This is a genomic window from Pseudomonas sp. NPDC078416 (genome assembly GCF_050268485.1).
GTDB lineage: Bacteria > Pseudomonadota > Gammaproteobacteria > Pseudomonadales > Pseudomonadaceae > Aquipseudomonas.
The window spans coordinates 1-115,343 of the sequence record NZ_JBNNGV010000013.1 but is presented as its reverse complement, the minus strand read 5'-3'; the positions used below and the strand labels follow the sequence as shown (position 1 = coordinate 115,343).

The 115,343-nt window shown below is 61.8% G+C and carries 79 protein-coding genes and 2 pseudogenes (1 of these 81 running past the window's edge); 22 read left to right on the top strand and 59 right to left on the bottom strand.

The genetic code is table 11. From position 1 onward, the window contains the following. The 12 genes and pseudogenes from phnC to mrdA form a co-directional block, all read right to left on the bottom strand. Nucleotides 1-228 carry the start of a phosphonate ABC transporter ATP-binding protein gene (gene phnC, locus ACQKEN_RS14105; RefSeq protein ID WP_427686321.1) on the bottom strand. It extends 606 nt beyond the left edge of the window, so only the first 228 of its 834 coding nucleotides appear in the window; it begins with the start codon at nucleotides 226-228; its stop codon lies off the left edge, out of view. 1,142 nt (nucleotides 229-1,370) lie between these two features. Then, nucleotides 1,371-2,135 (bottom strand): methyl-accepting chemotaxis protein, encoded by a 765-nt coding sequence (locus tag ACQKEN_RS14100; RefSeq protein ID WP_420793071.1) that lies wholly within the window; start codon nucleotides 2,133-2,135, stop codon nucleotides 1,371-1,373. A 93-nt stretch (nucleotides 2,136-2,228) separates the two neighbouring features. Further along, nucleotides 2,229-3,263 (bottom strand): annotated as a pseudogene (locus ACQKEN_RS14095) (HAMP domain-containing protein); the annotation flags it as partial. 485 nt (nucleotides 3,264-3,748) lie between these two features. Next, complete coding sequence (locus ACQKEN_RS14090) at nucleotides 3,749-4,732, bottom strand: oligopeptide/dipeptide ABC transporter ATP-binding protein (protein WP_427686319.1); 984 nt, start codon at nucleotides 4,730-4,732, stop codon at nucleotides 3,749-3,751. Continuing rightward, nucleotides 4,729-5,763: an ABC transporter ATP-binding protein gene (locus tag ACQKEN_RS14085; RefSeq protein WP_427686318.1), complete on the bottom strand. Its 1,035-nt coding sequence runs from the start codon at nucleotides 5,761-5,763 to the stop codon at nucleotides 4,729-4,731. Before ACQKEN_RS14085 ends, ACQKEN_RS14090 begins: the two co-directional genes overlap by 4 nt. Nucleotides 5,764-5,765: 2 nt before the next feature. After that, nucleotides 5,766-6,665, bottom strand: a complete 900-nt coding sequence (ddpC, locus tag ACQKEN_RS14080; protein ID WP_427686316.1) for a D,D-dipeptide ABC transporter permease — start codon at nucleotides 6,663-6,665, stop codon at nucleotides 5,766-5,768. Nucleotide 6,666: 1 nt separating this feature from the next. Continuing rightward, entirely contained in the window at nucleotides 6,667-7,683 is a 1,017-nt protein-coding gene (locus ACQKEN_RS14075) for an ABC transporter permease (RefSeq protein WP_172612435.1), read from the bottom strand. Nucleotides 7,684-7,806: 123 nt separating this feature from the next. After that, the gene (locus ACQKEN_RS14070) at nucleotides 7,807-9,363 is read right to left on the bottom strand and encodes an ABC transporter substrate-binding protein (protein ID WP_427686314.1); all 1,557 of its coding nucleotides are present in this window, start codon (nucleotides 9,361-9,363) and stop codon (nucleotides 7,807-7,809) included. A 210-nt stretch (nucleotides 9,364-9,573) separates the two neighbouring features. Then, on the bottom strand, nucleotides 9,574-10,128 hold the full coding sequence (ddpX, locus tag ACQKEN_RS14065) for a D-alanyl-D-alanine dipeptidase (RefSeq protein WP_427686312.1): 555 nt from the start codon (nucleotides 10,126-10,128) through the stop codon (nucleotides 9,574-9,576). A gap of 180 nt (nucleotides 10,129-10,308) precedes the next feature. Next, on the bottom strand, nucleotides 10,309-11,160 hold the full coding sequence (locus ACQKEN_RS14060; protein ID WP_427686310.1) for a MurR/RpiR family transcriptional regulator: 852 nt from the start codon (nucleotides 11,158-11,160) through the stop codon (nucleotides 10,309-10,311). A 234-nt stretch (nucleotides 11,161-11,394) separates the two neighbouring features. Continuing rightward, complete coding sequence (gene poxB / locus ACQKEN_RS14055; protein WP_427686309.1) at nucleotides 11,395-13,116, bottom strand: ubiquinone-dependent pyruvate dehydrogenase; 1,722 nt, start codon at nucleotides 13,114-13,116, stop codon at nucleotides 11,395-11,397. Nucleotides 13,117-13,479: 363 nt separating this feature from the next. Further along, nucleotides 13,480-15,414 (bottom strand): penicillin-binding protein 2, encoded by a 1,935-nt coding sequence (mrdA, locus tag ACQKEN_RS14050; protein WP_427686307.1) that lies wholly within the window; start codon nucleotides 15,412-15,414, stop codon nucleotides 13,480-13,482. A gap of 522 nt (nucleotides 15,415-15,936) precedes the next feature. Between mrdA and ACQKEN_RS14045 the strand changes: the two genes are divergently transcribed. The 4 genes from ACQKEN_RS14045 to ACQKEN_RS14030 all read left to right on the top strand — a co-directional run bounded on the left by ACQKEN_RS14045 (nucleotide 15,937) and on the right by ACQKEN_RS14030 (nucleotide 21,513). After that, the gene (locus ACQKEN_RS14045) at nucleotides 15,937-16,683 is read left to right on the top strand and encodes a gluconate 2-dehydrogenase subunit 3 family protein (RefSeq protein WP_427686305.1); all 747 of its coding nucleotides are present in this window, start codon (nucleotides 15,937-15,939) and stop codon (nucleotides 16,681-16,683) included. A gap of 6 nt (nucleotides 16,684-16,689) precedes the next feature. Beyond that, nucleotides 16,690-18,453 carry a GMC family oxidoreductase gene (locus ACQKEN_RS14040; RefSeq protein ID WP_427686303.1) on the top strand — a complete coding sequence of 588 codons (1,764 nt, stop codon included), beginning with the start codon at nucleotides 16,690-16,692 and terminating at the stop codon, nucleotides 18,451-18,453. Beyond that, complete coding sequence (locus ACQKEN_RS14035) at nucleotides 18,450-19,676, top strand: c-type cytochrome (protein WP_427686301.1); 1,227 nt, start codon at nucleotides 18,450-18,452, stop codon at nucleotides 19,674-19,676. Before ACQKEN_RS14040 ends, ACQKEN_RS14035 begins: the two co-directional genes overlap by 4 nt. A 706-nt stretch (nucleotides 19,677-20,382) precedes the next feature. Further along, nucleotides 20,383-21,513 (top strand): SMP-30/gluconolactonase/LRE family protein, encoded by a 1,131-nt coding sequence (locus ACQKEN_RS14030; protein WP_427686299.1) that lies wholly within the window; start codon nucleotides 20,383-20,385, stop codon nucleotides 21,511-21,513. 86 nt (nucleotides 21,514-21,599) lie between these two features. Here the strand turns inward: ACQKEN_RS14030 and ACQKEN_RS14025 are convergent, their stop codons facing one another. From ACQKEN_RS14025 to ACQKEN_RS13985, 9 genes and pseudogenes are all read right to left on the bottom strand, one after another. Next, nucleotides 21,600-22,121, bottom strand: coding sequence for an Imm15 family immunity protein (locus tag ACQKEN_RS14025; protein ID WP_427686297.1), 522 nt, complete (start codon nucleotides 22,119-22,121; stop codon nucleotides 21,600-21,602). Between the two features lie 347 nt (nucleotides 22,122-22,468). After that, entirely contained in the window at nucleotides 22,469-22,969 is a 501-nt protein-coding gene (locus tag ACQKEN_RS14020; RefSeq protein ID WP_427686295.1) for an SUKH-3 domain-containing protein, read from the bottom strand. A 137-nt stretch (nucleotides 22,970-23,106) separates the two neighbouring features. Then, nucleotides 23,107-23,574 carry a hypothetical protein gene (locus ACQKEN_RS14015; RefSeq protein ID WP_427686293.1) on the bottom strand — a complete coding sequence of 156 codons (468 nt, stop codon included), beginning with the start codon at nucleotides 23,572-23,574 and terminating at the stop codon, nucleotides 23,107-23,109. 339 nt (nucleotides 23,575-23,913) lie between these two features. Beyond that, the gene (locus tag ACQKEN_RS14010; RefSeq protein WP_427686291.1) at nucleotides 23,914-24,249 is read right to left on the bottom strand and encodes a hypothetical protein; all 336 of its coding nucleotides are present in this window, start codon (nucleotides 24,247-24,249) and stop codon (nucleotides 23,914-23,916) included. After that, a complete protein-coding gene (locus ACQKEN_RS14005) occupies nucleotides 24,246-28,889 on the bottom strand; it encodes an RHS repeat-associated core domain-containing protein (RefSeq protein WP_427686289.1) in 4,644 nt (1,547 codons plus the stop codon). The genes ACQKEN_RS14010 and ACQKEN_RS14005 overlap by 4 nt, the downstream gene beginning before the upstream one ends. Further along, nucleotides 28,886-31,727, bottom strand: a pseudogene (locus tag ACQKEN_RS14000) (type VI secretion system tip protein VgrG). The gene ACQKEN_RS14005 and the pseudogene ACQKEN_RS14000 overlap by 4 nt, the downstream one beginning before the upstream one ends. Before the next feature lie 487 nt (nucleotides 31,728-32,214). Next, the gene (locus ACQKEN_RS13995; protein WP_427686287.1) at nucleotides 32,215-33,564 is read right to left on the bottom strand and encodes an APC family permease; all 1,350 of its coding nucleotides are present in this window, start codon (nucleotides 33,562-33,564) and stop codon (nucleotides 32,215-32,217) included. A gap of 132 nt (nucleotides 33,565-33,696) precedes the next feature. Beyond that, entirely contained in the window at nucleotides 33,697-33,921 is a 225-nt protein-coding gene (locus tag ACQKEN_RS13990; RefSeq protein WP_427686285.1) for a DUF6555 family protein, read from the bottom strand. A 626-nt stretch (nucleotides 33,922-34,547) separates the two neighbouring features. After that, the gene (locus ACQKEN_RS13985) at nucleotides 34,548-34,877 is read right to left on the bottom strand and encodes a hypothetical protein (RefSeq protein WP_427686283.1); all 330 of its coding nucleotides are present in this window, start codon (nucleotides 34,875-34,877) and stop codon (nucleotides 34,548-34,550) included. Between the two features lie 422 nt (nucleotides 34,878-35,299). Between ACQKEN_RS13985 and ACQKEN_RS13980 the strand changes: the two genes are divergently transcribed. Then, nucleotides 35,300-37,255, top strand: coding sequence for a putative bifunctional diguanylate cyclase/phosphodiesterase (locus ACQKEN_RS13980; RefSeq protein ID WP_427686281.1), 1,956 nt, complete (start codon nucleotides 35,300-35,302; stop codon nucleotides 37,253-37,255). Between the two features lie 65 nt (nucleotides 37,256-37,320). Here the strand turns inward: ACQKEN_RS13980 and ACQKEN_RS13975 are convergent, their stop codons facing one another. Next, nucleotides 37,321-37,812: a helix-turn-helix domain-containing protein gene (locus tag ACQKEN_RS13975; protein ID WP_427686279.1), complete on the bottom strand. Its 492-nt coding sequence runs from the start codon at nucleotides 37,810-37,812 to the stop codon at nucleotides 37,321-37,323. Between the two features lie 624 nt (nucleotides 37,813-38,436). Here ACQKEN_RS13975 and ACQKEN_RS13970 point away from each other — a divergent pair. From ACQKEN_RS13970 to ACQKEN_RS13955, 4 genes are all read left to right on the top strand, one after another. After that, complete coding sequence (locus ACQKEN_RS13970) at nucleotides 38,437-51,843, top strand: BapA/Bap/LapF family large adhesin (RefSeq protein ID WP_427686277.1); 13,407 nt, start codon at nucleotides 38,437-38,439, stop codon at nucleotides 51,841-51,843. Nucleotides 51,844-52,018: 175 nt separating this feature from the next. Further along, nucleotides 52,019-53,461 carry a TolC family outer membrane protein gene (locus tag ACQKEN_RS13965; RefSeq protein ID WP_427686347.1) on the top strand — a complete coding sequence of 481 codons (1,443 nt, stop codon included), beginning with the start codon at nucleotides 52,019-52,021 and terminating at the stop codon, nucleotides 53,459-53,461. Continuing rightward, nucleotides 53,458-55,617: a type I secretion system permease/ATPase gene (locus ACQKEN_RS13960; RefSeq protein ID WP_427686275.1), complete on the top strand. Its 2,160-nt coding sequence runs from the start codon at nucleotides 53,458-53,460 to the stop codon at nucleotides 55,615-55,617. The genes ACQKEN_RS13965 and ACQKEN_RS13960 overlap by 4 nt, the downstream gene beginning before the upstream one ends. Then, nucleotides 55,614-56,822, top strand: coding sequence for an HlyD family efflux transporter periplasmic adaptor subunit (locus ACQKEN_RS13955; protein ID WP_427686273.1), 1,209 nt, complete (start codon nucleotides 55,614-55,616; stop codon nucleotides 56,820-56,822). Before ACQKEN_RS13960 ends, ACQKEN_RS13955 begins: the two co-directional genes overlap by 4 nt. Here the strand turns inward: ACQKEN_RS13955 and ACQKEN_RS13950 are convergent, their stop codons facing one another. Next, the gene (locus ACQKEN_RS13950) at nucleotides 56,823-57,419 is read right to left on the bottom strand and encodes a trypsin-like peptidase domain-containing protein (RefSeq protein ID WP_427686271.1); all 597 of its coding nucleotides are present in this window, start codon (nucleotides 57,417-57,419) and stop codon (nucleotides 56,823-56,825) included. A 407-nt stretch (nucleotides 57,420-57,826) separates the two neighbouring features. On the opposite strand from ACQKEN_RS13950, the gene proP reads away from it, so the two are divergent. The 3 genes from proP to ACQKEN_RS13935 all read left to right on the top strand — a co-directional run bounded on the left by proP (nucleotide 57,827) and on the right by ACQKEN_RS13935 (nucleotide 60,514). Continuing rightward, nucleotides 57,827-59,329 (top strand): glycine betaine/L-proline transporter ProP, encoded by a 1,503-nt coding sequence (gene proP / locus ACQKEN_RS13945; protein ID WP_427686269.1) that lies wholly within the window; start codon nucleotides 57,827-57,829, stop codon nucleotides 59,327-59,329. A gap of 172 nt (nucleotides 59,330-59,501) precedes the next feature. Then, nucleotides 59,502-59,744 carry a hypothetical protein gene (locus ACQKEN_RS13940; protein WP_427686267.1) on the top strand — a complete coding sequence of 81 codons (243 nt, stop codon included), beginning with the start codon at nucleotides 59,502-59,504 and terminating at the stop codon, nucleotides 59,742-59,744. 95 nt (nucleotides 59,745-59,839) lie between these two features. Next, a complete protein-coding gene (locus ACQKEN_RS13935) occupies nucleotides 59,840-60,514 on the top strand; it encodes an HAD family hydrolase (RefSeq protein ID WP_427686266.1) in 675 nt (224 codons plus the stop codon). Nucleotides 60,515-61,202: 688 nt separating this feature from the next. Here ACQKEN_RS13935 and ACQKEN_RS13930 read toward each other — a convergent pair. Next, a complete protein-coding gene (locus ACQKEN_RS13930; protein ID WP_427686264.1) occupies nucleotides 61,203-62,333 on the bottom strand; it encodes an alkene reductase in 1,131 nt (376 codons plus the stop codon). A gap of 306 nt (nucleotides 62,334-62,639) precedes the next feature. Between ACQKEN_RS13930 and ACQKEN_RS13925 the strand changes: the two genes are divergently transcribed. The 9 genes from ACQKEN_RS13925 (at nucleotide 62,640) to ACQKEN_RS13885 (ending at nucleotide 69,676) form a co-directional block, all read left to right on the top strand. Beyond that, complete coding sequence (locus ACQKEN_RS13925) at nucleotides 62,640-62,951, top strand: cupin domain-containing protein (RefSeq protein WP_427686262.1); 312 nt, start codon at nucleotides 62,640-62,642, stop codon at nucleotides 62,949-62,951. 289 nt (nucleotides 62,952-63,240) lie between these two features. Continuing rightward, nucleotides 63,241-64,092 (top strand): sensor histidine kinase, encoded by an 852-nt coding sequence (locus tag ACQKEN_RS13920; protein WP_427686260.1) that lies wholly within the window; start codon nucleotides 63,241-63,243, stop codon nucleotides 64,090-64,092. Nucleotides 64,093-64,292: 200 nt separating this feature from the next. Beyond that, on the top strand, nucleotides 64,293-65,267 hold the full coding sequence (locus tag ACQKEN_RS13915) for a GlxA family transcriptional regulator (RefSeq protein WP_427686258.1): 975 nt from the start codon (nucleotides 64,293-64,295) through the stop codon (nucleotides 65,265-65,267). A gap of 141 nt (nucleotides 65,268-65,408) precedes the next feature. Beyond that, complete coding sequence (gene msrA, locus ACQKEN_RS13910) at nucleotides 65,409-65,930, top strand: peptide-methionine (S)-S-oxide reductase MsrA (RefSeq protein ID WP_427686256.1); 522 nt, start codon at nucleotides 65,409-65,411, stop codon at nucleotides 65,928-65,930. A 190-nt stretch (nucleotides 65,931-66,120) separates the two neighbouring features. Then, the gene (gene ehuB, locus ACQKEN_RS13905) at nucleotides 66,121-67,008 is read left to right on the top strand and encodes an ectoine/hydroxyectoine ABC transporter substrate-binding protein EhuB (protein ID WP_427686253.1); all 888 of its coding nucleotides are present in this window, start codon (nucleotides 66,121-66,123) and stop codon (nucleotides 67,006-67,008) included. A gap of 223 nt (nucleotides 67,009-67,231) precedes the next feature. Beyond that, entirely contained in the window at nucleotides 67,232-67,912 is a 681-nt protein-coding gene (ehuC, locus tag ACQKEN_RS13900; protein ID WP_427686251.1) for an ectoine/hydroxyectoine ABC transporter permease subunit EhuC, read from the top strand. Next, the gene (gene ehuD / locus ACQKEN_RS13895) at nucleotides 67,909-68,559 is read left to right on the top strand and encodes an ectoine/hydroxyectoine ABC transporter permease subunit EhuD (protein WP_427686249.1); all 651 of its coding nucleotides are present in this window, start codon (nucleotides 67,909-67,911) and stop codon (nucleotides 68,557-68,559) included. The genes ehuC and ehuD overlap by 4 nt, the downstream gene beginning before the upstream one ends. Then, nucleotides 68,552-69,343 carry an amino acid ABC transporter ATP-binding protein gene (locus tag ACQKEN_RS13890; RefSeq protein WP_427686247.1) on the top strand — a complete coding sequence of 264 codons (792 nt, stop codon included), beginning with the start codon at nucleotides 68,552-68,554 and terminating at the stop codon, nucleotides 69,341-69,343. Before ehuD ends, ACQKEN_RS13890 begins: the two co-directional genes overlap by 8 nt. Nucleotides 69,344-69,439: 96 nt before the next feature. After that, the gene (locus tag ACQKEN_RS13885) at nucleotides 69,440-69,676 is read left to right on the top strand and encodes a hypothetical protein (protein WP_427686245.1); all 237 of its coding nucleotides are present in this window, start codon (nucleotides 69,440-69,442) and stop codon (nucleotides 69,674-69,676) included. A 66-nt stretch (nucleotides 69,677-69,742) separates the two neighbouring features. Here ACQKEN_RS13885 and ACQKEN_RS13880 read toward each other — a convergent pair whose 3' ends face one another. The 35 genes from ACQKEN_RS13880 to ACQKEN_RS13710 all read right to left on the bottom strand — a co-directional run bounded on the left by ACQKEN_RS13880 (nucleotide 69,743) and on the right by ACQKEN_RS13710 (nucleotide 112,580). Next, nucleotides 69,743-70,105, bottom strand: coding sequence for a response regulator (locus ACQKEN_RS13880; protein WP_427686243.1), 363 nt, complete (start codon nucleotides 70,103-70,105; stop codon nucleotides 69,743-69,745). 45 nt (nucleotides 70,106-70,150) lie between these two features. Continuing rightward, nucleotides 70,151-71,578 (bottom strand): ATPase domain-containing protein, encoded by a 1,428-nt coding sequence (locus ACQKEN_RS13875; RefSeq protein WP_427686241.1) that lies wholly within the window; start codon nucleotides 71,576-71,578, stop codon nucleotides 70,151-70,153. 175 nt (nucleotides 71,579-71,753) lie between these two features. Further along, complete coding sequence (locus ACQKEN_RS13870) at nucleotides 71,754-71,939, bottom strand: hypothetical protein (RefSeq protein WP_427686239.1); 186 nt, start codon at nucleotides 71,937-71,939, stop codon at nucleotides 71,754-71,756. A 179-nt stretch (nucleotides 71,940-72,118) separates the two neighbouring features. Next, nucleotides 72,119-73,414, bottom strand: coding sequence for a sensor histidine kinase (locus ACQKEN_RS13865; protein ID WP_427686237.1), 1,296 nt, complete (start codon nucleotides 73,412-73,414; stop codon nucleotides 72,119-72,121). Nucleotides 73,415-73,519: 105 nt separating this feature from the next. Then, a complete protein-coding gene (locus ACQKEN_RS13860; protein ID WP_427686235.1) occupies nucleotides 73,520-74,752 on the bottom strand; it encodes an MFS transporter in 1,233 nt (410 codons plus the stop codon). Between the two features lie 127 nt (nucleotides 74,753-74,879). After that, nucleotides 74,880-77,117 carry an ATP-binding protein gene (locus ACQKEN_RS13855; RefSeq protein ID WP_427686233.1) on the bottom strand — a complete coding sequence of 746 codons (2,238 nt, stop codon included), beginning with the start codon at nucleotides 77,115-77,117 and terminating at the stop codon, nucleotides 74,880-74,882. Next, complete coding sequence (locus ACQKEN_RS13850) at nucleotides 77,107-77,739, bottom strand: biliverdin-producing heme oxygenase (RefSeq protein ID WP_427686231.1); 633 nt, start codon at nucleotides 77,737-77,739, stop codon at nucleotides 77,107-77,109. Before ACQKEN_RS13850 ends, ACQKEN_RS13855 begins: the two co-directional genes overlap by 11 nt. Nucleotides 77,740-77,933: 194 nt before the next feature. After that, nucleotides 77,934-78,641, bottom strand: a complete 708-nt coding sequence (locus ACQKEN_RS13845) for a type VI secretion system ImpA family N-terminal domain-containing protein (RefSeq protein ID WP_427686229.1) — start codon at nucleotides 78,639-78,641, stop codon at nucleotides 77,934-77,936. A gap of 35 nt (nucleotides 78,642-78,676) precedes the next feature. After that, nucleotides 78,677-79,117: a type VI secretion system baseplate subunit TssE gene (gene tssE / locus ACQKEN_RS13840; protein WP_427686227.1), complete on the bottom strand. Its 441-nt coding sequence runs from the start codon at nucleotides 79,115-79,117 to the stop codon at nucleotides 78,677-78,679. Nucleotides 79,118-79,120: 3 nt separating this feature from the next. Further along, nucleotides 79,121-79,669, bottom strand: coding sequence for a type VI secretion system lipoprotein TssJ (gene tssJ, locus ACQKEN_RS13835; protein WP_427686225.1), 549 nt, complete (start codon nucleotides 79,667-79,669; stop codon nucleotides 79,121-79,123). Beyond that, nucleotides 79,638-80,741 (bottom strand): type VI secretion system baseplate subunit TssG, encoded by a 1,104-nt coding sequence (tssG, locus tag ACQKEN_RS13830; RefSeq protein ID WP_427686223.1) that lies wholly within the window; start codon nucleotides 80,739-80,741, stop codon nucleotides 79,638-79,640. The genes tssJ and tssG overlap by 32 nt, the downstream gene beginning before the upstream one ends. Further along, entirely contained in the window at nucleotides 80,705-82,474 is a 1,770-nt protein-coding gene (tssF, locus tag ACQKEN_RS13825) for a type VI secretion system baseplate subunit TssF (RefSeq protein WP_427686221.1), read from the bottom strand. Before tssF ends, tssG begins: the two co-directional genes overlap by 37 nt. A 22-nt stretch (nucleotides 82,475-82,496) precedes the next feature. Continuing rightward, entirely contained in the window at nucleotides 82,497-84,110 is a 1,614-nt protein-coding gene (gene tssA / locus ACQKEN_RS13820) for a type VI secretion system protein TssA (RefSeq protein ID WP_427686219.1), read from the bottom strand. Further along, the gene (locus tag ACQKEN_RS13815) at nucleotides 84,107-87,274 is read right to left on the bottom strand and encodes an ImcF-related family protein (RefSeq protein ID WP_427686345.1); all 3,168 of its coding nucleotides are present in this window, start codon (nucleotides 87,272-87,274) and stop codon (nucleotides 84,107-84,109) included. The genes tssA and ACQKEN_RS13815 overlap by 4 nt, the downstream gene beginning before the upstream one ends. A gap of 197 nt (nucleotides 87,275-87,471) precedes the next feature. After that, nucleotides 87,472-88,524, bottom strand: a complete 1,053-nt coding sequence (locus ACQKEN_RS13810) for a hypothetical protein (protein ID WP_427686217.1) — start codon at nucleotides 88,522-88,524, stop codon at nucleotides 87,472-87,474. Between the two features lie 107 nt (nucleotides 88,525-88,631). Beyond that, on the bottom strand, nucleotides 88,632-88,898 hold the full coding sequence (locus ACQKEN_RS13805) for a PAAR domain-containing protein (protein WP_427686215.1): 267 nt from the start codon (nucleotides 88,896-88,898) through the stop codon (nucleotides 88,632-88,634). A gap of 185 nt (nucleotides 88,899-89,083) precedes the next feature. After that, nucleotides 89,084-89,908 (bottom strand): hypothetical protein, encoded by an 825-nt coding sequence (locus ACQKEN_RS13800; RefSeq protein ID WP_427686213.1) that lies wholly within the window; start codon nucleotides 89,906-89,908, stop codon nucleotides 89,084-89,086. After that, a complete protein-coding gene (locus ACQKEN_RS13795; RefSeq protein WP_427686211.1) occupies nucleotides 89,908-90,750 on the bottom strand; it encodes a hypothetical protein in 843 nt (280 codons plus the stop codon). The genes ACQKEN_RS13800 and ACQKEN_RS13795 overlap by 1 nt, the downstream gene beginning before the upstream one ends. Then, nucleotides 90,747-91,541, bottom strand: coding sequence for a hypothetical protein (locus ACQKEN_RS13790; RefSeq protein ID WP_427686209.1), 795 nt, complete (start codon nucleotides 91,539-91,541; stop codon nucleotides 90,747-90,749). Before ACQKEN_RS13790 ends, ACQKEN_RS13795 begins: the two co-directional genes overlap by 4 nt. A 10-nt stretch (nucleotides 91,542-91,551) precedes the next feature. Then, nucleotides 91,552-92,376 carry a hypothetical protein gene (locus ACQKEN_RS13785; protein ID WP_427686207.1) on the bottom strand — a complete coding sequence of 275 codons (825 nt, stop codon included), beginning with the start codon at nucleotides 92,374-92,376 and terminating at the stop codon, nucleotides 91,552-91,554. Between the two features lie 40 nt (nucleotides 92,377-92,416). Next, nucleotides 92,417-93,211 carry a hypothetical protein gene (locus ACQKEN_RS13780; protein WP_427686205.1) on the bottom strand — a complete coding sequence of 265 codons (795 nt, stop codon included), beginning with the start codon at nucleotides 93,209-93,211 and terminating at the stop codon, nucleotides 92,417-92,419. Nucleotide 93,212: 1 nt separating this feature from the next. After that, nucleotides 93,213-95,243: a lipase family protein gene (locus ACQKEN_RS13775; RefSeq protein WP_427686203.1), complete on the bottom strand. Its 2,031-nt coding sequence runs from the start codon at nucleotides 95,241-95,243 to the stop codon at nucleotides 93,213-93,215. A 135-nt stretch (nucleotides 95,244-95,378) separates the two neighbouring features. Next, nucleotides 95,379-97,913 (bottom strand): type VI secretion system Vgr family protein, encoded by a 2,535-nt coding sequence (locus ACQKEN_RS13770; RefSeq protein WP_427686201.1) that lies wholly within the window; start codon nucleotides 97,911-97,913, stop codon nucleotides 95,379-95,381. Continuing rightward, the gene (tssH, locus tag ACQKEN_RS13765; protein ID WP_427686199.1) at nucleotides 97,913-100,555 is read right to left on the bottom strand and encodes a type VI secretion system ATPase TssH; all 2,643 of its coding nucleotides are present in this window, start codon (nucleotides 100,553-100,555) and stop codon (nucleotides 97,913-97,915) included. Before tssH ends, ACQKEN_RS13770 begins: the two co-directional genes overlap by 1 nt. Nucleotides 100,556-100,749: 194 nt before the next feature. After that, on the bottom strand, nucleotides 100,750-101,241 hold the full coding sequence (locus tag ACQKEN_RS13760; RefSeq protein WP_065991578.1) for an Hcp family type VI secretion system effector: 492 nt from the start codon (nucleotides 101,239-101,241) through the stop codon (nucleotides 100,750-100,752). Between the two features lie 19 nt (nucleotides 101,242-101,260). Next, on the bottom strand, nucleotides 101,261-103,042 hold the full coding sequence (locus tag ACQKEN_RS13755; RefSeq protein WP_427686197.1) for an OmpA family protein: 1,782 nt from the start codon (nucleotides 103,040-103,042) through the stop codon (nucleotides 101,261-101,263). A gap of 7 nt (nucleotides 103,043-103,049) precedes the next feature. Next, nucleotides 103,050-103,721 (bottom strand): type VI secretion system protein TssL, short form, encoded by a 672-nt coding sequence (tssL, locus tag ACQKEN_RS13750; RefSeq protein WP_427686195.1) that lies wholly within the window; start codon nucleotides 103,719-103,721, stop codon nucleotides 103,050-103,052. Between the two features lie 8 nt (nucleotides 103,722-103,729). Continuing rightward, complete coding sequence (gene tssK, locus ACQKEN_RS13745; RefSeq protein ID WP_427686193.1) at nucleotides 103,730-105,085, bottom strand: type VI secretion system baseplate subunit TssK; 1,356 nt, start codon at nucleotides 105,083-105,085, stop codon at nucleotides 103,730-103,732. Between the two features lie 23 nt (nucleotides 105,086-105,108). Beyond that, the gene (gene tssC, locus ACQKEN_RS13740; protein WP_427686191.1) at nucleotides 105,109-106,647 is read right to left on the bottom strand and encodes a type VI secretion system contractile sheath large subunit; all 1,539 of its coding nucleotides are present in this window, start codon (nucleotides 106,645-106,647) and stop codon (nucleotides 105,109-105,111) included. A 31-nt stretch (nucleotides 106,648-106,678) separates the two neighbouring features. Beyond that, nucleotides 106,679-107,182, bottom strand: a complete 504-nt coding sequence (gene tssB, locus ACQKEN_RS13735; RefSeq protein WP_427686189.1) for a type VI secretion system contractile sheath small subunit — start codon at nucleotides 107,180-107,182, stop codon at nucleotides 106,679-106,681. 387 nt (nucleotides 107,183-107,569) lie between these two features. Beyond that, nucleotides 107,570-109,195 carry an NADP-dependent glyceraldehyde-3-phosphate dehydrogenase gene (locus ACQKEN_RS13730; RefSeq protein WP_427686187.1) on the bottom strand — a complete coding sequence of 542 codons (1,626 nt, stop codon included), beginning with the start codon at nucleotides 109,193-109,195 and terminating at the stop codon, nucleotides 107,570-107,572. A gap of 142 nt (nucleotides 109,196-109,337) precedes the next feature. After that, nucleotides 109,338-110,462 (bottom strand): diguanylate cyclase, encoded by a 1,125-nt coding sequence (locus tag ACQKEN_RS13725; RefSeq protein WP_427686185.1) that lies wholly within the window; start codon nucleotides 110,460-110,462, stop codon nucleotides 109,338-109,340. A gap of 163 nt (nucleotides 110,463-110,625) precedes the next feature. Further along, a complete protein-coding gene (locus ACQKEN_RS13720; RefSeq protein WP_427686183.1) occupies nucleotides 110,626-111,381 on the bottom strand; it encodes a DUF72 domain-containing protein in 756 nt (251 codons plus the stop codon). A 108-nt stretch (nucleotides 111,382-111,489) separates the two neighbouring features. After that, on the bottom strand, nucleotides 111,490-112,182 hold the full coding sequence (locus tag ACQKEN_RS13715) for an RES family NAD+ phosphorylase (protein WP_427686181.1): 693 nt from the start codon (nucleotides 112,180-112,182) through the stop codon (nucleotides 111,490-111,492). Then, the gene (locus tag ACQKEN_RS13710) at nucleotides 112,176-112,580 is read right to left on the bottom strand and encodes an antitoxin Xre-like helix-turn-helix domain-containing protein (protein WP_192175123.1); all 405 of its coding nucleotides are present in this window, start codon (nucleotides 112,578-112,580) and stop codon (nucleotides 112,176-112,178) included. Before ACQKEN_RS13710 ends, ACQKEN_RS13715 begins: the two co-directional genes overlap by 7 nt. Before the next feature lie 317 nt (nucleotides 112,581-112,897). Here ACQKEN_RS13710 and ACQKEN_RS13705 point away from each other — a divergent pair, with 317 nt between their 5' ends. After that, nucleotides 112,898-114,955 (top strand): TonB-dependent siderophore receptor, encoded by a 2,058-nt coding sequence (locus tag ACQKEN_RS13705; protein WP_427686343.1) that lies wholly within the window; start codon nucleotides 112,898-112,900, stop codon nucleotides 114,953-114,955. Nucleotides 114,956-115,343 lie beyond the last annotated feature (388 nt).

Here is a 115,343-nt window from a genome sequence, read left to right as displayed (position 1 = left end):
CCGGCCCGAAGCCTGCACTTCGCGCCCCAGCACCCGAACGGTGCCGCCGTTGCTGCGATCACAGCAGGCCAACCCGGCCAGATGGCGCAACAGCGTGGATTTGCCGGAACCGGAAGCGCCGATCAGCGCCACCATTTCTCCGTGTTGTATAGACAATGCAAGGTCAACCAAAGCGGTCTTTCGGGCGAATGTCTTGTTCAGGCGGTCGACGTGGATGGCTGCGTTCATGGGCTTCTCTGGTCTTGTGATTCCAGCGTCCTGCCGGGGTGAATGATCAGCCGCAGGACCGTCCATGGCCGCGTTCGGTGCGAGTGACATTAGGGGCAGCCTGTGGCAGTTCCATGAATCGACGATGACCGCCGGATGGCAGTTCGGAGACGGTTTGATGCGCGGTTTTTCAGAGGGTTTGTGGACATCAGGACGTCGAAGGGCAATCTAGCGGCTGTGCGGGCTAGACAAGTTGCGCGGATGTTGAAGGCGTGATGGCGAGGTTAAAGGCGGGGCTGAAACAAATAATTCGTGCCGTTGGTCTGGCAGCACAACGCGGTGCAGTCAGTGGGAGGCTTTAACCGGAAAGCGTCGGATGGCGCGCTGCAGGATTAAGGGTGTACAGACTGGCCTCTTCCCGGCTGAAGCCGGTCCCACTATGGAAATGCACTCCGCCCAGTAGGACTGGCTTTAGCCGGAGAAGCGTAGGGTGTTACGCCGCAGAATTGAGGTCGGGCGGCATACTGTGGGAGTCGGCTTGCTGGCGAACGCGGTGGGCCAGAACCGAAAGTGTCGGATGACGAAACCGGTTCGCCAGCAAGCCGGCTCCTACAGTTTCGCGTCGTGCCTGCGTTGGTGGGACTGGCTTTAGCCGGGAAGGCGTCGGATGGCGCGCTGGGGGATTGAGGGAGTAAAGGCTGGCCTCTTCCCGGCTGAAGCCGGTCCTGCAAAAGCACCGCATCCCGTCAGTGAGACCTGTGACGCGGAGCGTCAGGGGATGCATTCCCACGCGGAGCGTAGGGAACGATCATCTCGCACCTAGTGGGACCGGCTTTAGCCGGGAAGCCTTTGATCTGCTTTTGATCTTGATCTTCAAACACAAATAGTTCAGACGACGCCCATCGCGACTTGGGTGCAGGCTGAACGTAGACGACGCGTAGTGGGTCGAGCCGCATGGATGCGGCGAGAGCGCCGTCAGGACATGGATGTCCGTTCGGCGCGGGCCCACGGAGCGTCGTCGGAGTGAGGGTATTCCGACGAAGGAGGAACCAAGCCAGGAGCAAGCACCCTTGGTTACTTGGGGTGCTTTTCCAAGTAACTCGCCGAAGGCGAAACAGTCTGCCCTTAGGCAGACGCTCTTGATCTTGATCTTGATCAGCCGTTTAGATCCTAAAAGTCCCCACCAAATGCTGCAGCCGCGCCGTCTGGTGCTCAAGATGAGCACAGGCATCCAGAGTCGACTTCAGGTTATCGACACCCTCCTGGTTCAGCGTATTGATCTCCGTAATATCGACATTGATCGACTCCACCACCGCCGTCTGCTCCTCGGTCGCCGTCGCCACCGACTGGTTCATCCCGTCGATCTCACTGATCCGGCGAGTCACGCTGTTGAGGCGCTCGCCGGCCTGATTGGCGATGGTCACGCTGTTCTCGCTCTGGCGCTGGCTCTCTGTCATGTTGATCACCGCGTCGCGCGCGCCGACCTGCAATTCCTCGATCATGCCCTGCACCTGCTGCGCCGAATCCTGGGTGCGGTGCGCCAGATTCCTCACCTCGTCCGCCACCACCGCAAAACCACGGCCCGCTTCCCCTGCCCGCGCCGCTTCAATGGCGGCGTTGAGCGCCAGCAAGTTGGTCTGCTGGGAAATACCGGTGATGACTTCAAGAATCTGCCCGATGTTGGCGGTCTTGTTGTTCAGGGTTTCAATGTTGGCGCACGACTCGCTGATCTTCTCCGACAGCTGATTCATCGCCTTGATGGTCTGACTGACCACGCCCTGGCCTTCGCTGGCCAGTTGCGTGGCTTCGCTGGAATGCTGCGAGGCCAGCGCAGCGTTCTGGGCGATTTCCTGGGCGGCGGCGCCGAGCTGGTTGATCGCGGCGGCCACACTGCTGGTGCGGCTGGTCTGCTGATCGGAATTGCCCATCGACGAGTTCGAGGCACCAACAACGCGGGCCGCGACTTCACCCAGTTGCCCGGCGGTCGACGCCACTTCGCGGATCGAGCCGTGAATACGCTCCACAAAGCGATTGAACGACTGCGCGAGCGCGCCGAATTCGTCCTGGGAGACGATGGCCAGACGCTTGGTCAAGTCGCCCTCCCCGTCGGCCATGTCCTGCATCGCCCGGCCCATCTGGTGCAACGGCTGCATCAGCACGCGGATAAGCAAGCCCAGCAGCAGCATGATGATCGCCACAGCAATGACCATGGCGAGAATCGCCGAAGAGCGGAATTCGCTGAGCATCGAGTAGGCCGCATCGCGATCGAGGACCAGCGCCACGTACCAGTTCGCCGATGACAGGCCCTCCACCTTGGTGAACGAGATGATCTGCCCCTTGCCGCCGGACTCGATTTCCGTCACACCCGGCGCGATGGTCGGCGCGCCGTTCGGGTAGGCCTCGCTGACGTTCTTCAGGATCAGCTTGCTGTCGGGGTGGATCAGAATCTTGCCGTCGGCGCTGACGATGTATGCATAACCGTGGCCGCCGAAGTTCAGCGAGTTGATGGTCTTGCTGATCGCGTCCAGGGAAATGTCCGCGCCCGCGACGCCGATCATCTGTCCTTGCTGACGCACCGGCGTGGCCAGGGTTACCACCAGCTTGCCCGACGACGCGGCGATGTACGGCTCGGTCACGATAATGCCCTGCGCCGCATCGGCGGCCTTGTACCAGCCACGGGCCCGCGGGTCATAGTCGGCCGGGCGATTGCCCGCTGGCACCGAGAACATCACGCCGTCCTTGCTGCCGAAATAGCTGAGCTGGAAATTGTCCGGATACACCGGCAAACCGATCGCCCGTTGCAAGCTGCTCGCCGCCGGGCCGTCCACCGCGATCTGCTGGGCCATGGAGTTGAGCAACTGCGTGCGGCTGTCCAGCCAGGTTTGAATGTTTTGTGTGGTCAGACTGCCCAACTGTTGAAGTTCGGAAGCGACGCTGTTCTTCAGGGTTTCGCGCTGGCGATAGTCGTTCACCAGAATGAAACACGAGAAAGCAACTACCACGATGAGTGCAGCGGCCAGCAAGATCTTTTTGCTGAAACCCAGACGTTTGATCATATGCGTGTGTCCATAACAGAGATGACAGCGACGAGAGTGCGATGCCGATAGGTGCGCTGCGCTTTGCACGGGTGCTGCAGAAAAGAGAAGGCACGGCCTGAAAGATGTTTCGGCAGCGAACGCGGGGAATTTAGGGCCGGGTATCGATGAAAGTTCTGGATACTTACTTGAAGGGAGAAACGTTAGAGCTTCAATTCGAATGCGGGAAGTCCAGGTCAAAGTCTGGATCCAATAAACACTCTTATTTATATACGGCTTGGAACGATGAAGTTAATGAGCGCAGTGAGTGGATAACCAGAGTTGCCAGACAACCAAAGACCCGAGTGTGCACCCGATCCACTGTAGGAGCGCGCTTGCCCGCGAATGCGTTCTGTCAGGCAGTGACGCATTGACTGACCGACCGTATTCGCGGGCAAGCGCGCTCCTACAAGGGTGCGAGGGCAACCAGCGAAGACCTGTTCTCGCCATTGAAGCTGCTTATCCCCTCACGACTGCAAATGACACCTCACCCGCTCACCTTCCGCCGCGCCTGTTGCCGGCAACAACGCCTGCGGCCTCTCGCAACCCGACGTTGCCTTCGGGCAGCGGTCCCGGAAAAAACACCCCGTCGGCAACGTCCGATTACCCGGCAGCTCGGTCGGCGCCGACACCTGCCCCTCGTCCACCGCCACGCCCAGACGCGGCACCGCCTCCAGCAGTAATTGCGTGTACGGATGACGCGGCCGCTCCAGCACCTGCGCCGCCGTACCCAACTCCACGATCTGCCCCAGGTACATCACCGCCACCCGGTCGGCCATGTGCCGCACCACCGAGACGTTGTGGGAGATCAGGATGTACGTCAGGTCCCGACTGCGCTGCAGCTCGGCCAGCAGATTCAGAATCTGCGCCTGCACCGAAATGTCCAGCGCCGAGGTCGGCTCATCCAGCACGATGATGTCCGGGTTGGACGACAACGCCCTGGCGATCGCAATGCGCTGACGCTGTCCCCCGGAGAACTGATGGGGAAACCGGTCCAGGTACTCCGTACGAATCCCCACCTGGGCCGCCACCTTCGCCGCAATGTCGCGCATTTCGTGGCGCGGCGCCGATCGCTGCACGAATAACGGCTCGGTGATCACTTTCCACACCGGCAGCCGTGGGTCCAGGGACGACTGCGGGTCCTGAAACACGATCTGCACGTTGCTGCTGCGTTCCTTGTCGCTGTTGTAGACCCAGTCCAGTCGCCCCGACGTCGGCTTGATCAAGCCCATAAGCAACTGCGCCAGGGTACTTTTGCCGCAGCCGGACTCACCGACCACGCCGAGGGTTTCACCGCCACGGACCTGAAGATCGATGCCGTTCAGGGCATGGGCCAGCGCCTTCGGGCGACCGAGCCAGTCCTTGCCCATCGGGTAATGCACGCGCACGTCTTGCAGGCCGAGGATGGTCGGGCTTGCGCCGGGCAATGTCTGCAGGGCTGAACGGATCATGGCCGCGACTCCTGTGCGGTGGCGTGTGAGGGCGCGCTCAACCAGCAGGCGCTTTTGCGGTCGGCGGCGGCGTCGAGGGTCTGCATCGGCGGACGTTGGAGGCATTTGGGCATGGCGAAAGCGCAGCGATCGCGGAACGTGCAGCCCTCCGGCAATGCCGAGAGATTGGGCACCTGCCCGGGAATGGTCATCAGGTCCTGGCCCGGTTCGACCTGCTCCGGCAACCCACTCAGCAAGCCCTGGGTGTACGGATGTCGGGGGTCGGCCATCACTTGAGCGGTCACGCCCTGCTCCACCACCGCGCCGGTGTACATCACGTACACCCGGTCGCAGAACTGCGACACCAGCGCCATGTCATGGGTGATCAGCAGAATCGCCGTGCCCCGCGCCCGAGCCTTTTCCCGCAGCAGCAACAACACCTGCCGCTGCACCGTGACGTCCAGCGCGGTGGTCGGTTCGTCGGCGATCAGCAATTGCGGATCGCAGGAAAACGCCAACGCGATCATCACCCGCTGTCGCATGCCGCCGGAGAGCTCGAAGGGGTAGCTGTTCATCACCTGCTCGGGGTCGGCGATGTGCATGTCCCGCAGCAAGGCGATGGCTTTGGCCTTGGCGTCGGCCTTGCTCAGGCGCTGGTGATGGATGATCACGTCAAGCATCTGCCGACCGATGCGGCGGGTCGGATTGAGCGCGGTCATGGGTTCCTGAAAGATCATCGCCGCGTCACGGCCCCGCACACTCAGCAGGTCCTTCTCTTTGGCGGTGAGCATGTCGCGGCCGAGAATGCTCAGGTGGCCACTCTTCACCTCGTACGAGCGCTCCGGCAGCAAACGCAGGCTGAGCATCGCGGTGACGGATTTGCCCGAGCCGGACTCGCCGATGACCCCGACGATCTCTCCGGGATTGACGTGCAGCGACACGCCGTTGAGCGCCTTGACCGTGCTCTTGTAGGCCGGAAATTCGATACGCAGGTCGTCGATGACCAGCACCGGCGCTTGCGCGGCAAGGGGTTGTTGAACGGAAGCCTGCATGGTCATTTCCCCTGCTGCCGTGGGTCGAGCAAGTCACGCACACCGTCGCCCAAAAGGTTGAAACCGGTGGCGGTGATCAGAATCGCCACGCCGGGAAAGGTCGAGTACCACCATTGATCGAGGATGTAGTTACGCCCGGTGGCGACCATGGCCCCCCACTCCGCCGTCGGTTGTTGCGCGCCGAGGCCGATGAAGCCCAGGGCCGAGGCCATGAGGATGGCGCTGCCGATGTCCAGGCTCAGCTGCACCAGCAACGGCGGCATGGCGTTGCGCGCCACGTGCCAGATGACCATGTGCCAACGCCCGGCACCGAAGGTTTCGGCGGCCTTGACGTAACCCATCTGCCGGATGCTCAAGGCCTGACCCCGGGCCAGGCGCACGTAGAAGGGAATCCGCACCAGCGTGATCGCCAGCATGGCGTTGAACAGGGTCGGGCCCAGCGCGGCGGCCAGCGCCATGATCAGCACCAGCGACGGCACCGACAGCATGATGTCCATCAGGCGCATGATCAGGCCGTCAAAGCGCCCGCCAATGATCCCGGACATGCAACCCAGCAAGCCGCCGGCAAAGCACGAAGCGAAGGCAACGAACAGGCCAACGCCGACGGATTGCCGGCTGCCGTACAGCACGCGGCTGAACAGGTCGCGGCCCACTTCGTCGGTGCCGAACCAGTGGGCAGCGGACGGCGCGGCCAGACGCTGGGTCAGGTTCAGCGCATTGGGATCATGGGACGCGAGCCAGGGCGCGAAGGCCATCACCAGCAGCACCATCACGGTGATCAGCAGCCCGGCCATGGTCAGCGGACTGCGGCGAATCTGATGGGCCAGGTAGGCCCATTTGTCCTGCCAGCGCGAGGCGGCCGGCAGTGGCGCCACGGCGGGCGCAGTGATCGGAGTCGTCATGTCAGTTCACCTCGCCAATGCGCGGATCGATCAGGCGGTACAGCAGATCGATCGCCATGTTCAGCAACACGTAAATGAATGAAACCATGATCGCGAAGCCCATGACCGCCGGGAAATCCAGCGACTGGATCGACTTGACCACGTAGGCGCCCATGCCCGGCCAGGCGAACACGGTTTCGGTGAGCACCGCGCCGTAGAGCAGATCGCCCAGGGTCAGGCCCAGTACGGTCACCGAGGGAATCAGCGCATTGGGCAAGGCGTGGCGCAGAATCACCGCCCATTTCGACAGGCCGTAGGCGCGCGCGGTACGGATGTAGTCTTCGCCGAGCTGGTCGAGCATCGCCGAGCGGATCTGCCGCGCCACCACGCCGAGGTTGACGAAGCCCAGAGTAATGGCCGGCAGAATCAGGTGCTGCACGGCGTTGAAGAACAGCCCGGTGTCGCCCGCCAGCAGCGTGTCGATCAGGTAAAAACCGGTGACGGTACGGGGCGGGTCCAGCCCTTCATCCAGCCGCCCGCTGCCGGGCAGCCAGTTCAGGTGACCGTAAAACAGCACGATCAGGCCCAGGCCGAGCCAGAACGCCGGGGTTGATATTCCGGTCACCGCCAGGGTGCGCGCGACCTGGTCGATGAAGCGGTTGTGGTACACCGCCGAGAGCACGCCCAGCGGCACACCCACCAGAATCGACAGGGTCAGCGCCGCCAGCGCCAGTTCCAGCGTTGCCGGGAAGAACGCCTGCAAATCTTCGAGCACCGGGCGATGGGTGCGAATCGACGTGCCCAGGTCGCCGTGCAGCAGGTCGAGCATGTAGCGGCCGTATTGTTGATACAGCGGCAGATCCAGCCCCAACTGATGGCGGATGTTTTCGACGATGGCGTCGGTGGCGCGGTCCCCGGCGATCAGTCGCGCGGGGTCGCCCGGAATCAGGTGCGAGATGGAAAAGGTAATCAGGGAAACGCCGAACACCACCAGCAGCAGGCCGCCCAGGCGTTTGCGCAGCATATTCAGGAAGGCCATGGGGCACCTCGGTCACGCAGTCGATCAATACCGCGAAACAGCTCGCGGACACAGCGCTGCTTCACAGGGCCCCGCCTCCCTTGCAGGGCCCTGTGAGTGACAGCGATTTACGGGATGCAGCGCTTACTTGGTGATCGTGCCGACGTTGAACACCTGTTCCAGCATCGGGTTGAACACGTAGCCCTTGACCTTCTCGCTCATCGGCAAGGTGTAGGCCTTCTGATAGAGGTAGGCGTAGACGCTGTCGTTGAGCACGATCTTTTGCGCCTGCTGGTACAGCTCGGTGCGCTTGGCCATGTCGTTGGTGGTCGCCGATTCCCGAATCAGTTTGTCCACCGCCGGGTTGTCGTAGAACGAACGGTTGCCGGCCAAACCTTTCAGCTTCGAGTCGAAGAAGAAGTTCATGAACATGTAGGGGTCGGCGAAGTCCGGGCTCCAGGAGCCGATGGCGATGTCGAAGTCACCGGTGCCCAGGCGCTCACGCATGCTGGCGTTGGCGAGCTTTTCCAGCTTGAGGTTGACGCCCAGCGGTTGCAGGCCGGCTTGCAGGGTCAGGCCGATCGGCTCCCAGTTCGGGTCTTTGTCGGAGTACATGAACGTCAGGTTGCTGACCTTCGGCGAGACTTTCGCAAGATCCGCCTTGGCCTTGTCCATGTCCTGCTTGAACGCCGGCAGCTTCTCGTCGTAGGCCCACATGCCCTGAGGAATCGGCCCGTTCAGCGGCTTGGCCTTGCCTTTCAGGATGCCGTTGATGATGCCGTCGTAATCCAGGGACTCGACAATGGCACGCCGCGCATCGGGGTTGTTCATCGGCGCTTTCTGGGTGTTGAGGTACAGCAGCGTCACCCTTAGCGACGGGTAATCGCCAACCACGATGCCGGATTTTTTCGCCAGCGCTTCGAGCTGGTCTTCGGGCATGTCTTCGATGATGTCCAGGTCACCGTGTTCCAGTTGCAGACGGCGCACGGACGCCTCGCCGATGATTTTCACCACGACCTTTTTCAGGGTCGGTTTGGGGCCGGCGTAGTAGCTGTTCTGCTCCATGGTCAGGGCCTGGCCTTTCTGCCAGTTGACCAGCTTGAATGCCCCTGAACCTGCGGTGTGATTGGACAGGTACGCGTCGGCGCCTTCGGCTTTCTTCGCCACGTCCGGGTTGATGATCGCCGCACCGTTGTGGGCCAGGGTCGAGAGAAAGGGTGCATACGGCGCTTTCAGGGTGAAGCGCACAGTCAGCGGATCGACCACCGACACGGCCATGTCATCGGGGAACGCACCGGACGGCCCTTGCTTGAGCTTCATCACCCGGTCGAAGGAGAACTTCACCGCCTCGGCATTGACCTCGGCGCCGTCATCGAACTTGTTGCCGGGCTTGAGCTTGAACTCCCAGGTCAGGTTGTCTGCCGAAGTGGTCCAGCTGCTGGCCAGTTCCCCCGCGACTTCGGTGCTGCCCTTGCCGTTTTCGACCTTGTAGGTGACCAGCCGCTGGTACGCCGGGTAGGTCACGGTCCAGTCGTTGTTGTCGATGGTCACGGCCGGGTCGAGGGTCTGCGGGTCGGACGGTTTGCCGATCATCAGGGTGTCCTGGGGCACGGCTGCGCTGGCCGATTGCCAGGCGCCAAGGCCCATGGCGGTGCAGAGGACTGCCATCGCCAGGGTGCGAGGGGTAACGATTGATTTCATGCCGGTTCCTTGATCGTCGATGTAGGGAAGTTCGTCAGGTTTGTTATTGAAGCTATACCGGGCAGTTAAAGCTCACAGGCACCAGGCCTGCGAAATGGCGAGCCCTGCTCTTGCGAGGTCGGGTAGGCGCCAGATTCAGCCGGGATTCGTGGTCGTCCCGGTCGTGTGTGGGTGTGTCCTGTCTTGTGTTACGTGTCACGTGTTGCGTGTTCAGGTGGCGGGCTGGATCGAGCCGTCGTCGATCAGCGGGTAGTCCTCGGCGTCGGGCAGTTCGTAATGCCACCATTCGCTGTCGATGTAGGTGAACCCCGCGGCCAGCATGATCCCCAGCAGCATCAGGCGATTGCGCTGTATGTCGGCGGGCAGGTCGGCGAAAAACTGATGGGACTGCTCGCGCATATCATCGAAACCGGTGCCCATGTCGAGGGCCTGCCCGCTGGCGTCGATCAGGGTCAGGTCCACCGCCACGCCACGGGTGTGGTGGGAACCCAGGCTGGGGTCGCGCACGTATTCGGGGTTGGGCAGCGCCTGCCACAGCAGGTACTGCGCGTAGCCCGGGCGATAGGCGTCAAATATTTTCAGGCTGAACCCTGCCTGGCGTGCCAGACGACTGGCCTTGCGCAGACAGCGCTCGGCGTCGCGGTGCAGCAGGCAGCGCGGGTCCTGGTAAATCTGCTTGCCGGCGAGGTTGTCGACGCCGGCGTAGATCAAGTCGATCTCGACCTGCAGCGCGTGGGCGTCGACTTCGACGAGGGGGCTATTCACGTAACGACACTCCAGATCAGCGTGTTCATTCATCATGCGTTGAGGGGGTGGAGCTTCCCGGCTAAAGCCGGTCCTACTAAAAGCGCGAGTCATTCAGCAGGCCCCGCTTACTCCCGTAGGACCGGCTTTAGCCGGGAAGCTGTTGCCTTTGTAAAGCCGGTTTCAACCGGACAATCCGGTTTATTCAAACTGGCCAAACAGTTGTTGCAGCTCACGGTTCTTCGCCAGCCTCTGGTCGAGGCGGTCGCCATAACGGTCGGCCACTGCCGACACCATCAAATTGAACAGGCAGGTCAGCGGCGCCAGGGAATCCCAGAACTGACCCACATCGGAATTGAGCTGCAGCAGATCGCTCGGGTAATCCCGCGCCCACGGGCAGTGAAAGTCGGTGATGAAGGCCAGGCCGACGTTCTGCTGATGGGCGACTTCGCAGAACGTCCGGGTCACGGCGGAATAGGTACGGAAGTCAGCAATCACGGCGTAGGGATTTTCGAATTGCGAATTCAGCGACTCGGCATAGGTGCCGGACAAGCCGTCGACGTAATACACCTTGGGCCGGATGTACTCCAGGTGGCTGAAAAACGCGTTGAGGATGCCGCGGGTGGTCTGGATGCCAACGATGAACACGGCGTCTGCGCTGTGCAGCCGCTCGACGATGCGTGCGAAGGTTTCGCTGCGTGCCAGCCCGTAGACCCGCTGGATAGCTTCCAGCTCGCGGTTCATCGAGCGTTCCAGCGCATCGCCCTGGGTGTTTTCTTCGCGAAAGGCGCCGAGCCGATCAGTGATCACCCACGGGCTGGCACTGTCACCGCGCAGGCTCTGTTTGACGTCGTCGATGTTGCGATAGCCCAGCGAACGCAGAAACCGCCCTACCGAAATGCCGGTGGTACCGGTCTGCTGGGCGATGCTGTCGGCGGTCTCGAACGGCAGCTTCTGCGGATTGGCCAGCAGGTAGCCGGCGATGCGCTTGCCGGTCGGCGTCAGATCGCTGAACCGCTGCTCCAGAGCATCGAGAAACGGGCTTTTTTCCATGGAAATTCCGCTGGGGGAGAAGCGTCGCGTGACAGGGAATAATGTTATTCGGCGGTCATTCTGCAACAGGATGTTAGCAACATAACATCGTGTTTCGGACGCTTACAATGCTTTTTTCAAGAGATTTCAGGCGGGGTATTTTCGTGATTCAGGGTGGTGCGAGGATGAGGAGAAATGCGCGATTGAGGGGCGAAAATAATGAGTAGGACCGGCTGAAGCCGGTCCCACATGAGATCAGCGCAGGTTGGTCTTCGCCAGTTCCAGCACCATGTCCGCTTTACCGTTCATCACAGCCTTGAGCATGAACAGGCTGAAGCCCTTGGCCTGCGCCAGTTTGATCTTTGGCGGCATACCCAGTTCCTGTTTCGCGGTCACCACATCCACCACCACAGGCCCTGGATGTTCGAAGGCTTTCTTCATGGCGTTTGGCAGGTCAGCCGAATCTTCCACGCGAATCCCCAGAATCCCGGCGCCGATGGCGATGTTGGCAAAATTGGTGCTGTTGAAATCGGTGTCATGGGGCACATAGCCGCCCGCCTGCATCTCCATCGCGACAAAACCCAGCGAGCTGTTGTTGAACACCACCAGCTTGACCGGCAGGTTCAACTGGCGGATCGACAGCAGGTCGCCCATCAGCATGGACAAGCCGCCATCGCCGCAGAGCGCTACCACTTGCCGCTGCGGGAATGCAGCCTTGGCACCCAATGCCTGAGGCATCGCGTTGGCCATGGAGCCGTGGTTGAACGAACCCAGCAGCGAACGCTTGCCGTTCATGGTCAGGTAGCGCGCAGCCCAGAGCGTCGGCGTGCCGACATCGACGGTGAAGATCGCGTCCGGGTCGGCGTAGGCGTCAACCAGTCGCGTCAGGTATTGCGGGTGAATCGGCTCGCCGTGGCCCGACGGCGTGGCCAGTTCGTCGAGTTCTTCGCGGGACTTGGCGTAGTGATCCAGCGCCTTGTCGAGGAACTTGCGGTCGGTGTGGGCCTTGAGACGCGGCAACACGGCGTCGAGGGTTTCAGCGATGCCGCCGGCCAGGCCGAGGGTGACCGGCACGCGACGGCCGATGGCGGTCGGGTCGATGTCGATCTGAATGACCTTGGCTTTTTCCGGATAGAAATTGCGGTACGGGAAGCTGCTGCCGAGGATGACCAGGGTGTCGCAGGCCATCATCGCGTGGTAGCCGGAGCTGAAGCCGATGAGCCCGGTCATGCCGACGTCGAAGGGGTTGGCGTATTCGATGTACTGCTTGCCGCGCAGGGCGTGAACCACTGGGGCAGACAGCTTCTCGGCCAGCGCAACCACCTGGTCGTGGGCCTCGGCACAGCCGGCGCCGGCGAGAATGGTCACGGCTTTGGATGAGTCCAGCAGGTCCACCAGACGCTGCAGGTCGGCCTCTGCCGGGATGACCCGAGCAGGTGCGTGATCGACCCACTGGGGCTTGATGTCGGGCGCCGCACTCAGGGCGACATCGCCGGAGATCACAATCACCGCGACGCCGCGCTGGCTGATGGCGGCACGCATGGCCCGCTCCAGCACCCGGGGAAACTGCTCGGGGGTGCTGACGGTTTCGACGAAGTAGCTGCACTCCTTGAACAGGTCGGTGGGGTGGGTTTCCTGAAAGTAGTTCAGGCCGATTTCGGAGGACGGAATCTGCGCCGCAATGGCCAGGACCGGCACGCCGCTGCGGTGGCAGTCATAGAGGCCGTTGATCAGGTGCAGGTTGCCCGGACCGCAACTGCCCGCACACACCGCCAGCTTGCCGGTGGACGCTGCTTCCGCCCCTGCCGCGAACGCCGCGACTTCTTCGTGACGGGTGTGCATCCACTTGATCTTGCCCAGGCGCTGGAGGCTGTCGGTCAGACCGTTCAGGCTGTCGCCGCTGACGCCCCAGATCTTCGAGACGCCGGCTGCGGCGAGGGTTTGGGCGAGGTAGTCGGCGATGGTTCTGCTGGACATGGGGCAAGTTCCTTGTCGAGTCGAATGAGCGCGGGAGGCCGGAACAGACATCACGCGTGGTCTCAAATCGACCCGTCACGCCGGGCACAGTTCAGTGCGTGTGGGTGTGCGACATTTTTGAGAGGGGTTCATACCGTAGGAGCCGGCTTGCTGGCGAACCCGTTGTGTCAGTCACCGGTTGCGTATCTGACAGATCGGGTTCGCCAGCAAGCCGGCTCCTACAGGGCAATGCGTCATACGTCAGGCCCGCGTCGCCCGCGAAGGGCAATGCGCCAAGCCCGCAGCCCACCGCCCGCGTGCAGGGCAATGCTTCATGCGCCAGATCCGCATCCCCCGCGAAGGCAGCAATGAGGCCAACGCACGTCACACCGGTGGCTGGCCCACCGCCTTGTTCGGCGCCGCGATCTGCACCTTCGGATTCACCGGCGTTGCGCTTGGCGTGGCGTATTGCTGTTTCAGGTGGCCGTCCGGATCCAGCAGCCAGGCATCGAGGATCTCCCGCACCACGGGACCGGCCACGCGCCCGCCCGCCTCGCCGTTCTCGATCATCACCGCGACGACAATCTTCGGATTGGCCGCCGGCGCGAAACCGACGAACAAGGCGTTGTCGCGGTGGCGTTCCAGAGTCTTGTCGCGGTTGTAGCGTTCACCCTGCTTGATCGCGACCACCTGCGCGGTGCCGCTCTTGCCGGCGATGCGGTATTGCGCACCTTGGGCGGCGGCACGGGCGATGCCGCGCGGGTCGTGCATCACCGCTTGCATGCCGTTGTTGACCTGATCCCACTCGTGGGAATCACGCAGCACGATGTTGGGCATCGGGTGCTCATCCACAGGCGCCGAACCGCCGATTTCCTTGGCCAGGTGCGGACGGTGCCACACGCCTTTACTGGCAATCAGCGTCGTCGCCTGGGCCAGTTGCAGCGGCGTCACCTGCATGTAGCCCTGGCCGATGCCAAGGATCACTGTTTCGCCGGGGAACCACGCCTGACGCCGAGTGATGCGCTTCCATTCCTTGGACGGCATGAGCCCCGCCGACTCTTCGAACATGTCCAGTGAGACCTTCTGGCCGATGCCGAACATGGTCAGGTAGTCGTGCAGGCGGTCGATGCCCAGCTTGTGGGCCAGGTCATAAAAATAGGTGTCGTTGGAGCGCATGATCGCCGCGTTCAGGTCCACCCAGCCGTCGCCGCTGTGGTTCCAGTTGCGGTACTTGTGGTCGAAGTCCGGCAGCTGGAAATAACCTGGGTCGAACACCCGCGTCGACGGCGTAATCACGCCGCTGTCCAGACCGGCAATGGCCACCTCCGGCTTGATCGTCGAACCTGGCGCATACAAGCCGCGCAGCACGCGGTTGAACAGCGGCCGGTCGACCGAATCCCGCAGCGCCGAATACTCCTTGAAGCTGATGCCGGTGACGAACAGATTCGGGTCGAAGCTCGGCTTGCTGACCATCGCCAGCACTTCGCCGGTGGCCGGATCAATCGCCACCACCGAGCCACGACGATCCCCCAGCGCGTGTTCTGCCGCCTCTTGCAGCTTGATGTCCAGGCTCAGGGTGATGTTTTTGCCGGCCACCGGATCGGTGTGCTTGAGCACCCGCAGCACACGGCCCTGGGCGTTGGTTTCCACTTCTTCATAGCCGACGTGGCCATGCAGCTCGCTCTCGTAAAAGCGCTCGACGCCGGTTTTGCCAATGGACTGGGTGCCGCGGTATTCCACTTGATCGAGCTGGGTCGCTTCCTTCTCGTTGATCCGTCCGACGTAACCGATGGAGTGGGCGAAATGCTCCGCCAGCGGGTAGTGGCGAACGAACTGCGCCTCGACGTCCAGCCCCGGCAGGCGGAACTGGTTGACCGCCAACAAGGCAATCTGCTCTTCCGTCAGCTCATACAGCAGCGTCACCGGCACAAAGCGGTGGGGCGAGTTTTTCATCGCCTTGTCGAAGATGATGCGGTCCTCGTCCGGCAGGTTGAGGATCTGCATCAGTTCGTCGATCACCGCGTGCCAGTCCCCTGCGCGCTCGCGGGTCATGGTCAGGTTAAAGCTGGGGCGGTTGTCGGCGAGGATCACGCCGTTACGGTCGAAGATCAGCCCGCGCTCCGGGGGAATCGGCAGCACGTGGACGCGGTTGTTCTCAGAGATGGTGGAGTGGTAGGCGAATTCGGTGACTTGCAGGAAGTACATGCGGCACACCAGCGCCACGCTGAGCATGGCCACGAAAACGGCGCAGGCGATCAAGCGTTTGTTGACCAGCCGGGTTTCCTTCTCGTGGTCTTTTAAAGGTATTGGATCGGGCATTTCTGCAGCTACTCGGTGAACAGATAGACGGCACAGTCAGCACCCCGGTTGAACCGCCGGGACGCAAATGGCGTGCACGATACCAAGAAGTGGCCCTGGCGACGGGCTCGGCTTTATGAAGATTCTGTCAGGTTCAGGCCACCCTCAGCCCCGGCTTGCATCACCCAGGGACTGCTTAGGCGAAATGCCACCCACCTCGATCTGACCCATTGTTACTCGATTGCGCGGCGACTGTTACGCAAACGGTAAAAGTGATTTACCGATTTCACCGGCTGCAACACGGGGTAACACATCTATCATGGCAGTTGGCGTGAAAAGATGCGGATCAGTTTCGGCAATTCCCCGCCTAGCGTGCGCTATTCGCTCGCAGGCCTGCCAGAGACCCAATGTCACACCCCGCCAAGAGCCACTTGCCGTGCACATCGTATGCGCGGCAATACCCGTGATAAAGAACGCAGAGCACAGCCCCGGCACGGACCATTCCCAATGGACTGTGGGGGCGTGGTTTTGCAGGAGCCCGGAATGACAGAAAAACCCAAAGGCCTCACCCGCCGCCAGTTGCTGAAAGGTTCAGCCACGACGCTGGCCGTCGGTGCAGCTGCCACGGCCCAGGCCGCCACCGTCGTCGGCGTTCCGCAGTGGGTGCCCTTCGACCACAACGGTCCGATGCACTACGACACCCCCGGCTGGCAATTCTTCACCGACGCCGAAGCCACCGCGGTGGAAGCCATTGTCGCCCGACTGATCCCCGCCGATGACCTCAGCGTCAGCGGCAAGGATGCCGGTTGCGCCGTGTTCATCGACCGTCAGCTGGCCGGCGAGTACGGCACGTTCAGCCGTTTGTATATGCAGGGCCCGTTCGCCCAGGGCACGCCGATGCAGGGTGACCAGTCGGAACTGGTGCCGCGCCAGCGCTACCGTCTCGGCCTCGCCGGCCTTGAAGGCTATTGCCAGAAGCAGTTCCAGAAAAGTTTCAGCGCCCTGAGCGCAGAAGAACAGGACAAGGTCCTGACCGGTCTGGACAAAGGCGAGATCACGCTGGATGGCATCGACGCCAAACTGTTCTTCCAGCAAGTGCTCGGCAACACCATGGAAGGCTTCTTCGCCGACCCGGTCTACGGCGGCAACCGCGACATGGTGTCGTGGAAAATGATCGGCTTCCCCGGTGCCCGCTACGACTACCGCGAGTACATCGGCCTGCACAACCAGAAGCTCAATCTGGTGCCGCTCTCCATCATCGGCAGCTCCGCCTGGACCAAGAAGGGTTAATTCGACATGGCCAAAAAACTACCATCCACGGACGTCGTGGTTGTCGGGCTCGGCTGGGCCGGATCCATCATCGCGAACGAGTTGGCGGATGAAAACCTGAAAATCATCGGCTTCGAACGCGGCCCTTGGCGCGATACCGCGGCTGACTTCAACGTGGCCTCGGCGGCGGACGAATTGCGCTACAGCCGCCGTCAGGACTTGATGCTCAGGACACGGCAAAACACCACCACCATTCGCAACAGCGTGACCGAGACAGCGCTACCCATGCGCAGTTGGGGCTCGTTTCACCCCGGCAATGGCACCGGCGGTGCCGGCAATCACTGGGCCGGCATCACCTTTCGCTTCCAGCCCCATGAATTCCGCCTGCACAGCCACCTGACCGAGCGTTACGGCAAAGAGCTGTCGCCTGAATTGACCCTGCAGGACTGGGGCACCGACTGGGAGGAAATGGAGCCGTTCTACACCAAGTTCGACCGCCTGGCGGGGATCTCCGGCAAGGCCGGCAACATCAAGGGCGTGATTCAGGAAGGCGGCAACACCTTCGAAGGCGCGCGCTCCGAGGAATACCCGAACCCGCCGACGCAACAGACCTACGCGCCGACGCTGTTCGCCGAGGCCGCCAAGAATCTCGGTTACAAACCTTTCCCGGTGCCGTCGGCGCTTCAATCGCGCGCTTACGTCAACTCCCTCGGCGTGGCGATGGGTGCCTGCACCTTCTGTGGTTTCTGCACCAACTACGGCTGCGCCAACTACTCCAAGGCCAGCGCCATCACCACGGTTCTGCCGGTGCTGGTGCGCAAGCCGAACTTCACCGCGATGACCAACTGCGAAGTGTTGCGCGTGACCATGGACAGCAGCGGCAAACGCGCCACCGGCATCGTCTACATGGATTCCAACGGCGAGGAGTGGGAACAGCCCGCCGAACTGGTGGTGATCAGCGCGTTCATCTTCGAAAATGTGCGCCTGATGCTGTTGTCCGGTGTCGGCCAGCCGTACGACCCGGTGACCAACACCGGCACCACGGGCCGCAACTACGCCTACCAGACGGCGAACAGCGTGCGCATGTTCTTCGATGACAAGAACTTCAACCCGTTTATCGGCGGCGGCGCCATCGGCATGGGCATCGACGAGTTCAACAACGACAACTTCGACCACTCGGGTCTGGGTTTCGTCGGCGGCGGCAGCACCCGCGTGACGCCCATCGGCGCAGCGCCCATCGACGCGCGCCCTCTCCCGCCGGGCACCCCGACCTGGGGTTCGGAATGGAAGAAAGCCACGGTCAAGAACTACGCCAGCACCATGTCCATCGGCTGTGAAGCGAGCAGCTATGCGACCCGCACCAACTACCTGTCGCTGGACCCGACCTACAAAGATCCGCTGGGTCGCCCGCTGCTGCGCATCACCTTCGATTTCCCGGAGAACGATCGCAAGATGGCCGCCTACGTCACTGGCAAGGTCGGCGAGATCGCCAAGAGCATGAACCCGCGGCAGATGGTGCCCAGTTCCCAGCAAGGGCACTGGAACAGCGCGCCGTATCAGTCGTCGCACATCGTCGGCGGCTTCATCATGGGCGCCGACCCGAAAAACAGCTCGGTGAACAAGCACCTGCAAGTGTGGGGCGTGCCCAACCTGTTTGTGGTCGGCTCATCAGCCTTCCCGCAGAACCCGGGCTACAACCCGACCGGTACCGTCGCGGCGCTGGCCTTCAAAGCGGCGGATGCCATCCGCACCCGCTACCTTAAGCGTCCAGGGGAGATGATCAGCGTATGAAGACTCTTCTGACGGTCTGCGCAGGCGTTATCGGTCTGTCTGTTTCCCTCGCCCACGGGGCAACCGGCGCCGATTCCTACAACATCGTGGAAAAGGGCCGCTACCTGACCACGCTAGGCGACTGCACCGCGTGCCACACCATCCCGGGCAAGCCGCTGTTTTCCGGTGGCGTGATCCTTGATACGCCGTTTGGCAAGCTGGCCGGCGCCAACATCACCCCGGACCAGGCGACCGGCATCGGCCGCTGGAGCTTCGAGGATTTCCAGAACGCCATGTCCAAGGGCCACGGCCTGGACGGCAAGCGTTTGTACGGCGCCATGCCGTTCACCGCGTACACCAAGGTGCTCCGTGAGGACAACCTGGCGATCTTCGCGTACCTGAAGACAGTGGATCCGGTGGAGAACAAGGTGGAAACCAACCAGCTGCCCTTCCCCTTCAACGTGCGCACCAGCCTGATCGGCTGGAACCTGATCAACTTCAAGGAAGGCGAGTTCAAGGCCGATCCGCAGAAGTCCGAGCAGTGGAATCGCGGCGCGTATCTGGTGGAAGGACTGGGCCACTGCGGCACGTGCCACACGCCGAAGAACCTGATTGGCGGTGACAAGAACGATCAGTTCCTCACCGGCGCCAATCTGCAGAACTGGGTCGCGCCGAACATCACCTCCACGGGCCAGGATGGCATTGGGGCGTGGAGCGAGGCGGACATCGTCAAGTACCTGAAGACCGGCGCTAACCGTTTCGACATCGCGTCCGGGCCGATGGCCGAGGAAGTCGAGCATTCTTCGCAGCACTGGAAGGATGAGGATTTGCTGGCGGTGGCGGTGTACTTGAAGGATGGCGCCAAGCCGGTGGAGGCCGTTAAGCCAGTCGATGCGAACGATGGGGCGATGGTGGCGGGCAAGGCGATTTATGCGGATCGCTGTTCGGCGTGTCATACGCCGACGGGTGAAGGCGCGGCCAATCTGTTCCCGAAACTGGCGATGGCACCGCTGGTGAACAGCAACGATCCGTCGTCGCTGATTCGTGTGGTGCTGGCGGGCAGTCGTGCGGGTGCGACGGATGCTGCGCCGACGGCTCCGGCGATGCCGGCGTTTGGCTGGAATCTGTCGGATGAGAATGTCGCGGATGTGCTGACGTATGTGCGTAATACGTGGGGCAATGCGGCGCCGGCGGTGTCCGGTTCGGATGTGAAGGATGTGCGTGAGGGGTTGAGGGCGAAGTAGGTTTTTCGCGTGCGTTACGTTGGAGATCAAGATCAAGATCAAGATCAAGATCAAGGGCGTCTGCCTAGGGGCAGACGTTTCGCCTTCGGCGAGTTACTTGGAAAAGCACCCCAAGTAACCAAGGGTGCTTGCTCTCGGTTGGGCCCGACTTCGTCGGGTTCCTTCACTCCGGTCTCGCTCCGTGGGCCCGCTGCCATCCGCCATCCATGGCGGGGGGCAGCTCTCGCCGCATCCATGCGGCTCGGCCCACTCCGCGAAACCTGCGTTCAGCCTGCACCCAAGTCGCGTTTGGCGGTGACTGCACTTTTTGTGTACGAAGATCAAAAGCAGATCAGAAGCAGATCAACGGCTTCCCGGCTGAAGCCGGTCCCACTGGCTGCACGCGATGCTTTTAGTGGGACCGGCTTTAGTCGGGAAGAGGCCCTCCTGGGCACCATCAATCTTGCTGCTCAACGCTTAGATCGTTCCCACGCTCCGCGTGGGAATGCATCCCATGACGCTCTGCGTCCATTCCCGGCTGAAGCCGGTCCCACTGGCTGCATGCATTGCTTTTAGTGGGACCGGCTTTAACCGGGAAGAGGCCCGTTTGGGCACCGATGTCCTCGGAGGGTGAGCTGGATACCCAACCCATCATTCACTTGTACGATGTCTTATCACGAGGTATTACTAGCGGCCCGTAAAAAAATAATAGAACGGAGATCGCTACATGGACTCATCCCTGTCCGCCTTGCCCGAGCACGCTGAAACCCTAAAACCCTCAAGCGGCAACACCCGCCGCAGCTTCCTGAAAAAATCCCTCGCCGTGTCCGCCACGTTTGCCGCCGTCGGCAGCGCCGCCCTGCCCCGCCTTGCGTCTGCAGCAGAACCGCTGAGCCAGCGCTACCCGGATCCCCTCATCCACATTCTCGACGACAGCTTTCTCGAACTGCGCGTCTTCAACGCCAGCGTCGAGAAACTTGCCACCGGCATGCGTTGGGCCGAAGGGCCGGTCTGGGTCGGCGACGGGCGTTACTTGCTGGTCAGCGACATCCCCAACAACCGCATCATGCGTTGGGACGAAATCACCGACACCTTCACGGTGTACCGCGAACACTCCAACTTCTCCAACGGGATGTGCCGCGACCGCCAGGGCCGCCTCATCGTCTGCGAGGGTTCGACCACCACCAACGAAGGCCGGCGCATCACCCGCACCGAATACAACGGCACCCTCACCGTGCTGGCCGACAGCTTCGACGGCAAACCCTTCAACTCCCCCAACGACATCGTCTGCAAAAGCGACGGCTCGATCTGGTTCACCGACCCGCCCTTCCAGACCAGCAACAACTACGAAGGCCACAAAATCACCCCGACCCAGCCCCACGCCGTCTACCGCATAGACGGCGAGAGCAGGAAAGTCACCCGGGTGATCGACGACCTCGCCGGTCCCAACGGCCTGTGCTTCTCCCCTGACGAAAAGACCCTGTACGTCGTCGAAGGCCGCGCCAAACCGAACCGCCTGATCTGGGCCATCGCGGTCAAGGACGACGGCACACTGGGCGAACGCCGCAAACACATCGAAGGCCTGGACTACGCCGCCATCGACGGCATGAAGTGCGACGAAGCGGGCAATCTCTGGTGCGGCTGGGGCGGCAACGGCGACCCCAAGGCCGACCTCGAGAAACTCGACGGCGTGCGGGTATTCAACCCGCAAGGTAAAGCCATTGGGCACATCTCGCTGCCGGAGCGCTGTCCTAATCTTTGCTTTGGCGGACGCGAAGGGAATCGGCTATTCATGGCGAGCAGTCACTCGATTTATTCGCTGTTTGTGAATACGCGCGGGACTGGGTTTGCGGTTTAAGGGGCTGGCTGGATCACAAGACGGTCAATCGACCGTCTACCTGCGCACTGCTCTTGGACTAAAGGGGACCGCACCCTTTAGGGTTTTTACACCCCAAGTTTTTTAGGTACTGCGTAAATCCTTATTATGTCCTCGCCGCTAGCCGAGTCGTGGAATCGGCTTTCATAAAATTCAAAAATCGACTCAAGGTTGCATCTTGCAAAATGTCTTTTTACTTCATTCATCTCTCGTGAGCTTTCAGTTCTCTGCTTGGCTTTTATCTTTTCCACGAAACCATTTGAGACTGCCGCTAGGTATACGAATATGTGCGGCATCAACACACCCTGTTCTGCGAACAGATCAAAGTCAGGAAAACTTACCGCGAAAAAGATATCCTTGCTTTTCTTAGTGACTGAAAGCATCCTAATCGAGGTCATGAGAAAGAATGAAAGACCGATCAAAAATTCCGAAATATTGTCGTTCTCTATACTTTTCGTTAAGAGCTTCAATCGGTGCCGCCTAGAAATCAAAGGTATTTCTTCGAAACTTTCGAAGTCTGAGAAAAACACGCTCAAATCGTTATAGGGTTCTTTACTGATTATTTTGCGAAATAGCTTAGTCAACTTCATTTTTTCGGAATACTCCATCCATGACTGTTCAGCCAGTCGATAGTCTTTCTAGCGCGAGTTAAAGGGGTCCGTCCCCTTTAGCCTTTGTAAAGTCGTTAGAAAAAACCAATCCATATTCATGACTCATGAGCCCTGCGGCCTCTCTCGAATTGTGGGTAGATCAACAGGACTGTGAATGCCGGTATAACGCTTGTCCTGATCCGTCGTGCCGGTGCCGTGATCATCTGGAGTGTTTCCTGAAGGATTCACTTTATTGAGCGAAAGGAGTCCGGCCCTTTTAACGGTACCTCTAAACCTGATTGAACGCAGGCGAGCGAGATTTTCTGCCCCCAACGCGGGAAGGTCTTTCATAGGGTACCGGTGCAAAAGATCGGTATCGCGCCTGGCGTTGCGAGTTGCGCCCGCTCACCGGTCTTACGCCCAAATATCAAGTTCTCCATGGCTTGAACAAAGCCCAGTCCCTGTATCCAAAGCCCGTCGTGGATGAGGCTCATGAGGTAGCAGCAACCCTTTTCGTCGATCAACAGCGCGCCGTGGCCGTGATGGACTTCGGCGATGCTCACCAAGGTTGTGCCCAGGCGTTGCTCCCACTCAAGAAAATCTTCGCTTCCATGCAGATGTTCAAATGTGCCAAAGGCGACATCACTGGTAGCACACTCCTCTCCTGCGCCGCAGATGCCCACCTGCACCCCGGCAAGCTGTTCAAGTAGAGCAGCGGAAGGATGCTCGGGTGGCACGTAATGCGGCAGCGGTGCGGTGGAAATGCTGGGCCAGCCTGCGGCGAGAAACAGTGCGTTCAGGCTTTCAGGCAGTTCGATCAGCGGGGGTACGTTCAGTGTGTCGGTCACGATTTTGCCAAGCTGTTAGTGGGTGATATAAAGCCGAGTTAAAGGGGTCCGTCCCCTTTAGCCTCTTTTGACAAAGACAAAGGTGGCCACTATCGCACTTCGACCTGAAAGCGATCCATGGTTTCCACACTGATCTATCACATCCCAACAGGATTAAAAAGCTCTCGTATAAATGTTATAAATTCCTGCCTCACCTTTGGAAGAACTCTCTTCAGAGTTATGAAATATAGATAGAGAGGTGTCGGGTCACCAGAATCCTCAGCCGCCCACTGTTTTCCGTCCCTAAAACAGAAGATCACGCAACGAACAAAAATCGTTAAATCTAATTCCTGGGTGCCTCGTGTTCGCTCCATAGCGCAAAGTTTCGAGACTTGAGCCTTGACGACTACATCGTCCACATCCAAGTGATCACGATCGACTGAATCTCTCAGAAAAGAAATAAGCTCTGAACGTCTTTCTTCAGGGATCGACCTTATTCTCCCGTCATTCAGAATTTTCAGTAAGAATCTTGCGTACTGACGCCGCAACTGGTCGAACGATACTTCCCCAGCTACTAGTTGTGATTCAAGTTTCTCTATTTCGAGCACTTCCTGGTTTTCAATCATCTGAAATTCCGTCCCTCACGCCGAGCCGATTCATCACAGGTGAACAGGAGTCGTAAAATGGCAATGGCTTACCATCGTTTCTAACAGCCGTGAAGGTTGCTCCGGCGGTAATTTTTTTCAATTGAGCAACGCAACGGATGTTGTGCTCGTATGCATCTGACTCAGCACGTCCGCCTCTGCGCACAGGCCGTGGTAACACTTGTTTTGAAGGTCAACAGGGACTGAGTCGTAGAGCCTTTTAACAACTGGATGGCGAGCACCCTCACCGCCGGCTTCGGTGCTATAACCTAGGATAAAGGGGTCCGTCCCCTTTGACGAATTCTCTCACTTTAGACATAGTCATCGATTGATAAAGATTTCAATGTCGTCAAGAGCATCTTGAGCTCTACCAGACAAGGTCCTGTGCTTAAGCTTTTCAAGTAGCACCGGCATGACTAAAGATTTGTCGATTACTTTGTGCATGCGGGCAACATGACCTATGCATGTCAGTGCCAGTCCTCTGACGTCATCGTCGCGATGATTCTGTATTGCTTCTATGCATTTAAGCTGAATCCATTGCGGATCATCAATGTTAAAACACAGATACATAAGTGCATCCGTAGTTACCGCCGCATCTTCCGACAGCAACATAACATCGAGCTCCTCTTGGCTATATGGGGGAGTGGTAGCGCTCATTTTTTGATCTTCCCTTTGCCTGTTACCATGCCAGCTTTTTTGAATGCCGATTGTTGTTCGTTGTGCAAATCGCACCAGCAACGTACGTGCCCATGAAACTCTTCGTCTCCATTTGGGTGAGTTTCGGTCCTATCCAGCACGACAAACTCCTTATTCTCTACGTCTACCCCGACTCGTCTATGGGATGTTTCTTTAACTTGAACCGAGTTATTCAGCGCTACTTGGCCGTTAGTTGGCGCACGGCTTTTAACTGCATTGTCTGAGGTTCCGTGATAAGGAGCATTCTTGAATATCCGAGCTAATCCTAGAGGATCGATCCAAGCCGTAGGATTCGGGACGTAGTGATAGAGGTTGAGCCCACCACTGTAGCCAATCGGATCCTTGCTGATGAACCGCCCGACCTTTGGATCATAGTACCGATGGCGGTTGTAGTGCAGGCCGGTTTCGTGGTCGTGGTATTGGCCCTGGAAACGGATAGGGTTAGTCAGGCCGATTTGTTGGGCGAATTCAGAGCAGTGTTCGGTTGCTTCGCCCCACGCTTTGTATTGGGCGGTCCAGGCGGTGTTGCCGTTTTGGTCGGTGATTTCCTGGGGTGTGCCGAGGTGGTCGCATTGGTACCAGGCGAGGACGTCGATTGGCAGGGCGACCGGGTTGTAGGTCCAGAGCGGATCTTCTCTGAAGTTGTAGCGGCCCTGATAAGTCGGTTGGCTCACCAAGCGGATCGTTTCGTGGCGGATGGCCTGGGCCACGGGAACGAAGGTGCCGGGTTCGTGGATGTAATGGACCGTGCGGCCGAGGGCGCCGGCGTACGGCGGAGGGCTGCTTTCCCAGGCGAGGTTGTCGCCGTCCCAGCCGTACAGGGTGAAGCCGCAGCCGAGTTCGCGCTCTTTGCGGGCGTGTTCGTTTTCGTTCCAGCCGGTGCCGGCTTCCGGGCGCGGTCGGTAATGGGCTTTGGAGAGTTTGTAGAGGCGGCGTCCGAGGGGGTCGTAGCCGAAGTCGACGGTGAGACACGGATCGCAGAAGTACACCAGACGATCGAAGAGATCCCAGTGCAGCTCACTGCGCAGGCCGTTGGTCCAGCGCTCGGTCTGGTTACCGCGTTCGTCGTATTCGTAGTGGTTGCCGGCGTAGTCGCGCAGCAGGTTGTCGATCAGTTTGTGGCGGACAGGCTTTGGATCTAAAGGACGGCGCACGGGTGCGGCGCTGTCGTTGAGCAGGTTGCTGGCCGGGTCGAAGGCGAAGGTCTCCATGCCCTGGCGGCTGGTGGCGCTAAGGAGGCGGCTGACCGGGTCGTATTTATAAGCGAGCGGGCCGCGACGGCTGTCGTTGATATCGGTAAGTTGGCCTGCAGCGTCGTAGGTGTAGGCGCGTTTGACGAGCGTGGTTTTGTCGTCTGCTCGGCCCAGCAGTTGTTCGTGCAGGCGCCCCGCAGGGTCCCATTGCTGGGTTTGCAGCAGGTTATTGCCTTGGTGGCGGGCGAATTCGCGGTGCAGGTCGTCGCGTTCGTAACTGAGCAGTTCGTGTTCATCAAGCTTCAACCCCAACAGATGACCGCTGCCGTAGGTGAGCCAGCTGACGCGATGACCGTCCGGGCGAATGGTGGCAACGCGGTTGTTGAGCGCGTCGTATTCGTGCTGCCAGACGGCAACCAGTGGTTTTTCCAGATTCGAGTAATGCTGATGCTCGCGCAGCAGGTTGCCGGCCGGGTCGTGAAACCATTGCAGGCGGCTGGCCGCGTTGGTCGCCATGACCAGATGGCCGTTGCCGTCGTAGGCGAAGGTTTCGCTTTGCGACTTGTCGCCGAGGATTGCACGGCGTTCGGTGAGACGGCCCATCGGGTCGAAAGTCAGTGCAATCGTGCGCTGGCCGTTGATGGTCTCGGCAAGGCGCCCGGTTTCTGGGTCGTACTGGTAACGAGTAATACGCCCGTCGAAGCCTCTTTCTTGCAGCAGCCGACCGACCGGGTCGAAGTGAAAATTGGCACGGCGTTCGTTTTCGTTTTCCATCGCCACGAGGCGCCCCAGTTTGTCCCAGCGGTAACGCAAGGTTTGCTCGGCAGCGTCGACGCGTTCGGCGATAAATCCCGCAGCGGTGTAGCGCCAGGTGGTGCAGCGTTCGAGGCCATCGGAATGGGCCAGCAAACGACCTTCGGCGTCGCGGCTAAAACGTTCTTCGGTTTTATCCGGATGCTTGATCAGTACCAGTTGACCGGATTTGTATTCGTAAGCGGTGCTATGCCCGGCCGGGTCGGTGAAGCGAACCATCTGGCCGCGTTCGTCGTATTCCCATGCGCTGACCTTTCCAGAGCAATCAACGTATTTCAACAACTGGCCGGCGGCGTTGTACTCAAGTTTCTTGGTGTTGCCGTTGGCGTCCTTGATTGCCGTAGGAAGGCCAAACGAGTTGTAGGCGTATTCGGTTGTGTTCTCTAAAGGATCAATCGCCTCAACCAGATTGCCGCGAAGGTCATAGTCCCGTTTCCACAACCCACCCTCGCCATCGCTGATCTTGATCAGATGGCTTTTTTCGTCGTACGCGTAATTGATGACGCTGTGATCAGCGCGGGTGTGTTCGGTGAGGTTGCTCAGTTTGTCGTAGCGATAGCGGTCAGTGCTGCCATCGGTATGAACATGGCGAATGATGTTTTTGGCGGCGTCGCGGAAGAACCACTCCGAGCGACCATCGGCATGGCAAATGCGATAGGTGTACCCAAGGCTGTCGTAGTAGTGCCGGGTTTCGTGACCGAGCGCATCGGTGACGTAGGTGAGACGAATGTTTTCATCCCACGCTAGCCGAGTATCGAAACTGCCGTCATCCGCCCATTCGCGCACGGCCTTGGCGTCGGGACCGGTGCCTTGCCACTGCAAATTCAAACCACGATTGGTGCGGTCGGTGTAGCGGGTAATCAGGTGGTGTTCGTATTGATAACGCCATGTAGCGCCGTCCTCGTCCTGAGCCAGAACAAGGTCGCCTTCGGTGTCGTACTGATACGCGCACAGTTGGCGTTTGACTTCACCATCGCGAACTTCCCACAGACCGGTCAGCCGCCCCTGATCATCGATCAACGTGCCAAGTCGAAGATGGACTTTGTTGACGTCTTTTTCCGAGTAAGTGACCAACTCGGAGAGCACTAAATCCCCACCGTGCCGATGCTCGTAATGCAGCATCACCCCGGCGGCATTAGGCAAAACCTTGTTGGTCAGAACAAAACGATCACCCCGCCGAACATAGGTTTCTCTGTGATCCAGGCCACGCATCAGCACTAACCGATCTTTGCTGGGGCGAACAACGGTCAGATTTTCAATGGCGTTGAAGTGAAACAGCTTGACCTTGGGCAGAGGGAATTCATGACTACGCCCATCGAAGTCATGAAACACCAAGCCGTCATCCACACAGTCAAATCGGGTGGTAAACGGCGTGATCCAGCGTGCGCCGATAACATCCTCATCGTAGGCATCCAGACTGGAGCAATAGGTCCGCGTCCACTCAATCGGAAACGGCCCTGGCAGGCTGAAATCGGTATGGCTAACCGACTCCGAACCCATCGCAAAACTGATGCTCCTCGCCGTCGACCCACAGGCACATTCACAAGGGCACGGACACGTACAGTTCTTCCGCTTGTTAGGCCGGGCTTTCGCAGGCTTCTCGAAACCAACCGCCTCCAGCTTCCCTTCGCCGCCCTGGCGCTTGGCCTGACTAACAACCCCCGGCTTGATGTTGAAGGCTTGCCCATGCCCATTGCGCGAACGCCAACTGACCACTGCCCCCGCCAACGTCTGCAGCAACGCTCCAATCGAGTTCTGAACCCCAGGATCCGCTAGACCATTAATCTGGGCCCGAAGCTCTGACCCCATGGCACGCAATGACTTAGCCTGTCTGCGTACCGGGTCTTTCAGCGCTTCAGGCACAAGATGTTCGACGGTGCCGTTGACGATTTTTTGGCCGGCAGCGATGTAAACGTCGGCAACCGCGATGAAGATGTTGGAAATCGCGCCTTTGGGATCGTAGTCCCACTGCTTGCGCCCATCGCTGATCAGCTGCACCGCCTCAAGCAGAGTGCCCTTGGCATCGAGATCGCCATTGACCGCGCTCTCCAGACCCTTGGCGATCTCATTCAACACGCCTTCGCCGAGCTTGCCCGCGTCATCGAGAATGCCGGGAAGTTTGGCTTGCGCCTGAGTCACAAAATCATCAAGCGTCCCGACGATGTCCGCGTTGAGGTGCCCGATCAGCACCTCGATCAGCGAATCCCCCAACACCATCTTGCCCGCCTGCCGCATCTCCTGACGCACCAGAAACAACGTCGGCCGTAAGCTCATCCGGGCTGCCGCCATGGTCGGCGGCGTCGGCAGCACACCAATCAAATTGATGCCCAAACTGACCCAGTCCAGCGGATCGCGCTTCTCACTCGTCGCCAGCCGAACGATGTCATTCAGCGCATCGACCAGCGCCATGATGTTGCCCACCACAGGCAAAAACCCGGCAGCGCTCTTGATCCGTTCAAGGGAGACGACCCCGCCGCTGATGTCCTGCAGCCAGGCATCGACATTGGCCGCGCCGGCCCCGACGTCCTCCATCTGAATCAGATCAAGCGGAACAATCGCCACCTGACCTTCGCGCTCTCCAATGCCCGCGCTCATGACAATTTCTCGCCGGCCAGCAGGCCCGATACTTCAAGCAAACCCTCATCCACCGTCGGCACTGGCAGGCTCGGAAGCTTCCCGCTTTTGATCACTCCGGTCAGAAGGCCTGAAGCCATCGGCAGCGCCGCAGTCGCCAGCGCCGGCGAACCCAAACCCGCCGACCCAACGTCGGCCGCCACCGCAATCACCTGCGCAACATCCCAGTTCTTGCTCGGCAGCCCTTCAGTCACCGCCGCCTCCAACGGCGCCGGTACCTCCCCCACCCCCGGCGGCATGACCGGCCATTCCGGCTTGCCGATAAAGCTGCCCTCCGTCCAGGTGTCCGCCGGGTCCTTGCCGAAGGCCACCCTTCCAGGCCCGGGTGCAGCGCCGGGAACAGCCGCGAACCCCTTGGCATCAAGCGAGCCTTTGAGCCGCTGGCCCAAGGCATCGATCACCTCGAAGCCGCCGCCCTGAATACCTTGTTGCCCCGCATACTGGTTGAACAACTCAAGGTCGCCCTTGCCCGGCTTCGGTGGCTCGGGGAACACGCCGGCGAGGTTTTTCGCCGACGTGTAGGCAAAATTGGCCGCGTGGGCGGTATACGGGCCGGTGGTGACGTGGGTGATGCCGGCGGCGTTGTAGGTGGTGGCGCTGCCGCCGCCCTGGATCACCAGTTCGGTCTTGGCGGTGAGGGTGATGCGCTCGGCATTGGCGGTGATGTTGAGTTTGGCCAGCAGGTTGATGCTGTCCTTCAGGGCGCGCACGTCGATGTCGCCGGAGGCCGCGACCAGACGCCAGCCGAGGCTTTGCACGAACAGGCGCATGCCCTGGCTGGCGCTGGCCAGCAGGCGTTTACCGACGGAAAGGCTGGTGTGGCCCGTGCTGCTCAACGCCAGGTGCTCGCCGGTGGCGATGTGGCTTGAACGTGGCGTGGTCAGGGCGATGCCGGCCGGGCTGGCGAGGACCAGATGCGGTTCGGTGAACTCGGGAAACTCGTTGGTGCTCTTGTTCGCCGGACCACTGCCAAGCACGCCCTGATGCTGCGCATGCAAAGCTTTGGCGACGTCATCCTGATCGCCGGGTTCCTGGGCTTGCAGTTCCTTGGCTTGCAGCGCGAAGCCGTCCTGCTGATCGGCGGCAGTGGCCAGGCGTTCGGCGGTTTCCGGCAGGTCCTTGTGGTGCTTCGATTCGTTGGGACGCGGCTCGGTGGTGATCAACAGGCCGGCGGCGGCTCGGACAGCGCCGTGGCGATCGGTGCGCAGTTCGAAACCTTCGCCCCGGGGCTGGCCGCCGGCGGGCCGCGGATGGGTCAGGTAGCCGAGGTTGATGGCACTGGCGCCATGATCGCTGCGCAGGGCAATGCTGATCTCGCTGGTGGTGTCGTCAATGCGCAACTCGTTGGCGCGGCTGCCCTTGTATTCTTTGCTCTTGACCGTCGCCACGGTCTTGAAATCGGGCAGCTTATACGGCGGCAAATGGGCGCCGTGGTACAGGCAACCGGTGATGAGGGGCTGGTCGGGGTCGCCTTCGAGGAAGGTGATCAGGACTTCCATGCCGACCCGCGGCAGGTTGATCGCACCGAAGTTCTGGCTGGCCCAGTTCGAGGCCACGCGCATCCAGCAACTGGTCTTGTCGTTGTGCTGGCCTTCGCGATCCCAGAAGAACTGCACCTTCACCCGGCCGTGCTGGTCGCAGTAAATCTCTTCACCATCAGGCCCGGTGACCACCGCGCTTTGTGTGCCCAGCACCTTGGGTTTCGGATGCTCCAGCGGTGGCCGGTAGTGCACGTCCCACGGCGTCGCGGTGAAACGGTTGCGGTAGCCCTGATGGAAATCGCTTTTCAGGTCAGTGACGTCGCTGGTGATGACTTCTTCCAGCACCTGGGGCTGCTTGCCCTCGTGGAAGACCTCGGTCAGCAGCCACAGGTCGTTCCACAACGGATTTGAGTGTCCGGTCAGAGCGAGAAAGTGACCGCTGACCAGCCGAGGCTGATCACTGCTGCCTTCGGCCAGCCGGTAGTCGCTGCGGTGGCGCTCAAGGGCGCGATTTGGCCAGGTGCCGGCCACGTTCGCGATCGGCGAAACGGCCGGGATAATCGTAATCTTCCAGGTCCGGGACGGCCGCACTGTTGGCCCTGCTTTCCAGCTGGAACTTCGGCTTGGTGAAGTCGTAATCACGCCGCGTGGTGCGGCTGGTGCGGGTGTTCATGCGCAGGCCGAAGCGCTTGATCACCTGGCCGTCGGCGACCAGTCCGGTGTCCTGCTGATAGAGCACCGGCGCCAGTTTCGGGAACACCGTCTGGTCATCGCCGAACACCAGCAGATGGCCCTTGGCGCTGTGCTGAAAATGAAAGTGGATACCTTCCTCTTCGCACAGGCGCTGGATGAAATGCAGGTCAGACTCGTCGTACTGCACGCAGTAGACGCGCTCGGGGTAGGTCGCACCGAGCTGGAAGCGGTAATCGATGGAAAGAATGCCGTGCTCTTCGAGGACCTGACTGATGATCTGCTGCACCGTCATCTGCTGGAAAATGCGCTGGTTGATCCGGTGCGCCAGGTAAGCCAGCTGCGGTCGCAGGGAAATCCGGTAGCGGGTCAGGCGCTTGCCGGCATCCCCCTGGGCGATGCTGTAAGCCAGCCCGTGAATCCCGGTGCCGTCCTCGGCCAGCTGAAGAAATGTCTGCCCGTGAAGCAGGGTTTCAAGGTCGAGGGCGGCCTGTTCGCTGACCAGCTCCAGCTCGAATTCGAACGGTTGGTTGAGGCGCTCGCGGCCGGTGAACGACAGCACTTGAAACAGCGTGTCCTGCCCATTGAGGGTCAGGCTGAATTGGGCTTGGTTGGCCGGTGCGAACATCCCTTGTTCCTTATGCGCTGTGGCGGCAGACGTCGATGCAAAGGGGGCAATCAACGACTGCAAATGCGTGGAAGGACAGCGAACCGCCAGGTGTCGGCGGTGCTCTCCGCGGTCTGGAAATCGCGACTGATCGGAGTCGATCGCGCATCCAGAGGACGACGGAGATATCAAGGGCTGTGCCAGAAGGCGCGCCGCCCTTATGCCACAAGGGTTTGCGGGGATTTTTTGCGGGGGAAGGCTGAGGTTTGGTCACAAATCACTGGGCAGGTGCGCAATAAGTTGCGCACCCCTGCGCAACTTCTTGCGCACTTCTCTGCAGGCGGCGAACGACGTGGCCTGCGGAGCCCTCAGCAGGCAATCAGGGACGATCGAGTGCGCAACTTCTTGCGCATGATGGCGATGGAGAATGACAGGGGAAGTGCGAGGTGTGGACGGTTGTTCCAGCGAGTATCGGCGACGTCGCGCCGCCAATACTCATGGCGGCGGATCAATAATCGGCGTCGGCGTCCGCCAGATGGGTGTTGAATGCAGGCCGCGTCCCGCCCACTCGCGCAAGGAAATACAGCGCCACCCCGACCAGCATCAGCGCTCCGGCACGCAGCCAGGTTTCGGCGCTCTGTTGCGTCAGCAGGATCAGGCACGAAACGATCGCAAGCATCGGCACCCACGTCGGGACACGGAAATGGTCAGCATCGACCACGTCACGCCGTAAAACCAGCACCGCCAGATTGGTGCTGATGAACACGAACAACAGCAGCAGAACCACGGTTTCCGCCAGGGTTGCCAGCGAGCCGGTCAGGGTCAGGATGATCGCGACCACCGACGTGGCGACGATGGCCACCCACGGCGTCCGCCGCTGCGGCAGCACTCTGGACAGCGCGTCGGGCAGCAGGCTCTGGCGCGACATGCCGTACGCCAGACGGCTGGACATGATCATGGTCAGCAGCGCGCCATTGGCCACGGCCACCAGCGCAATAAAAGCGAACAGCTGGGGCGGAATGCCCAAGTGGGACGCCTTGACCACTTCCAGCAACGGTGCCGAGGAATGCACCAGTTGCTCGATGGGCATGACGGTGGCAGCGGCGATGCCGACGCCCATGTAAATCGCCCCTGCAATCAGCAACGCACCGAACAGCGCGCGCGGGTAGACCGTGCGCACGTTGCGCACTTCCTCCGCCAGATTGGCCGAGGTCTCGAAGCCCACGAACGAATAAAACGCCAGTAACGCAGCGCCGAGCACGGCAAACGCGGGGTTGACGCCCTCCTTGAATTGCACGGCGCGGGACAGGTCCCCATCGCCGGAGCGGAAAAACCACACGGCGGCGGCGATTACCAACAACAGGCCCGAGACTTCAATCACCGTCATCACCAGGTTGGCGGACAACGATTCCTTGATGCCGCGTGCGTTGAGCAAGGCGATGACCACCAGGAAGATCAACGCCACGACAGCAGGAGGCAGGTCGATGAAGGGGGCCATGTAGTCGCCGGCGAACGCCAGAGACAGCCCCGCCGCGCTGGTCACGCCGGCTGCCAGCATGCAAAAGCCCACTAGAAACGAGATCAACGGGGACTTGAACGCCTTGCCGGCAAACACGGCAGAGGCGCCGGCGTGGGGGTATTTGGTGACCAGTTCGGCGTAGGAACCTGCGGTGAGCATGGCGAAGCACAGCGCAATGAGCAGCGGCACCCAGATCGCCCCACCCACTTCACCGGCAATGGTCCCGGCCAAGGCGTAGACGCCGGCACCGAGTACATCACCCAGAATGAAAAGCAGCAGCATGGGACCGGTGACCGCGCGTTTCAGTGCTGGGCTCGGTTGTGGCGGTTGCGACGTCATGGGGAGGCTCCGGCGGCGTGACGGTTTTCGGCGTTGGGTTTAAAGCTGACACGGTTGGCGAAATTTGAGGGGCTGATTTGTTCACCACGCTTCACCGTAAATCAATCTGGCCCCTTCACGAGAAACGCTGACTCAAGCCGGCTTCCAGCTCACCGCCTCTATTCCCAATCGCTCGGCCTTGGGCCTGGACAGTTTGATGGCTCTGTCGCTCCGGTACTTGGGGATGTCGGCGACGCCAGCATCCACCGCGGCCCAGTGCCAGGCCTCAGCATTGTCCATTTGCCGGGCACACACGTAGAACCAGCGTGGCTTGCCGTGGAACAGGTATTCGACGCGGTAGTGTTGGGTATGTTGCATGGTCTTGATCTCGTTCACAGGGTCGATTTCGTTGTTTGGTTTCCATCTGGGTGGACGACTGACTCACCGCAGGGGGTGAAGCTGCAGACTAGGGATCCGCCTGTGGTGACTCCGATAACAACCGAGTCGGACGGGAACAGGTCAGGTTCTTCTCAGGAGGTAACCGCATTGAAAGTCTCCATCATCGAAGCTTCAGGCTTTCAAGGGCGGCTGTATGCCGCGTTATAACTGGGCGGTGAACCCATTGATTCAAGGGATGCCAATATTCAGGGCCTACAACAGCCCGGTAAAAAGTTGACCGGATCAGATCCGCAGATGTTCATCTTGAATTTAAAATTTCGGGACGAGCGGCTCAGTCCCGATTTCACCCCCTTAGTTGAACTCGCGCATCAACCAAAGAGGTGTATTAAGTGCATCATCGGGCGCAAGTCATTCGTTCGGATAGGTGCAGTCATTGACAACTAAGGTTCATCCGCTACTGATCAAAGCCTCCAACGATTAATGACCAAAAGCCATCGGATGAGTTGACCTTTCCTGACGTCCAACCCAACCAATAATTGATGCCGCAGAGCAGTCATGACGATGATCAATACCTATTCGGGCAAATCCTGGTGCGGTCGGCTGGCCTATGAGCGTTCCGAGTTCCAGTCGGCATCTAGCTCCACTGAGTCGGCGTACGGCAAATCCGCGGATTCACCTGCGGCAATGCGCTCGGCATGGTCACGTCCACGTTCAAGCCCCTGCTCAACCGTCCATTCCGAGCCCGGCAGGCGCTCCATATGCTCCACCACCCTTTCTCCGTCCGCGGCATAAACGCACACCAGTACCTCAACCCCGTCGCCATTGGCACGCGCCCGGACTTCGAGTTGACAGCCGTTCTCCGCCGCTTCGGTATAGTTCTCGTCGCTCGCCGGTAATTGCGTCCACTCGTTATAAACATCGCCCCGCGCAAACATGAAAATGCTCCTTGTTCTGTTGGTGATTGAGGAGGGTCAATAGCATTGACTGGGGGGACAGCGAATGATTCCGGCAATCAAGCCCGATCGGAAGTGCCGCTTTGATCCGGCGTCATTCGTCCCATCGTTAGTTACACCATTCGTCACCAGAGGCCGAGTGAAGCTAAACCATTCCCGCGAGTCTTCATTCCAAGGCGTTAGTCAGCGTTACACCCGCTCGCCACTTGGCAAGTTGCCTCAGCCTTCATGACCGGCGCTGCGAGAAAAAACTCCACGGTGACGATACTCCCCAAGGGCACCCATCCCGCCGTTACAGAATCTCACCGGGCCGCCGATAGCCCGGGACAGTCATAACGTTTTGCGGCGCTGCAAGGTGTGGGGTTGTCGTTTTTTTTGGAATTGCGTGCGTTGGGTCCCTATTGATGAAATTCCCGTCTCTTGATCGATTGAAAGCGCTGGTCTGCGTCCAGCGGGACAACACGCGACTGATGGAAGCGCAATACATCGCGCTGTCCAGACAGTTGCCCATGATGTACGTCATCCTGCTGATCAACACCCTCGCCCTCGCGGCCACCCATTACGGCATCGCTCCGCTGTGGCTGACCGTCTACATCCCGCTGTTGCTGACCCTGGTCGGCGCCGTGCGCGCGGTCCTCTGGTGGCAGAGCCGCAGTCAGCACATCACCACCGAGCAGATCTTCAGAAAACTGACCCGCACCAACCAGCTCACCGTGTTCATCGCGTTCGGATTCACGATCTGGGCGCTGCTGCTGTTTCCCTACGGCGACACGTACACCAAATCCCACGTGGCTTTCTACATGGCGATCACGGTGATCGTCTGCATCTTCTGTCTGATGCACCTGCCTTCTGCGGCGATGATGACCACGGCGGTGGTCAACATCGCCTTCGTGGCGTTTTTTGCCAATGCCGGCAACGCGACGTATACCGCCATGGCGGCCAACGTGTTCCTCGTCTCCCTGGCGATGATCGTGGTGCTGCAGAACCATTACGGCGAGTTCACCCGGCTGGTGAACATGCAGATACGAACGGAAAAGCTCAGCGATGACAATCAACGGCTGGCCAATGAAGACAGCCTCACCGGCCTGCCCAACCGGCGACAGTTCTTCAACCTGCTCGACCGTGAACTCGCCCACGCCCGGCACGACGACACGCGACTGGCCGTGGGGATGATCGATCTGGACGGTTTCAAGCCGATCAACGACTCCTATGGGCACGGCGTGGGCGACAAGTTGTTGCGCCAGGTCGGCCAGCGGCTGCGGGCGTTTGCCAGTGAGCAGTTGCATGTGGCTCGCCTGGGCGGCGATGAGTTCGGGCTGATCATCCTCAGGGCCGATGATGAAAGCGACCTGATCAAGCTGGGCGAGTCACTGTGCCGCACCATGCGTCAGCCGTTCGTGATCGGCGACATCCAGGTCAGCATCAGCGCGTCCATGGGGCTCGTGGTGTTTCCGGACCTGGCCAGCACCTCGACCGAGGCTTACGAGTTCGCCGATTACGCGCTCTACACCAGCAAGCGCGAAACACCCGGCGAACTGTGCATGTTCTCGCCAGGCCAGCATCAGCGCCTGAAGCGCGACATGCTCACCGAGCAAGGCCTGCGCCAGGCCAACGTCGCTGAAGAATTCACTCTGGTGTTCCAGCCGATCGTCGACATCCGCACCTCGCGCACGGTGGGGTTCGAAGCGCTGGCCCGATGGATGAGTCCGAAGCTGGGCAGCGTCGCGCCGGGGCACTTCATCGGTGTGGCCGAACGCATTGGCCTGATCAACCGACTGACGCCGCCGCTGCTTGAAAAAGCCCTGCACGCAGCACAGTTGTGGCCTGCCGATGTCAGGCTCGCGTTCAACCTGTCGGCCCACGATTGCTCGTCGATGGACGCTGTCGGACAGCTGATCGGGGTGATCCGCCTGAGCGGCTTCGACGCCACGCGGCTGGACCTGGAAATCACCGAAACCGCCGTCATCAAGGACCTCGTCCAAGCGCAACGGGCGATCAACGCCTTCCGTGAACTGGGCTGCGGCGTTTCCCTGGACGACTTCGGCACCGGCTATTCAAGCCTGAGCCAGCTCCACGCCCTGCCCCTGACCAAGCTGAAGATCGACCGTTCGTTCATCACCGACATTCACCAGAACGCCGCGAGCTTCAAGATCGTCAAATCGCTGCTGGCGCTGAGTCAGGACATGGAATTGCAGTGCGTCAGCGAAGGGGTTGAAACCGAGGCGGAGCTGGAGGCCTTGCGGACCCTGGGCTGCACGCTGGTTCAGGGCTACCTGTTCTCACGGCCGATGCCCCTCGAGCAAACCCTGGAGTGGATCGGCTCAACGCCAAGGGTGCCTGTGGCGGCGATCGTTCTGTGAGGGTGTTCCGGGAAGAGCACAGCGGCGTTTATTGCCGCTGAGAAGATGGCAACGGACGTTGCCGATCAAGCGCTGTGCTGGACTTTCAGCATGGCCAGACCAATGAAGCGTCGCGAGTCTTCCTGAAAGTCTCGCACCTGGGCGGCAAACTGCTCTTCGCGGATGTCCACGTGGCGCGTGCTGAAGGAGGTGGCGACGTCGGCGATGACCTGCGTCGTGTCGTTCAGGGTCTGGTGCAGCGTGCCCAGAATGCCAACGGCATTGCGATTTGAAATGATCACTTCGCGGTTGTGGCTGGGCAACGTCCTGACTGAAGCAGTCTGATCGTCTGCATCCAGTCTGTCCGCGGTGCCCAGCAGGCTGTTGCCGGAGAACAGATAATGCATGTCCACGCCAGCGTCACAGACGCGCTGAAGGTAATCGGCCTTGGGTGATCGATGGCCACTTTCGTAATGACCCTGGGCATTGGGTTCGACGCCACCGATTCTGGCGAACGCGATTTGCGTCAGGCCTAACCGTTTGCGTTCTTTTCTCAAACGCGTGCCAAGCTTTTCCATGAGCAAACTCCTGCTGAATTCACGCCACGCGATGGACCGGTGGGTGGAATGGGGGGCTGGAGTGCGAGCTTCCTGGGTTAGCGAAATAGCCTCGTACGGTGGGAATACACCACCTTACAGCGTTTGCAAGATGAGCGAACAAGTATTTGGCCGGCACCTTGATTGTCCGGTTTCAAGTCAGCCCCCGTTTCCGATCTACATTTGTCAGCTTGAAAAAAGCGGAACGTCTTTGCACCCGTCCGGGTATTCAGCTGAATGGACCCAACGAAATCCAGCAAATCCCCGCCGCCATTGTTAATCCAGCTGTAGTTGACCCACTAAAACGCAAACGTTTTCCCCCCATACGGAGAGTTTTTCGCAAACACGCCGACGACCGGTACATCGTCATTCAGACAGCTATATTCCCAACTGAATCATGGGGTTACCCATCATCGATTTCGTCAAATAGATAAACGTCAAACAATTTTCCATTGATCTCGAATGGATCCGATCTAGATTAATGGCAAACGGCTTTCACCCCAATAAGAAACAAAGTTGCGCCTGGCTCAATAAATCAGGCGGCTGGTATGACACGCCATTAAACGCGTTGTTGTAGTGCTAAAAGCGAAGAAAAGGACTGTCAGAATGGACAATATTGTTGTCGCCAATAAAGCAACCTCCGAACTTACTGCTAAAACCTGGGGAGATCTTTCACTCAATTCCCCGTCCGTTGTTCAAATGCCTGTTCCACCCAGCCAAGTCGCTTCAGTCTCCCGAAACGGGCAAGACCTGATAGTGAATTTGAAGAATGGCGAACACATCAAAGTCGCCAACTTCTTCAACACCGCGCCCGACGGCCCCAACAGCGACATGGTGTTCCAGGGCGAAGACGGCACCCTCTGGCAGGCGCAGTACGACACCCAGTCCTTCAACGGTTTTACCTTCGACGAAGTCGATTCTCTCGATCAGCTCATCGCCGACGCTGGCGTGGTCAGCGGTGCGACCCCCACCTTTGCGATTGCCGGGCTCGGCCTGTTGGGCGCCGGCGGTGCGGCGGCGGCCGGCGTTGGCGGCGGTGGTGGTGGGGGTGGCGGCGGCGGTGCTCCCGCTGACACTTCCGCGCCCCTGGCGCCGGGCAATTTGCTCGTCAGTGCAGACGGCACTCTGCTGACCGGCACCAGTGAAGCCGGCGCGACCATTCAGGTGCGCAACAACGCGGGCACCTTGCTGGGCAGCGGCGTCGTGGCGCCGGACGGAACATTCAGCCTGACCCTGAACCCGCCACAAACCAGCGGCCAGCCCCTGGCGGTCAGCGCCACCGATGCCGCCGGCAACGTTTCACCGACCACCCAGGCGCCAACGCCCGACACCGGGGGTGAAACGCCTCCAGGCCCTGACACTACGGCGCCCGGCGCACCGGCCAACCTGGCGGTCAACCCCACCGGCAGCGTGCTGACCGGGACCGGCGAAGCGGGCGCGACCATTCAGGTGCGCGCCGCAGACGGCACCCTGCTGGGCAGCGGCGTCGTTGCGGCAGACGGCACCTTCAGCCTTACCCTGAGCCCGGCGCAAACCGACGGCCAGTCGTTGACCGTGACGGCAACCGACGCCGCCGGCAATACGTCCGTTCCCGCTCAAGCGCTGGCACCGGACATCGACGTCACCCCGCCCGGCGACACCACGCCACCCGATGCGCCGGCTAATCTGGCCGTCAGTGCAAACGGCACACGGCTGACGGGTTCCGGTGAAGCGGGCGCAACCATTCAGGTGCGCGCCGCAGACGGCACCCTGCTGGGCAGCGGCGTCGTTGCGGCAGACGGCACCTTCAGCCTTACCCTGAGCCCGGCGCAAACCGACGGCCAGTCGTTGACCGTGACGGCAACCGACGCCGCCGGCAATACGTCCGTTCCCGCTCAAGCGCTGGCACCGGACATCGACGTCACCCCGCCCGGCGACACCACGCCACCCGATGCGCCGGCTAATCTGGCCGTCAGTGCAAACGGCACACGGCTGACGGGTTCCGGTGAAGCGGGCGCAACCATTCAGGTGCGCGCCGCAGACGGCACCCTGCTGGGCAGCGGCGTCGTTGCGGCAGACGGCACCTTCAGCCTCACCCTGAGCCCGGCGCAAACCGACGGCCAGTCGCTGACCGTCAATGCGGTCGACGCCGCCGGCAACGTTTCCCCGCCGGCTCAAGCGCTGGCGCCGGACATCGACGTCACCCCACCGGTCGACACCACCGCCCCCAACGCCCCGGGCAACCTCGTGGTCAGCGCCGACGGCACGCGTATCACCGGCTCCGGTGAAGTCGGCGCGACTATTCAAGTGCGCGCCGCCGATGGCACCCTGCTCGGCAGCGGCACCGTCGGCGCGGACGGCACCTTCAGCCTTGGCCTCAATCCGCCGCAAACCGACGGCCAGTCGCTGACCGTCAATGCGGTCGACGCCGCCGGCAACGTCTCCCCGCCCGCTCAGGCTCAGGCGCCAGACATTGACGTCACGCCTCCCGGAGGGGATGTCACGCCGCCGGATGCGCCTACTGGCATTGCCATCAGCGGCAATGGCTCGATCGTTAGCGGTCGTGGCGAAGCCGGCAGCACCGCGAGCGTCATCGATGCCAACGGCAACGTGCTGGGCACCGCCGTCGTGGGCGCTGACGGGCTGTTCAACATCACCCTGAACGCGCCGCAAAACGCCGGTCAGCCGCTGCAGGTCACCCTGACCGATGCCGCCGGCAACACCTCCGTCAACGTTCCACTGCAAGCACCGGACACCACACCGCCAGCGGCGCCTTCGGACTTCGTCCTATCGGCTGACGGCCTCACCCTCACCGGTCGTGCCGAAGCCGGCGCCCGCGTGCTCGTGCGCAATGCCTCGGGCGTCGTCATCGGCGCCACCCGCGCCGGTCTGGATGGCACGTTCAGCGTGACCCTCGACACCGCCCAGCTCAACGGCGAAAAACTCAACGTCAGCGCCACGGATTCGGCCGGCAATTCTGCCTCGGCCGAGCTGACCGCCGCCGACACCACGCCACCCGCACAAGTCACCGATGTGGTGATCAGCGCTGACGGTACGCAGGTCTCCGGCAAGGGCGAAGTCGGCGCCACGGTCACCATCGTCGATGCCGGCGGCACACCTATCGGCACTGCGATCGTCGGGGCAAACGGCACGTTTCAAACCACGCTGACGACACCGGTCAACCCCGGTGATCAGGTGCAGGTCACCCAGACCGACACCGCAGGCCTGCCGTCCCCCGTGCTGGTGGTCACGGCGCCTGACGCCAGTGGTCCGGCAACACCTTCGGGTCTGGTCATTAATGCCGACGGCAGCCAACTGACCGGCACCGCGAGCGCCGGTTCGGTGGTCCAGGTGCGCGATGCCAACGGCGTGCTGCTCGGCAGTGCGACGGTTGGCAGCGACGGCAGCTTCACCATCGTGCTCAACCCGGCCCAGGCCAACGGCGAAGTGCTCGACGTAGTCGCGGTCGACGGTCAGGGCGAAAGCTCGGTCACCGTGCCCGTCACCGCGCCCGACATCACCGGCCCGACCGCTGCCACTGATCTCAGCGTGGCCAATAACGGCCTGACCCTGACCGGCCGAGGCGAACCAGGCTCGACCGTTTCTGTACGGGACGCCCTTGGCAATGTCATCGGCACCGGCGTGACGTCCGCCACCGGCAACTTCACCGTAACCCTCGCTTCCGCGCAAACCAATGGTCAGGCGCTGCAAGTGGTACTGAATGACGCCGCCGGCAATCCTTCACCCGTCGCGCCAGTGAGCGCGCCGGACCTCGACGGCCCGCTACAACCCTCCGCCATCAGCATCGACGCCAGCGGTACCACGCTGACGGGCACCGGCGAGGCCGGATCGACGATCACTGTCACCGACGTCAACGGTAACGTGCTCGGCACCGCCGTGGCAGCGGCGAACGGCCAGTTCAGCGTGACCTTGAACACCCCGCAGAACAACGGACAAACCCTTTCGATCAGCGCCAGTGACAGCAGCGGCGGCGCACCCGCTACGGTGACTTTTGTCACGCCAGACACCCAGGTGCCCGCGGCGGTGACCAGCCCTGTTCTCGACGCCACCGGCCTGACCCTGACCGGGGTCGGTGAAGCCGGTGCCACAGTCACGGTGCGCGACGCTGCCGGCAACGTCATCGGCAGCGGCCAGGCCGGTGCCGACGGTCGCTTTACCCTGACCCTGACCACCGCACAAACCGACGGTCAGTTGTTGCAAGTCACCCAGGCCGACGCTGCAGGTAACCAGTCGGCGGCGGTCCCGGTCACTGCACCGGACCTCAGCGCACCCGCGCCTGTGACCAACCTCGATCTGTCGGCAAACGGTCTGATCGTTACAGGGAACGGCCAGATCGGCGCCACCGTGACCGTCAAGGATGCCCTCGGCGCAACGCTGGGCAGCGCCGTGGTGGGCAGTGACGGACGCTTTGAAGTGACGCTGTCCAGTGCACAGATCAACGGCCAGAACCTCAGCGTCACCCAGGTCGATGCTTCGACCCTGGCGTCTGCGGCGGTACCGTTGCAGGCAGCGGACATCCAGGCGCCCGACGCTCCCACCGGCCTTACCCTGAGCGCTGATGGATTGACGCTGAGTGGCCAGGGCGAGCCCGGCGCCACCGTCAACGTGCGGGACGCCAATGGCAACCTGCTGGGCACTGCCACTGCTGATACCACCGGTCGTTTTGATGTCCTGCTCAACGCCGCCCAGGACGACGGCCAGTTGCTGCTGGTCAAGCAGACCGACGCCGCCGGCAACATTTCTCCGGCGTCTTCTCTCACCGCGCCGGACACCACCGCGCCCGATGCACCCACCGGGATCAGCATCAGCAATGACGGCTTGACCGTTTCCGGGACAGGCGTCGCGGGCGATACCGTTCAAGTGCGCGATGCCAACGGCACCCTGCTGGGCTCGGCCACGGTAGCGACCAACGGCAGTTTCGCGGTGACACTGAGTCCGGCGCAGCTGGACGGTCAAGTGCTGAACGTGACCCAGACCGACGCCAGCACCCTGCCCTCGGCGCCCGCGTCTGTCACGGCGCCCGACATCACTGCACCGCCTGCAGTCATCGACCTCACGCTCGACGGCAATGGCCTGCTGACCGGCACCACGGTGGCCGGCGGCTCGGTCAAAATTCTTGATGCCAATGGCATTCAGATCGGCACTGCCGTTGCCGGACCTGACGGAATTTTCACCTTTAACGTGACGCCGATCCTGAGAAATGGCGAGACGGTGCAGGTGGTCGCCACCGATGGCGCCAACGATTCGCTGGCCACCCCGGTGCTTGCGCCTGACACCACCAAACCGGTCGATGTGACGAATCTGGCCATCAGCCCGGACGGCGCAAGCGTTTCCGGCGTCGGCGAGCCCGGCACCACCGTCACCGTTCGCGGGCCGGCCAATCAGCTGCTGGGTACCGGCACTGTTGGCCAGGATGGCACGTTCGTTATCGGCCTCAATCCGCCAGCGGCAAGCAACACCAACGTGGACGTGATCAGCACCGACGCCAGCGGCAACGCGTCCAACCCGGTCACCCTTCCAGGGCCGGACGGCACGCAGTTGGCGACGCCCAGCGACCTCGTTATCAGCAGCGACGGTTTCATTCTCACCGGCGCCGCAACCGCGGGCAGCACGGTCAACATCCTCGACAGCAACGGCGTCAGCCTAGGCAGCGGCAGGGCCAACAGCTTCGGCCGCTTCAGCATTCTCATGCGTTTCGCTCAGCTGAATGCGCAGACCCTGCACGTTGTTTCCACCGATGACGCAGGCCACACCTCGGTCACCGCGCTGGTGGTCGCCAACGACCTGACGGCGCCCGAAGCCCCGGCGGGTCTGACCATCAACGCCAATGGCAGCTCCGTCACCGGGCGCGGTGAAGCCGGTGCGACGGTGACCATTACAAACAGTGGCGGCACCGTGCTGGGTTCCGGCATCGTCGCGGCCAATGGCATCTTCACCATCGCGCTGACCCCGTCGCAGCTGGACGCGCAACCCCTGACCGCGACCCAGGTCGATCAGGCGGGCAACATCTCCCAGGCCGGCAGCATCATCGCGCCGGATTTGACGGCGCCCAACGCTGCAACGGGTCTGACCATCAACAATGTCGGCACCGTGGTCAATGGCCTCGGTGAAGCCGGCGCGACCGTGACCATTCGTGATGCCGCCGGCAACATCCTGGCCACCGGTCTGGTCAACCAGAGCGGCCAGTTCCAGGTCACGCTGCCGAATGCCGTCACCACGGGCGCGCCTTTGACCGTGACCCTCACCGATGCCGCGGGCAACGTGTCGGCCGGTGCCAGTCTGACGACCGTGGACACCACCCCGCCGGCCCTGCCGCAGAACCTGCTCATCAGCGCCAACGGCAGCACCCTCACCGGGACCGGCGAGGCCGGCGCGACGGTGAAGGTCCTCGACGCCGGCGGCAACCTGCTTGGCACCGCGCTGGTGGCCAGTGACGGGACCTTCACCGTGACCCTCGCCCCTGCGCCGAATAACGGCCAGGCGCTGGACATCAGCCAGACCGACCCGAGCGGCAACGTCTCGCCATCGGCAACCCTCACGGCGCCGGACATCACGCCGCCCGCCGCCCTCACTCAAGTGTCGGTGAACGCCGACGGCCTGACCGTGACCGGCCGGGGCGAACCCGGCGCAACGGTGTCGGTGCGCACGTCCGGTGGTGCCCTGCTGGGCACCGCGCTGGTGGCAGCCAACGGTGCATTCAGCGTCACGCTGAGCACCGCGCAGATCAACGCCGAAGTTCTGACCGTCACCCAGGAAGACCCGCCGGGCAACGTGTCGACGGCGGTCAACGTGACGTCTGTTGACCTCACCGCACCGGACAGTCCGACTGCGCTGCTGCTCAGCGGCAGCGGCGTGCAGTTAGGCGGTAACGCCGAAGCCGGCAGCACCGTCACCGTCCGCGATGCGTCGGGCAACGTGCTGGGTTCAGGGGTCGCCGGGGCCAATGGCGTGTTCCAGGTCACCCTGTCCAGCCCGCAACTCAACGGCCAGAACCTGAGCGTGACGGCGACCGACGCGGCCGGTAATGTTTCGGTGCCGGCGCCTTATCAAGCCGCCGACACCACCGCGCCTGCCGCTGCCGGCAACCTGGCGGTCAGCGCCGATGGCCTTACCCTGGGCGGCACCGGCGAGGCCGGTGCAACGGTGGTCGTGCGCGATGCCAATGGCAACACGCTGGGCACCGCCACCGTCGGAGCCAATGGCAGCTTTACCGTCGGGCTGACCCCTGCGGCAGTCGCCGGCAGCACGTTGACCGTGGTCGAAACCGACGCTGCTGGCAATGCGTCCGCCGCCAGCACGGTGGTTGCCCCCGGCAATCTCGCCGAACCTGCGCCGCTCAATCTGGCCCTCAGCGCCGACGGCCTGACCCTGACCGGCACCGCCAGCGCCGGCAGCACCGTCAGCATCCGCACCGCATCCGGTGTGCTGCTGGGGACAGCGCTGGTCAATGGCGACGGCACCTTCAGCGCGCAGCTCAATGCCGCGCAACTCAATGGCGAGTCGCTGTCGGCCATCGCCACTTCCAGCGACGGCATCAACTCGCTGGCCACCGGTTACCTGGCGGCGGATGTCACCGCCCCTGGGCAGCTCACCGATCTGGTGCTCAATACCAACGGCGTCGCCCTGACCGGCCACGGCGAAGTGGGCGCAACGGTGACGGTGCTCGGCGCTGGCGGGGCTATCCTCGGCACCGGCCAGGTGGGCGCCGACGGCAATTTCTCGCTGACGCTGAACACCCCGCAGATTGCCGGCCAGGCCCTGAGCGTGTTCCAGACCGACGTCGCCGGTAATGAGTCCGCCAGCCTCGGGCTGACAGCCCGTGACTTGATCGCCCCGAATGCGCCGCTCGCTCTGGCAGTGACGCCAGACGGCACGGTGCTGTCGGGCACCGGTGAACCCGGCGCCACGGTCAATGTGTTCAACGCCAGCGGCGCCCTGGTCGGCTCCGGCAGCGTGCGCATCGACGGCACCTTCCAGCTCACCCTCACCACCCCGCAAGCCAACGGCGAACTGCTGGCGGTGACCCTGACCGATGCGGCGGGAAACATTTCCGTGCCCGCCAGCCTGACCTCGGTCGACACCACGGCGCCACTCGCCCTTACCCAGCTGAACATTTCCAGCGATGGCGCGACGCTGACCGGCCGCGGTGAAGCCGGGGCGATCGTCACGGTGACCAACAACCTCGGCGCCGTGCTTGGCACGGCAACGGTGGGCACTACCGGGGCGTTTACCCTGGTGCTGGTCCCGGCGCTGACCAACGCCGAAGTGCTGACGCTGGTGCAACGGGATGCCACGGGCAACGTGTCGCCCCAGGCCAGCCTGACCACGCCGGACTTCACCCCGCCCGATCAGCTCGATAACGTGCGCATCAACGCCGCCGGTGCGGTGGTGACCGGTACCGGTGAAGCCGGTGCCACGGTCACTGTCCGCGATGCCAGCGGCACCCTCCTGGGCACCACCCTGGTACTGACGGACGGCACGTTCAGCGTCACCCTCTCCACCCCGCAGATCAACAACCAGGTGCTGAGCGTTCAGCAGGCCGACCCGCCCGGCAACGTCAGCGTGCCGGCGACGGTCATCGCACCGGACCTGACGCCGCCAGCGGTCGCCACCGATCTGCAGTTCAATGCCTCTGGGAGTGTGCTCAGCGGCAGCGGCGAAGCCGGCGCGGGGGTGCGCGTTACCCTGGCCGATGGCACGCAAGTCGGCACCGGCACCGTGGGGGTCGACGGCAAGTTCCTGATCACCCTGACCCAGACGCAAAATGCCGGTCAGCCGGTGTTTGTCGTGCTCACCGACGCTGCCAACAATGCCTCGGCGGCAGGCTCCCTGGCATCACCCGACCTGACGCCACCCGCAGCGGTTACCAATGTGCAAATCAATGACGCCGGCGTGGTGGTCAGCGGTCGCGGTGAGGCCGGCGCCAGCCTGTTGATCAGCGACGCCGCCGGCAACATCGTCGGCACCGGCGTGGTCGGGGTAGACGGCAATTTCGCCGTCTCGCTGTCGGTACCACAAATCAACGGCGAGTTGCTGTCGATCGTGCAGCGTGATGCGGCGGGCAACCCTTCCGCGGGCACGCCGGTCACGGCGCCGGACAACACACCGCCAGCCCTGCCGGCAGTGACGTCGCTGAGTGCCAACGGCCTGACACTGAGCGGCACCGGTGAAGCAGGCGCCACGATCAAGGTGACCAGCGCGACCGGCGCCAGCCTTGGCAGCGCCACGGTGCAGACCGACGGGACGTTCAGCGTCACGCTGTCGTCTGCCCAGCTCAACGGCGAAAAACTCAACCTCACCCAGACCGACGCCGCCAATAACGTGTCCGGTACGCTGCCTTACCAGGCTGCCGACGTCACCGATCCCCTCGCCGTGACCAACCTTGCGGTCAGCCAGGACGGTCTGACGCTCACAGGCCGCGGTGAGCCCGGTGCGACGGTCACCGTGTCGGTGGCGGGCACCCCTGAGCTCGGCACCGCCATCGTGCGCGCGGACGGTACGTTCAGCGTTCCTCTCTCGATTGCACAGCTCAACGGCCAGTCGTTGTCGGTGGTGCAGGTCGACCCTGCGCTCAACGATTCGACGCCGGTTGCGGTCATCGCGCCGGACAGCACGCCGCCAGCGGTGCCGGTGTTCACCTCACTCACCGGCAACGGCACGATCCTGCAAGGAACTGCCGAAGCCAACAGCACGGTGACCGTAAGGTCCGCCGACGGCACGTTGCTGGGCTCCACGCGGACCGACGCCGGGGGACGTTACGAAGTCGGGCTGAATCCTGCGCAGACCAACGGGCAAGTCATTTCCGTGACGGCAACGGACGCGGCCAATAACGCTTCCGCGCCGCTGGTTTACACAGTGCCGGACACTCAGGCGCCTGATCCTGTCAGCAACCTGACCATCAGCGCCGATTACCTGCTGTTGGCAGGCCGCGGTGAAGCGGGCGCGATCGTAACCGTCAAAGACTCCCTCGGCGTCACACTCGGCACCGGGCAAGTGGCGGCCAACGGCACCTTCGTGGTCACCCTGGCCCCCGGCGTCACGGCCAACAACGTGCTCACGGTCGGTCAGGTGGACGCCAGCAACAACGTGTCCGGGACGCTCAACCTCACCGTGCCCGTGACCCCGCCACCGAATGCGCCGACCAATCTGCTGATCAGCGCCGACGGTCTGAGCGTGACCGGCAGCGCCGCAACGGGCACCACCATCACGGTGTACAGCGCAACAGGCGCCGTGCTCGGGACGGCGGCCACCAATGCGGGCGGTACGTTCACGGTGACCCTCAACACCGCACAAACCAACGGCGAAAGCCTTGGCGTGACGGCGAGTACCGGAGCAGGTGGCGCATCGTTGCCGGCTGCGGTGGTGGCGGCTGACACCACGCCACCGGCTGCGCTCAGCGACCTCGCGGTCAGCGCCACCGGTACGCTGGTGACGGGACGTGGCGAAGCCGGGGCGACGGTGACCGTTACCACCGCCGCGGGCGTTACGCTCGGCACCGCCGTGGTCAATGCCGGCGGTACGTTTGGCGTCTTGTTGAACCCGGCGCAAGCCAACGGTCAGGTGCTCAACGCGTATCAGACCGACAGCGTGGGTTTGCAGTCCGGCATATTGCCGGTCACCGCGCCGGATATCACCGCGCCGAATGCCCCCGCAGCGCTGGTGCTTAATGGCGCCGGCACAGTCCTGAGCGGGATTGGCGAAGCCGGTGCGACGGTCACCGTGCGCAGTAGCCTCGGCGTCGTTCTGGGCACCGCAACGGTGGCAGTGGACGGCACGTTCAGCGCCAATCTCTCGGCGGCCCAGCTCAACGGTCAGTTGCTGTCGGTAAGCCAGCGTGATGTCGCCGGCAACGTCTCGTTGCTCGCCAACCTCAGTGCTGTCGACACCACGCCACCCGCTGCGCTGACCAACGTCGCGCTGAACGGCGCAGGCTTGCAGGTCAGCGGCAACGGTGAAGCAGGCGCGACCGTGCGCGTCACCAATGCGGCAGGTGTCGTACTGGGCACTGCGGTTGTCAACGCGGCAGGCGGATTCGTTGTATCGCTCTCCACTGCTCAATTGAACGGCCAGGTGCTGAGCGTCCAGCAGGCGGACGTGTCGGGTAACGCGTCCGTCGTCGCGACGGTCAACGCCCTCGACCTTCAAGCGCCGAATGCACCTTCCGCTCTGGTGTTGGCTGCAAACGGTCTGTCGCTGAGCGGCAGCGGTGAAGCCGGCGCGACGGTCAACGTGTTCAACGCCGGCGGTACGCTGCTGGGGACCACAACGGTGGGCGCAGGCGGGACGTTCAACCTCACCCTCAACGCTGCACAACTGGACGGCCAGGCGCTGACGGTGCGTCAGGTCGACGTCGCCGGCAACGTGTCGGCTGCCGGCAGCCTTCTGGCACCGGATACCACGGCGCCGGGCGCACCCACAGCGGTGACCGTGAATGCCAGCGGTTCGGTGGTCACCGGCACCGGTGTCGCAGGTTCCACGGTGACTGTGCGCAATGCACTGGGCACTGTCCTCGGCACCACGACAGTGGCCGCCAACGGCAGCTTCTCGGTCGCACTCAACGCCGCGCAGATCGACAACCAGGTGCTGAGCATCACCCAGGCGGATGCCGCCGGAAACGTGTCGCTGGCCGCAAGCGTCATCGCCCCTGACTTGACACCGCCTGCTGCAGCGGGTGGGCTGCTGGTGAGTGTCGATGGCCTGAGCGTCAGCGGCAGCGGGGAAGTCGGCTCGACGGTGCAGATCAAGTCCACTGGCGGCGCAGTGCTCGGGACGGGAACTGTCGGGGCAACAGGACTGTTCACCGTCACCTTGGCACCGGCGCAGATCAACGGCGAAACCCTGCTGGTCAGCCTCACCGATATCAAGGGCAATCTCTCGGTGGTGGCCAACGTCACCGCGCCGGACATCGACGTCAACACGCCGGTGATCGCCAGCGATAACCTGGCGACCGCCACGGTCACCCTGGTCCCGGTGAAAACCACGCAGAACTTTGCGGACTCCTTTACCACGCTGCTGGCCGGTTTCTCCAAGGCCTTTGTGTTCACGGTCAACAGCGGCACCAGCCTTGATCCGACCCTGACCCTGACCACCGGCAGCCTGTTGTCCTTGCTCGACGGCGTGGTCTACACGCTGCAAGTGAAGAACGCCAGCGGCAGCTGGGTGACCCTGGACGTCAACGGCAACGGCGGCCTGCTCGACCTGGTGGCCCTGACCGGTCAGGGCGTACGGGTGAACATTGGCGATTTGCTGGGTGGCGATTACCGGCTGGTCGTGTCGAGCACCGGCATCGGCGTGGTGACCACCGTCAGCACGCAGCTGCAGCTGGACGTCACCAGCCTGACCCAGTTCAACGGGGTCGTCGGTGCCGCCGTGACCGGCAACGTCATCACCAACCCGGGCGTTGACGGCCAGATGGATGTGACCGGCCCTGACAACGGTGCAGTGTTGCAGGTGCTGAAAAACGGCAGCTACGTCACCGCCAGCGCGGGCACTACGGTGCAAGGCCTGTACGGCACGCTGACCATCGACGCCAGTGGCAACTACAGCTACAGGCCCGACGGGACCGTGACCAGCGTTGGCAAAGTGGATGTCTTCAACTATCAGCTGGTGCACCCGAACGGCCTCAGCGACACGGCCAATCTGTACGTGCGCATCGACAGCCCGCAGGCCACCGAAGTGTGGAGCGACACCAGCCTGGCCAGCCCGGCCTTCCTGGTCGACGCCACCAATGACGTTGCGGTCAGCGACATCACCCTGGTCAACAAGGAGGTCATCACCAACTCGACGCTGGGCAGCTTCAGCGTCCCGGTGCTCGGCACCGGCAACGGCTCCTGGACCACCAGTGTGGCGGCGGGCACCGTCACGGACCTGACGGTGGTGGTCAACTCAAGCAACCTGCTCAGTCTGCTCGGATCAATGACCGTCGGCCTGTACAAGCTCAACACCACCACCGGCCAGTACGTGCTGGTGAAAAGCTACGGCGGCAATGCACTGTTGAACTTGGGCGGCGGCAACTACGGCATCCGTTTCGACGACCAGACGGCCGGCAGCTATCAGGTGAAAATCAGCACGGGCGGCGTCGGCCTGTTGAGCACGGTCAACGCCAGCCTGATCAATGACGCCACCTACACGAATCAGTTCGTCGTCAGCAGCTATACGCCGGTGGCGGGCAATCTGCTCACCGACACGGCCGGCGGCGGGGCTGATGTGCTGGGCTCGGCCTACACCGTGCTCAATGTGCTGGCGGCCGGCAACTACGTGACGCCGGGCTACAACGGCACCACGATTGTCGGCACCTACGGCTCGTTGCTGGTGCAGGCCGACGGGCGCTACACCTACACGCTGACGCCAGGACAGACCGATGCGGTCATCGGCCATGAAGACGTCTTCACTTACCAGCTCAAGCACCCCAACGGCACCACCGACACGGCGACGCTGACCATTGATCTGGAACAGGCCGGTGCCGTTACCACCACTTCGTTCGCTGCGCTGTCCACTGCAGCGAACGTCGATGATCACAGCGCCCTGACGGCCGTCGCCACCACCGGTGCCGAGCTGATTCAAGGCACGGAGGGCAACGACACGCTGGACGGGTCCCATGGCGGCGCGGTCACCCTCCAGGGCGCCGCCGGCAACGACACCTTGATCATCGCCGACCAGCATTTCGCTTCGGTCGATGGCGGTACGGGCACCGACACCCTGCTCTGGGCCGGGGGCGATGCGAGCATCAACCTGGGCGATCTGCAGAGCCGGATCCACAACATCGAGGTGCTGGATTTGAACCACACCAGCGCCGTCGCGCTGACCATCAGCCTGGCGGACCTGGTGTCCATTACCTCGGCAGACAACAACACACTGATCATCAAGGGGGGCAGCGAGGACAGCGTGCACATGACCAACACCTGGGTGGCCGGCGGTGCGCAACAGGCCGATGGCGTCGATTACACCCAGTACACGCCGCAGGAAGATCCAACCCATCACTTATGGGTGCAGAACGGTATTCACGTCGTTTGATCAGCCCGCCCTCTGGCGCTGCCAGCGGCGGGGTTCAACCGGTCGATCGTTGCGGCCGGCCGGTTGATTGCCTAAAAAGGGAAGCTCTGTATTCGTACAGTAAGGAAGCCATGTGGAGCGCGTTCGCAAGCAGAAATGGCCGGCGGTCGTCCTGACCCTCGGCCTGTGTCACCCGATGTTTTCCGTTGCGCTGGCGGAGGATCAGATCGATCCCGGCCTGCGCAGCATCAGCCCTTCGCGCTTGCAAGCCAGGCCCGAGGATTCAAGGCGCAAGGGCGATGGCCCTGCAGGCAAGTCCAGAAGCACTGCTAAAGGCGGTGCCAATGCCAATACCAGTGCCAATTCCGCGCCCGGCGCGGTGGCGGTCAAGGAAGACAGCCAGACCCTGGGCCTTGAGCAGGCGGTCAGGGTCGCCGTTGACTGGCATCCCAGCATCAGCGAAGCGATCGGCACCTTGTATCAACAGGCCGAGGGCATCAACGTGGCCGAAGCCGGTTACTACCCGCAGATTTCCGGCGGGATAAAAGGCGGCTACACCAGCGGCTACGGCAGCGACGACGCCAGCCAGTCGGTGAGCATCTCCCTTAAACAGATGCTCTATGACTTCGGCAAGGTGTCGAACTCGGTCGAGGCGGCCCGGGCCAAGGTGGCGCGCAGCCAGGCAAGCATTCTGCTGACCATCGATCAGGTCAGCCGCGACACCGCGTTCGCCTACATCGAAGTCCAGCGCTATCAGCGTCTGGTGGACATCGCCCGGGAGCAGATCCGCGGCATCGGCGACATCGTCGAGCTGGCCAAACAGCGCAGCGACATGGGCGCCAGCACCCGCTCCGATGTGGTTCAGGCGCAGTCCCGCGCCGAGGGCGGCATGGCCACGCTGCAAGAGTACAAAGCGCAGTACGCGCGCTGGCAGTCGACGCTGACCAACCTGCTCGGTCGGCAGACCCCTCCCCGGGTCAGCGACACCTTCAGCAACGCGATGACCGACGCCTGCACCGCGCCGGTCAGCACTGACGCCCTCCCCGCCGTCCTGCATGCCGCCGCCCAGCGGACCCAAGCCCAGGCCGAACTGGCCCAGGCCAAGGCCGAAGCCTACCCGACGCTGTCGTTGCAGCCGTCGATCAACCAGTTTCTGGACGACCATTACGACGACCAGAACACGAGGATCAATCGCACCCAGGCCGGGATCTTTCTGAATCTGGAGGTGCCTATCTATCAGGGCGGCGCCATCAGCGCCCGGAGTCGCGCCGCCAACTATGCGCTGACCGCCGCCGATTCCGCCGAAGACGCTGCTCGCTTGCAGGCGCGGCAAGGGCTGGGCGAAGCGCAGGCGCAGACGTCGGGCCTGACGCGCCGGCTCAGCTCGCTGGAATCCCGGCAGACCAGCATCACCGAAGCCCGCGAGTTGTATGGCCGGCAGTACCTGGAACTGGGCACCCGGCCGTTGCTTGATCTGCTCAACGCCGAGCAGGAAATCCACCAGTCGCGCTTCGACCTGGCCAACACCCAGGCCGACCTGCGCCGCCTGCAAATCGACTGCCTGTACAACAGCGGTTCGCTGCGCCGCGCGTTCGGCATCGACCACAGCACCATCCAGCACGTGGAGATCCTGCCATGACCGAGACCATCGTCATCCCCGAAGCGCCTGCGGCAGGCCCCAACCGTCCGGACTACTCGCCGTGGCTGGAAGCCATCCTCACCGTCGCCCGGCATTACCGCCTCGACGTGTCACCGGAAAGCATTCGTCTGGCCTCGACCAACAGCGAGGGCCGCGTCGAAGAAGTGGTCCGCTACATGGCGCGGCAGGCGGGCCTGAGCGTCAAGTTCGCCAACTACGATCGCAAGAGCCTGTCGCGCTGGCGCACGCCGCTGCTGGTGCAACTGCGCGACGGCCAGGTTGGCGTGATCGAAAGTGTCAGCGAGCAAGGCGAACTGGGCATCGCCTACAGTGGCGATCAGGGCCTGCAAAGCCGCATCGACCCGGCGGTGCTGGCCGATCAGGCGCTGCGCACGGTGATCCTGCGGCCCATTCAACCGCTGAGCGACGTGCGCACCGACGACTACATCAAGCCCTACGACGAGCACTGGTTCCGGCGCATTGTCCTCAGTGACCTGCGCCCTTACCGGCAGGTGATGCTGGCGTCGCTGGTCGCCAACCTACTGGGCATGGCCGGCGTACTTTTTTCCATGCAGGTCTACGACCGGGTGATTCCGGCCGAGTCCCTGCCGACCCTGTACGTGCTGTTTGGCGGCGTGATGCTGGCGCTGGTGTTCGACTTCGTCATGCGCATCATGCGTCTGCGCATCACCGACGTGCTGGGCAAGCGTGCCGACCTGCGGGTCTCGGACCTGGTCTTCGGCCACGCCCTGCGCCTGCGTAACTCGGCGCGGCCAAAATCCACCGGTTCCTTCATCTCGCAACTGCGCGAGCTGGAGCAGATCCGCGACCTGATCACCTCCAGCACCGCGACGGCGCTGGCGGACATGCCGTTCTTCTTCCTGTTCTTGCTGGTGTTCTATCTGATTGGCGGGGCGTTGGTGCTGATTCCTCTGGTCGCGCTGGTGGCGATGGTGTTGCCCGGCGTCCTTGCCCAACGCAAGCTGGCCCGGCTGGCCAATGCCTCGATGCGCGAAGCCGCACTGCGCAACGCCATGCTGGTGGAAGCCGTACAGGGCATGGACGACATCAAGGCGCTGCAGGCCGAGCAACGTTTCCAGCAGCAGTGGAATCATTACAACGCCGCGTCCGCCGACAGCAGCCTGAAACTGCGTTCGCTCACCAACAGCCTGGTGGCCTGGACCCAGAACGTTCAGGGTGCGGTCTTTGCCGTGGTCATCGTGTTCGGTGCGCCCATGGTGATTGGCGGCGACCTCACCACCGGCAGCCTGGTGGCCGCCTCGATGCTGGCCTCGCGGATGATGGCGCCGATGGCGCAGCTGACCCACGTGCTGACTCGCTGGCAACAGGCGAAAGTGGCGCTGCAAGGGCTCAATCGGCTGATGCAGATGCCAGTCGATCACCCCGAAGGCAGCCAGCGCGTGCATGTGCCCGCCATTCGCGGTGACTACGTGCTGCGTCAGGCCGGCTTCAAGTATAGCGAAGAGGCTTCCCCTGCCCTGAGCGGCATCAACCTGAACATTCGCCCGGGGGAACGCGTCGCCATTCTCGGACGCAATGGCGCGGGCAAGTCCACGCTGCTGCAGGCGCTGGCGGGTTCGATGGATTTGTCCAGCGGCGAGACCACCGTGGATGGCATCTCCCTCGCTCACCTCGACCCGGCCGACCTGCGCCGGGACGTCGGGCTGATGTCGCAGCAGGCGCGGCTGTTTCACGGCACCCTGCGGGACAACATCACCCTCGGCGCGGGCCAGGCCAGCGATCAGGAAATCATCGCCGCCCTGTCGGTGACCGGCGCGCTGGAGTTCGTCCGCCAGATGCCCAAGGGCATGGACCACCTGATTCTCGAAGGGGGTTTGGGCCTGTCCGGCGGTCAGCGCCAGAGCCTGCTGCTGTCACGCTTGCTGATTCGCCAGCCCCAGGTCCTGCTGCTGGACGAACCCACCGCCTCGCTGGATGACATCACCGAACGCCAGTTGCTGGAGAAACTCTCGACCTGGTGTCAGGGCCGCACCCTGATCGTCGCCACCCACCGGGTCAGCCTGCTGCAACTGGTGGAACGGATCATCGTGCTGGACAACGGCCGCATCGTCATCGATGACCACCGCGACGCCGCCCTCACCCGACTCAGACAGCCGCAAGGAGCGCAGGCATGAACGCACTGACCACGGAGCAAACCCCACGGCTCGCCGACCAGATCACCTACCTGGACGGCAAAGACGAGCGCAGCATCACCGGGAGCGCGCGGGTGATCTGGACCTGTGCGCTGATGCTGGCGTGCTTTCTTGCCTGGGCAGCCTGGTTTCAGGTGGTGGAAGTGTCCACCGGCACCGGCAAGGTGGTGCCCAGCTCCAGAGAGCAACTGATTCAGTCCATGGAGGGCGGGATCATCAAGGAGTTGAACGTCAGCGAAGGTACGCTGGTGGAGCGCGGCCAAGTGCTGGCCCAGTTGGATGCGGTGAAGAGTGAATCGAACGTGGGAGAGAGCGAGGCCAAGTACCGGGCGGCGCTGGCCAGCGTCAATCGGTTGCAGGCCGAAGTCAGCGAGAAGCCGCTGACCTTCGATGGGTCGCTCGACAAGTACCCGGAGCTGCGCCGCGCCGAAACCGATTTGTTCAACGCCCGGCGCAGGGGCCTGAGCGAAACGCTGACCGGTATAGAAAGCTCGCTGAAGCTGGTGCGCAGCGAACTGGCCATCACCGAGAACCTGGCGAAGATCGGCGCCTCAAGCCGGGTCGAAGTGCTGCGCCTGAACCGTCAGCGCTCCGAGCTTGAGCTCAAGGCCACCGAGGCGCGTTCCGAATATATGGTGCATGCCCGCGAAGACCTGGCCAAAGCAAACGCCGAGGCGCAGATGCTGTCGGCGGTGATCCGCGGCCGCAGCGATTCGTTGTCACGCCTGACCTTGCGCTCGCCGGTGCGCGGCATCGTCAAGGACATCAAAGTCACCACCATTGGCGGGGTCGTGCCGCCCAACGGGCAATTGATGCAGATCGTCCCGCTGGATGAGCAACTGCTGATCGAAACCCGTATCTCGCCCCGGGACATCGCCTTCATTCACCCCGAGCAGCAGGCCAAGGTGAAAATCACGGCCTATGACTATTCGATCTACGGCAGCCTCGACGGCAAGGTGGTGACCATCTCGCCGGACACGATTCAGGACGAGGTGAAGCCGGAAATTTTCTACTACCGGGTGTACATCCGCACGGACTCGGACGTGCTGCGCAACAAGGCAGGCAAGACCTTTGCCATCGTCCCCGGGATGATCGCCACGGTGGACATCCGCACCGGTGAAAAAACCGTGCTGGATTACCTGATCAAACCCCTCAACCGTGCCCGTGAAGCCCTGCGCGAGCGGTGATCAGTTGACCGCGAGGTTCGTCGGTGCTGGCGTGGCAGGCTTGAGCTGCGCCATGTAACGGGTCCATTCGCGGTTGATTTCGTTGTACGGCATGAAGATGCTGACCCGTGGCTGGGTGGCCAGGTCCGGACGCTTGATCTTGGCCAGGTCGCTGGAGGTCAACAACGCCACGGTGATCCCCACCACCTTGCCATCTGCGGCGAATACCGGACCGCCCGACATGCCCTTGGCCACCGGGCCATCATGGGTGCCGTACATCACGTTGCCTTCTTTAGCGTCCAGACGAACCATCGCTGGCAGCGCATGGCCTGTGCCTTTCACCGACATGTAAGCGGAGTTGTAGCCCACGGAGGTGAGCTCTTCACCCGGCTGGTATGAACGCCACATCGGAACGGAATCGGCCTTGTGCTTGAAGAACTGCACGTCGCCCTGCCCCTGAAACACCGCGCCCGAGATGTAAGGGATGTGCTTGACGGTCACCGCATAATCTTCATTCCACTGGATCGCGGTGCCCATCAACAGATAGGGCAATGGCGCACCGGAGTGGACGACGAAGGCTTGGTCAAAGACAGGATCCTGGGTAAAAGCGGTGGGCATTCCGTTGCACCCGCTGATCAGCACTGAGGCTGCAACAAGTGACTTGAGGGGGCGCATCTGGTTTTCCGTGTGTGAGGGTGGATGACGGAAGTGAATATGTCATTGCGCCATCACTTTGGCAATAGAGTGTAACTACCGCCCGACTAGCGGTAATGCACTCAGGTTATTGGATCCAACCTATTCGGATCTATCAATTGATCGATCTGGTCTATGAAACACTCATTTGTATGGATTATGAATAAATTAGAGATGTTTCTGAATTATTCAGGCCCTGCGCCTATCTGATGCTGATAAGCCTGCCACTATTACGACAGTACGGCCCCTCCAGACGAGTGTGCCCGCTGCCGAGGCCAGAGACCTGATCGCCACAATGTCGCAACGTCACACTTACAGCTGCCGAGACTTTTATGAGATCACGCAAGAAAACCGTCAACCCGATCGGGTTGCAAGACATCACTATTGTCGACGATGCCAAGATGCGGAAGGCCATCACGGCCGCTGCCCTGGGCAACGCAATGGAATGGTTCGACTTCGGCGTCTACGGCTTCGTGGCCTACGCACTGGGCAAGATCTTCTTCCCCGGCGCCGACCCCAGCGTGCAGATGATTGCGGCCCTCGCGACCTTTTCCGTGCCCTTCCTGATTCGCCCCATCGGCGGCGTGTTCTTCGGCGCCATCGGCGACAAGTACGGGCGACAGAAAGTCCTCGCCGCCACCATCGTCATCATGTCCCTCAGCACCTTTGCCATCGGGCTGATTCCCTCGTATGAATCGATCGGCATCTGGGCGCCGATCCTTCTGCTGCTGGCGAAAATGGCTCAGGGTTTTTCGGTTGGTGGCGAATACACCGGCGCGTCAATCTTCGTGGCTGAATACGCGCCTGACCGCAAACGCGGGTTCCTCGGCAGCTGGCTGGACTTCGGCTCGATCGCCGGGTTCGTGCTCGGTGCCGGCGTCGTGGTGCTCATCTCGTCGGTGGTCGGCGAGGAGAAGTTCCTCGAATGGGGCTGGCGCCTGCCGTTCTTCCTCGCCCTGCCCCTGGGCATGATCGGCCTGTACCTGCGTAACGCGCTGGAGGAAACCCCGGCATTCCAGCAGCACGTTGAAAAACTCGAACAAGGCGACCGCGAAGGCCTGGCCCACGGCCCGAAAGTCTCGTTCAAGGAAGTCGCCACCAAACACTGGCGCAGCCTGCTGACCTGCATCGGTGTGGTTGCGGCGACCAACGTCACGTATTACATGCTGCTGACGTACATGCCGAGTTACCTCTCGCACAACCTGCATTACAGCGAGAACCGCGGCGTACTGATCATCGTGGCCATCATGGTCGGCATGCTGTTCGTGCAGCCGCTGATTGGTTTCCTCAGCGACAAGATCGGCCGTCGCCCCTTCATCATCGCCGGCAGCATCGCCTTGCTGGTGCTGTCGATTCCGGCGTTCAAACTGATCAACAGCGGCCAGCTCGGCTTGATCTTCGCCGGCTTGCTGATGATCGCGGTGATCCTCAACTTCTTCATCGGTGTCATGGCCTCGACCCTGCCGGCGATGTTTCCCACCCACATCCGTTACAGCGCGCTGGCCAGTGCCTTTAACGTGTCGGTGTTGATCGCCGGCCTGACCCCGACCGTGGTCGCCTGGCTGGTGGAAACCACTCAGGACCTGTACATGCCGGCGTACTACCTGATGGTCGTCGCTGTGGTGGGCCTGATCACCGGCCTGACCATGAAGGAAACCGCCAATAAGCCTCTGCGGGGCGCTGCGCCGGCGGCATCGGACCTCAACGAAGCCCGTGAGCTGCTGCAGGAGCATCACGACAACATTGAGCAGAAGATCGAAGACATCGACACGCAGATTGCCGAGTTGCAAGCCAAACGCGAGACATTGGTTCAGCAGCACCCGCGTATAGATTGACAGCCACTTATCCAAACAGATGGCCGCGACAGTATCCCCTGCCGTTCGCGGCCATTTCGGCAAATTTGTCGGAACCGCTGCGTCCCTCTCCCGGTCAGGTCTTGCATGAGCATTCGCCCGCTTCTGTGCAGGCACTGACAGGCGGACAGAGAACTGAAAGGCAGCCTTCCCCATGACCGACATCCTTGATCACTTGCCCCCCGTACTGCGACCGCAAAGCGAAATGATCCTGGCCGACATACGCGCCTCTCGCTCGACCATCGATGTGGTCAAGAACGGCGCTCAGGCCAATGGGTTCGTGCTTGGTCTGCGTTGCTGCGGCGGGATTGACGCGCAGCAGGCCGAGCAGCTTTCCGAGTTCTACGACGGCGTCGTGGCGTCGCGGTTGAAGCGGCTGACACTCGGGTTGTCCTGAGCCGACGTTGTGCAGCTTGCCTGAGCGCCGGGCGCACCCCTTTTTACTTTTTAGCCATTGTCAGCGGATGACAGGTTGACCAACGGAGCCACACCATGCGATCCAATACTTCCTTTCTTTTCGACCTCGACGGCACCTTGACCGACAGCGTTTATCAGAACGTCACGGCGTGGAAAGAAGCCCTCGATTCGGAGAACATTCCGCTGGCGATGTGGCGGATCCACCGCAAGATCGGTATGAGCGGCGGCCTGATGCTGAAGATGCTGTCCCGGGAAACCGGGATGCAGATCAGTGAGGCGCAGGCCGAGCGTTTGAGTAAACGGCACGCCGAGGCGTATGAGAGAACCCAGGATCAGATCATCGCCTTGCCGGGCGCTGTTGATTTGCTGAAGACACTGGATGACGAGGGCTTTCCCTGGTGCATCGCGACGAGTGGGGAGATGTCGACGGCGAAGATTAATTTGAGGGCGTTGGGGCTGGACCCGAAGAAGATCAATTTGATTACGCGGGATGATGTGAAGAACGGCAAGCCGGACCCGGATTTGTTTGTGACGGCTGCGAAGAAGATTGACGCGAGGATCGAGGATTGTCTGGTGGTCGGTGATGCGATCTGGGACATGTTGGCGGCGCGGCGGTGCAAGGCGACGGGCATCGGGCTGTTGTCCGGAGGGTATGACGTGAGCGAGTTGGAGCGCGCGGGTGCGTTGCGGGTGTATGAGGATCCGCTGGCGTTGCTTAATCATCTGGATGAGGTCGCAACGCGGGATTAGAAGCTTAAAAGCGTCTGCCTGGGGGCAGACTGTTTCGCCTTCGGCGAGTTACTTGATAAAGCCCCAAGTAACCAAGGGCTTATGCTCCTGGTTGGGCCCCTCCTGCGTCGGGGTTCCTTCACTCCGGCCCCGCTCCGTGGGCCCGCGCCGAACGGACATCCATGTCCTGACGGCGCTCTCGCCGCATCCATGCGGCTCGGCCCAATGCGCGAGACCTGCGTTCAGCCTGCACCCAAGTCGCGATTGGTGTCGCCTGGACTTCCTGCGTACGAAGATCAAAGGCAGATCACAAGCGGATCACAGTCGGATCAGCTGCTTCCCGGCTGAAGCCGGTGCCACTGACTGAATGCGTTCCTCTGTAGGAGCCGGCTTGCTGGCGAACGCGGTGGGTCAGCACTAATGAAATCGACTGACCCGACGCATTCGCCAGCAAGCCGGCTCCTACGGCCTGGCGGCCAGAATCAAACACAGATCAACCGCTGACCAGACGCAGGTAATTGATCGTTGCTCCGGCTCCAGACTGCACGCTTAGTGGGACCGGCTTCAGCCGGGAAGAGGCCAGTATGCGCCACTAATCTTGGCCGTTGAAATCGGCTCCAGACCCCACGCGTTGATCGTTCCCACGCTCCGCGTGGGAATGAATCCTCCGACGCTCCGCGTCGCCCCTCCCAGCTACGCCGGTCAGGTGTTACTCACCCGCCTTATAAACCGGGTAGTCGATATAACCCTCTTCGGTCCCGCCATATAAGGTGGCCGGGTTGACCGGGTTGAGGGGCCAGCCGTTGGCGATGCGGGCCGGCAGGTCGGGGTTGGCGATGAAGGGGCGGCCGAAGGCGATGAGGTCGGCGAGGCCGGCGTCGATCAGGCGGTTGCCGCGCTCGGCGGTGTAGCGTCCGGCGTACATGATGCGGCCACTGAAGGCCTCGCGAATGGCTTTGCGAAAGGTTTCCGGCAGCTCAGGGGCGTTGTCCCAGTCGGCTTCGGCGATGGACACGTAGGCGACGCCGGCGTTTTCCAGGACCTTGATGGCTTCGACGTAGGTGTGGTGCGGGTCGCTTTCCACCAGGCCGATGTAGACGCGTTCTTCGTCGGTGCTGGCGAACAGTGGTGCGAAGCGCACGCCAAGGCGGTCAGCGCCTATTGCCTCTGAAACCGCAGTGACGATCTCGCTCAGGAAACGCAGGCGGTTTTCCAGGGAGCCGCCGTATTCGTCGTCGCGGTGATTGGCGTGTTCGGAGATGAACTGGTTCACCAGATAACCATTTGCCGAATGAATTTCCACGCCGTCAAAACCCGCGTCGATCGCGTTTTTCGCCGCCTGGGCATACAGCTTCACCAGCTCGCGGATTTCTTCGACCCTCAAGGCGCGAGGCGTTGGCGGCACCACCAGTTGCCCGGCGCCGGGCGTGGTTTCGATGAACGCCTTGGCGTTGGCCACCGGGATCGCCGAAGGCGCAACCGGTGCTTCGCCGTTGGGCTGCAGCGCGTGGTGAGACACACGGCCGACGTGCCAAAGCTGGGCAAAGATCACGCCCTCTTGCGCATGCACCGCGTCAGTCACTTTGCGCCACCCTTCGACCTGCTCAGCGGTGTAGATGCCCGGTGTCCACGCATAACCCTGGCCCCGCGGCTCGATCTGGGTGCCTTCAGTAATCATGAAACCGGCGGACGCGCGCTGCTGGTAATAAGTAGCCATCAGGTCCGAAGGGATATTGCCGGGCTGCAGGCTTCTCTGGCGGGTCAACGGAGGGAAAGCAATGCGGTTTTTCAGCACGTGCCGGCCAAGGTTGACGTGGGTGAGCAAGGGTTGCGTAGCCATGGGGTATTACTCCGTTCAAGTCGTTGAAAGTGTTGGCTAGATCGAACCGCGTAGACCAGTCGTCTAGTGGATGGCCGGGAGTCTAAAGGCCGGCTGCAGACCCGGCAATGTCAGATCCGCAATGATTCCGGACATCGCCCCCGGACATCGCCACTTGCAGAATCTTGCGCTTTTGAGCCCGCCTGCCCTCGCGAGCCGTTGCACTGGGCAATCGCGCGCTTATGATTCCACGCATCCAACTTGAGCCACTGATACCGCAATAACGCGGTTCCCGGTCGCCAACCCGCACGTCCAACAGGCACCCCCATGAACATCATTCGCAGCAAAGACTTCACCGGTGACCGCCCGTGGGCCGCGTTGGACATTGCCAACATGAACGGCATTACCACGCGACTGCACTGGACGGACCAGCCGTACAAATGGCACGTCAATGACGGTCAGGAGGTGTTTGTGGTGCTGGACGGTCAGGTGGAAATGCGCTTCAGGCAAAACGGCGTCGAGCAGAACACCGTGCTGCACACCGGGGACATTTTCTACGCCTCCATCGGCACAGCCCACGTCGCCCATCCGCTGGGTGAAGCGCGGATTCTGGTGATCGAGAGCGAGGGCAGCGTTTGAGAGAGAGCAGCCTGACGATTTAACTCTGTGGGAGCCGGCTTGCTGGCGAATGCAGCCGTCCAGGCGCTGCGAGAGTGACTGACACACCGCGTTCGCCAGCGAGCCGGCTTCTACGGGTTTCGCGCTTGCCGGACGGCATCGTCGGCCTTCGGTTCACCCTGTGTGGGGACCCTGACAGACATCAGGGTGCCCGTTTCTGCCAAAGCGCCCTCATCGCCGTTCCAGGGCGGACACGCTGCGTATACTCAAGCGCGACGAAGCACAGGACTTCGAACCGCCGGGGGCTACGATGCTGGACGAACATCAATCTCCTCTCTATAGCCGCTTCCCGCAGCCGGTGGAACAACACTGGCCCGACACGATTCGGCACCCTTCTCTGCACCCTCTTGCGCAGCCGACACCGCGTTTCGCTCCCCCCTGCCATCAGGACGCCGCGCAGAGCGATTACGCCCAAAGCCTTCATGCCCGGAAGATGGCCGAGTTCAGCGCTTCCATTGCCCATGAAATCTGCCAGCCTCTGCTGGGCATCGCCGCCAACGCCGCCGCAAGCCTGCGCTGGCTGCAGCGCGACGTACCGGATGTCGAAGAAGCCATCGCCGGCCTGAAGGACATCCGTGCCGGCTGCGAACGCGCCGCCAACATCGTCAAAGCCCTCGGCGCGCTGGCCCGTCAGGCGCCTTTGCAGCTGCAGATCCTGAAGATTGACGACGTCATTCGCGAAGCCATTCGCCTCACCCAGCCTGCGCTCACTGCACAGCAGGTAAGAGTCGAAACCGGTTTATTCGTTGATCAATCGATCGTCGCTGACCCCGTGCAGTTGCAGCAGCTGCTGGTCAACCTCATCACCAATGCCGTAGAAGCCATGGCCGGCTCTGGCCGCGACGCCGCTGTCCTGCGCATCAACTCGTTTACCCTCAACGACGGCGTCGAAGTGTGCATCGAGGACAACGGCCCGGGCATTCCGGCAGGCCGGCGCGAGCAGATCTTCGGCGCGTTTTACACCACCAAGAACAGCGGCCTCGGCGTCGGGCTGGCGATCTGTCGCGCGGTGGTCGACGCACACCACGGGCGTATCTGGGCACAGGCTTCGGCCAGCGGCGGCGCACGCATCTGTTTTCAGCTGCCGACCTGCTGTTACTGAAAAGCTGCCGTCAGGCTCGCCATCCCCCAATGACGCCTCATCAAGCCCGTTCGATCAACCGCGCCGACCACGCCGCACACCTCCATTGCGTCCAAACGCCAATCATTCACATTCATTCGCGCAATCCCCTAGAATGCCGCCTGGATTCAGGCTCGTGCCCCCTGCCCTGGCAATGGCGGCAATGAATAGGCGATCGAGGCATGCGCGACATTCCAAGGCAAAAAACAGTGGCGATGGTGCTGTTCAACGACGTGCTCATGCTCGACGTGACCGGTCCCATGGACGTCTTTTCGATTTCCAATCGACTGCTGGCGCCGGAAAAACAGTACCGACTGATCACCGTGGCCGAACCGCCGCTGCTCATCCGCAGCTCCTGCGGGCTCAAGGTTCAGGCGGACCTGGCGCTGGACGATCTGCCGGCCGACATCGACCTGCTGCTGGTCCCCGGCGGACCGGGGGCCTACGGCGTCAGCCGTCCTCAACTCACCGCCTGGCTACCCTCAGCAGCCCAGGGCGCCCGCCGTTTCGGGGCGATCTGCACCGGCGCGTTTCTGCTGGGGGACGCCGGCCTGCTCGACGGTTATCGCTGCACCACCCACTGGAATTACGTCGAGCGCCTGGCCCGGCGCTTCCCCGCTTCCCGCGTCGAAACCGAGCAGATCTACGTTGTCGACCGCAACCTGATCACCTCCGGTGGTATCACCGCCGGGATCGACATGGCCCTGGCCATCGTCGCCGAAGACCACGGCAAGGAAATCGCCCTGGAAGTGGCCAAAGTGCTGCTGGTGGTGATGAAGCGTCAGGGCGGACAAACGCCCTATGGCCCGCTGCTGGCGGCGGTGCCCCGGGATGACAGCGCGATTGCCCGGGTGCAGGCCTACGTCGTCGACCACATCGATGAGGCGTACACCGTGCAGCGCATGGCCGACCTCGCCGCGATGAGTCCGCGCAATTTCGCCCGGGCGTTCCAGCGCGAAGTCAGCCTGACGCCCATGCAATTTCTGCTCAACGCGCGCATCGATCATTCGCGCAAACTGCTCGAAGGCAGCGACCTGCCGCTCAAGGTCGTGGCCAGTCGCTGCGGCTTCGGCAGCGCACGGCACATGCGCAAGGCATTCAATGAACGCATCGGCGTGACACCCGGCCAATACCGGCAACAGTTCGGTGGCGACTGAACGAGTGCGCACGTTGGTCATCTGATCTTCAAGGCGAGCGTTACGCCGCACCCTCGCAACAAACTCGCCAACACGCTCGCAGACACGCACACTGAACTGCCTGGCTGACACACACCGTTCACTCGCTGGAAGGACTTGCCCATGACTACCCACACCGAAACTGCGCTGCTTGCCGGAGGCTGCTTCTGGGGCATGCAGGACTTGCTGCGCCGCTACCCCGGCGTCGTGTCGACCCGCGTCGGCTACTCGGGCGGCGACGTTGACAACGCCACCTATCGCAACCACGGCACCCACGCCGAAGCCATCGAAATCGTTTTCGATCCCGAGAAGATCAGCTACCGCGACATTCTCGAATTCTTCTTCCAGATTCACGACCCGTCGACCCCGAACCGTCAGGGCAATGACAAGGGCGTGAGCTATCGCTCAGCGATTTTCTACCTCAACGAGCAGCAGAAAGCCGTGGCGCTGGACACCGTGGCCGATGTCGACGCCTCGGGCCTGTGGCCGGGCAAGGTCGTCACCGAAATCGCGCCGGCCGGTCCGTTCTGGGAAGCCGAACCCGAGCATCAGGATTACCTGGAGCGTATCCCGAATGGCTACACCTGCCATTTCGTTCGCGCTGGCTGGAAACTGCCGCACCGCGACACCTCGAAAACCGCCTGATAGACACGGATATTCCCCGGGACCGCCTTGCCAGAGCGGTCCAAGGGGGATACGGTTGCCGTCGCACGGCGCGTATCGATCGGGCCCAAGTGCATAAACTAATAACTAAAAGATATTTATCTAATCTTTTTTAGACTCTTATGATTCGCGGCTTCCGCTCTCCTGCCCCCACTGACGCCACGAGTCCGCCATGCCCTTCCCTCTTACAATCGCTGGAAAATCCCTGTCGTTGTCTGCCGTACTCGGCTCCGCGCTCCTGCTGAGTGCCGTGTTTTCGTTCTCTGCCGTTGCCGGCCTGCTGGAAAAGGGCCGCAGTCAGGGCCTGACCGCCGGCATCGCCAACGAGCAACCCTACGCGTACGTGGGCACCGACGGGAAAATCGTCGGGGCCAACGTCGAGATCCTCAGGGCCATTCTCGAACCGCTGGGCATCAGCAAGGTTGAACTGCCGATCACCGAGTTCGGCTCGCTGGTGCCGGGTCTTGCGGCAGGCCGTTTCGATCTGATCGGTGCCGGCCTGTTCATCAACCCGGCGCGCTGCAAAGTGATCGGCTATTCCAACCCGGTCACCCGTTCCGGTGGCGCGTTTCTGGTCAAGGCCGGCAACCCGCTGAAGCTGCACAGCCTCAAGGACGTCGCGGCCAACGGCAAGGCGCGCCTGGCAACCCAGCCCGGCAGCAATCAGGTGCAGGAAGCCAAGGACAGCGGCATCAGCAATGGCAACGTCGTGCTCTTCGACAAGGACACCGAAGCCCTCGCCGCGCTGCAGGCCGATCGCGTCGACGTGGTGTACTTCCCCGATGCCGAGATCATCGGCCTGCTGAAAAAAGCCGACGGCACGCCGGTTGAACGGGCCCTGCCGTTCGAGCAGATCCCGGACGCCGACGGCAAACCGACCTGGAATTACCACGCCTACGGCCTGCCGAAAAACGATCCGGCGTTCACCCAGGCGTTCAACGAGCAACTGGCAAAACTGCGCGCGTCCGGCGACCTGCTGAAGATCCTGCAGAAGTACGGCTACACCGAAAACGAACTGCCACCCGCAGACGTCACCGCCGAGCAACGCTGCAGCCGCTGATACTGATCAATTGTGGGACCGGCTTTAGCCGGGAAGGCGTCGGTGGGCACACCGCAAAACCGAGGGCGCAAGCACGGGCCTCTTCCCGGCTGAAGCCGGTCCCACTGTGGGATCACATGCATTCAGTGGGACCAGCTTTAGCCGGGAAGGCGTCGGTAGGCACACCGCAAAGTTGATTTTTCGCCCCGCAACATGACGGCCCCAGCCCATACGAGTACGGCCCATGCTTTTTGATGCTTCTACCCTGGACACCGCGCGCTTCATCGCCCGCCAACTGGCCAACGGCGCACTGGTCACCCTGGAAATCACTTTCTTCGCCCAAGTCGTCGTGGTGGTGATGTCGTTTGTCATCGCGCTGATGCGTTTGTCGCCGTGGCGTGTGCTGCGCTGGGTCGCGACGGTCTACGTCGAAATCCTGCGCGGCATCTCCGCCCTGGTGCTACTGTTCTACCTGTTCTTCATCCTGCCGCTGTTCGGCATCACCCTGGCGCCGATGACCACCGGGATTCTCGGCCTGGGCCTGACCTTCTCCGCCTACGGTTCGGAAATCGTCCGTTCGGCCCTGAGCAATGTCGCCCATGGCCAGCGGGACGCGATCAAGGCCCTGGACTTCGACGCGATCACAGCGTTTCGCCGGATCATCCTGCCCCAGGCGTTGCCCTTCATGCTGCCGCCGATGGGCAATCAACTGGTCGAACTGCTGAAGACCACCTCGCTGGTGTCGCTCATCACCCTCAGCGACCTGACCTTTTCCGGCGGTCAACTGATCACCACCCTGGGCCAGCAGACGCTGATCTGGAGCATTGTGCTGGTGTGTTACTTCGTCATGGCCTGGCCGCTCAGCTGGCTGGTCAAGCGCTATGAGCGACGGGTCACCCACTGGCGTCGCGGGGTCGCACCATGAACTTCGATTACGCCTTCGCCTGGTCCATCGTCCCCGATCTGTTTCAGGGACTGCTGGTGACGCTGCAAGTGGTGATCCTCGGCTTCCTGCTGGCGGTGCTGCTCGGTCTGCTGCTGGCCATCTCTCAACGCTCGACAAACCCGCTGGTGCAACGACTCAGCGCCGGTTACCTGAGCTTCTTTCGCCACACGCCGCTGATGGTTCAGCTGTACGTGCTGTTCTTCGCCCTGCCCCTGGCCGGCCTGACCCTGCCGGCGATTTCCACCGGGGTGATCGGGCTTGGCCTGTATTACGCGGCCTACATTGCCGAAGCCTTTCGCGGTGCCATTGAAGGCGTGCCGGCCGGTCAATGGGAAGCGGCCAGGGCCCTGGATTTCGACGGCGCCACCACGTGGCGACGGATCGTCCTGCCCCAGGCCCTCAAGCCGATGCTGCCGGTGCTCGGCAATTACCTGATCGGCATGTTCAAGGAAACGCCGCTGCTGGCGGTAATCACCATTCCCGAGCTGTTCCAGGCCGCCAAACAGATTGCCGGCATGACATACCGCTACAACGAGCCCTACACGGTGATGGCGCTGATGTTTCTGGCGATCAGCGTGCCGACCTCCCTGTTGTTCAAATATTTCGAGAGGCGCAGCCATGTCTGATCTCGCACACGCTCTGCCCGGCGCTTCGCCGCAGATCATCCTCAAGCAAGTGGTGAAAAACTTCGGCGCAACCCGGGTCATCGATCACCTGGACCTGAGCATTCCCGCCGGCCAGAAAGTCGCCCTGATCGGCCCCAGCGGTTCGGGCAAATCCACGGTGCTGCGGCTGATCAAGGGCCTTGAGGCCTATCAGCACGGCAGCATCGAGGTGGCCGGCGCGCCGGTGCCCGCCAAGTCGGGCAACTGGCACTGGCCGGGCGCGAAAAAACCGCCGGTGGTGCACCGGGTGGGCATGGTGTTTCAGCAGTTCAACCTGTTCCCCCACCTGACCGTGCAGCAGAACGTCACGGAAGCGCCGCTTCAGGTGCTCAGGCTGAGCCGCGAAGAGGCCCTGGAGCGCGCCCATCAATACCTCGGGCTGGTCGGGTTGAGCCACAAGGCCGATGCCTATCCGGCGCAGCTGTCCGGCGGCCAGCAACAGCGCGTGGCGATCGCCCGGGCGCTGGCCATGCGGCCCCAGGTGATGCTGTTCGACGAGGTCACCTCCGCGCTGGACCCCGAGCTGGTCGGCGAAGTGCTGGCGGTGATCCGCGCCATCGCCCACGAGCAGCAGATGACCATGCTGCTGGTGACCCACGAAATGAAGTTCGCCCAGGACATCGCCGACCGCGTGCTGTTCATGGAGGCCGGGCGCATCGTCGCCGATGGCTCCCCGACCGAGGTACTGGTCGACCCGGATAACGAGCGCACGCGACGTTTCCTCAATCTGGTGGAGCAACGTTGATCCGGTCTGGACCCCGTTGGCGCGACGTCGAAAAAAACCCGAACTCGCCGACCGCCCACACATCCAACCTTCATACCCCACAGCGAGGATGAATCCATGAGCAACGACAACCCGGTTGACCCACGCAACGTCACGCAGCCTGACGCGCCAACCCTCGACAGCGCCGGCAAACCCGTCAACGTCGTGCAGCGAGACCTCAATGACCCGGACGACGACACCCGCGCGGTGGACGAAGTCATCACCCCGACCTCGATTCGGGAAAAGGAACAGGACGCGGAAGAACTGAACAGGAAGTCAGCCGAAATCGAACGCAAGGTCGCCGACGGCCGTTGATCGACCCGAGGGCGGTTTCTCTGCCGCCCTTCTCCCTGCCCACGTATCTCCCGTCTCTCTCCGTCCCTAGCCAGTGCCCAGTAGCGCCCGTACCGCTTGCAGCACTGCGCCGATTTCGAATGGCTTGTCGAACACCTTGCTGAACAGGTCGGGCCGGGCGATGCCCAGATGAGACTGCGCACCGCTCATCAGCACAATAGGGATTTGCCCCAGCACTTCGCTCGCTCGCACCGCTTCCGCCAGCTCGATGCCGTTCATTCCGGGCATCATGTAATCGGTGATGATCAGCTGCGGGCGTTCGCGCTCGAGGATGCCCAAGGCCTTCTGCCCGCTGCCGGCGGTGACGGTCAGGTAGCCTTCATCCTCCAGCGCGAAGCTCAGTATGTCGGCGATGAGGTATTCATCATCGACAATCAGAATCGTGGTCATGCCGCCCTCCGCGCGAACGAGCGAGCATCGGCTCGATGACGACTTCTACGCCGTTGCATTGCCTGAATCGTCGAGGGCATGGAACGCAGCCTTTTTCACAGTCAGACCCTGCTCGCCGATCAAGACGTCCAGCAGGGCCGGGTCGTAGGGGTTATCGCGGATTTTGAGGATCGACAGTTGCCGGGTCAGCCCCGCTGACGATTGCCCGAAGCGGATCAGCATGAGGTTGTCGACAATGCCCGACATGTCCGGGGCCGGGGCGTCAATCTTGCCGCCGATCAGGCCGCGGATTTCCCAGCTGCACACCACCGTGACGCCACGGGCGCGAAGCTCGCTCATCAAGGCGCTGAATAGGTCGAGAATCCGTGATTGATCGGCCGACGCGCGGGCCATGCCACCCAGGCTGTCGAGGAACACCCGCTTGATGCCGTGCTGCTCGACGATCCGCAGCAGATCGAGTGCCAGTTTGTCGATCAACTCGGCGGTGGGTGATTTCCACGCAATGTGCAGCGCCCCGGCGCGTTCCAGCGCCTCGAAGTCCAGCCCGAGCGCTGCCGCCTTTACCCGAAGGCGCTGCGGCGACTCGTAGAAGCCAAACAACAGCCCCGGTTCGTCGGGCGTGGCGCGAGCGAGAAAGTTGAGGCCGAACGTGGTCTTGCCAGTGCCCGACGGGCCGAGGAGCAAGGTCACGGACGACTCCACCAGGCCACCGCCGATCAAAGGGTCCAGCGTGTCGATCCCGCTGGGAATGACACTGAATTCTGCACTGTCGCGCAGCGCCGAGTGGGTGATGGTGCTTTCCAGGCGCGGGTAGACCACCAGGCCGTTTTCCGTGATTTCGCATTCGTGGGCGCCAGGAATGGCGCCGCTGCCACGGGTCTTGCGGGCCTTGATGCGGCGCACGGAACGGTTGCCGACCACCTCTTCACCCATTTCCAGCACGCCGTCGACCATGGTGTGTTCGGGGCTGCCGTCGTCCAGCTGTGAGCTGGTCAGGAAGAACACCGTGCAACCGGCGAAGGCGGCGTGGCCCTGCAGCTCGGAGATGAAGCGTTTGGTATTGATGGAGGATTCGGCTTTGGAGCGGGCATTGAGCAGCCCGTCGAGGATCAGCACCGTGGACTTCTGGCGGACGATCTCCCGGCGCAGCAACTTGACGACTTCATCGAGGCCGTCGTTTTCCATGGTGTCGAATGCGCTGACGAACTGAATCTGCTCGCCGACGCGGTCCTTGTCGAAGAAGCTCAGGGTGGAGAGAAACTGAAACAGCCGCTCATGGGGCTCGGCGAGCAGCGTGGCGAACAGCACGCGACCGCCATTGCGGATGTGATTGAAACCTATCTGATTGGCCAGAATGGTTTTGCCGGAGCCCGGACGACCCTGAATGATGTAGGAGGATCCGGCAACGAAACCGCCCATTAGCAGCTCATCAAGCCCTTCAATTCCGCTCTGAAGGCGTTTTAGCTGATTCAAATTTGCTTCCTCCGCCACGGTATTGGCGTCGTGAATATTGCGAGTTAAGTGCGCGACTAATCACACATTCTTCCGTTTTTAAGGGAGCTTTCCAAGCGTAATCATCAATTCTCATGACAGATTCACACGCATCCGCCGACAGACGCAGTCAGGTATCCATTCGAACGCGTGATTATCACTCGACCGAATCGGATCCGGCTTCCGGGGTGCACCCTTCGGTCTCGGCCCGGGACTGCTCGCTGCGCCGCTCGGGATCGTCCGGCTTGATGGGTGCAGACAACGGGTACTCGGGCGTGTCGTCACGATCTGCTGGCTGATCGTCAGACGTTCCGCAAACGAGTAATGGGCTATTGGGGCACATGGTCGCAGGTCCATTGAGGTAGGCACGGATTTGAGTGCTGCGGCGAGCGCTCGTGCGGTCCACCGGACCAGTGGAAAGAGTGCTGTCGCGTGCACTTTGCAGGACTCGCGGTGACCTCGACTGCAGGATCGGCTTTAGCCGGGAAGGCGTCGGGCGTCACAACGCAACATGGAGAGCCCTCACACCAGCTTCTCTCCGGCGGCGTCCAGTTTCAACAACACGGTAAAACAGCATCCGCCGTCATCACGGCTGGTCAGCGTCACCGTCCAGTGCTGGTTGGCGCAGATGCGCTGGACCAGCGACAAGCCCAGCCCCAGCCCTTCCCCGCGCTGTTCGTCGCCACGCACGAAGGGCTGGAACATGGCCTGCTGTTTTTCCAGCGGAATGCCGATGCCGCTGTCCTCGACGCTGAAACCATCGCTGCGCAGGGTCAACCGGATGAAGCCCTGATCGGTGTAGTGCCACGCGTTGCGCAGCAGATTGCCCATCACCGAGCGCAGCAGGGGCGCATTGTGTGTTTCACCGTCGGTCTGCACCTGTTGGTAAATGAACCGAATACCTTTTGCCTCGATGGGGGCACGCCAGGCCTCGACCAGTTCATCAGCAATCTGCTCCATTGATGAGCGCTGACCCTGGGGAACATTCTTGCCTTCAGTACGAGCCAGCAACAGAAAGGTTTCGACCAGTTGGTTCATACCGGCCGTGGCTTTGCCGATGCGCTTGACCTGGGCGCGGGAACGGTCGTCCAGCGCCGGGTATTCCATCAGTAATTCGCAGGACGTCGCCAGCACCATGAGCGGCGTACGCAGTTCATGGCTGACGTCGCTGGTGAACAGCTTCTCGCGACTCAGCGCGGCCCGCAGCCGGCCCAGAGTTTCGTCGAAGGATCGGGCCAGCGCACCGACTTCATCGTTGGCGTAGTCACTGGCGAGCACCGGCGCCAGTTCCAGCAACTGATCGCGATGACGCACCTGGCTGGCCAGGCGCGACACCGGCGTGATCACCCGAGACGCGAGCAGCCGCCCCAGCAGCACCGCCAGCAGCACGCTGAGGACGAAGCCGATGAGCACAACGCCAAACAGAATCCGTTCACGTTTTTGGAATTTGCGCTGATCGCGCAGCAGCACGTAGTAGCGCCCGTTCACTTCCGAGACCATGGCGTAATAGGCTTTCTTGCCGCGAAAGAACTCCTGAAATCCCAGGGGCAGCCCCTTGAGGTCGTCGCTCATGGCGAGGTCGCCAACGCCCTCTTCGGCGTAGAACAATTCGTCTTTTTCCGGCCGGTGGCGCCAGTCGTTGACGCTGTCCACGGCCAGCAGACGGTGCATATTGCCCTTCAGGCTCATGATCGACAGGCGCTTTTCGACCACGTGCACGGTGGCAATGATGCCGACGGCGAATACCCCGGCGACCAGCGTGCTCATCAACGCAAATACGATGACAATACGTTGCTTAAGGCTGTGTTTGATGTCCATGAAGGTCCGTGCATGGCGGTACTCGAATCCGGGGCGTGGCCCCACCGGCGGCGATTATCCGGTGCGGGATGTCATGGTTTCGTCAAACGCCGCGCTCCTCCCGGGTCAAGCCGGTCCCGCTGGAATCCGAGGCCGCATCAGCAACATCCCGACCGCGCACCCGCCCATCAGCAGACAGGTGACGATGAACACCACCGGCATGCCGAAATGCCCGCCCAGGTATCCCCCGGTCAGCGGACCCAGGACCTGGCCGATGTACTGGCACGACGTGGAATAACCGAGCGTGCGTCCGGCCACGGCGTCGGGCACCGAATGGCGGATAATCGCGGCGATGCACGGCAACAGGCCGCCCAGGGCAATGCCCATGAGAAAACGCATCAGCACCAGTTGCCAGGCCTGAGTGACGAATGCCTGGGGGATCAACAGGAGGGCCGTCGCGCTCAAACAGCCGATCACCACTTTCCAGTGGCCGATGCGGTCGGCCAGCTTGCCGATGCGCGAGGCCGACAACACGCTGGCCAGTGCAGTGGCCGACATCACCAGCCCGGCCATCAGCGTGACGTTGTCGCTGTGCAACTGGGTCAGGTACACGGTGATGATCGGCTCGATGGACATGATCGAAAACATCACCAGACAGGCCACGACCAGCATGGTCAGCACCGGCGTCTTGTCCGCGATGACGTCCCACGCCCGCACGGCCGGCGCTTTCGCCACGCCAGCCTGACGTCGGGGCCGAGGCGCTTCCTTCATCAGGAACAGCGTGGCAAGGAAGGTCAGGAAGATCACACCCCCGGCCAGGAAGAACGTGTTGCGGATGCCGATCAGCGGCGGCAGCAGCCCGCCAATCAACGGGCCGGCCAGATTACCGGCCATGATCCCCGAAGAGAGCATGCCCAGTGCCCAGCCGGTGCGCGCCTTGGGCGTCTGCGTCGCCACCAGAATGGTCGCGCCAGAGGCATAGCCGCCGAGCAACCCCGCCAGCAAACGCAGCCCGACCAACTGGTAAATGTTCTCCGCCAGGCCGATCAGCGACATCGCCACCGCCATGCCCAGGCTGGCGCGAATCAGCATGAGCTTGCGCCCATAGCGATCCCCCAGTCGCCCCCACAGCGGCGCGGTCAGCGCGGCAGACAGAAACGTCGCGCCGAACGCCACCCCCGACCACTGCACGATGGCGGCCTGATCAGTGACGCCCAGGTGCTCGACATACAGCGGCAGAAACGGCAGCAGCAGGGTCATGGCAACAATGGTGGTGAACGCGCCGAACACACAAACGGCCAGGTTGCGCTTCCAGTTTTCTTCGACGAGGGAGGGCTGAGGTTGAGAGGGCGTGGTCATGAAGGCTTTACCGTGAACGGAATACGCTCACGGTAGAGGGCTGGCGGCCATAAATAAAATTCATGTTTTTCATGCAGGGGATTCCAGAAAGGAATACCCCCCCTCACTGCTACCGCCCTATGCGGGCTCAGGCGACCAGGGCGGCGCGAGGCACCGTGAAGCGGAATTCACTGCCGACGCCCTCTTCACTGGCGGCGGTCAGTTCACCGCCGTGGACCCTGACGATGCCTTGGGAGATGTAAAGGCCTAGCCCCGTCCCGCTCGGGTTGCCTTCGCGTCTGCGCCAGTAGCGCTCGAACACGTGGGGCAACTGATCGCTACGGATACCCTCGCCGGTATCAGCCACGCTGAACACCACATTGTCGCCTGCACCCGCAGCCGTGACTTTCACGCTGCCGGTCTTGGGTGTGAACTTGATCGCATTGCCCACCAGGTTGGAGAGCACCTGAAACATGCGCTCCGGGTCGGCGAAAATCGTCAGGTCGGGTTCGGCTTCGAACGTCAGGTCGATGTATTTGTTGAGCGCCAGTGGCGTCAGCAGCGACCAGGCATCTTCGAACAATCGGCTGACTTCCAGCGGCTCGGCGTCGATGAAGTAGCGGCCGGCTTCGATCTTGGACGTATCGAGCAAATCCTCCAGCAGGTTGGTCATCCGCGAGGACGCGCGCTGCAGGATGTCGATGGCCGAGCTGAGTCGCTTGGTAGAAGCAGTGGCGTCGGCGTTGATCACCCGCTGCATCATGCCGCACTGCATGACGATAACCGTCAGCGGGCTGCGCAGGTCGTGGGACACCACGGCCACCAACTCGTCGCGTGCACGCACGGCCTCTTGTTCGCGCAGCACCTGGCGCGACAGGTCCGCCTCCAGCGCCGAGCGGCGCAGGTCGGACACCGCGTAGACCTCGCCGGCGTTCCAGGTCCTGGCCTTGCCCTCGACCTGTTGTTCCCACAGGGCAAACGATTCCCGTGGTTGCAGACGGTCGTTGACGACCCGTTTGGCCTGCTGCGGGTTGCCGCTCCACTCCACGCTGCCCCTGACCTCGGCGCGAAACCACAGCACCCCGTTGGTGACCGGCTTGGGCAAGCTGAACGCCAGCAGTCCGCTGGCCACACGTTGATACGCCTGCGCGTCAGGGAACACGACGCCGAGGCTGGACGTCTCGAACACCACCCCGGGCCGATTCTGCAGCCATTGGTGCAACGCACTGACTTGCTCGGTGCTCGGACACTGGCCGATCAGGTGCACCTGACCGTCGATGATCACCGCCACGCCGTTGGCGTCGACCAGTGTCAGCAGCGCCTGGGAATGTTCAAGCAGCCCGTTGTAGACGTCGTCCGCGGACTCGTTCATCGCCCTGGACAGCCGGTCCAGCATGTGATGTTTGGCCAGTCGCTGGCGCTGAGTCTGCTGGTCTTCCAGCAGGCTGATCTGCATCGACAGCACTTGTCCGATGGTCTGGCAGGCCGAGCGCAGCGTATGCGGCACTTGCAGCGGCTCGCGATTGCCGCAACTGATCAGGCCCCAGAGCCGTTCATCCTTGAGCAGGGAAATGCTCATCGAGGAGCGCACGCCCATGTTATGCATGTACTGACAGTGGATCGGTGACACGCTGCGCAGCACCGCATGACTCATGTCCAGCGGCTGGCCGGTGTCCGGGCGCAGGGCCGGAACCAGAGGCGCCGGCACATACGCGGCGTCGGGGATGATGCGCAGCCAGTTCAGGCGATACAGCTCGCGGGCCTGCTGCGGGATGTCGGTGGCGGGGAAAAACAGCCCCAGGTAGGCGTCCAGTTCGGCCGTCGCCGACTCGGCAATGACCTGCCCGTGGCCCTCCTCTTCAAACCGATAGATCATCACACGGTCGTAGCCGGTCAGGGCGCGGATCTCCGAAACGCTGATGGCGTACAGATCGTCCAGGGATTTGGCCGATTGCAGGCGACGCAGGGTGCGCGTGAGGCGCGGCCCCAGGTGCTCCATCGACCCTTGCGCGGCGCCGGGCTCGATCTCCAGAAACAACAGGCCGTCATGGCGGTGCAGCAGGCCATCGAATGCCTGCCCGGCAAACTGCATTGGCAATGGATCGAGGCTGTGCAGATCCGCGTCCTGAACGGCGTCGCGCAAGGCGTTGGCCTGGGACTCGCCCAGCCAGCGTATCAGCGAGTCGCCGGTCTGCACGTCGCCGGGGATGCCCAGCATCTGCCAGGCATTGGCGCTGGCCTGTTGCACGGTCCAGTCGGTTTCGAGCAGGGTCAGCAGAGCACCGTGGGGCTGAATGGCGCCGGGGATGCGAATCGGTTCATTGGCGCAGGTGTCCAGCAGGTCGTCCAGCACGTGCTTCGTGAGCGGCGTGTCATTAGGCGTCATTCAGCACTCCCGCTTGCTCCAGCCAGGTTTGAAAGCAGTCGAAGGTGGCGCAGGCCGCCTGCACCACCTCGGCGTTGTGCAGCGGCGTATCGAACTCGGCCAGTTGCTTGAGGAAGGCCTTCCACAGGCGCCCGGTGTCGCGCCCGTACACGTCCAGAAACTCACCGCCGCTGTCGGCATCGATGCCCAGCCTGTCGGCGATGATCCGGCGCAGCACCTGCCCCCCCAGCGTCGCCCCCTCCATGACATACATCACGCCAAGCAACCGAGCAACGCTGCCGATCGCGGGCAGCGCGCTACACCGGGGCAAGGCGTCGATCTGCGTATCGCTCAGGCCGAGGGCGTGCAGATCCTTGATCAGCGCCGGGATTTTCTGCCGCGCAGGGTCGGTGACCTGGGGCGCAAGAAAGCGCTCAATCGATTGTTGCAGGGGCAGATGAAAGCCGTAGTAGGCCGCGATGATCCGTTTGTAGGTGCCAAGATCAAGCTGGGGGTGGGTCAATGGCAATCGGGCTTCGAGTGTCGTGTGCTGGACGACGGTAGCCGTTCGCAATTGCTGAAGGACACTGGCAAAGGAGGCCGGGACGCAAGGGTCGCGAAACGCAGGGGTGATTTCAACCAAGGCAAAAGTGTCCGGTCTGAGCGGACGTGCCTTAACATGCGGCAGCCGCAGTCTTAAGGCAGATGATGCGCGCACACTAATGGAGACAGTGCCCGGCTGTAAATATAGCTGACAGGTAAATCCCGACGTTCGGCTGGGCGGTACGTTCTCTGCGCGACCTTCGCCGTCGGGAAGCCTTGATACAGCGGGTATTGTCACCGCCAAGCCACTGCGGCGAGCAGGCCGAGCAGCCCGCCGATCAGTAATCCGATCCACATCGCGGGGCGTTTTTTTGCATCGGGCCTGATGGGGGTCGACGTTGGCTGCGTGGCTGCGGGGTTTCTTTGTGTTGGGGAGTGCGTCCTGGCGTGCAGCGGTGAGGGCGGCATGGCGTTCGGCGCGAGCAGCACCGCGGCCTGAGCATCGCGCTCGATCCGGGACACCCGTTGCGCCACCTGCGTGCGCAAGCCTTCAAGGCCAGTGATGGGCACTGGAATCTGCTCAAGCAGCGTCAGGCGCAGGTGCTCAAGCTGCACATTAAAGAAATCAAGAGCCGCCAGATCACAGACATTGATCTCCAGCTCCCGCAGCACCGCTTGCCACGCACCGAAGAGTCCATTGAGGATTTCAGTCCGCGCCGACACCCCTCGGGGCCAGGGTTGGGCGTCTGCCCGCAAAAGGGTTTCCAGCACCCCCAGGCTTTCGCACATCCCGTCCAGCCCTCCCAGATGACTGCGCGCCAGGGCGTAAGCCGCCGCCGTTTGCAGGTCCGCGCCGTTGCTGGCGAACAAGGCGAGGCAGCACTGCTCGATGGTTCGCCAGTCCACATCAGGACAGGCCGGATGACCGAGCCGGGCCATCTCAATGCACAACCTTCGGTAGTCAGGCAACGCGCGTGGATCGCCGCCGGCCTTGATCCCCACGGCAAAGCCCCTGGTCATCAAGCTTTCTGTGGGCCTCAAGGCAGGGCCCGCACATCGTGACGCTTGAGATGACGCACCACCGCCCTTCCCTCCGGGCTCAACGTCGTTCCGAATGTCGCGGTGCGCTCGCCCTCCAGCGTCGCGTCGAGGGCGTAGACCAGATGGCCCGGCTGGGCCTGCGGCAACAGTTCGATGTGCAACGACAACAGGCGCGGCTCGTATTTGAGCAGCGTGTCGGCGATGGTCCGCATCAGTGCATGGGCGGCAGACGGCAATCCTTCGAGCACGGCGCCCATGTCCGGCAGGCCGTAATCAGGCAGGTGCGCGAGGGTGCCCGCGCGGCTGTTGAGGACGCGCTGCAGATTGTCCAGCACCGAAAGCACGTACTGGTCGTCTTCCGCCACCCGGGACAGGTCGAGTTCGCCACTGAAATTCTGCAGCAGGGTTTCGTACAGCGAAGGGTTGAGCTCGGTCATGGCTCAACCCTCGGCCAGGGGGCGCAGCGTCAGCCGGCTTTCCCCCAGCTCAATGACCCGGGGCCGGTCCGGGTCGAGATCGTCGCGGGTGAGCAGCAAGCGCCAGTCATTGAGCTGTGAATCGGGCTCGCGGAATAACCCGACGACGGCGACCACCCCGGCGTTTTCATTCAGCGGTACATCCAGCTGCGCCCCCTCTCCCGGCTTGATCACCAGCGATCGCTGATCCAGCAGGTCAGCGCCGAGCAGGCGGTCGGCGTCACGCAGCAGGTCGTCGTAGGTGGCGTTGTTCGCCGACTTGTCATCGCGCAGCTGGTACACCCGCACCATCAACGGCACCGACAACGCGCGCATGTCCGTGCCTTCGGTGTTCAGGGCCACGCGACCGTCGAAGTCCAGGCGCAGCGTTTTGACCTGCTTGTAGAAGATTGCCCTGGTCATCGATGCGGTGGAGTCCGACACGCTTTGCGTGACCCCGCAGCCGCTGACAAGGAAGCCGAAGGCGATGATCGGCACCGCCCTAAGCAAAGCCGAAATAGTTGTACGCGACATGGATGGTCTCTTTTTTCTGAGGATTGAGGTGGAGCCCCTGATAACGGCCCAGATGAATGGTGATGCTGTCGGTTTGCGCAGTTGCGCGGCCCTTGAGTCCAAGTCCGGCGGTCATGCCCAGCAGCACGCCGCGTCCGCTCAGCGCCGAAACCGGCAGGCAATCGATCGGCAGCGACAGGCGCAACCGTGCCGTACAGCGCCAACCGAGGTACACCTGCAACAGCACCCGCAGGTCGCTGAGCAAGCCGCCGCCGGGCAACCATTCCCGCGCCTCGTCGTGGTCGGCGGTGAACAGCGTGAGCATCAGTTCGCTGTTGACGTCGCGCCCAACGCTGCCCAGCGGCGTGCCCTGGGACAGGCTCACCGGCCGCGCGGAGCAAAGGCTGGCAGGCGCGTCGAGGACAATGTTCAGAGGCCAGTGGGGCACGATCGACGCCCGGGTGTGAGACGCCAGCAAGTGCACCAGCGCCAAAATGCCCTCGGCATTGCGGGTCGGCAAACGCATCACGCCGAGCAACGCCAGAAAACGCGACAGCGGCGTGGCGATGCGTTTCGCGGTGCCGGGGATGCCCAGCCCGATCAGCCCGAACAGGCACTGGGAAGTCGGGTCGGCACCCGCGGGCGCAAACGACGCCGGGTACGAATACTTGCGCCAGATCCGGTAGAACTGGGTGAAGACCCGGTGGTTGAAGATGTCGAGAAACCCCTCCAGCGCCTCATGGCCCTCCCGCCGTTGCGCGATGTCGTCGAGGTAACGCGTGGGCAGCGGCGAGTCCACGCCGTAGAGGCCGAGCAAACGGGTGCGCACGGTCGCCGGCAGCCCCTGATCCTCGGATGACCACTCCACGGCTTTCAGCTCACTGGCCGGAAAGCCCATGCCGGGGTCGGGCCGAAAACGCACCAGATCATCCTTCGGGTTTTCCGTGCTGCCCAACGGCGGCTGATCTGGCGCAACGCTTTCCAGCAACTGACAGAAGCGGTAAACGCTCGCCTGCGCCACCCGCCCCTCCACGGCAGCGAGCCATTCGGCAACCCTCAACCGGGAATCCGCTGGCTGTGGTTTTCGCTCCATTGCAGTCTCCTCCCGGTCGGTTGCAGGGTCAGGGTGATCTGGGTGAACAGATGGATGTCGGCGTACAGCGCGAAGAACCGGTTGAGCATTTCGCCGAACAGGCAGATATCGCCCTCGCCGGCAAAGCCGTCGGCGTCGAGGGTCACTTCGATGTCCACGCCGCGCATGAGAAAGCCTTTTTCGAAGCGCTGAATCAGGTGATGACGCACTTCGACGATGGCGTCCAGACGCCGGCGATTGAGCTCGCTGCCGGTCCAGTCATACAGCGCCAGGGTGCCGCGCAGCACTTCGGCGTTGTCGAGCATCGGCAGGAAGTTCGAGCCCAGGTGGCTCAACACCCGCCAGTGAAAGCGGTCGCGGCTCGGCGGATAGCACGGCAGGCTCGGCGCACACAGATTGCGCACCCGCAGACCGGCCTGGGTGGCGTGCAGCGGCGTGTCGAGGATCGTGCTTTGCAGCGCTTTTCTCGGCAACTGGCCGTTGGTGCCGGTGAGCCGCAGGGACAGGCACGGGCGCTCGGCCAGCCGATCAACGTCCGCACCCTCGCCGCCGAGTATCAGCCACATGTCATGCAGTCCGTTCGCACCGCGCTTGAGGCGGGTGTGGAAATAACGCTCGGGCGCCTCATCGCGGAGCATGCCGCCCTTGTGCCGGAAGCTGGAAAACGGCACGTACTCTTCCCGCCCGGAATCCCGGGACGCCGTCACCCGGTCGACCGAATAGATTTCGGTGTGGCCGTCCTGCAAGCGCATCGGCCGCAGCAGGTAGTCGGTCTGCAAAGGGTCCAGCGACAGCGGGTCGGCCTCCAGCGAGAACAGATTGATCACCGGCACGGCGTGCAGGCGGATGTGCTCCGCACTCAGGGCAAGCCCGTGGGGCCACGCTTCACTCAGCACAACCTCGAGTTCAAACCACGGCGCGTCCGGCGCGATGCTCATGTTCTCAAGGCCGTGCAGGGTGACGAACATGAATTTCTCGCGAAAGCTGAAGTACTCCAGCAGCAACTGGTAGCCGCTGAACGCGCTGTCGCCCTTGGGCCAGAGCCGGTCGGCATCGCCAAAGCCCTTTGGCGCGAAGCCGCCTTGCAGCGGCTGGCGTTGCGCGTCCCCGGGCTGACGCACATACAGCGCCTGTGTGCCCAGGGTCAGCGCGTGATGCAGCGCGTTGGCCACCGCCGGCGTGGCGTTGAGGTACAGCGGGATGCGGCGCAAATCCAGCTGACCCCAGTGGCTCAGCGCACCGCAGGAAAAACGCAGGCGAATAACCGAGCGACCGTCCGGTTCCTGGGCCAGGCGCACCGAGTCCAGCGCCAGCGGACGCAGGGTCAACGCCTGGGTGGTGGTGTAGCTGCAACGCGTGCGCTGGGGGCCGATGGGTTGCGACTGAATTTCAAAGCCGGTCGCGACCTCCTCGCTTTGTTTCATCTGGTGCACGTCGGGTTGCAGCTCGACGATGGACAGCGACGGAATGGTGCGCAGGTAGTGGGGCCACAGCAGGCTGACCAGGCCTTCGGTCAGCTCCGGCAAGTCGTCGTCGAGCTTTTCCCGCAGGCGCCCCATCAGGAACGCGAAGCCTTCGAACAGCCGCTCGACGTAGGGATCGTGGGCGCCGGGTTTGTCCAGATTCAGCGAGGCGGCGCGGTCGGGAAACGCCTGCGCGAACTCCTTGCCGGCCTCGCGCAGGTAGCGCATTTCGGCGTCGAAATAACGCAGGGTCAGATTGTCCGTGTTCAAAAAAACCTCCGGGTTGTCAGTGTCAGCCGCACAGCACTGCTGCGCGAACCGGGTCCATGGCCACCAGAGCCGCCAGCAGCGGCTCCATGCGTTTACTCAGCGCGTTTTTGTCGGCGTCGCTGCGCTGGGCTTTGAGGCGCAGCAGCTTGAGCAACCGCGCCTTGACTTCAAATACCCGCGCGGGCTCCCACTGGGCGAGCACATGGCGCTGGGCCGTCGCGTCCAGTTCGCCGAGCAGGTGCAAGGCCAGCTCGCTTTTGCCGTACTGCTCGGCGACCCGCGCCATCAACAGCCGCAGCAACCAATGCTGCCGGCCGCCGTGAATGTCGGGCCGCGTGTCGAGCCACGCCAGCGCCACCTCGACGCCGTCGCGGTCAGCCTGGGCCAGCGCCTCGCTTTCGAGGGCGAGAATGTCGGCGTCGTCTGCGACGCAGGCGGCCGGCGCGGGCAGCCATGCAGCCGCGCCCTGGGTGCTGACGTGCTGGTCGATCCACTCGCGGGTGGTCTCGTCGGCAAAGGCCGAGCCGTCGTCCCAGCACAACGTTTCGAGGCCCGGCAGGCGTTCGAGGAGCAGGCCCAGATCCTCTTTGACGATGCGCGCCCAGCCTTCCGACGGCGCGGGTTGGCGGCTCAGCGCCTGATACAGAAACCACTGCAGGTCGAGCCAGAAATGATTCACGCCCTCGGCGAACATGCGCTCCACCTGATCAAGCAACTCGTTCCAGCTCTGTTGCAGGTACAGCCGTTTGAGCTGCGCGCGGTATTCGTCCCGGGGCGGTGCCAGTCGTGTTCGACCGCTCGCGTCCTGGGGCGGCGACTGGTGCACGGTGTCCCAGCGCAGGCTTTTCATCAGCCGATGGGCCGCCAGCCAGCCTTGGGGTTGTTCGCGCAGATAGCTGGCCAGCGCGCGGCCGTTGTCGAGCAGGTCACGGCCCGAGCGGATGACGCCCGGTTCGGGGCGAGCGCCGTGGCTGGCGGCTTCACGGCTGCCTGATTCACGACCAGCGCCGGCGTGGCTGGCACTGAATTGCGGCACCACCGCATCCAGTCCGCCGGCCTGGGCCAGCCGTGCCGACAGCGCCGCGTACAACGCGCCCAGGTCCGGCCGCTGCTCGGCAGGCCAGCCTTCCAGCACCTGATCCAGCCAGGCGAGCGCGGCGACCGTGCGTTCGGCCTCGGCCTTCACCACTTCCGGGTACAGCGTCAGGCTGTCCAGCACCTTGGCGCTGGCCAGCCATTCCAGCGCCACCTTGCGACTGTTCGGCCGCGCCGGCAGCACCTCGGCGCTGTAGCGATCAACCATTGCCGCCAGCAGATTCAAGCCTGCCGCCAATCCGGCTTCGCCGTCCCGCTGCAGACGCGCCCACAGGTAATAGGTGAGCACGCGCAGGTCCTTGCACGTGCCTTTCAGTAGCTTTTCGGCCAGCACGATCACGCGCTCGGCGTCAGCGCCGGACAGTTTGTTGACCTCCTCGCGCATGCTCTGGAAATCATCGTCATAGCCCGGGTCCTGGCCAGCGGGAGACTGATCGCTGATCGGTGTCAGCCATGACGCCCACTCCGCAGCGTGGGCCCTGGCCATCTCAACCGCGTCGCGATCGCCCAGGGTGGTGGTAATCAACCGTTGCAGGCTCATTCGATCACCTCGGCGCGCGCTGACGGTTGTGCGCTGGCGATCCCGTTGAGGAAGATCTGTCGCGGCAGTTTGAAATTGCGCAGCGCCAGCAGGCTCATCGGTCCTGCGCCGAGCTCGGTGCGCATGTGCCAGGTGAGGCCCAGGCCGTCCGGCGCCGGCACCTCGATGCGGTAGCGGCTGTCACTGTCGTCCAGCGCGGTGACGGTGGCGGCGTCCAGCAGACGGATCAACCCCCAGACACCCTGAAAATCCCCATACAGACGCTCGCCGCTGCGCACGCTGGTCCAGGTCAGGCTGGCACCGGGGTAGTCGCTGCTGCCGGGCCAGCCGAAGCGTTGCCAACTCTCTTTCTGATTGAAGTACTGATGCCGCGCGCCGTTGAGCACGAAGGTGGTTTGCACGACGTCACGCACCGCCTTGCCCTGCAGCTCGAAATTGATGCCCATGCCGCCGTCGGTGTAGAGCACGTCGGCCAAGTGGCTGAGCTGATTGACCGCCGCGAGAAATTTCGGGTTGATCAACAGGCCCTGACCATGGGTCGGGTCCACCTCCCAGCGGCCGCCGTCCTTGCGCAACACGCCGGTCAGTTCGCGCTGCAGGAACTGCTCGATACGCCCCGAATCCCCACGAATCATCTTGCCCAGCATCGGCAACGAGGCGTCGCTGCCGGTGGCGGCAAAGGGGTAACGGCCGAGAAACGCTTTGTCCCATTTATCAACCACCGCCTGCTGCCACTGCCGGTTCAGGGCGGCCGCCGAGGGCTCGAGCACCTTGCGCCAGGCCTGATCCAGCGGCTGCACGAACAACGCGTGAGCCATGCCGTCCCACTCCTCGCCAAGACTGGCGGCCAGCAACTCGCCGTAGGCGCGGGTGTCGGTGAGGTCGATGTTCTTGCCCTGGAATACCGTCTGCGCCATGGCCTGGGTCATGCCCTGGGGATCGGCGGCGTGACTGACCTGCTGCAACTTCAGGCGCACCCGGGTCACGCGGGTCAGAAAGGCCTGCAGGCTGAGGTCGTCATCGCCGCCCTTGCCTTCCGGGTCCTTGCCCAACAACCCCAACAGCGGGCCGAAGGTCGGATCCAGCGGACCGGCCGGCGTGTCGAGCTGCTGGCTGATGGCAGGCACCGGCGTCGAGCGCTCGCTGCCCATCAGCTTCTGCGCCGACTGCACCAGCGAGTCCTTCAGCCCCTGACGGCGAGTGCCGGCCTGACCCTGCCAGGCCAGGGTGTTCATGAAGGCAATCAACGGTGACTGGCGGACGTCGCTCATCAGCGTCAGTTGGTCGATGACGTCGGCCAGGCTGTCGGCCCGCCGCCATTGCACGCTGTTAAGAAACTCAAGCCAGGCGCCGGAGTAATCATGGAAGTAGCGCTCGGTCAGGCGCGCTCTGAGCTGCTCGGGCGAGGTGTCGGCAACGGCGCTGTTGTCGCGATCGCTGAGCACCCAGTCGATCTGCTCGCGACGGGCCTCGACGATGTCATCGATTGCCTGACGCACCTGCCCTTCCCACGCCTGCCGCGTGAACACACCCGGCACACTCGCCTCGGTGAAAAACAGCGGCCACGCCTCTTTGTCATCGACCATCTGTTCGAGGTCGAGATCGGGAGCGTGGGTCGCGGCGGCCTCCAGCACCTGCCGATAAAGGCTGGCTTCACCATTGCGCTGGCCCAGTTGCACCAGCAACACCTGCCGCGCCTGGGCCACCAGTGCGTCATCCAGTTCGACACGCCACTGCGGATTGGCCGCCAACTGCTCGGCGTAAAACTGCCACAGCGTCGGCGACAGTCCTTTCCACAAACCCGGCGATACGCCCATTCGCGCCGGTTCGGCATGACCCAACGCGGTCACCAGAAATGCGGCATCAACCTTCTCCGGGCGGGCCATCATCAGGTAGGCCTTCAGCTGCACGTATGCGTTGTGCGCGCCCTTGGCCCGCCGCGGACTGTCGGCAGGCGATGCCACCAGCGATGCCAGCTGGCGCTTGAGGTTTTCCGCCGCCGGGTCTCGCATCAGCCGGTTATTGGCCTCGACATAGCGTGGCCACATTACCGCGAGCAGCGCATCGTTCTGGCTCAGCCCGAAGCGCTGGTACCAAGGCTCGCCACGCTGCGCGCGCTCCTTCAGCCGGCCCATTTCGAGGATCAGCGCGTTGAGGGCGAGCAACTGCTCATCGCTGTTGCCCGAAGGCTGCACGGCCGCGAGGGACGACTGAATGTCGAGTATCTGGGTACGGTGGGTGGAGAACGACAGCAGCAGGCCCGTCAACCAGATCAGCATGGCGCCGAGGGCAAGGGCGTAGCTGATGCGCGTGACGGGCCAATTCAAGCGCCGGACGTCGCGAGGTGTGTCCGCGAGCACGCCGGCCCACGCCGGACCCGCCAGCCATTGATTGCCGTTGGACTCGGTCAATGGCGCCGGCAAACTGAACCACAGCCCGCGCAACGGCACGCCCCGCGCGAACTTGCCCAGCAACGGCGTCAGGGCCTGCCGCCAGCGCGCGATGCCCTCTGCTTTCAGGTTGGAAGACAACCGTGAGAGAAAGTCATGGTCAGGGTAGACCGCCAGCTCGGCCAGGCCCATCTGGTGCAAAGAGTCGTCAATGGGGGCCAATATCGTCTGCAGTTGCGAGCCGCTGAAGCGCGAGGGCAGCAGCGACCCGGCGGGCCCCCGTGGGTGCTTTTGCTGCGTCCGATTGCTCTCGCAGACCTCCCACAGGTGCAGCGGCAACTGCCAGCCCAGGGTTCGGGCCAGTTGCTGCAGACCGGCGACGCCACTGCCCATTGTCGCGGCGGTCGCGCTTTGCTGCTTATCAAGCGCCCAGACCACGCCGTCCAGACCGCGCCGCTGGGTTACCGCGTGCCAGCGGGTGGCGGTTTTGCAGAGCTGGGATTGCGGGCTGCCGCCCCAGAGCAGCACGGTGTTCTGGGATTCAAGCCACTGGGCATCGGCAAGGCCTGGGGCGATGGCCTCGATCTGTTCGGGCTCCCCGACGACCAGAATGAAGCGGGTGCGGGTGCGCTGGAAGGCGGTGTACTGGTGGTCGAGGTGCTCCTGGAGTTCAGCGACGCCCGGGAGTTTCTTGGTGTCAGAGGTGGATGACGATTCCTCCGGTGGGAACACGCCGTCACCCTGCCGCCGCTCGACGCTCAGGCGGCTTTTCATCAGCGCCAGGGCACGAGGAAGGGTTTGCACCAACAGCGCGATCACCATCAGCAACAGAAACGCCGTGATTTGCTGATGCCTCTCCGTCAGTCCGACCCTTGCGCCATAGGTATAAACCAGCCAGCCCAGCGCCGCTGAGAAGGCGACCAGCCATACCGCGCCACCCGCGCGACGCCAGCCATTGCCGATCAAGGATTTCATGCGAGTTCTCCCGGTGTGACGGTATTGATCCAGCGGCCCGTGTCTTCACTGGCCAGTAGCAACAAGGGTTGCTGCGCGAGTCTGGTCATCTCGATGCCCAGCGCTGCCAGCAGCCAGTGACCGCAGGGGCCCGGCACGCCGTTTACGGGTTCCAGAATCCAGCGGTGATCAACCGACAGCGCTGCACCCTCGCGCGCCGCTGCCGCCAGTAATGGGGTGGTTTCCGGTTGCCAGTCGGCGCGGTCGGCCAGCACGCCTGTTGCATCGCGAGCTTTGGCCTGAATCTGCAGGAAAATGGTGAAGTCGGTTTCAAGGGAATCGACGTCGAGGGGCATCGGGCGCAACAGGCGCGCGGCGATTGGGAGCTTGTGGGCTTTGGCGACCCCGTCGGCGCACAGCAGGATGGCGGCGAGTCCGTCGGAGTAAGCCTCTTTACCGTGGGCCTGGACGACGAGGATGAGCTCGACGGCGTCGCGTGGGGTTTTAAGTGTTTCTTCCATCCAGGCGAAGGAGAGCTGGCTTGTCACGTGGACGCCGGTGAGGGTGGATGACGAGGTGAGATCGGACAGGTGCTGCTGACAGGCGTCGGCCAATGCTGGATGCTCATCCTGTGGCGCATCGGTCAGGACAGTGACCCTGAGACTTTCACTCGGTGGCAGCGGCGCCAGTATTGTCGACAGCGAACCCGTCAATTGGGCAAGACCTGCCATGGCCCGGCCCTTTTGGCCCTTCGGCAGGCCAACGATGCGGCGGGCTTTGCCTGAGTGTGGGACAGGCGTATGGGGCAGTTTCATCATCGCCACCGCAGACAAATGCTCGGGCAAAAGAACAAGTCCACCCATGACTGCCATGTAACGCTGACCCCATTCCGCCCAGGCGACCTGTTCCAGCCGGGACCGCTCCTGCAGCAGCCTGCACTCATCCAGAGCGCCACCGTAGGCGTGCACGCGCGCCGCCAGCGCGAGAATCGCCACCACCAACGGCGAGGCGGTGAGCGCCCATACGTTTAACGCCTGCAATTCAGGCACCACGACGTAGAGCAGGAACATCAGCACAGCCGCTGCCCCCGCTGAAACCACGATCAGCAGCCAGCGAACCGGTGAAGGCGGTTTGGGTGCGAGCCCTGCTTGCACGTATTCACGTTGCCACGCCATCTTCAATCCACCGCCCAGTCAGGTGCGCTGGAAATGACCTGGCAACCGCACAGCGAGTGGCAACCATCGACCACCAGCGCACGGCCATCCTCTAAACAGTCGGCACAACCCTCAATAATGGGATTAACGCCATGTCCGGGTATGGGACACATGACCCTATCCCCCACCAGAGCGACTGCTTTGTCCTGAGTGATGTGAGTGGACGACGCGGAAATTACCGCTCCTCCGTGGGTGGTCTTGTCACCCAACAATACGAATCCTTGTGACATTGAAAGATCCTTTGTTAATGAATTGATGAAGCCGTGTATTTATTCCGCGCGAGCGGATGCCTGGTCGAGCTCATGGGTTGCGCGTGCTTGTCATACGTGCCGGGTTTTAACGGTGCGGGCTTTCACTCACCGACTTGATGGCCGATATAAAGATCAGGGGCGACACGTTAAGTTATTACCTGTCCTCATCGTCTGGCTTCAGCCTTTAAACGAATGGCCTCCAGCGTGGGGAAATCTGGCGTATCGCTGTCATCTGGGCCCGAAGTCCCGTCTGGATAAATAAAGGCAGGGTGAATTCCGATGCTTTTGAACTCTGGCTGTTCTGACGTCACGACATACTGGGCGTGAAGCACTGCCTCAACGTTTATGTTTCGCACCTGGGGAGCCAGGTAAGTCTGGTAAGGCACCGCTTCACCCACCAGATTAAGTCTCTTGACGTAATCCTTCTTTAAGACATCCTTTACCCATGGGTAGTAATTATTCTTTATATCGAGACGGGTCCCCACCACGTTTTTGGCCCATTCAGGCCGAAAATCCGGATTGTTATGCTGAAACAGGACAAGAACATCACCTCCCGTTCCCACTACCGCACCTTCGCCAATGCGCTCAGGCCATTGAGGACGTACTCCAAAATTCACATAAGCCACGCGCCACCTACACATCCCGCCACCGTCAACAGCAAAATCGGCGTCATAGAAATCGCCCTCCCCGCGCCGTTTGAACGCTACACGCTGCTCCCTGGTATTGCCGAATACATCAGGCCCCTCATAAACGTTTTCGCAGATTGTCGATAGATAACCCACGGCCATGGGCGGCGGGACTAACCCTTCCGATACTTTAATCGTCATCGTGACTCTCTCCCCCTCCGTGTCCGGATGGAGTTCATAGTCAAGTGCGCAACCACTGAGCGATGCCAACAACGTAATACTTATGAGTAAAGCGCTGAATCTTGATACTTTCTGATTCGGTTGATCGCCCTGAAAATATCTCGCGGCGCTGAAAAACTTCATTATTTAGCCTCCGTCTTCAAGCGGATTTTCTGCATTTTTTCAAAGTCCGGCTCAAGTTCCCTGTTGGATTCTTCCGTCCCGTCGGGGTAGCGAAATGTTGTCGTTACGATTTCGTCAGCGAAGCGTTTCTTAGGGGAAGTCGATGTCACGACAAGATCTGAATGCAGCACTGGCTCAAAAAATATGTTTCTTGCGTCCCGAGCCCTGTAGGTACGATAACTTTCATACTCTTTGGCCAGATTTACACTCTTATCATAGTAACCAAATTCGTAGGCTTCCCTTACCCATGGGTAGTAATCCTTTACGATTGTCAGGTCCGGCCCTTCTATAAACTGATCAACAGTATTAAAGGCAGCGTGCTGCCCGTCGAACTTAACGATAACTGCCCCACCATAATAAGCGGTTACTTTTTTTGCAAAACGATTAGGAATACGGTACACGACTCCAAACTCGATGCTATCTAGTTGCCATTCACATTCACCGCCGCCATCAACGAATACCTCCGCCTCGTACAAATCTGTTTCTCCCCGCCTTGTGAACTTCGAATTTTGAAAATTTGATCCTGGAAATGGCACACTGCCCACACCGGGAAAGTCGATAAACATTCGGCATCTGGCCGACTCGTACTTGGCGAGCAAAGTTTTGGGCTCAAGCTCGGCAGGCACTTTTATAACAATTTTTACCTTTTCGCTGTCGGGCGGTGGCGTTAGAACGTCGTAGTCTTTTACGCAACCGCTTAAGAGAGCGAGCAGCGCAAAAGATAAAATCGCTGGCTTTGCGAATAGCATGGCGTGTTTCATATAAGGTTCTTTAGGACTATGCGGCATAGTGAGCGGCTTCATTTTTTTGCCTCCGCCGCCAGACGAATTTTTTGCATTTTTTCAAAGTTAGGCCGCGCTCGCCAATCGGATTCCACAGAGCCATCGGGGTAGTAGAATTTTATGAAGTCTCCAATGACGTGTTTCTTTGGCGACACAGATGTCACAACCACGTTTGAGTGCAGTACCGGCTCAAAATATATGGACCTTGCTTCCCGGGCCTCGTAGTTAAGATAGCCGCGATTCTCACTAGACAAATTCGCACGCCTCGCATAACCATCGATAAATTTTTCGCTTACCCATGGATAGTAATCCTTCACGATTGTTAAATCGGGGCCCACCACTTTCCTTGTTCCTCCGACGCTGAGCTGCGCTCTATTACCATCAAATTTTACGATGACCGTGCCGCCCGTGCCCTGCGTTACACTTTCCCCAAAACGACTTGGAAGACGGTATTTGATTCCAAACATTATATTACTAATACGCCAATTACAGCGACCGCCTCCATTGACGTACAACTTCGCCTCGTAAAACTCTGTGACCCCACGCTTGGTTAATGCCGAATCATATGCTTTGTATCCTTCTAGGGACTCAGGCCTACCATCACCGTCATGCACAACTTTTCGGCATACAGACGACCGATACATGACTCGTAGAGGTTGTGGCTCCAGCTCCTTGGGCATCTTTATAACGATTTCGACTTTCTCACCATCTGGCGGCGGATTCATACTGTAGTCTTTCGCGCAGCCGCTGAGGAAGGTGAGCAATACGAAGCACAAAACCGAAGTCTTCAAAAATGATTTAGCGTGATTCATGGAGTATTTCTCAGCGCAGGAGGTGGGGCAGCGATTGACTTGATTCTTGTGCATCTGCCGTCATGCGTATTTTTTGCATCTTCCTAAAGTTTGGCACCGATCTTCCATCGGATTCAACGGTCCCGTCCGGGTAGTAAAACTTTATGTATTCACCAAAAGCATGTTTCCTGGGTGCTATTGAAGTCACCACATAGTCCGGGTGCAGCACAGGCTCGAAATCTATATTTCGTGCCTCGCGAGCGATGTATGTTATATCCCCGCCATTCTCAGCACAAAGACTCGCGCGCTTTACGTACCCGCCGCTAAATCTCTCGTTTACCCAAGGGTAGTAATCTTTTGAAATTTTCAGATCGCGTCCAAGGACTGTTCTAGCGCCCGGCAATCGAAGTTGCGGATCATTGTGATCGAACACAACAACTATCTCTCCTCCCGCCCCAGTGAGCACGTTTTCTCCAAATGAGTTGGGCACGCGGTACGTCACACCAAATACAACATTGCTCAAACGCCATTCGCATGCGCCACCTCCATCTACAAAAAGATCAGTCCGATAGAGATTGTCAGCCCCATTGCGATGTAGCGAGACTTCGAAGGCGCTGTACCCTTCAATTGTTTCGGGACGACCGTCTCCGTCGTGAGTAATCCGCGGGCATTTAGCTGACCGATACATCACGCGCATGACCTCTGGCTCTAGCTCATCAGGCGGCTTGATAGTAATCGTGACTTTTTCGCCATCAGGCTGAGGGGAGATGCTGAAGTCTTTTGCGCAGCCGCAGAGGAAGGTGAGCAATACAAAGCACAGAAATGGAATTTTTCGATTTGATTTCACGTCAATCACCTAATGCTCCCGTGCACACTCTTCAGCGCAGCCAACGACTTCATTTTTTTGCTTCAGCCGACAAGCGAATCTTTTGCATTTTCTTAAAATCTGGCATCGACTGCCCATTGGATTCTATTGTTCCATCGGGGTAGTAAAACCTTATGAAATCTCCGATTACTTGTTTCTTTGGCGACACGGATGTTACTACAAAGTCTGAATGCAGTACCGGCTCAAAATATATATTCCGCGCCTGGTGAGCTTTATATGTTAGATAACCGCGACCTTCGCCCGAAAGACTCGCCCGCTTCGTGTACCCGCCTATAAAATTCTCGTTCACCCATGGATAGTAATCTGTAACGATTCTTAGGTCCGAGCCCGTTACATCCCTAGCCCGCCCGACGCTGAGAGGTGGGTTGTTTTCATCGAACCGAACAATAACTGTACCGCCTGTGCCTGATGCCACGTCTTTTCCAAAGCGATTTGGCGCTCGATAATTGATGCCGAATACCACACTGCTCAGACGCCAGTCGCATGGACCACCACCATCTATATAGAGCTCAGTTTTGTACAGACCACTATCTGCCTGTGGCAGGGGTCTCACCTCATATCCTTTGTGTCCATCTAGCGTTTCAGGCCGCTCATCTCCGTCACGGAACACACTTTGGCAGATAGCTGAGCGGTACATCACACTTACTGGATCCGGCTCCAGCTCATCAGAAACCTTCATCGTGAGAGTAACCTTTTCACCATCTGGCCGTGGAGCCATGCTGTAGTCTTTTGCGCAACCACTAGTGGAGATGACCGTCGCAATAGAAAGCAGCAATGCTCTCATACACAAACTTTCTTTGCTCATCTCAAACTCCCGACGACTTTGTAACTGCGCCAAGCCGCTGCAGCGCTTCAACCCCACCCTCCGACTGAACTGTTGCCTCCAATGCCGCTTCTAGTTGCTTATGCATTTTAAGAAACAGGTCATTCCGCTCATATTCATCTTTCGGCGAGGTGCCGCCATGCTTTGTCATCTGTTCCGCGAAGCGCTTGATCTCGTCCTGTGCATCAAGCGGCGGCTTCCGATCAGGTTCGATGGCTGTGAGTAGTCGATGGGTTATGTGTGCCATATATTCGCCCATCATGTGATTCCCAATACCTAGCAACCCTCCCGGCTTGGGGTTTTTGTAGCGTGGGAATATTCGCTCTAGCGTTTTCTTGTCAAGGCTGCTTATGAACAGGTGTTGTAGTTTTCCGCTTTTCTCACTTAACGTTTTATTAATACTCGGCACGAGGTACAGGTTTGACCGCACGGGCAATCGGGTCTTTATGGTGTTGTAGTACGGCGCGCCGAGACCATCCTTATTCCGATATGCAGGGTAGGAAGAGCCACGGCTCTGAATGTGCTGTTCTACACGATAAAACATGGCAAGTTCGCCATGATGGCCGTATGAATCACCGAATTCGATCACATTAGTTGCGAGGGCCTGACCCATCGACCAAGCGAAACCTAACGTCGTGCCTAAAGGACCGTAAAGCCTATAGAGATGGTTATCCAGATCTGCCTCAGGCGGCACGCTGGGTATAGTGTCGGTGTCATTGACGTGACGAAAATGACGAATCTCGCTCAACGCCTTTAACGCGGCCAGGGTGAAGGTGCGCGGCATGCCGTAAGTGTAAAGAAGCGGGTTGTGAGCCCTGAGCGATGCTGCGTGAATCAACCCCAGCGCACCGCCAAGACTATGGCCACAGATGAAAAGCTGCTTACCAATGGTGCTGTAAGGGAGTTCCTTCTCGAACCGGCGACCATAGACGGCCTGCACAGCCTTGAAAGCCTCCTGAAATCCTAAGTGCACCCGACCTTCAAGCGCTATATCTACGCAGGGTATCGATGGCGCACAGCCGGCTTTCACCTCAGGCAGGACAGGACGGAAGGTTAGGTCTGTAGCAAGATCAGGTGCATGGAGGCGGTCAAAGTCGGTGCCGCGCCATGCCACCAGCACTTGAGTGGCGTTTACGACTGAAAAAAGTTGGGTATCACCATGGGGAGGCACTGCCGTCGCGGTGTTCATCTTTACGCAGGAGGCGTATCGGTCATTGAATGAAACGTCGGTGACCAGACAGGGCCAGTTCTTCCCCCCGTCCCAAACCCTGGGAGTTCTCGACAGATCAAGGCACTGCTCGGCAAAAAAATACTCAGGTGACCCGTACAAATTCTCCGCGCGGTTGCTGTACGACAAGATGCTCATCAGTCCCAGGTTGTAGGCATTCGCGAGGCTGTACTTCTGCTCATCATGCAACACCAACGACCATGCACGCAGCGGGCAAACTTCCAACACATGCCGGCAGTTCAGCGCTTCGTATTGCACCGTAAACCCTGAAAACTCAGCGTCCGGAAAATGATAAGCCGGCGGCGGATCCAGCTCTGGCCAGGGCGGATTGAACGCCGGCAGCTCATCACACAACTGTCCTATTCGCAGGTAGTGATAGGCATGCCCCTGCTCAAGTGCCTGTTTTTCCACCGGGGAAAACCCGGGACGCTGCTTTCCGTACAGAGGCTTGCTGTCACTTGCACCTGGCCGCTCGGGCTCCGGGCGCACAGCCCGCAACCGCCGCTGTTGCAGGACTTCAGCCAACGGCGCCGCCGGCATCAGCAGTGTTACGTCGATCGGGTGAAGGTCTTCAAGTCGAATGACACCCTCGGCATCGGTGCTCCCCGAGTACTCAGCAACGCAGCCATCCCGCACTGCCTGATTGGTCGCCCGCCATGGCAGATTAGCCAGCGGCTCGCCGAGTTCGTCCACCAGTTGAAATTCAACCCAATGGGTTTTCTGCGGGCCGATAGCCACAGGCTTGTAGGTGCAAAAGATGTCCGTCTGGTGCTGTCTGTCTTTCATGCCGGGTCCTTCCTGATTGAAGATTTGCTGCGGTGATAAATCGTTGCGGCCGATTGCTTGGCGGCAGGCGTAGTGTCGGTAGCCGTTGCGATGCAGATCGCAAACCATCCGGGCGATGGGGCCTCTGAGCGGTGGTCACTGCTCATCGTGCTTGTCATTGGGGAACTCGATCACCACCTTCCCGGGCAACAGCGTGTGGACCGGAATGGTCTTGCCGTCCTTATCGGTCACGCCGGGGAACCGCTCGCCCTCCTGGGTGGTGATCAGGTAACGGGCGAAGGGGGCGTAACCCTTGATCGGGTCGCTGAGGGTGTAGCCCGCGGCATAGCCCGGGGGTATCGGCGTTGCCGGGGTGGTCAGCGTGGTGGCACCGCCCTTTAGCACGTACGCGGCCCGGTGATGGATGTTCCCTGGCGCGCCCAGCTCGATCTCGCCGCCCTTGATGCGGATGAACGCGCCGCCGCAGCTGAAGACGATTTCTTCGGGTGCACTGATCTCGACACGGCCGGCCAGGCTTTCAATTTTTATCTGGTCATTCGCCAACGCGTGCATCGCCCCACCGTAGGCGTGCAGCTGCACATCCCCATCCACGGCTTTTAGGTCGAGGCCTTTGGTTACAGCGCACAGGCTGATCGCACCCTCGGCGGTGCCGGTGATGTCATGTCCCGCGCTGATGTTGGTCGAGCGTGACGAGGTGATGGCGACGCTGTCACGGCCGGAGGACAGCAAAACAGCCTCGGGACTGACCACGCCAATGCCGGCCGGTGCATGCAGCAGAAGCCCGGGCTCGGTCAGGTTGGTCAGGGCCGTGGTGAGTTGTTCGTGGCCGCTGGTGTCGGCGGCAACGGCCTGGGCACTCCGGGCCGCTTGAGCCATGGACCGGGCCAACGACAACGCGCTTTCAAGCTGCTCGATTGCAGCGTCCATATCGAGCTGCTGACCGTGGGCCCTGGTCTGTTCATCCGCACTGATAAACACACCGCGCCCGGCCCGAATCGCGCCCCAGCCGTCCGTGCGCAACTCAAAGCCTTCGCCGCGTTTATCCTTCTCGTTGTCGACCAGATGCCCGAGGTTCAGCTGGCTCTTGCCGCTGTGTTCGGTGCTGAGTTTGATGTGTTCCTTGCCGCGATCATCTTCCATGCGCAGCTTGTTGTTCGCCGGGGTGCGCAGCACGTTGCGTTTGTAATCGCTGCGCAGCAGCGTCACATGGTCGGGATGGCGACTGTCATGAAGCGCATGGGCGATGTAGGGCCGGTCCGGGTCGCCTTGCTCGAAGGCAATCGCCACTTCGGTGCCGCAGATCAGTGGCAAGTGCAGGCCGTGGGTATCGCCGGCATAGGGACGGGCCAACCTCAACCACAGGCTTTCCTCACCCAGCTCCCAACTGTCGCGGTCAAAAAGAAAGCTGACCTTGTAGCGGCCTTCGCGGTCGATGTGGCTGTAGGGATCGTTGGCCAGCGAGCTGGTGACCCGCGCCGGGACGGTCCCGGCAATTTGCGGTTTCGCCAGCAACGGCGGCCGAAAACACACGCTCTCGGAATAAGGAATCGCCTCAAAGCTCAACTCAAAACTGCGATCCCGCGCCGCACGCAACCGTAGCCTAGTGAGCACCGCCCCCGGCTCAAACGCCTGAGGCGCACCACCGGAAATCGCCAGCACCTGGGCCAATCCCAAAGACGCACTGCTGCTGATGCCACTCAGGCGAGTTTGGTTATTCAGATACCGCTCATGCCGCAACCGGGCATAGAAAAACCCGCTTTCACCCTCTAAATCTTCATCCTGATCCAGCTTGTCGCCGAGCACCTTGTGCGGCTCGGCATAGTGATAAGCCTCGCCGTAAGTCGTGGTATCACCTCGCGTCTGATCGACGTCGCCATCCAGCCAGGCACTCGCATCCCGATGGTGATAAGCCCTAAAGTGAACGCTCTGCTCCACCACCTCATGACTGACCTGCAGCCCCCAAACCCCGTCCGCGCCACTGCTGCCCAACCCGGACTGCGGCCGAAGCGGCAAGCTCACACGCGGGCGAAGGTAATGCCGCTGATCATCGTGAAATTCAATGACCTCAATACCCAATCGCTCGTTGTTGCTAAAGCGGTACCAGATCCCCACCTCGGCCAATAAGCGCGACATAAACGCCAGATCGCTCTCGCCGTACTGCATCACCTGCTCGCGCGTCGGGTACTCCCGCACCAACGAAAACAGAAAGTCCTGCCCCTGGAAGTCATGGCGCGTACGCAGAATGCTCTCGACAATCTGCGGCACCGACTGATGCTGATAAATCCGGAACTGCCGTCCACGACCCAGCAACGCCAGGCGCGGTTCCAGCGTCACTTCATAGCGCGCCTCGTCAGCGGAACCGGACAGCCGCTTGAAGCCGGTGATGACCCCATGCAACGTGCGCAGCGGTTTAACCGAAGGCACCGGCAAGCCAGGAATAGCCATCGGCAACGTGTGGGCCGCCGCATGCAGACTGAACTGCGCATCCTGCCCGAGCATCCGCTCGGCGCCGATGTCCCGATCAACCGAGGTAAATTCCACGCGGTAATGAAAAGGCTGACTCAGCCGTTCCTCACCCTCAAAGGCCAGCACATCCAGCGCCACCGGCAGGTTATGAACGGTAAGCTTGTGACGGCTGTGGTCGAAAAACACCCCGATGGAATCGTTCATCATTCGCCCTCCACCGAAGCCTGGGACTCGACAAACTCAAGGGTGATGCCGTCCTCCTCGCAGTGCCCAAGCACCACGCCCCGCGTTACCAATCGCGCCGCCTGGCGCTGTAAAAGCTGTTGACTCAGCACCGGCAAAATCTGCTGGTTGAGCAGGCTGTCGATGTTCCGCGCGCCGCTGTCGGGCAGCAGGCACGCGTCCACCAGCGCGTCATGCACGCGCTCGTCGATCCGGCAGTCCAGGCCGTAATGCCGGCGCAACCGCTCCGCCACTTTGCCCAGCTTGAGTGCGACGATGCGCTTGAGCGCAGGCGCCTGCAGCGGCCGGTAAACCAGCGTCTGAAACCTCGCCAGCAGCGCCGGCTGGAAGTGCTCGCGCAGCACCGGCCGCAGTTGCTCGTGTACGTCTCCGTCGAGCGCGTCGGGGTTCGCCAGCAGGTAGTCCTGCAACAGGTCGCTGCCCAGGTTGGAAGTCATGACGATGACGGTGTTGCGGAAGTCGATTTCGCGCCCTTCGCCGTCCCGCATGAAGCCCCGGTCAAAGACCTGATAAAACAGGTTGAGTACGTCGCGGTGGGCCTTTTCCACTTCGTCCAGCAGCACGACGCTGTAGGGTCGCTGGCGCACCGCTTCGGTGAGCACGCCGCCCTGGCCGTAGCCGACGTAACCCGGCGGCGCGCCTTTCAGCTGGCTGACGGTGTGGGCTTCCTGGTACTCGGAGAGGTTCAGAGTGATCAGCGATTTCTCGCCGCCAAACAGGGTGTCAGCCAGCGCAAGGGCGGTTTCGGTTTTGCCGATGCCGCTGCTGCCGACCAGCAGGAACACGCCCAGCGGCGCGTCTTCTTCGGCCAGGCCGGTTTTCGCGGCGCGCAGGCGCTGGGCCATTGCCGTCAACGCGCGGTCCTGACCGATGACGCGAGTCGCCAACGACTGCTCCAGAGCCAGCAGGCTGGCCTGTTCATCTTTCAGCAGGCTACTCAGAGGCACGCCGGTCCAGTCGGCAATGACCTGGGCGACGCTGCGATCGTCGACGTCCAGCGACAGCAGCGGCACATCGCCCTGGACCGCCTTGAGCTGGAGTTGCAGAGCCGCGCAGGTGCCGGAATCGAACACCTCGGCATGACGAGCAGCGAGCAACGTCTGCGCGAGATCGAGTTCGTTGGCGTGCTGGTCCTGCAGTCGCCCCAACTCATCGCTCAGGGATAACAGTTGCTTGGCGATGACCGCCAGACGCTCATCGGCGTTGCGTCCGTTGACGCGCTGATCGTCTTGTAGCGCCTGGCGTTCCTGCTCCAGCGCGGACTGCCGGGCCTTGCTCGCGATCAGTGCCTGGGGTTCGCAATCCAGGCTCATGCGCACCCGGGCGCTGGCGGTGTCCAGCAGGTCGACGGCTTTGTCCGGCAACTGGCGGCCGGGCAGATAGCGCCGCGACAGCACCACCGCCGCCTGTATCGCCGCGTCCTTGATGTGCACGCCGTGGTGGCTGGCGTAGCGGGCCTTCAACCCGCGCAGCATGATCATCGCCGTGGCGTCATCCGGCTCGTCGACCTTGACCGTCTGGAAGCGCCGCTCCAGGGCCGGGTCACGTTCGAAATACTGCTTGTATTCGCCCCAGGTGGTTGCGGCGATGGTGCGCAGTTCGCCACGGGCCAGGGCGGGCTTGAGCAGATTGGCGGCATCGGCGCCTCCGGCCTGATTGCCCGCGCCGATCAGCGTGTGGGCTTCGTCGATGAACAGCAGCACCGGATTTTCGGCACGCTGAACGGCCTCGATGACGTCTTTGAGGCGTTGCTCAAACTCGCCTTTCACTCCCGCGCCGGCTTGCAACAGCCCTAGATCCAGCGTGCGCACGCTGACCGGTTTCAGGCTCGCGGGCACGTTGCCTTCGACGATGCGCAGGGCCAGCCCTTCGACCAGCGCGGTTTTGCCGACGCCGGGTTCGCCCACCAGAATCGGGTTGTTCTTGCGACGACGGCTCAAGATGTCGATGACCTGACGAATCTCGTCGTCACGGCCCAGTACGGGGTCGATCTCGCCCTTGCGCGCTTTCTCGGTGATGTCCTGGGTAAACCTCGCCAGCACCGGGCTTTCCGCCGCTGAATCCGCGGAAGACATCGCCACCGCAGCACGAACCGGCGCAAAATCCAGCCCCGGCCCCGGTACCGAACCCGCGCGCTCATCGGAATGCTGGTCAAGAAACGGCAGCAAGTGACGCAGCTGCACCTCGCTCAGGCTGAGCAACGGCCAGGCCTCTACGCATGCGAGGAGGTCGGGAGACTCGATCAGCGCCGCCAGGACGTGGGCCGAGCGCAGTTGCTCGTTGTCCTCGTCCAGCGAGGCGTGCACCCAGGCGTTCTTGATCAGCCGCTGCAATTTGTCGCACAGCTGCGGCTTGGCCTGGACACTGCGCGGCAGGCGGTCGAGGTGGTCGAGCAAGCCGGTCCACAGCGCTTCGATGTCCCACTCGTAACGCCGGCCGATCAGCACCAGATCGCCGTCGCCCTGCCCCAGCAGTTTCAGCAGCCAGTGTTCGATGGTGATGTGGCCGTGGCCGCGGCTCTGGCACAGCGTTGCCGCCGCGCTGAGGGCCTGGGCGCAGAAAGGGTTGAGGCGGCGAAGCAAACGGGAGGAGCTCTGTGCCATGGGTCATCGTCCTTGAACGGAAGGAGTAAGGAGCGGCGACGGGACCGTTGAGCGGTCGACGCCTCGCTGTGCTGTCTGGGGAAACGTGCCGTGTCGATGTGCTTGGCGCAGCGCCCGCGAACGGACGCTCAACCCAACACACCGCAGCCGGCAGACAGGCGTGCAACAGCTGCCTGTCTGCCGGCCTTGCAGCGTCAGGCGGTCTGGCGTTCGTTCCACGAGTCGGAGTGGATGATGTTGCCGTCCTTGTAGGTCCAGGTGACCTTCTCGTAGCGCAGCTCGACCATCTCCAGGTGGTTGTGCTTCTCCTTGGCCGGGTCCTTGACGTCGTGCATTTTCGGCGCGACGCGGACGACCTTGACGTTCTCCAGCAGGGTGTTGAAGTACTCGACTTCCTGGCCCGCGTCGTCGATGCGGTACCACTTGAACTCGGCGCTTTTCAGGGTCTGGCCGGTGCCGACCGCCTTGTACAGGTACGGGCTGCTGGCATCGATTTCCTTGGTGAACAGGAACGGCGTGTGGACGCGAGCGCCGGTCAATTTGCCGGTGTTGTTGTCGGTGGGGATGTACACGCTGTGGTCCTGGGCGACCACTTCGACGCTGCCTTCCCGGGACTGCACATTGACCGAGCCTTTGATGTCAGCGCCGCCGTCATCTTTGAGCCAGAGGTAAACGGGAATTGCCATGTGAAACTCCTTGCTTGGGTTATCGAGTGCCGCGAAATGCGACGGGGGTAGCCGGTCCGGCCCCGGCAGAAAGCGACCCGCAGGCCCCCTCTTCCGGCACCAGACGGATGTCGACGCGGCGGTTGGCCCTGCGTCCGTGTTCGGTGTCATTGCTGGCAATCGGCTGACTGGCGCCGAAGCCCTGCACGGCAAAGCAACTGCCGGGAATGCCGCCCATGCGTTGCATCCAGTCGCGTACCGAGGCGGCGCGGTCGCGGGACAGGCGCAGGTTCTGCTCCTCGCTGCCGGTGGCGTCGGTATGCCCGGTGACGACGATCAACCAGCCGGGTCTGGCCTTGATGCCGACCAGGGCGTTGATCAGCACCTGGGTCGAGTCCGCCTTGAGTTCGGCGCTGCCGATGTTGAACAGCGACAGCGTGTCCAGCCGCACCGGCCCGGGCACCTGCACCGTCTCGATGGGTGCCCGGTAACGGCCGATGGCGTGCCAGACGCTGATACGCAGCTGTTCGGCGCGGTACAGGCCCAGGCCAAGCGACCGAGGCTCGCCGTAGCGGTAGTAGTCATCCAGACGCCGCGCGTCATCGTGCAGGACGTTGAACGCCGCTTCGCGCAGGGCCACGGCCTGCTGATCCTCGCGGGCGGTTTCGTTGATCGATGCGTAGCGGCGCAGGTCGTCACCCACCTGACGGATCAACAAAGTGTTCTGCCGGGCCGAGCTCGACATGGCGACGACGCCAGCGAAGACCGTCAGCCATACACCGATGACACTGGCGCGCCTCGCCGCGGTGTTGCCGGTGTGTCGGGGCAGCAATTCCAGCAAAGGGTCCGGCGCGGGCAAAACACCGCCCGTGTCAATGGTCAACGGGGTCGGCACCAGCGCAGTTTTTGCCTGTATCCAGTGCTGCCAGACGCTGCCAGGCATCGGGTCAGGCAGACGCGCCACTTGGCAGATTGCATAGGCCACTGGCGACGGCGCGCGATGCCGGCCTTTGCGTGCGAAGTGCGGCGCGACGTACTGAACAAGCCATGCGGCGTGGGTGTTCATCTGCACGGCGAGTTGCATGCGTTCGGTGAGGACGGCGGCGTCTTGTCTTTGCCAATCCTCGACGCTGACGCAGGTGCCGTTGTCCCGGACCCACGCGGAGGGGCCGCCATTTTCCCAACTGAACCAGACGGCTTCGGTGCCCGAACTTTCCTCTTCCCGGCTCAAGCCCGTCCCACGAACATCGTGCGGCCCTGGTGAGGTGTGTTGATAGCTCACCACCCACAACGGCAACGTCTGCGCACGCCTGCGGATCACCGACAGCTGATGAGTCAGCGCTCGAAGCTGGCCGGCCAGCACCGCGCTGTCCGCGTGTTGGGCTGGATTGGTGACGAATATGACGCTGAGCTGCCCACGCCATTGCGGACGGACCGCCAGCAGCGCAGTGGCTATACCGGGCAACCGCTCGACGCTCGGCACCCAGACGTAACACCCGCTAGCCGTCTTCCGTACGACGGTTTGCCCGGCGATATCGGCCTCGGCATCAACAGCGAAAAGCGCCGCCGCCCCCTCACCGCACACCAGCACCACAGGCTGCCGGTATTCACTGCCCGGCAAGGTCCGAAACGCTTCCAGCCGCAGCGAATCACCGAGACGGGAAGAACGTCGACCCGCCAGCAGCCAGCCCCCGACCACCAGTCCCAGGGCGCCCGCCGCCGCCAGGGCTTGAAGGACCGGGCTCAGCGGCAACACGCTGATCACCATCAGCGCCAGGCATCCGGACCACAGGGCAAGTGCACGCATCAACTTGAGTGTCATGGGCGCGTCACACCCGCTCGGTCACAAGGGAGGCGACCAGCGCCGCCAGATGCGAATCCAGCAACCACCAGATGCCCGCCAGCAGCAAACCGGCCGCCAGCAGGTGCAGCAGCGGCGCGCGCAGCCAGGCCGGCAACGGCTTGCGGCCCCGTGCGTCGATCCACGTGGGCAACGCCTGATCCAGGGTCACTGGCGCCACTCGGGCGGTCAACTCGGCCATCAACTGTTGCCGCTCGGGGTGGTCTGGCTCCTTGTAGCGACCGAGAAAGCCCAGCATCAGGACGCGGTGGTACACCCTCAGCACGCTCGGGTCCGCCGACGGCTCGTGCAGCACTTCACGCATTTCTTCGTACAGAAACTGCCCCGCCTGATGACGTCCGAAGTAATGCGCCTGCAGCGGTTCATGGGTCCATCTGGCGCGGGCACTGGCATCCGCGTGGACCAGCACGGTTTCATCCAGCAGCGCACAGTGGGCGTGGCTGATGAAGTCGACACTGCGCTGGCTGACACCGGCTTGTTTGAGGGCATCGCGGACCTCCACCACGTACCGGGTGCACAGGTTCCACAATGCATCGCTGTCCGGGGCGGACGCGCCATGGCGCAACTCGACCACCAGCAGGTAACTGTCCTGCAGCAGTTGATCGACATTGACGGGCTGGGTAGCCGCCTGGCTCTTCATCGGCCGGCTCATGAGCGCAGTACCGCAAACAGCTCAAGCTTCACGTCCGGCAGCGTCGCTGGCACGTAGAACGCGCAGACCCCTTCGGCGAGCACGGCCTGACCGCTCGAATGGGCAAAGTCGAGGGCGAAATACTGGTTTTCGAGACGCAGCGGAATCGCCGCCGGCACGTGACTGAGGGGCTGCAGCGGAACGCCGTCGAGGGCTGCATTGATCAACCGATCGACGTCGTCCGGCGTGCCGACCTTGCACAGCCGCGGGAACTGCGCCTGCAGTTGCGCCGGGGCCTCGCGGCAGCGCACCGACAGGTAAAAGTCAGCGGCGTCGGCCTCACGCAGGCGCGGGTCGTTGAACGTCACTTGCCAGCGACCAGGGAGCACCCGCTCCAGCTCCAGAGCGATCACCCGCGACGGCAGACTGGCTTCCAGCAGCGTCGAAATTATCTGCATCAAGGGCGCAAACACCGTTTCCAGCGCTTCGTGACGGTAGACCGGAATAGCGTCAACGTCATGTTCGAGGGAGAACGTCAGCAGCGCCCCCGCCAGCTTCACCAGTTCCAGATAGACCTGCTCGGGATGGCGCGCCGGGCTGGCCTTGAAATCGGCGAGCACGGGCTGGTAGGTATTGAGCGCGTTGAGCAGCCAGAACAGCGAGACGTCGGCGACCGCGAAGTCGGCCATGCGCTGATTGCTTTCACGGCGCATGCCCATCAAGCGTTGACGCTTGGACGCCAGTTGGGTGAGCAGATTGTCCAGTTGGACCTGCAAACCTGCATGCCCGGCAAAGCTCAACAGCGGCGGGACAAACGCCTCGTCCAGGCACGCGCGGCCCTGGCCGTCACGCACCAGCCGGGCGACCGGACAGGTCAGGTAATTCGCGTTGTCATCGCTGGCCAGACGCAGGCTGAGCATGTGCTCAAGCACACCGATGGACTGTTGATCGTCGCCGTACAGATCCTGCACCTGCCGCCAATCCTGGCGGTAACGCACCGGCCGGTCAGCGCGAGCGTCTTCGAACAGACAATTGCCACCGTTGGCCTGCTCCAGCGGCAGGCACAACAGCACCGTCGCGCCCTGCTCCGGGTGGAGCTGAATCTGTTCGAGGGCCAGCGCGGCGGGCAGTCGATCAACGCTGTCGGTGTCGATCAAGGTGCCATCCGGCAATCGCACGCGCAGCGCGGACGCCTTGAGCTTGCCCAGCCGTAGCGCCTCACCGTCGAAGGTCGCTGTCTGCACGCCCCAGGGATGAATCCGCGACAAATGGGCGATGCATTCGTTGGTCCAGGCTTCCCAGCGCGCTTGCTGCTGGAATTGCTGCTGGGACAGTAGCGCCCCGGCAGCCCAGAGAGGTCGGTCGATTTTCATGTTGTGCTCACCTATGGCCGACGTCAGGTTTTGGCTTTGGGCATCTGGGAAACCAGCGAGAGATTCACGTCCATGCCTTCCACCTGGAAATGCGGCACGGCGTACAACTTCACGCGGAAGAAGCCGGGGTTATCGTCGATGTCCTCGACCGTTACCCGGGCGTCGCGCAGCGGATGCGAGGCCTGCAAGTCATCCCCCGGATCGGTCATTTCGGTGACCAGCCCGCTGATCCACTTATTCAGTTCCAGTTCCAGCAGACGCCGGTCTTTGGTGGTGCCGATGTTTTCCCGCTGAATCAATTTCAGATAATGGGCAATGCGCGACAGCAGAAAGATATAAGGCAGGCGCGAGTTGATCCGACTGTTGGCCGTGGCATCGGCGGTGTCATACAGCGCGGGCTTTTGTGTCGAATTGGCGGAGAAGAAACAGGCGTAATCGCGGTTCTTGTAATACGAAAGCGGGATAAACCCCAGGTTGGCGAATTCAAACTCCCGGGTTTCCGGAATCATCACTTCCGACGGGATCTTCACCTGACTGCCGGTGCCGAGGTCATATAAATGAATGGGCAGATCCGTCACGGCACCACCGGACTGTGGCCCGCGAATCTGCACACACCAGCCATTTGCAACAAAACTCTTCACCATATTGGCAGCGAAGGCAAAAGAAGCATTGGTCCACAGGTATTTACTGTGATCGGTGCCCTTGACACTTTCCACGTAATTGAAGCTGCGCACCGGAATGGTGTCCGGCCCATAGGGCAACCGTCCCAGCACGCGCGGCATGGTCAAACCGATATAGCGGGAATCGTCAGTGTCGCGGAATGACTTCCATTTGATGTATTCCGCACGATCAAAGTAATTACCGATGTCTTTGATGGCGGCCACTTCTTCCATGGTTTCCTTGCCGAAGAATGCAGGCCCCACCGAACCAATGAACGGCATATGCGCCGCTGCGGCGACTTTGGATATGTTGCGAAGCAGCGCGATATCCTGGGGGCTGCGATTAAATTCGTAACTGGAAACAGCCGCGGCAATGGGTTCACCGCCGGGGGTGTCGTATTCCTGGGTATAGGTGTGCATGTACAGACCGCTCTGGGCGATCTCGGGGGCGTCTTCGAAATCCTGGACCAGATGGTCCTTGCTGATGTCCAGCAACTCGATGCGCACGTTCTGCCGGAAGTCCGTCTGATCGATCAGCGATTTAACGCCGCGCCATGTCGACTCGACCCGCTGGAAGTCCGGATGGTGCATGACGGCGTCGAGCTGGCGGCTGATCTGCGCGTCCAGCGAGGCGATGTGCTCGTCCAGCAGGGTCTTGTCGAGGCGCTGGACCTTGCGCGACGAGGCCTTGAGCAGGTTGAGGAACACGCTGACCGCGGCGGTCACGCGCTCATCGGCGGAGATCTCCGACAGCGCTTCGTTGTTCTGAAACGCTTCGATGTCGCCCAGGGACGAAACCGGACTGAGGTTGATTTTTGAAAACAGCGTGTTATAGACGCCGGTGCTTTCTTCGGACAAAACGGTGCCACCGCCTGATACTGCGGAAGAGTGTTTCGAGGACATGTTTGATACCTGCTATCAGAGACCCGGGTAATTAATGCTCTGGGGGTGCCGCGAGCATTGCCAGTTCGGCGCGTAACTCGTCACTGAGCGTTTCGTCCTTGACGATGCGTTCAAGCTCGTGACGGAAGGTTGCGTTGTCCAACAGGTTTGATTTGAGATCGCGCAGCAAATTGCGGGTTGCCAACAGCGCGCGCAATGACGGTATTTGTCTGGCCACGTGTTCTGGTTCGAAGTCTTTCATCTTGTCGAAATTCAAATCCACTGAAGCCTCCGAACCGTCGTCGGCGAATGTGTTTTCAACGGTGAGTTTCAATGCAGGGGAAAATTCTGCCAGCACACTGTCGAAATTATTTTTATTGATATTGATCTTGGTACGTTCGGACAAGGGCCGATCTTCCCGGCCATTGCTGTAATCCCCGAGCACCATCAATTTCAGCGGCAATTCGACTTTTTTCTGCGCACCGCCGGTGTGCAAATCGAGTTTTATATTGACCCGGGCTTTGGGCACTTCATTTTGAAAGCTGTTTGAAGCCATAACTCCTCCGTCGAAAATGCCACACGTCACAAAGGGGAATATCGAGATCGCAGGGCCTTTTTATCAGCCGAACGTCCGCGACCCAAGCGGTCAAGTTTTAACAAGTGTGAGCAAAGAATGGGCTGATGAAGTTTTCATCGAATTCAGGAAGCGGCAAGGCTAATCCCCTACGAATAAAAACTCTACCCACAAAGACAGGTCGAGAGCTGTCCTACGGAAGTCTAGAAACTTTCCTACAAAGTAATCCCAGACAGTGGAACAGCGGGAGAATTAAAAAGCCTGCGCAATGCAGCGGTGGCGGATTTTACAGTACAGATATAAAAAAACCGCAGGCGGTTGAACAGCATCAGCTGTGCACCACGCCTGCGGCTATGTCGAGCAAATGAATCAGAAGATGTAGTCGGTGGTCAGGAACGTCGACTCACGGTTATGAATGATGTCGCTGATCAGCGCCTTGTTGCTCTCCTGGAACTTGGTCGCCACCAGCGTGCGGATCGAGAACACGCGCAGTGCGTCGTGCACCGACAGGGTACCCTCGGCCGAATTCTTGCGACCGTTGAACGGGAAGCTGTCAGGGCCACGCTGGCATTGGGCGTTGATGTTGATCCGGCCCACCTGATTGGCGAACGCATCGACCAGACGCCCGACCTGCTTGGAGTCGTTGCCGAAGATGCTCAACTGCTGGCCGAAATCCGAATCCAGCACGTACTCGATTACGGTTTCAAGATCGCGGTACGCGACCACCGGCACCACGGGCCCGAACTGCTCTTCGTGGTAGACGCGCATGTCCGGCGTGACCGGGTACAGCACCGCCGGGTAGAAGAATTGCCCGTGGGTCGTGCCGCCACCTTCGTTGACCACTTTGGCGCCCTTGCTCACGGCGTCGTCCACCAGCCCTTGCAGGTAGTCGGTCTTGCCGGGTTCAGGCAGCGGCGTCAGTGAGACGCCCGGCTCCCACGGCATGCCGGGCTTGAGCTGGGCGAGTTTTTCCTCGAACTTCTCGAGAAAACTGCCGACCACGTTTTCGTGCACGAAGAGGATCTTCAACGCGGTGCAACGCTGGCCGTTGAACGACAGAGAACCGGTAATGGCTTCCGTCACCGCGTTGTCCAGGTTCACATCCGGCAGCACGATCCCCGGGTTCTTCGCGTCCAGGCCCAGCGCAGCGCGCAGACGGTGTGGTTTGGGATGGAGCTTTTTCAAGGCGCTGGCGGCCTTGTTGGTGCCGATGAAGGCAAACACGTCGATCTTGCCACTGGCCATCAGCGCGCTGACGGTCTCGCGGCCGCTGCCGTAGATCACGTTGATGACCCCGGCCGGGAAGCTGTCACGGAACGCTTCGAGCAACGGGCGGATCAGCAGCACGCCGAACTTGGCCGGCTTGAACACCACGGTGTTGCCCATGATCAGGGCCGGAATCAGCGTGGTGAAGGTCTCGTTCAGCGGATAGTTGTAAGGGCCCATGCACAGGGTCACGCCCAACGGGACGCGGCGAATCTGGCCGAGGGTGTCCTGTTCCAGCTCGAAGCGGCTGGAGCGGCGGTCCAGTTCCTTGAGGGCGTTGATGGTGTCGACGATGTAATCGCAAGTGCGGTCAAACTCTTTCTGCGAGTCCTTGAGGTTCTTGCCGATTTCCCACATCAGCAGCGTGACCACAGCGTCGCGCTGCTCTCGCATCAGCTTGAGAAAGGTCTCGACGTGATGAATGCGGTCGGCGACGCGCATCGTAGGCCAGGCGCCCTGGCCCCGGTCGTAGGCGTTGACGGCGGCGTCCAGCGCAGTCATCGCAGTGTCGGCGTCCATCAGCGGCGTGCTGCCCAGCACCACGGACTCAAGGCCCGCATCGGTCTTCAGCGAAACCGGGCTCAACACCGGCGCCAATGGCCCGTGCCACTGGTGCAGTTCGCCATTGACCAGGTAATCGCGCTGCTCGATGGCGGGGCCTGCGCGAAACGGCTCAGGGATCTCGTCGGCGCGCGGGTACAGGTTGTCCAGGCGGTTTTGCAGGGTCATCTCATTTACCTCTTCCAGTCGGTCATCGTGCCAAACAGGCTGGATACACTACGCCACAGCCGCCGCCGAATGAAAAGCGTCGAGACACATGTCACGTCCGGGTGACAGGCATCAGCATCGGCCGCCACGCCAGACCGCCCGCCTACGCCACCGCCGTCTGGTTGCGCCCCGAGGCCTTGGCCCGGAACAGCGCCTTGTCTGCGAGGGCCAGCAGCCCATGCAGGTCCTGATCGAGGTGGTTCAACGCTGCGACGCCCAGGCTCGCGGTCACACCTTCGTCGTGCTGGCAGGTGATGTCGGCGATGGCCGAGCGCAGTCTCTCGGCAATGACCCGGGCCGCCTCGATCGGCGTGTTGGCCAGCAGCAGCGCGAATTCCTCCCCGCCCAGGCGGCCGCTGACATCTGCGTCGCGCACGGATTGACGGATGACAAGGCCGATCTGCCGCAAGACCTCGTCACCCGCCTGATGGCCGTGGCAGTCGTTGATGCGTTTGAAATAGTCGATGTCCAGCATCAGGGCGCAGAGCGGCAGGTGAGCCTGCTTACAGGTCTCGTACACGCCTTCGGCCCGATGGAAGAAGGCACGGCGGTTTTGCAGCCCGGTCAGCTCGTCTGTCTGCGCGGCATGGGCGGCGATGCGATGGGCATGTTCCATTTCGCGACTCAGACGAAAGGCCCGTTCCATGGCCTGGCACAATTTGCGCGTCGCGCTGACCACGAATCCGGCAAAGATAAGCGACGCCACCGCCATCCCCTGTTGCGCGGTGTTGGGCTGCAACAGCAGCCAGATCGAGCACGGCATCAGCACCAGCGCAATCGACACCAGGGTCATCGAGCGGTACGCCGAATAACAGGACACCGCACTCACCGACATGCCCACGGCGAACAACAGCACCAGTGTCTGGATCAGCAGATCCCCGGCCTGCATCAGCGCCAGCGCGCCGCTGCCCCAGATGCCGGCCGACAACACCAGCGTGACCCAGTAAGTGGGTTCCCAGCGTTCGGGGGTCCGGGCGGTTTCAGGCACCCGAAAATAGCTGGTCAACATGATCAGCCGCAGGGTGGTCGAGGCGCCCAGCAGTCCCAGCCACCCCAGAATCAGCGAGTGTTCCAGTCGCTCCCAGCAGATCCACGAGAGCATCGCAGCCGCCAGCGCGCTGCCGAATACAGAGAAAAAACTCTGACGGAAAAGCAACTGCAAACGATCGTTGCGCACTTGGGCCAGTATCAGGGCCTCGCGCGCCGGTTGAGAATCATGGAGGTACATCGAATTCGCCCGACCCTGGCACTGGAAAAGGGTCGATTGTGGCATCGTGCTATGACGCTTAACAACTCGCGCGCCAATTAACTCACACCTAACGAAAAGCAGCCTCGCAGATCGTGGCCGGACACCGCTTCACCCCCTCTGGAACCGGCGTTCCGGGCGAGGGTCATGATGGATGACCCAGCAGCTCGATCAGCCTCAGCGCATTCCCGGTAGCGGCGCCGCTGGCAGTGTTGTCAAAAATACACCACGTCGGCGCGCCGCTTTGCGATTCAGCCTTCAGCTCGGCGGCCAGACGGATCAGACAATCCTCTTCATAGGCGCTGTGATAAATGCGCGGCGCGCCGTGCAGTCGCCGGTAACGTAACCCCGGCCAGCCTGATGGTTGGCTGTCATTGCTCAGCCTCGACGGATCGACCCCGGCCTGGGCGATGCGGCAGTGCGCGAGCATCGGCTCGCCCTGCACCCAGCTTTCATGGCGCGGCTCAATGACCACCTGCCCCGCAAAGCGCTCGCGCAACCGGGTGAAAAACATCTCCGCTATCCGTGGCTCGAACGCCAGCGACGGCGGCAATTGCAGCAACAGGCAGCCCAGCCGCTCGCCCAGTTCACCACATTGCCCGAGGAAGTCGTCCAGCGCCTGATCGCTGTCCTGCAAGCGTTGTTCGTGGGAAATAGACCTGGGGATTTTTACCGAAAAGCGGAAATCCGCCGGCACCGAGTCGGCCCAGCGGGCGTAGGTTTGCGGACGATGGGGGCGGTAGAACGAGCTGTTGATTTCCGCTGTATTGAATTGCCGAGCGTAGCGCTGCAAGTGGGTGCCGTCCTCCGGAAACGCTGGCGCATGCTCGCGGCCCAGGCTCCAGCCGGCACAGCCCACGAAAATTCTGCCAGTGCCGTTCAAAGCAGCATCGTTAAACACAGCACCTCCCCTTCTTCGAGCCTATAGGCTCCTCGATCGCCAATGATCGAGTGACTTCCGGGACGGTGGATGAGTTCGGTCTTTTGCTCAGGCCCGGGATCGACAACCCTAGGCGTTGGAAATCTGGTTGATTCCGATGACCTCGCCGCTCCAGATCATTTCGTAGTGGGCGCTTTGCACGATGGACGTGACGTGCCTCGGGGTCAGCAGTGCCCAGCAGTGATTGCCCGGCGAGCGCACCGAGTGGTAACGCAGCCCGGCAATCCCGGCCTGCTTCGCGGACTTGCCCAGCACATGGGATTGCCCGTAGTGGTCGGGTGCGTAAACGGGATCGGAGAGCGGGATGGCGGTGGCGTCCACGCTGCCCTCTTCGCTGAAGCTGCAACTCAGGCAGCGGAACACGAAGCGCTCGTACTTCAGCGCCGCGACCCGCGACCAATAGAGCTGCTGATGGTGGCGCACCTCGGCGATGGCCGTGTCGACCGTATCGGCCAGATACAGCACGCCGAACTCGCCGCTGCTGAAGCGCGAGCCCGCCGGACTGACATGGGTGAACGGCGCGACGGCGTAGGAACAACCGGGGATGCCGAACGGGATTTCGGCCAGGGGAATCAGCTCGATCCGGCCGATTTCATTCTGCAGGCGCGGGTTGGTCAGCGCCTGGATCCGGTACAGCGTCTCGAACTCGGCGGCATCGGCGACGTCGCTGAACAGCTCGATCGGCGGGAATTTGGAATTGACCAGGCGATAGGCCTGCTGCGTCTCACCGGCAAGCGCGGGGAGCGTGTCCGCCGTCACCATTGGGCGCCCCGGAGGGTGTCGATGCGGCGGAAGGTTTCGTACAGCGAGATCATGTCGCCCTGGGCCATGACGTCCAGGGGCTTTCTGCCGTTGAAGAATTCGTTGTGGTTTTCCATCGACGGGAAACCGTAGGCATTGTCGGGATTATCAAACAGGGTTCGCAGGGCGGCGTGGATGTTCAGCACGAAGCTGACCCGCTGCATCTGGTCCTGATCCAGTGCCACCGACCACTGCGCGTCGTCCTGGCGGGCGCGGGTGTACGTGCTTCGGGAAATGCGCAGAATCTGACAGGCCTGCTCGCTGGTGGCCTTCCACTTGTCCAGCACCCGCAACGCCGCCCGCAAACCGACCACGCACTCGGATTTGGAAAGTTGCCGCGCTGGAATGGCGGTGGTCATGGGCATACCTCTTGATGGCTGCAGATTAATATCTATGGACGCAACATTAATTCAATTGCGTCCATGGATGCAATGTCAAGTTTCACCAGGAGTGATTGTGGGCGTGCCACGTTCTATTCAGCCCGCTGAAACACACGACCCCAAGAGGTTCGTTCCAGAGCCTCCGAACGTGAAAAAAATGTGAAAATTTACATTAGTCACATCTGGTAATGATTCGCATCTTGATTCAGAATCGCGCTCCCTCCGCGCCTTCAGGAATGTCCATTGTGATCCCTCGCCTCCCCGCCTCCTTTCTTCTGGCCGGTGTCGTCACCGCCATGTCTGCCGCCAATGCAGCAGACGACGTCACGCTGCCGGCGATGCAGATCCAGGACACCTCTACACAGGATGACGGGCAAAGCGTGGGCTATCAGGGCAAGCCGTCTTCGAGCACCACCAAGCTGGGGCTAACCAACAAGCAGACGCCCCAGGCGATCACCACCATCACCCGCGCGCAGATGAACGATTTCAAAATGAACGGGGTCAAGGACGCCCTGCGCTCGGCGCCGTCGGTGACTGTCGAGCAAAGCGAAAGCGATCGCACGGAGTTCACCTCCCGCGGGTTCGACATCGGCAGTTTCGAGTACGACGGCATGGGCATGCCCTTCGCCCAGACGATCATGATCGGTGACCTGGACATGGCCGAGTTCGAGCAGATCGACGTGCTCCACGGCGCCAACGGTTTGATGAGCGGCACGGGCAATCCGTCGGCCACCGTCAACTTCATCCGCAAGCGACCGACCCGGGATTTCCAGGCGCAGATCGACACCAGCGTGGGTTCGTGGGACAGCCGGCGCATTGATGTCGACGTGTCGGGGCCGTTGACTGACAGCGGCAACGTGCGCGGCCGCTTCATCTATGCCCACGACAAGGGCAATTCGTGGATGGACCGTTACAGCCACGAGAAGAACGTCGCCGCCGGCCTGCTGGCGTTCGACCTGTCCGATGCCGACACCCTGACCGTGGGCTTCACCCAACACAACAGCGATTCCAACGGCAGCACCTGGGGCAACCTGCCGCTGGTCGACATCAATAACAACCCGATCCATTACAGCAGCCGCTCGTCCAACGTCGGCCAGCCGTGGACCTACTGGAACATGCACACCCAGCGGGCGTTTGCCGAATGGAAGCATGACTTCGGCAATGGCTGGAACGCCACGGTGACCGGTACAGGTATTACCGAATACCAGGACACCAACATGCTGTACGTCTCGAGTGTCACCGGTGACGACGCGTCGGTGTTCGCCGCTGATACCTCCAGCAAGGCGCACCAGTTGCTGGGCGAAGCAAAAGTCTCCGGGCCGTTCAGCCTGTTCGGCCGCGACCATGAGCTGACCTTCGGCGCCGCCTACGGCCGTACGCACCAGAAAGCCCGGGAATACGACGCTGGCGGGGGCACCTACTTCGACACCTCGTTCGCGGGCATTCTTGCCGGCAATACCCCTTCGCCGCAGTTTGACTACACCAGTGACATCACCAACACGCAGAACTTCGAGGACCGGCAGAAGAGCCTGTTCGCTGGCGCGCGCTTCAGCCTGGCGGACGACCTGCACTGGATCGCCGGTGCGCGCATGCTCAGCGCCGACGGCACGGGCGAGAGTTATGGCACCGATCACTCACAGCGCGAGCACGGCAAAGTCACGCCGTACACTGGCCTGGTCTACGACCTGACCCCGCAGTGGAGCGTGTACACCAGCTGGACGCAGATTTTCAATCCGCAGTACGGCACGGTCGGCGTCGACGGCAAAGTGCTCGCACCGCTGGAAGGCAAGAGCCTGGAAGCCGGCATCAAAGGCAGCGTGATGGATGATCGCCTGAACCTCACCGCCGCCGTGTTCAAGACCAAGCAGAGCAACGTTCAGTCGGCGGACTTCATTGAAGTGGGCTCGCAGTTCCGCTATTTCACTGATGATTACAAAAGTCACGGCATCGAACTGGAAGCGTCCGGCGAAGCCCTGCCTGGCCTTGACCTGCTGGCGGGTTACACCTACGTACACATCGAAAACGACGATGGCGACAAGGCCCGCCGCTATGTGCCGACCCACGCGTTTCGCGGCATGGCCAGCTACCGACTGCCCGGCCTGCCCCAAGCCAGGATCGGCACCCGGGTCAGCTGGCAGAGCGGGATTCAGAACGACAACTACAGCGTCATCCGCCAGAACGCCTACGCGCTGGTCGACCTGATGACCAGCTACGACATCGACAGCAACTGGAGCACGGCGCTGAACTTCAACAACGTCACCGACCGCAAGTACCTGACCTCGCTGTACAGCGGCACGGCCAGCAACTACGGCGCACCGCGCAACCTGACGGCGTCGCTGACCTGGCGCTATTGATCCGGGCCGGTTTCCACGCTGGCCGCATGAACAATAGTGCGGCCAGCACCGGCCCCTGTAGGAGCGCGCTTGCCCGCGAAGGCGTCGGCACATTCAACATCGCTGCCGACCGACACACCGCGAAGGCTTCGGCACATTCAACATCGCTGCCAACTGACACACCGCATTCGCGGGCAAGCGCGCTCCTACACTGATTGCGGTCGAGCGCGAACCTGACGTCTGCCAAGGTATCAGCCAAAGACGCTCTACCATCCGCGCCGTTGCCCCGTGCTGGGCGCATGAGAAATAGCGCGGCCAGCACCGGCCCCTGTAGGAGCGCGCTTGCCCGCGAAGGCGTCGGCACATTCAACATCGCTGCCAGCTGACACACCGCATTCGCGGGCAAGCG

What these genes read in the sequence shown, in the direction of transcription:
- ACQKEN_RS13800 (WP_427686213.1), bottom strand. Translation starts at nt 89,908, where the DNA reads ATGAAGTTTTTCAGCGCCGCGAGATATTTTCAGGGCGATCAACCGAAT.
- ACQKEN_RS13965 (WP_427686347.1), top strand. Translation starts at nt 52,019, where the DNA reads ATGTTTTCCGTTGCGCTGGCGGAGGATCAGATCGATCCCGGCCTGCGC.
- ACQKEN_RS13870 (WP_427686239.1), bottom strand. Translation starts at nt 71,939, where the DNA reads ATGTGCCCCAATAGCCCATTACTCGTTTGCGGAACGTCTGACGATCAG.
- ehuB (WP_427686253.1), top strand. Translation starts at nt 66,121, where the DNA reads ATGCCCTTCCCTCTTACAATCGCTGGAAAATCCCTGTCGTTGTCTGCC.
- tssA (WP_427686219.1), bottom strand. Translation starts at nt 84,110, where the DNA reads ATGAGCCTGCAACGGTTGATTACCACCACCCTGGGCGATCGCGACGCG.
- ACQKEN_RS13925 (WP_427686262.1), top strand. Translation starts at nt 62,640, where the DNA reads ATGAACATCATTCGCAGCAAAGACTTCACCGGTGACCGCCCGTGGGCC.
- tssH (WP_427686199.1), bottom strand. Translation starts at nt 100,555, where the DNA reads ATGGCACAGAGCTCCTCCCGTTTGCTTCGCCGCCTCAACCCTTTCTGC.
- tssB (WP_427686189.1), bottom strand. Translation starts at nt 107,182, where the DNA reads ATGGCTTCAAACAGCTTTCAAAATGAAGTGCCCAAAGCCCGGGTCAAT.
- ACQKEN_RS13890 (WP_427686247.1), top strand. Translation starts at nt 68,552, where the DNA reads ATGTCTGATCTCGCACACGCTCTGCCCGGCGCTTCGCCGCAGATCATC.
- ACQKEN_RS13715 (WP_427686181.1), bottom strand. Translation starts at nt 112,182, where the DNA reads ATGGTGACGGCGGACACGCTCCCCGCGCTTGCCGGTGAGACGCAGCAG.
- ACQKEN_RS13915 (WP_427686258.1), top strand. Translation starts at nt 64,293, where the DNA reads ATGCGCGACATTCCAAGGCAAAAAACAGTGGCGATGGTGCTGTTCAAC.
- tssJ (WP_427686225.1), bottom strand. Translation starts at nt 79,669, where the DNA reads ATGTCGCGTACAACTATTTCGGCTTTGCTTAGGGCGGTGCCGATCATC.
- ehuD (WP_427686249.1), top strand. Translation starts at nt 67,909, where the DNA reads ATGAACTTCGATTACGCCTTCGCCTGGTCCATCGTCCCCGATCTGTTT.
- ACQKEN_RS13855 (WP_427686233.1), bottom strand. Translation starts at nt 77,117, where the DNA reads ATGACGCCTAATGACACGCCGCTCACGAAGCACGTGCTGGACGACCTG.
- ACQKEN_RS13710 (WP_192175123.1), bottom strand. Translation starts at nt 112,580, where the DNA reads ATGACCACCGCCATTCCAGCGCGGCAACTTTCCAAATCCGAGTGCGTG.
- ACQKEN_RS13770 (WP_427686201.1), bottom strand. Translation starts at nt 97,913, where the DNA reads ATGAACGATTCCATCGGGGTGTTTTTCGACCACAGCCGTCACAAGCTT.
- ACQKEN_RS14030 (WP_427686299.1), top strand. Translation starts at nt 20,383, where the DNA reads ATGGACTCATCCCTGTCCGCCTTGCCCGAGCACGCTGAAACCCTAAAA.
- ACQKEN_RS14025 (WP_427686297.1), bottom strand. Translation starts at nt 22,121, where the DNA reads ATGAAGTTGACTAAGCTATTTCGCAAAATAATCAGTAAAGAACCCTAT.
- ACQKEN_RS13705 (WP_427686343.1), top strand. Translation starts at nt 112,898, where the DNA reads ATGTCTGCCGCCAATGCAGCAGACGACGTCACGCTGCCGGCGATGCAG.
- ddpC (WP_427686316.1), bottom strand. Translation starts at nt 6,665, where the DNA reads ATGACGACTCCGATCACTGCGCCCGCCGTGGCGCCACTGCCGGCCGCC.
- ACQKEN_RS13790 (WP_427686209.1), bottom strand. Translation starts at nt 91,541, where the DNA reads ATGAATCACGCTAAATCATTTTTGAAGACTTCGGTTTTGTGCTTCGTA.
- ACQKEN_RS13730 (WP_427686187.1), bottom strand. Translation starts at nt 109,195, where the DNA reads ATGACCCTGCAAAACCGCCTGGACAACCTGTACCCGCGCGCCGACGAG.
- ACQKEN_RS13985 (WP_427686283.1), bottom strand. Translation starts at nt 34,877, where the DNA reads ATGTTTGCGCGGGGCGATGTTTATAACGAGTGGACGCAATTACCGGCG.
- ACQKEN_RS13935 (WP_427686266.1), top strand. Translation starts at nt 59,840, where the DNA reads ATGCGATCCAATACTTCCTTTCTTTTCGACCTCGACGGCACCTTGACC.
- ACQKEN_RS14040 (WP_427686303.1), top strand. Translation starts at nt 16,690, where the DNA reads ATGGCCAAAAAACTACCATCCACGGACGTCGTGGTTGTCGGGCTCGGC.
- ACQKEN_RS13980 (WP_427686281.1), top strand. Translation starts at nt 35,300, where the DNA reads ATGAAATTCCCGTCTCTTGATCGATTGAAAGCGCTGGTCTGCGTCCAG.
- ACQKEN_RS13860 (WP_427686235.1), bottom strand. Translation starts at nt 74,752, where the DNA reads ATGACCACGCCCTCTCAACCTCAGCCCTCCCTCGTCGAAGAAAACTGG.
- ACQKEN_RS13865 (WP_427686237.1), bottom strand. Translation starts at nt 73,414, where the DNA reads ATGGACATCAAACACAGCCTTAAGCAACGTATTGTCATCGTATTTGCG.
- ACQKEN_RS13805 (WP_427686215.1), bottom strand. Translation starts at nt 88,898, where the DNA reads ATGTCACAAGGATTCGTATTGTTGGGTGACAAGACCACCCACGGAGGA.
- tssK (WP_427686193.1), bottom strand. Translation starts at nt 105,085, where the DNA reads ATGAAAATCGACCGACCTCTCTGGGCTGCCGGGGCGCTACTGTCCCAG.
- tssG (WP_427686223.1), bottom strand. Translation starts at nt 80,741, where the DNA reads ATGGAGCGAAAACCACAGCCAGCGGATTCCCGGTTGAGGGTTGCCGAA.
- ACQKEN_RS13880 (WP_427686243.1), bottom strand. Translation starts at nt 70,105, where the DNA reads ATGACCACGATTCTGATTGTCGATGATGAATACCTCATCGCCGACATA.
- ACQKEN_RS13920 (WP_427686260.1), top strand. Translation starts at nt 63,241, where the DNA reads ATGCTGGACGAACATCAATCTCCTCTCTATAGCCGCTTCCCGCAGCCG.
- ACQKEN_RS13760 (WP_065991578.1), bottom strand. Translation starts at nt 101,241, where the DNA reads ATGGCAATTCCCGTTTACCTCTGGCTCAAAGATGACGGCGGCGCTGAC.
- ACQKEN_RS14035 (WP_427686301.1), top strand. Translation starts at nt 18,450, where the DNA reads ATGAAGACTCTTCTGACGGTCTGCGCAGGCGTTATCGGTCTGTCTGTT.
- ACQKEN_RS13950 (WP_427686271.1), bottom strand. Translation starts at nt 57,419, where the DNA reads ATGCCCACCGCTTTTACCCAGGATCCTGTCTTTGACCAAGCCTTCGTC.
- ACQKEN_RS13885 (WP_427686245.1), top strand. Translation starts at nt 69,440, where the DNA reads ATGAGCAACGACAACCCGGTTGACCCACGCAACGTCACGCAGCCTGAC.
- ACQKEN_RS13725 (WP_427686185.1), bottom strand. Translation starts at nt 110,462, where the DNA reads ATGTACCTCCATGATTCTCAACCGGCGCGCGAGGCCCTGATACTGGCC.
- ACQKEN_RS13775 (WP_427686203.1), bottom strand. Translation starts at nt 95,243, where the DNA reads ATGAAAGACAGACAGCACCAGACGGACATCTTTTGCACCTACAAGCCT.
- ACQKEN_RS13755 (WP_427686197.1), bottom strand. Translation starts at nt 103,042, where the DNA reads ATGACACTCAAGTTGATGCGTGCACTTGCCCTGTGGTCCGGATGCCTG.
- ehuC (WP_427686251.1), top strand. Translation starts at nt 67,232, where the DNA reads ATGCTTTTTGATGCTTCTACCCTGGACACCGCGCGCTTCATCGCCCGC.
- ACQKEN_RS14015 (WP_427686293.1), bottom strand. Translation starts at nt 23,574, where the DNA reads ATGATTGAAAACCAGGAAGTGCTCGAAATAGAGAAACTTGAATCACAA.
- ACQKEN_RS14085 (WP_427686318.1), bottom strand. Translation starts at nt 5,763, where the DNA reads ATGCAGGCTTCCGTTCAACAACCCCTTGCCGCGCAAGCGCCGGTGCTG.
- ACQKEN_RS13815 (WP_427686345.1), bottom strand. Translation starts at nt 87,274, where the DNA reads ATGAAAAGCCGCCTGAGCGTCGAGCGGCGGCAGGGTGACGGCGTGTTC.
- ACQKEN_RS14075 (WP_172612435.1), bottom strand. Translation starts at nt 7,683, where the DNA reads ATGGCCTTCCTGAATATGCTGCGCAAACGCCTGGGCGGCCTGCTGCTG.
- ACQKEN_RS13970 (WP_427686277.1), top strand. Translation starts at nt 38,437, where the DNA reads ATGGACAATATTGTTGTCGCCAATAAAGCAACCTCCGAACTTACTGCT.
- ACQKEN_RS14045 (WP_427686305.1), top strand. Translation starts at nt 15,937, where the DNA reads ATGACAGAAAAACCCAAAGGCCTCACCCGCCGCCAGTTGCTGAAAGGT.
- tssL (WP_427686195.1), bottom strand. Translation starts at nt 103,721, where the DNA reads ATGAAGAGCCAGGCGGCTACCCAGCCCGTCAATGTCGATCAACTGCTG.
- ACQKEN_RS14005 (WP_427686289.1), bottom strand. Translation starts at nt 28,889, where the DNA reads ATGAGCGCGGGCATTGGAGAGCGCGAAGGTCAGGTGGCGATTGTTCCG.
- ACQKEN_RS14070 (WP_427686314.1), bottom strand. Translation starts at nt 9,363, where the DNA reads ATGAAATCAATCGTTACCCCTCGCACCCTGGCGATGGCAGTCCTCTGC.
- tssE (WP_427686227.1), bottom strand. Translation starts at nt 79,117, where the DNA reads ATGACCGAGCTCAACCCTTCGCTGTACGAAACCCTGCTGCAGAATTTC.
- ACQKEN_RS13995 (WP_427686287.1), bottom strand. Translation starts at nt 33,564, where the DNA reads ATGACGTCGCAACCGCCACAACCGAGCCCAGCACTGAAACGCGCGGTC.
- ACQKEN_RS13810 (WP_427686217.1), bottom strand. Translation starts at nt 88,524, where the DNA reads ATGTTCCTGCTCTACGTCGTGGTGCCTGAATTGCAGGCGTTAAACGTA.
- ACQKEN_RS13940 (WP_427686267.1), top strand. Translation starts at nt 59,502, where the DNA reads ATGACCGACATCCTTGATCACTTGCCCCCCGTACTGCGACCGCAAAGC.
- ACQKEN_RS13960 (WP_427686275.1), top strand. Translation starts at nt 53,458, where the DNA reads ATGACCGAGACCATCGTCATCCCCGAAGCGCCTGCGGCAGGCCCCAAC.
- poxB (WP_427686309.1), bottom strand. Translation starts at nt 13,116, where the DNA reads ATGTCCAGCAGAACCATCGCCGACTACCTCGCCCAAACCCTCGCCGCA.
- ACQKEN_RS14100 (WP_420793071.1), bottom strand. Translation starts at nt 2,135, where the DNA reads ATGGGCAATTCCGATCAGCAGACCAGCCGCACCAGCAGTGTGGCCGCC.
- proP (WP_427686269.1), top strand. Translation starts at nt 57,827, where the DNA reads ATGAGATCACGCAAGAAAACCGTCAACCCGATCGGGTTGCAAGACATC.
- msrA (WP_427686256.1), top strand. Translation starts at nt 65,409, where the DNA reads ATGACTACCCACACCGAAACTGCGCTGCTTGCCGGAGGCTGCTTCTGG.
- ACQKEN_RS13955 (WP_427686273.1), top strand. Translation starts at nt 55,614, where the DNA reads ATGAACGCACTGACCACGGAGCAAACCCCACGGCTCGCCGACCAGATC.
- ACQKEN_RS14010 (WP_427686291.1), bottom strand. Translation starts at nt 24,249, where the DNA reads ATGAGCGCTACCACTCCCCCATATAGCCAAGAGGAGCTCGATGTTATG.
- ACQKEN_RS13990 (WP_427686285.1), bottom strand. Translation starts at nt 33,921, where the DNA reads ATGCAACATACCCAACACTACCGCGTCGAATACCTGTTCCACGGCAAG.
- ACQKEN_RS13795 (WP_427686211.1), bottom strand. Translation starts at nt 90,750, where the DNA reads ATGAAGCCGCTCACTATGCCGCATAGTCCTAAAGAACCTTATATGAAA.
- tssC (WP_427686191.1), bottom strand. Translation starts at nt 106,647, where the DNA reads ATGTCCTCGAAACACTCTTCCGCAGTATCAGGCGGTGGCACCGTTTTG.
- ACQKEN_RS14060 (WP_427686310.1), bottom strand. Translation starts at nt 11,160, where the DNA reads ATGGAAAAAAGCCCGTTTCTCGATGCTCTGGAGCAGCGGTTCAGCGAT.
- ACQKEN_RS13780 (WP_427686205.1), bottom strand. Translation starts at nt 93,211, where the DNA reads ATGAGCAAAGAAAGTTTGTGTATGAGAGCATTGCTGCTTTCTATTGCG.
- ACQKEN_RS13930 (WP_427686264.1), bottom strand. Translation starts at nt 62,333, where the DNA reads ATGGCTACGCAACCCTTGCTCACCCACGTCAACCTTGGCCGGCACGTG.
- ACQKEN_RS13975 (WP_427686279.1), bottom strand. Translation starts at nt 37,812, where the DNA reads ATGGAAAAGCTTGGCACGCGTTTGAGAAAAGAACGCAAACGGTTAGGC.
- mrdA (WP_427686307.1), bottom strand. Translation starts at nt 15,414, where the DNA reads ATGCCCGATCCAATACCTTTAAAAGACCACGAGAAGGAAACCCGGCTG.
- ACQKEN_RS14090 (WP_427686319.1), bottom strand. Translation starts at nt 4,732, where the DNA reads ATGATCCGTTCAGCCCTGCAGACATTGCCCGGCGCAAGCCCGACCATC.